We start from the raw sequence: 115,343 nt of genomic DNA, 5'->3' as shown, positions 1-115,343 counted from the left end.
ATACGCTCTCATTGGTGAAGGTGTAGGTACTTGAGCCGTTAATAAGGTATAAAGCGTTGCAGCTAAAGAATAAACATCAGTATAAGCACCCCGTTTGGAGCGCCAGTCATACTGCTCAATCGGGGCAAAGCCGCTAGAGCAAAATTCTGTCTGGGTTTGGGTGATATCTGGGGTAAACTCGCGGGCAATGCCAAAGTCAACGAGAACCGCTTCCAAGACGCCCTCCATCTCAGAAGTGACAACATCGGCATTTTTACAACGCAGCATGATGTTGAGTGGCTTGACATCCCGATGCAGCAAACCATTGTTGTGAACCAGTGTCAGGGCATCACCTATCTGCTGAATGTAGCGCAATGCTTCCGCCTCGCACATTGCCCCTTTCTGCCAAACTCGATGGGCTAGACTTTCTCCCGCAATATATTCCATCACAATGCACCACAGCCCATCCTCTTGAATGACTTCATCAATTTTGACGATATGAGGATGATTAAATTTGGCTAACCGCACCGCTTCATTCAGAAAATCCTGCTGAAATTTGCCGAAGTCGTGTTGGCGTTGCAGAAAGTGGTTGAGGGTTTTGATGACAAGCAAATTGCCTTTTTTGTTTTTAACCAAATAGGCGATCCCAAAACCACCTTGTCCAAGCACTTTTTCAATGGTGTACTTGCCGTTTTGTAACTTCTGCCCAGGATTCCAAGCCATTATTTCTGACTCCCTTGCGCTTGCATCGATTTTGGCGCGGTCTGAAGAAGTATTCAATTTAACTTAGTACAAGTGTACTATAGTCAAGGTACAAATACAAGCGATCGCGCTTTAGCCTAAGCAAAAAGCAATCTTCATGGCTGTGATACTCTACCGTGAAGCTCGGTAGTTGAGAACTGCTATAAATGACAGTTTAATTTGCAAAATACGCAGTCGCATCGTCTAACTCCTCGGTAGACATCTGACTGTTCAATGGCAACAGCACAGTAAAAGTAGTGCCTACCCCAACTTCACTCTTGACGGAAATCTGACCGCGGTGCAAGTCCACGAATTTTTTAACAATTGATAATCCCAGCCCAGTACCGGGAATCTTGCCAACATTTTTGGCTCGATGAAACACTTCAAATAGCCGTTCTTGGTCGGTTGGAGGAATGCCAATTCCTTCATCTTTAATTTGAATCGTTGCCTGTCCATCATGACAAGAAAGTTCAAGCTGGACAGTGCCGCCTCGCGGTGAATACTTAATTGCATTCGAGACCAAATTTGTCAGAATATGCCATAGAAGTTTTTGATCCATATATACCTGGGCACATTTACATTTACTGGCAAAGATGAGCGTGTGTTCTTTCCCAGTTGTAAACTGAATTTCCTCCATCAAATCGTGGCAAAATTGTTTTAAATCAAAAGGCTCTACATTAATCTCTAATTCTCCAATTTCTGCTCGGCTAATTGTCAAAACATCTTCTAACAACTGTGTCATATGTTTGGCAGCCGAGCGAATGCGATTGAAATATAAAGCTTTTTGCTCTTCAGTAGCTTTATAGTTGTAATGTTCAAGGAGTTCGGCAGACATGAGGATCGTGTTGAGGGGATTGCGAAACTCATGGGCCATCATTGAAACAAAGTAAAATTTCCCTTCATTCAGTTCTTTTTCTTTTTCCAAAGCAATCCGAACTTCTTCTGTCCGCTTCCGTTCGGTAATGTCCCGGCAGTTGACAACAACTCTAGGAATTCCTGACTGGGGAATAAAATTTTTGCAAATTGCTTCTAATATTTGCCAAGAGCTATTTTGATGTAGAAATTTAAATTCTGTAAATAGAGTAATATCGGTTTTTTTAACTGCTTGATTGAGAGTATCAATCACCTCAGTTACGTCTTCAGGATGAATAAAATTATAGAGTTTTTTGCTAACTAGCTCTTCCGGTTTGTAACCTAAAACTTTCTCAACGGATGGACTTGTGTAATAAATAGTGCCATCAGTATCTAGAACAGCGATGATGTCTAAGGCATTTTCGATCAGTAAGCGGAAGCGTTCATCATTTTCCCGTAAAGCTTGTTCTGCTTCGCGCCGTTTGCGCCGCTCAACGGCTTCGCGCAACTCGCGTTCAACTGCGGGAATTAATCGCGCCAGGTTGCCTTTCATCAAGTAGTCAGAGGCTCCAGCTTTCATCGCAGCGACTGCGACATCCTCTCCAATGTTGCCGGAAACAATAATGAATGGTGAATCTAGCCCTTTGTCTTTCAACAAAGTTAAAGCAGCAGGAGCGCTAAAAGTGGGCATTGAGTAGTCTGATATGACAATATCCCAATGTTGTTTATCTAATGCTGTATTCATGGCAGCAGCTGTATCTACCCGCTCGTAAATCGGCTCGTAACCACCGCGCTCTAGTTCGTTGAGCAGTAATTCAGCATCATCTTCTAAATCTTCAACGATGAGAACTCGCAGCGGTTGATTCATCATATTCCTAGTAACGGCGGGGCTTCATTGAAAAGCAGCCAATACATTCCCAACTGCTTTACTGCTGTCATAAATTGTACATAATCTACAGGTTTGCGAATGTAACTGTTACAACCGAAGCTATAGCCGTTGAGTCGGTCTTGCTCCTCTGTTGATGTCGTGAGAATGACGACTGGCAAGAGTTTTGTCAGATCGTTGGCACGCAGTCGTTGCAACACTTCTAAACCATCAATTCTGGGCATTTTTATATCTAGTAGAACGACTGCGGGTAGTCTGTTAATGTCCCTGTCAGTGTACCTACCTGTACCAAACAGATAATCGAGTGCCTCTACTCCATCGCGGGCTACTACAACATTGTATGGAATACCGCTTTGATCCAAAGCAAGTAAGGTAAGCTCTTCATCGTCAGGATTATCTTCCACCAATAGGATGTGTCGGTTATTCAATTTATTTTCCGTTTAGAAGCTAAGTTTAAATTCTGCCCGCCTTAGAGCGTGAAATAAAAAGTTGCACCTTGTTCTACTGCGCTTTCGGCCCATACTCGACCACCGTGGCGGTGAACGATTCGCTGGACAGTTGCCAGTCCAATGCCAGTTCCGGGGAACTCAGTCATTGAGTGTAGGCGCTGAAAGGCTCCAAACAATTTGTTGGCATAAGCCATGTCAAAGCCAGCGCCATTGTCACGTACAAAATAAGCAGGTTGAGAATCTATCTTTAGTGTGATGCCAAATTCAATACAAGCATATGAGCGATTTGACGTAAATTTCCAGGCGTTATGAAGTAGATTTTCCAGAATTATTCGTAGCAGCCGCGCATCCCCTTGTGCAACAATGCCTGGAGCGATCGCAACTTCAACGGGTCGTTCCGGTTGCGACTGTCTTAGTTCAATGACAATCTCAGAAGCGATCGCGCTTAAATCAACTTCCGTGGTACGCATCTCGGTGCGTGTCACCCGCGAAAGCTCCAGCAGGTCATCAATGAGTTCTCCCATGCGCTGGCTGCCTGCACGAATCCGATGCAGGTAGTGTTTGCCTTTCTCATCCAGCGTGTCAGCGTAGCGCTCCAAAAGCGCCTGACTAAACCCATCAACACTCCGCAGTGGCGCACGTAAATCATGGGACACCGAATAAGAAAAAGCTTCCAGTTCCCGATTGGCGGCTTCGAGTTGTGCAGTCCGTTCGACCACCCGGCGTTCCAAGTCTTGATTGAGTTGTGTAATTTCCTGCTGGAATCGTTTGCGATCGCTAATGTCTTCAACAATGGCAATAAAGTACCTGAGTTCGCCTGCACAATTACGCACAACCGATCCAGTCAGATTAATCCAGACTGGGGAGGTGTCTTTGCGGATGTAGCGCTTTTCCATTGAGTATGTTGAAATCTCACCAGCTAACATTCGACCAACATTTTCGAGGTCAGTATTGAGGTCATCGGGGTGAGTAATATCTTGGAAAGTTCGTTCTAAAAGTTCCTCACGAGTGTAACCAGTAATATCGCAAAGCTTTTGGTTCACTAGTCGCCATTGTCCATTCCTTTCTACCTCTGCAATCCCGACAGCAGCTTGATTGAAAGTGGCACGGAATCGTTGCTCGCTGTTCCGCAACGCTTCTTCCACCTGCTTCAGTCCAGTAATGTCCCGGGAGATACCCAGTACAGAATTGATTAAACCGTCTTCGGTAAATTCTGCAACCAGGCGAGATTGATAATATTTCAGACCATTCGGTGTCGGAAACTGAAATTCAACAACATTCTCTTGACCCGTTTCAAAAACTTGGCGGAAAATGCTTTCCCATTGGGAGACGAGATCCTCAGACATTCCTAATTCGCGATTCGTTTTGCCGATAAATACCTCAGACGGTACTCCTGTTGCCAGTTCTATTGCTGAGTTGACATAGATATGACGTAAATCTCGATCGAACCGGGCAATGATATCTGGAGTATTTTCGATTAGTGCTTTGAGTTCTTGTTCTCGTTGGTGTAGTGCTGCTTGCGCCTGTTTACGCTCAGCAATTTCAGCTTCTAACGATGCGTTTATGGTTATTAATTCTGCCGTTCGTTCCCGAACCCGAATTTCTAGTTGCTCGTAAGCTCGCTGTAATGCTTCTTCTGCCCGTTTGCGCTCGGTAATTTCCCGACCTTCTGGAATTAATAGCACCACTTGTCCTGTCTCGTCTTTCACAGGTTTGAGCGAGGCATCAACAAACATTGTGCCTTGAGGAGTGGGCAGATTCCCTTCAAAACGAACAAAGTTACCGTTTGCTGCTTCGGTAATCGCTGCTTTCCACTGATTCAGGAATTCGGTGGGTAGGTTCCAAACTTCATCCCAAAATGGACGACCGACTATATCCGCCGCCTTAATTCCAACGAACTCTAGCGCTGTTTGATTAATCTCTAAGACAGTGCCATCCGGTTTTAGTAATCCAATGAATTGAAATGTTTGGTTAAAAATGGCGCGGAACCGTCTTTCACTTTCGCGTAGCGCTTCCTCCACTTGCTGACGCTCTAGTATTTCGTTTCTCAGTGCCTGGTTTACCGCTTCTAATTCTGCTGGACTAGGGAGAACCAGCGCTTTAGGGATCAATTCTGACAGCAGCACCGCCGTACCGAGGGAGACAATTGCAGTAAACGCTTTGATCCATCCGGCTAGCCAGTAAGTAGGATGCCACAGCGTCCAGATTTCCATTAGATGAGTGGTGCCGCAGGCGATGATAAAGCTGCCAAACAGCAGAAAAATCCAGTTAAAAGGCACATCTCGTCTTTTGTAGACGAAATAGACCAGCATGAATGAAATCGAATAATATGCCAGCGCAATCAAAGCATCTGACGAAACATGAAGCCAAACTAAATCTGGCTTCCATAGATAGCAGTGTCCGTGGGGAATAAACCCTGCTGAAGCCAAAAGGGTTCTCAGGAAATCTGGCATGAAGTCTCCCTCATGTTGTGCTTGGTGATAAGATTTTCCTCGCCAATTCTCGTCTTCAGTTAGGCTAAGGGCGATCGCATTTCTTGGCAGTGATTCGTTTCACACGGCTACCGCAATCATTGCGTCAAATAGTGTCTGTGATGCCTGTGCCTCACGCGCTCTGGCACCGGAAAGGCAAAACAAAAATGAAGGATGGGGATGCATAAAACTAGCGCCATGTTTCGGGCGATTAGGCTAGAATTGTTAAGGCTTCTTTACAGGATTTATGTTAAATCCCAAATTCTGTTAATAAGCCAAGAGACATCTATTTCAATCTCAACACCCTCTCTGGCACGCTTCTATGACGCTCCCTATTCGTAACGTCGCAATCATTGCCCACGTCGATCACGGCAAAACAACCCTCGTTGATGCCCTCCTCCGGCAATCTGGCATCTTCCGCGAAGGCGAAGACGTTCCTGATTGCGTCATGGATTCCAATGCCCTAGAGCGGGAGCGAGGCATCACAATTCTGGCGAAAAATACCGCCGTCAGATATAAAGAAACCCTGATCAATATTATTGATACCCCCGGACACGCCGATTTTGGTGGTGAAGTCGAGCGGGTGTTAGGCATGGTTGATGGCTGCATCTTGATTGTAGATGCCAATGAAGGCCCCATGCCCCAAACGCGATTTGTGCTGAAAAAAGCCCTGGAAAAGGGACTGCGCCCCATCGTTGTCGTTAATAAAATCGACCGTCCTCAAGCCGATCCCCACGGCTCAATTGATAAAGTCTTGGATCTGTTTTTGGAATTGGGTGCAGATGACGATCAGTGCGATTTCCCTTATCTGTTTGCCTCCGGTATCAATGGTTATGCCAAAAATGACCTGGAATCCGACAACATGGATATGCAGCCCATGTTTGAGGCAATTCTGCACCATGTCGCGCCACCTGTAGGCGATCCAAATAAGCCTCTACAACTGCAAGTGACAACCCTGGATTATTCTGAATATCTGGGTCGGATTGTGATTGGAAAAATCCATAACGGCACAATCCGGATGGGGCAACAAGTGGCTTTGGTGACGGAAACCAGCGCCATTGTGAAAGGTAAAATCTCCAAGTTGATGGGTTTTGAAGGCTTAAAGCGAATTGATTTGGAAGAAGCCTCCGCGGGAAATATTGTGGCGGTGGCTGGTTTTGCCGATGCAAATATTGGCGAGACAATTACTTGTCCGAACGAACCGCAAGCTTTGCCGCTGATTAAGGTAGATGAGCCTACCTTGCAAATGACCTTCTCGGTGAACGATTCGCCCTTTGCCGGACAGGAAGGGACGATGGTGACATCACGGCAAGTACGCGATCGCCTGTTCCGCGAACTTGAAACGAACGTCGCCCTGCGGATTGAAGATACCGACTCTCCCGATAAATTACTCGTTTCCGGTCGAGGCGAACTTCACCTCGGCATCTTGATTGAAACCATGCGTCGGGAAGGCTATGAATTTCAAGTTTCCCAGCCGCAAGTGATTTTCCGCGAAGTCAGCGGTCAACCCTGCGAACCTTACGAATGTTTGGTGCTGGATGTCCCGCAAGAAGCGAGTGGTGGCTGTATCGAACGTTTGGGGCAGCGCAAGGGCGAAATGCAAGATATGCAGATGAGTGCCACGGGTCGCACTCAACTAGAATTTGTAATTCCCGCCCGTGGTTTAATCGGCTTCCGGGGTGAATTCATGCGCCTCACCCGTGGCGAAGGGATTATGAACCACAGTTTCCTAGACTATCGCCCCATCACCAGCGATATGGAAACTCGCCGCAACGGTGTCTTAATTTCATTTGAAGAAGGCGTTGCTACCTTCTACGCGATGAAGAATGCTGAGGATCGGGGTGCATTCTTTATCACTCCGGGCACCAAAGTTTACAAAGGCATGATTGTCGGGGAACACAACCGCTCTCAAGATTTGGAACTTAATGTCTGCAAGGCCAAGCAGCTGACGAACCACCGTGCTTCTGGCGGTGATGAATTAGTGCAGTTGCAAGCGCCAATCGATATGAGCTTAGAGCGTGCCTTGGAATACATCGGTTCAGATGAATTGGTGGAAGTTACTCCCAAGTCAATTCGTCTGCGGAAGGTGACGAAGAAGTTGGCGAAGCGGTAAATGATTCGACAACAATAGCCCCAGGTTGAAGCCTGGGAGCTACACGAAAAAAGCCCGCCATCGCGGGCTTTTTTTAAGAGCGATCGCGCATTCCTTATCGCCTTTATCGTTCCGATGCCATACACTGCCATACATCAGTAGGGGAGTAGGAACAGGGCAATGCCCTGCCCCTAACAAACGTTAGAAATGCAATAGATTCCACTTAACTGCAAACCGCTCTAGATGGCATCCGAGGTGCGATCGCTCTAACTTTCCTGTAAAACCCAGCTTACATCCAGGTACGAGTCGAACTAGAAGCGTCAATTCCACCTGTGCGGATACGGCGATCCAGATCGTTGGGATCTGGGGAAGCACTCAATGCCGCCTCTAGCGTAATCCGACCCTCTAGCATTTGGTCGTAAAGCGCCTGATTCATCACCTGCATTCCATCGAACGTGTCATCTAGCATCAATCGATAAGCTTCCTCATCGTCACCCTTGAGCAAGTAATCTTGCATCGCCGGGGTATTGATCAAGATGTCATGGACTGCCGTGCGACGACTATCCGTGGTTGGCAGCAGCAGTTGTGCAATCACTGCCACCAAAGAATCGGTGATCTGAATTCGCATGGCTGGCTGTTCATCGGCGTTGTACAAGTTCAACAAGCGGTTAACCGCGTTGATGGCGTTGCGCGTGTGCAGAGTGCCTAAAACTAAGTGACCTGTTTGGGCAGCTTGCAGGGCGGTATTAACGGTAATGCGATCGCGCATTTCCCCAATCAGAATCACATCTGGATCTTCCCGCAGAACTGACCGCAGTGCCGCGTGAAACTCATTGGTATGCAAACCCACTTCCCGTTGACTAACCAAGCACTTTTGGGAAGGGTGGACAAATTCAATCGGGTCTTCAATCGTGACAATGTGCTTATTCGTCGTCTCATTCAGATGACGAATCATCGCCGCTAAGGTAGTTGATTTTCCCGATCCCGTGGGACCTGTCACCAAAATCAATCCTTGCGGTTTGCTTACAATATCCTTGAGGACTGGCGGTAAGCCTAAACTATCAAGTGAAGGAATCTCTAGGCTGATCAAACGCAGAACCATTGCTCCGCCCATCAGGGATTCAAAACAATTCACCCGACAGCGCACGAAACCTGGGTAGAAAATTGCCGTATCCAGTTCCTTGTTTTCTGCAAACTGCTTTCGCTGAGCAGGCGTCAGGATCTCGGCAAGGTTTTGCTCAAAAATTTCTGGTGTTACCTTGAGCTGACCCTCAGCCTCTACCATCTGACCTCGAATCCGATATCTGGGAACTTGCCCCACTCGAATATGGATGTCCGAGGCTTTTTGAGCATACGCATCTTTCACCATCTGTTTGATGGAAGTCGCGCTGTTCACTTCTGGGGGTCGCCCTGGCTGCATCTGCGGAGGAACGGGTGGTGGCGGTAGTGGTGGTGGCATGCGTGAAGGAGCTTGTGCGCGAGTCGCTTCAGCATCATTGGCTTTGGTCATTTTTTTCCCCCTGGGTACTTACTGGGTCCGGCAGCATCGGTAAAACCACAGTTTAATGGATCTTGCCTTTAAAAATTTTCTTTAAGTCAACCGTGAATGTCCTTAATTCTAAAAAATTACCAGACAGGTGTAAAATCTCTTATTTATTTGTAATCAGAATTTTGTTAAGGTGCTGGGATAGCTAGACTCTAGACTGGGCAGCGCTGTTTATGAATATCGGTAATCGGATAGCAGACTGGCTGGAAACTCGGTGGGTAACGCCAGCCTACGCTGGGTGGATATTGGGAATCATCGCCGTCTGTTTTTTTGGAGCTGCCACGAACACAATGGCGGGGTGGCTGTATGTTATTAGTGGCCTCAGCTTTGCGCTACTCGGAATTGCAAGCTTCCTATCCGTGCGATCGCTTCGTCATCTTCAAGTCACCCGACGCCCTATCCAGCCCGTCAGCGTTGGCGACGATTTAACCATTGAATTAGAAATTGAAAATCCGGTTAACCATCCCAAAACCTTACTTTTAGTCCGGGACGTTCTTCCCTTTGTACTGGGACAACCCGTACAAACGGCAATTGAAACGATTTCTCCTCATAGCATTCACCACTGGGTTTACTACCTACCCACGCAAAAACGCGGAGTTTATCGCTGGAACACCGTACAACTGAGAACTGCTGCCCCTGTGGGATTATTTTGGTGTCGCCGCCAGCGTGAAGTTGCTGCTACAGCATTTGTTTATCCCACCGTTTTACCCCTGACCAACTGCCCGATGGTGGATGAAATTGGGCAAGAAAAAAGTCCCCTGTTTCTGAGTTTAGATCGCCGTTCTCAAGCTGCAACAGAAGGAGTCACGCGATCGCTTCGTCCCTATCGAGTCGGAGATCCCACTCGTTTAATCCACTGGCGAACCAGCGCCCGTTACGGTGAATTCCAGGTACGCGAACTAGAAGTCTTTACAGGTGGACAAGAAGTAATTATCTGCCTCGATAGCGCCACCAGTTGGAATCCAGAGCATTTTGAGCAAGCAGTCATTGCGGCAGCATCCCTGTACTTCTATGCCAGTGGGCGTCAGTTAAGCGTAAAACTTTGGACAGCCTTCACAGGTTTAGTGCAAGGTCATCGCGTGGTTTTAGAAACTCTAGCCGCAACCTACGCCGGAGAAGATGCCCGTGCTGGAGATCCACCGACGCTTCCCTTAATCTGGCTGACTCCCAATCATGTTACTCTAAGCTCTTTACCCCCCGGTAGCCGTTGGATGATCTGGATGCCGGAGTCTTTAACTGAGCCTGCAATGCCTGTGAATCGCAATTCCCCTGGAATTGTCATCAATAGCGATCAGCCGCTACAACTTCAGCTACAATCCCCTCTGAAGTAGGCTTGCCCGATTGCATCGATCCCAGCCAATCCCCTTCAGGAAAAGGCTTAAGATACAATGCATAAACACCTGTCGATCTCGCGTCATCTCATATTATGAACCCATCAGAAACTGAAACAAAATCCAGCGAAAAAAGTCTAGAGGCGATGCGCCATTTCTCCGAAACTTACGCCAAGCGTACTGGCACCTACTTCTGCGTCGATCCTTCCGTAACAGCCGTAGTGATTGAAGGACTCGCCAAGCATAAAGATGATCTGGGTGCCCCTTTGTGTCCCTGTCGTCACTACGAAGATAAAGAAGCAGAGGTACATGCAACTTTCTGGAATTGTCCTTGCGTACCGATGCGAGAGCGAAAAGAGTGCCACTGTATGTTATTTCTGACAGAAGATAACGAGTTTCGCGGTGAGATGCAGGAAATCTCTCTTGAAGAAATTAAAGCTGTACGCGATAGTATGTAACGATTTGCTCTAGCTAATCGCTAATTGAAAAGTTGCTAGTTATAAATGTTTTTTAGCCTAACTACCAATTATCGATTAGCGATTAGCTGAAGCATCAAACTTATCATGTCGGTAACAGCCACACGTCCCAGAAAGTCCTCAAAATAAAGCCTCCCGCGTGCTAAAAGAATTTTTTAAATTCCGCTTGGTTGGATAAATCAGGAAAAAACTACCCCCTAAAATCCACGTTTTATTGGTTTGCCTGGGCTGATAAACCTTATACCAATTAAGTAAGATTGGAATTTTAAAAACAAGTAGCGATCGCAAGCTAAGCAATTAAAAAAAGTTACTCAAAAGGTGATATTAGTCAATAGAATAAAAAAAACAAATGAATTTCTATTTTAACTTTATTTAAACTTAAATAAAGCATTTCACAGCAGTTTTTTCTATCCGTTAAAAACTTAAAGCGATCGCTTGTTTTGGAGGCTTTCCATCACCCACGCGCGAAGCAGCTAAACATAGGCATCTTCGTCTGGAGCGATAAGTGTGGTGATGCCTGAACACAACCATAACCACAAGGGAAGGTGCTTGACGGTAGGGAACCGAAAACGGCAGAGTAATGAAATTATTAATATAGTTCCCGACTAATGACTGAAGAAATCCCATCTGAATTTTGGCAAGGGATCGAAGAGTTTAATCAGCATGAATTTTACGCCTGCCACGACACCTTAGAGGCTCTGTGGATGGAAGCCAGCGAGCCGGAAAAAAGGTTTTATCAGGGAGTGCTGCAAATTGCCGTTGGATGTTATCACCTAGGCAACCTTAACTGGCGCGGTGCAGTTATTTTACTGGGAGAGGGAATGCGCCGCTTGGAGGCATACGAACCTGCTTACAGTGGAATTGATGTCACCGAACTGCGGGAACAGAGTGCCGAACTGTTGACAGCACTGCAAGAAGCTGGAGCAGAAAACGTGGTTGATTTTATAGAGCAGATGCAACAAAACGAGAATGCTTCACAGTTACCGAAAATAGTGCGAGTAGAGGCTTAGAAACTTCTCAAGACTCAGAAACGTCGGGATTGTTGTGCCTAGTTATCGCTGGATTTGTTCTGGATCGATGCTTTAGAAAGAGTAAACTAGGCACAAGAGCCGATCACCGTCTTTGATGTCTCCGCAAGACCCATGATGTCCTCATTTCAATTTAATCAAAGTCTAATGCGTCGCCTGGGATTAGTGCTGATGCTGCCAGCTGTTTTAGCCGGAGCGATCGCTATCCCCACCCAAATCCAAACCGCCCAAGCTCAAACCGCCGATGACGGACGTGCCCTCACCGTCCGTTCTGATGTGCAAGAAGCCAACTCGAAAACAGGCGTGGTAACAGCTCGTGGCAACGTGCAAATGTATTACCCCTCACGGCAGATTCAGGCAACTGCTGCCCAAGCTCAGTATTTCAGCAAAGAACGCCGCATCGTTCTGAGTGGGAACGTCTACGTCCTGCAACAAGGCAATAGTCTCCGAGGCGAGACAATCACCTATCTGATCGATGAAGGACGCTTTGTTGCCCTGCCTCAGTCCAATCGGCAGGTAGAATCAGTTTATCTGGTCGCCGATCCAAATTCTCCAACTACACCCGTAGCGCCACCAGCTCCCGCCGTCAATCCTAAACCAGCCTTCAAAACGCCGAATAGTCGCTAGCCATTTGTCACATGGCTAATCGCGAATCGCGAATGGCTAATCGCTAATGGCTTTTAATAATTAGCAGTTAGCCATTAGCAAGGAACAATTAGCTATTTCGATGATGAAAATCGTACTGGAGAATATTCACAAGTCTTACGGCAAACGTGCGATCGTCAATCGCGTTAACCTTTCAGTGGCGCAAGGGGAAGTCGTGGGACTACTCGGCCCTAACGGTGCTGGGAAAACGACGACCTTTTACATTGCAACTGGCTTGGAAAAACCCGATCAAGGTACGGTTTGGCTGAATGACCAGGACATCACCACCTTACCCATCCACAAACGAGCGCATTTAGGCATTGGCTATCTTGCTCAGGAAGCCAGTATTTTCCGCAACCTCACTGTCCAAGACAATATCCTCTTGGTGCTGGAACAAACAGGCGTGCCTCGTCGCGAGTGGCAAAACCGTCTAAAGGGTTTGCTGCAAGAGTTTCGGCTAGAAAAAGTTGCAAATACGCTGGGGATTCGGGTATCTGGAGGAGAACGTCGGCGCACCGAGTTGGCGAGATCCTTAGCGTCGGGGCGAGAAGGGCCAAAATTTTTGCTATTGGATGAGCCGTTTGCCGGTGTCGATCCGATTGCCGTATCGGAGATTCAAAAAATTATTGCCGGACTGCGCGATCGCTACATGGGCATCTTGATCACCGATCACAACGTCCGCGAAACCCTCGCCATCACCGATCGAGCCTACATTATGCGCGACGGACAAATCCTCGCCTCTGGCAATTCAGAAGAACTCTACAATAACCCCTTAGTGCGACAGTACTACTTAGGAGATGACTTCCAAAGATAGCCTTGGGTAATCGGTAATCGGGAATTGGTAATCACAAGAGTCATCAGTAAGAAGCATTGAATTTTGAAACCACAAGAGAGTTTTGAATTCAAAATTTCAGACGCGATAACCGTAAGTCTACTCCTTAAAACTTTCCTCCAATTACCCATTACCCATTACCCATTACCCGTTACCTACCCATCGATCCTTGACCAATGACCAAATCTTTCAATCCGCTCTCCCCCCTGATTTCGACAGTCTCGGTGATGGATCGCTATATTGGCACCGAGCTGGTCGCGCCTTTCCTATTTGGCATGGGATTCTTTTCTTCCATCGGGGTAACGATTGGCAGTTTATTTGACCTGATGAGAAGGACTGTGGATGTAGGTCTACCCGCATCGCTCGTATTGAAAGTCCTGCTGTTAAGTCTGCCACAGTTTATGGCGTATGCCTTTCCCGCCTCAGTGCTACTGGCTGCCTTATTAACCTATAGTCGTCTCTCCGCTGACAGTGAGTTGGTTGCCCTGCGTAGCTGCGGGGTGAGTATTTATCGATTGGTGCTACCAGCGATCGTCCTGAGTTTTGTTGTGACCGGCATCGCCTTTACGTTTAATGAGTATGTAGTACCCGCTGCGAACTATCAAGCCAAAGTTAGTCTAGATAAAGCTCTAAATAAAGAAAAGCCATCTTTCCAAGAACGCAATATTTTTTATCCAGAATATACGAAAGTTAAGCTACCCAATGGCGACAGAGAACAAGTGTTAAAACGCCTGTTCTATGCAGAAAAATTTGACGGTCAGAAGATGGAGGGATTGACAATTTTAGATTGGTCTCAGGAGGGTCTCAATCAAATTGTTACTTCGCAATCTGCTGCTTGGAATCCAGGACAAAATACCTGGGATTTTTTCAAAGGCACGATTTATTTAATCTCTCCCGATGCTTCCTACCGCAATATTTTGAAGTTTGAACACCAACAGTTGCAGCTGCCTCGTACCGCCTTGGATTTGGCAAATTCTGGGCGCGACTACGGCGAAATGAATCTTGCACAAGCCAGAGAACGTCTGAAATTAGAACGCCTCAGTGGCAATCAACAAAAAATTCGCAAGCTTCTGATCCGCATTCACCAAAAAATAGCTTTACCGTTTGCTTGTGTAGTTTTTGGTATCGTGGGTGCCGCTTTAGCGAATAGACCGACTCGCACCAGTAAAGCGACAGGTTTTGGGATTAGCGTGATCGTAATTTTTGCTTACTATTTGTTAATGTCCGTCGGTGATGCTCTGGGACTAAGTAACTTCCTCTCTCCCGTAATTGCTGCTTGGTTACCGAATCTGTTTGGATTGGGAGCAGGGGCGTGGTTCCTGCTTCGAGCTGCCCGCTAAACTTTAAGGTAGTGTCATCGTCAGTCGTGTAGGGACGGTTCTCGCTCAAGATATTGAGCGATAGCGAAGCATAACGCACTGTGCAAATTACTGTTTTTCTCTCCCTAATTGATTGGGGAGAGAAAAAGTTGCACATGGCCTAAGCATATCTATAAACCCACCCGTTCTTGGTAGAGGCATATCTGTTCCCTGCCCCTCAGTGCGTGTTTTTCGGTTTCTAGTAACTAATGCTCGTTGAGCGATCGCAACCTTTCTATCTTCCTAAATTTAAACTTTAGTAAACTAAAAGCTTGGCTAAAATTTTACAAAAATGAAAGAAATCTTTTAACAAACTGTATATTAAGACAGTTCCTGTTCAAGGCAATAGCGTATAAAATCGACTTACAATCCCTTGTGCAAGTCGAGCTGCACTACAGCTTATGTCATCCTCCAAACAAGTCCCTGCCTCCATCCGCTATCTCAAAGCACGGTTACGGACATTCGCGCGCCCTGCGTTTTGGGGATCGGCGATCGCACTGGTGATGATGGTGATAGGGGTATGGGAGTACTGGGTACACCCAGAATGGCTTAACAGCCTTTTAGATGGAGAAACGGAGAGTGGGCAAGTCGATTCCGCAGACAATCCCTCGGATGACCCAAACCTTTCTCAAGAAAGCAGTGTGATTGGCGCTGATATCGATAACTTGCCCGCGCTCATGCAGGAATTTAATCGCGGCACTAATCAAGGCGCTGGCAAGAAGGGAAAGGAAAAAGCTCAAGATCCCACCCAGCAAGAAGGTTTATTTGAGCAACTGACTCGCAACCCGGCGACTGCTTCTAATACAGAATCGACCGCGCAGCCTCAAGCGATCGCAGGAATCCCCAAAGCTCCGCAAAACTCGAACAATCCATTTCTGACATCAGCACAAGATTTATTAAATACTGGATTAAATGTTGGCCCCCAGCCCAATACAGGGGCATTTTTGGGATTGACACCCACGAACCAACAGGCGGTAAATCCTACTACAACAGCAACCTCTACTCCGAATCTAGGCTTTGGCGTGCCCAATTTAACTAACCAGAACCAAAACGTCCTGCCAGTCAACTCCCTGCAACAAGCGTTGAATCAAAATTCCGCAAACCAAGCAGTAAACGCATCGCCATCGGGAAATACGTCTCAACAAACGCTTCCCAATTCCACATCCACTGGGCAAATGGCACCACCGCCAGCAAGTGCCCTAGCGAACACTACAGGCTATAGCACTCCCTTACCCACGACTAGCAACGCTACTCAGGGTTCTTCCACCCCGAATTCTTACACCTATTTAACCCAACCCCAGGCGGTTCCTCCCGTTGTAGCACCTGCTGTCCCCGTAACACCACAGATAGCACCGCCAGTGGCACCGATAACGACCAGTAATTATGGGCAGTACCCATCTGGAGCGAACACTCAAAGAAGCGGCTTCAACAGCAACTCTGGTTTTGGCTCCAATCTTGGTAATTCCGGAGCGCAACCAGGTCAGTTGAACCAGCCTAACTTTACAGCTCCTCGTCGCGTTCCAGGACGCTACATTGGTGGGGGTCAGATTAATACTTTCTCAAATCCATAGCTGTTAGCAATTAGCTGTGGGTTGGCGAGCTAATTGCTAATCGCTATTTACTCATTACTTTGGAAGTATTTGATGATGGCGGAGGCAAATTCCGAGCATTTCAGAGGCTCCACCGGCGGTTCCATGAGTCGAGCCAAATCATAGGTGACTTCGCCGTTAGAGATCGCCTGACCGAGGCCATGCTTAATCAAGTCAGCTGCCTCCTGCCAGCCCATAAATTCCAACATCATCACGCCTGACAAAATGACCGAACCAGGGTTTACCCGATCGAGCCCAGCGTGCTTCGGTGCGGTGCCGTGAGTCGCTTCAAAGATGGCGCATCGATCGCCAATATTGGCTCCTGGACCCATCCCCAGCCCACCAACAATCGCTGCCGCTGCATCTGACAAATAATCACCATTCAGGTTCATCGTAGCGAGGATGGAATATTCATCCGGGCGAGTCTGAATCTGTTGGAAAATGCTGTCAGCAATTCGATCGTTCACCATCACCTTGTCTTTCCACTGACTGTTGCCGTGGGTTTCCCAGATGGCATTGAGAACATCTTCCACTTCACAGGTGATTTGGGCTTTTTTCTCTGCCGTCAAGGCGTCGTACCCAGGCTCAATCTGACGGGCATTTTCTTCCAAGGTAATCTCTGGATTACGGGCTTTGTTGTCCAGAATCCATGATTCTCGTTCTGTAACGCACTCAGCGCGAAACTCAGCGATCGCTACTTCGTAACCCCAATCGCGGAAAGCGCCTTCGGTGTACTTCATGATGTTGCCCTTATGCACCAGCGTCACCATCTGTTTATGCTTGGGTAGGCGCAGGGCATTCTTGATCGCACGGCGCACTAGGCGCTGGGAACCCGTCTTACTAATTGGCTTGATGCCGATTCCAGAGTCTAGGGGAATTTGCTTTTTGCCGTGTTCTGGCGTAGCTGGAATTAGCTCATTATTGAGGATGTCAATCAATTTGTTGCCAATTTCGCTGCCTTGACGCCACTCAATTCCCAGGTAGATGTCTTCTGTATTTTCTCGATAGATGATGACATCGAGTTTCTCCGGGCTTTTGTGGGGAGAGGGGGTGCCTGGGTAATACTTGCAGGGGCGGACACAGGAGTAAAGGTCAAAAATCTGACGCAGTGCCACATTCAGCGACCGGATGCCGCCCCCAATCGGGGTTGTTAGCGGCCCTTTGATGGCAATACCGTATTCTTTAATTGCGTCTAGGGTATCTTGGGGCAAATATTGGTAGGTGCCGTACTTCTCACAGGCTTCATCCCCGGCGTAGATTTTGAACCAGCTGATTTGTCGCTTGCCACCATAAGCAGCTTGGACAGCGGCATCAAAGACCTTCTGGGCGGCGGGCCAGAGGTCGATGCCCGTGCCGTCTCCGCGAATGAAAGGAACGATCGGGTTGTCTGGAACAACGGGTTCGCCATCTTTGAAGATGATACGTTCGCCCATGTCAGGAGGAGTGATTTTTTCGTACATATTGCACTTTTGTTGGATCTAGTCTAGCCAGACAATATTTTGACAGGAAGACTACCAAATCGGCTGATTCGCAAAAGTTTCGGTTAAGCTTTTTTGCAGTTTAGGCGGTTTGATTGCCATGATGTTCGCAAATCATCCAAGCTGAGGCAGGGCTGCTAGGAGGCTGTTATCTCATTTTGGATTTTGCATGGTAGAGCTGCGATTAATCGCAGCTCTACGAAGGGATCGTTGCAGAAGTTTAAACCAGACACCGAGGAGCGCAAAAAAGGATTACAGACCTAATGGTAGTCTCTAGAAGTGCTACTGGGATGAAGGAATTCGCGCTTCAAATCAAAACTTTGGCATCTATTTAGCCAAGAGGCCCTACGAGAATGGGTCGAACGGCTAATTTTTTTGAATAATCTTAAGCGCATTCTGTCATCAGCCTTTATGCTGATCCTTTAGGCTGATAATAAAGTAGACTGAGGGCGATCGCTGGTTTTGAGTCCTTCAATCTCACCAATACTGGCTGAGAAACTCTTGACGCTGCCAGATAACGTCAAGCTGATATAAAAAAGAGATATGCTGCACAAGCCGCCTCTGCGCTTTTCACAAAAACCTCAACTTACATCAAAGCGGGATGAATTCAGTTTGCAGACCTAGGCTGATATGGCCCCTGAAAGGCGCTCTTCTAGAGTAACGATGAAAAAAATTTTGCTCGTTGATGATGATAGAACCCTGCGAACTGTCTTGACACGCTACCTGCAAAACCAGGGGTATCTGGTTCAGGATGTAAGTTCTGGTATGGAGGCACTAAGCGCTTTTGAACAAGCTCCACCGGATTTGGTGGTCAGCGATGTGATGATGCCGGAGATGGACGGTTTGGAATTCTGCCGACGCCTGCGAACAACTCCTATCGGGCAATTGGTACCGTTTATCTTTTTGTCAGGCAAAGGAGAGCTAGAAGACCGAATTCAAGGTCATACGATTGGGGCAGATGATTATCTGACTAAACCCTTCGATCCCAGGGAATTAGTCGCAAAAATTGAAGCTCAGCTAGAGCGATCGCGCCGCATCCATGCGGAAATGGTACGGTTGATGCAGCAGATGGCAACCAGTTCCACCGCAGCGACAGCAATCGGAGCGCTGGGTTCTGCCACCTGCGAGCCACTTCCGTTAACACCCGCAGAGCAAAGAGTTTTTTGGGAGGTGATTCAGGGATTTACCAATAAACAAATTAGCGATCGCTTGTTTATCAGTCCGCGCACCGTTCAGACCCATCTTAGTAACATCCTCAGTAAGCTGGAACTAGAGAATCGCTCTCAACTAGTTCGATTTGCTTTTGAACACGGATACCGACCTCCCACCCATGAAGAGCCGTGAGAGATGAGGCAGTCATTGGTAGCAGTCATTGGTAATTGGTATCAATTTTTAAGTCGTAGAGACAAGGGTTGATCGCCTCTGAATTTTAAATTAAAAAATTTTCTGATAACTCAAAACTCAAAACTTATCGCTCAAAACTCTCATTACCTATGATTTCAGGCGTTTATACACTAAATGAATTAAGTCAAGCGATCGCGGCAGATCCTAGCCGATGGCGACCGCTAGTATTTACTAACGGGTGCTTTGATTTACTCCATACAGGTCATGTTCGATATTTACAAGTAGCAAAGTCCTTGGGGCGATCGCTCGTCGTGGGGTTAAATAGTGATCAGTCCGTCCGTGCAATCAAGCCCCATCAGCAGGGATTGCCTCCCCGACCTATCGTGCCTGAGCAGCAGCGGGCTGAAGTTCTCGCCGCCCTTAAGCCCGTGGATGGAGTGGTAATCTTCGACTCATTGACAGCCACTGGCTTAATTGAAACACTCAAGCCCGATATCTATGTCAAAGGAGGCGACTACAGCTTGGAAACCCTGCCTGAAACACCTGCCGTTCAGGCATACGGAGGTCAGATTGAATTGGTCAAAGTGGAAATTTCCACCTCGACCACAGCGATGATTGACCGCATCCTGCACTCAAATGATTAGCGCATTTGTCAAAAGTCATTAGTCATTGGTCATTAGTCATTGGCTACGGACTAAAGACTAGAGACTAATGACTAATGACTAATAACTAACAGCAACCTGAAATGACTTGCTTCATGACAGACCAAACGACTGCCGACCTACCATACACCAGCCAAGACCTTACCGACCTACGCTGCAAGTTTGAGTCGGGTTCTGAAAAAACGCAACTACAACTCCTCCCAGAACTTCTAAAAGCGGGTAATGCCGGTTTGGAGGTACTGATGGAATTTTTACGTAACAATCAGTCAACTCCTACCAATTTAGTTACAGCTAAAGCCTACCAGACCCTCTACAACGCCAATTTGCCAGCTGCAACTGAATTTCTTCAAACCCATTTCCCTTCCGGCATTATCCCCTTACATTCAGAACGCGGCATCGACTACAGTTCCCTGCAACACCTGCTCTTGCAACAAGACTTTCTTGCCGCTGACCGCCTAACCTTGCAAAAGCTGTGTGAATTGGCAGGTGCTCAGGCTGTACAGAGAAAATGGTTGTACTTTACAGAGGTAGAAAACTTCCCCATTCCTGATTTACAAACCATCAATAGCCTGTGGTTCCTACACTCGGAGGGCAAATTCGGTTTTTCCGTGCAACGGGAAATCTGGCTGAGTCTCGGCAAAGACTTCTTAAAGTTCTGGCCCAAAATTGGCTGGAAGAGCGGCAACAACTGGACTCGATATCCCAACGAGTTTACCTGGGATCTCAGTGCCCCTAGGGGTCATCTGCCTCTGTCAAATCAGCTGCGGGGTGTACGGGTGATTGCCGCCTTGTTATCTCATCCCGCCTGGTCAAGTTGAAAACTTCAAGGCTCAGGACTCAGGACTCAGCAAACAAGAGTGATGAGTGAATGAAGCAAGAAAGCCTCTTGCCAGCAGAAATGACTCTACTTTTCACTCTTGTTTTTCATCCTGGCTCCTCAATCGAATCACCGTCACTGAAGACTTGTCGGCTGGGTTGAGCCGAGTGCTAAACTCAACGCCTCCCTTGATTTTTGTTGCTTTCTCCTCCCTTGAAGGCTAAAGCCTTACGGCATGAACGCGCCTGCGCGACCTCAAACACCACGTCGCCAGGGCGGGAGAACCCCCGCTATTCTTGTCGTTCAACCTACGATAGAAGTCAATTTTGTTTAAACTCAGTGTCATTTACCCTTAGTCCTTTTTAACCGAAAAGCAAAACTCTCTGCTCAACGTGTTTGTTAGAGGCCTTCTTCGGGAACGCTAAGTGTAGCGGGATATTAAATTAAGTCATACAAGCAAAGCGTATGGGAGTAGGGATGGTAATGGCAGCCCCAGAAAGCAGACTTTTTTGTCGTTTGGATGGTTTGACACCGGCAGTACGAGAACAACAAAGGTTCGCTGCTTTGGGAGAATTGGGTCTACTTGAAGCAGAGATGGTTCCAGTGTTCGAGGAAGCTACTCAAACAGCAGCCCGATTTTTGGAAGCGCCGATTTGCATTTTAAGTTTAATGGCTCAAGACAAGCAGCGGATCAAAGCAGCTGTGGGTTTATCACGATTAGGGTTGATGAACGATCTCGCCACGTCCCGGCAGCTCCCACGCCATCAATCTTTGTGTACTTATGTGGTCGATAGTCATCAAGTTTTGATTGCTGGCGATACGCTAACAAATCGAGCGTTTGCTGAAACTGCTCTTGTGCAGCACTACGGCATCCGTGCCTATCTAGGGACACCGCTGCTATCATCTAGTGGAATCTGCCTGGGCACCCTGGCAGTGATGGACTTAGTGCCTCGTAACTTTACTAGCAAAGATATTGACTTTTTGGAACTTATGGCTCGCTGGAGTCTGAGTGAATTTGAGAGAAACCGTCTGTTTTTAGAAACGCGACAATTGGGGTCTTTAGAGCGTACCAACTCCAGCTATTGGTTTGCTAAGCCGTCGTCTAACGGGCAACCAGAAACGGGTAAAGACCTGGGATACAATGCCGCCTCGAACAACAGCAGTATGGGCAGCAATGCGGGTGAAGTGTTGTCCCTGACCCGTTCAACCCCTAGCCCCTCTGCAACTAGCTCCGTTAAAGTCAAACTGCTATCCCAGCTGTCACAGGAACTGCGGACTCCGTTGACTTCAATTATGGGGATGGCAAGTGTTTTGGGACGCGAAGTTTATGGGCCATTAACGACCAAGCAGAAGGAATACCTGGAGATTATCCACAACAGCGGTCAGCACTTAGTGTCGCTAGTTGATGAAATTTTGTCTCTGGGAGGGTTGGATGAGGTTAGCCAAAAACTCGATTTCACCTCTGTGGACATCGAAATGCTGTGTCAACAGGCGATTAATAACCTGCAACAGATTGCGTCTGGGCGGCAGCAACAGATTCGTCTATCTGTAGAGCCTGGAAAGCGCATCTGGTTGCTTGACAAGGATAAAGTGCGGCAAATTCTTTACTACCTGATTTTTAATCTAATTAACTCAGGGAGTGCAGGGGGCGTGGTTCGCATTCATGTCTCTCGCAAAATTGAAAAGCTGAACATTGCGGTGTGGGTTTCTCATCCCTGGCTAGGAGATGGTCTACCGCAGATTGAGTTTTATGCCCAGTCCGATATGTCGCCAAATCATCACTTAGAACCAGCTCTCTCAGAAGCCAGTGTTGCTTACATTCAAGAGCCATACTCCGTGCCGTCCCTCACATCAATGAATCAATTGTTGCTGAATGACTCTCGTGCCGCTGATTCTGCCGTCTCAGAAGGGCTGTCCCATTTATCAGTCGGCAATGGTTCTCGTGAAAGTTTGGGGTTGTTGCTGAGCTGTTTATTGGCAGAAATTCATGGTGGGCACATTTCTGTTCAAGGCTCTCCAGAAGCGGGATATCGCTATGTAGTCAGCTTGCCACAGGTGGATGCGGTGGAAACAATTGGTGATGATTGACGGACTAGAGACTATAAACTATGTACTTGGGTAATCGGTAATCGGTCATGGGAAATGGCTAATCGTTCATTGACCAATGACTAATGTGACCAATACCAATCACCCATAATCACTTCCCCCCTGACCTATCACATGAGTGTTTGGCAACAATTTACCTTGTCCAGTTTGCCGCTGTATCAATGGCAAAGTGCAAGCTATTTACATCGGTTGGTTGGTAGCTTGCGAAGCTGGCGGCAGAGTAGCGTCTGCGTGCAGTGGGCGGAGCCGTTGGGAGCCTTGTTTGTGGCTTTAGTGTTCGCTTTGGCTCCTTTTGTGTCAACGGCTCTGGTTGGCGTGTTGTTAGCTGCCGGTGCTGGCTTTTGGATACTGCTGACTCTGTCAGATGAGGCGGATTATGTACCGGGCGAAGCGCCTAAAGTTACTCCAATTCACTGGCTGGTGTTGCTGTACTGGGGCATTGCCACTGTAGCAACGGCTCTGTCGCCAGTGAAGATAGCTGCTTTGAAGGGCTGGGGCAAGCTAACGCTGTATTTGCTATTTTTTGCGCTCATGGCGCGAGTGCTGCGATCGCCTCGACTGCGTTCTATCCTGATCGCGGTCTATCTCCACATTGCGCTGATTGTTAGTGTCTACGGGCTGCGACAATGGTTTTTTGGGGCGGCGGCACTGGCAACTTGGACAGATCCAACGTCTCCCCTGTCTAAAACGACGCGAGTTTATAGTTATCTGGGGAACCCCAATTTACTTGCGGCTTATCTTTTGCCTGCGATCGCTTTCTCTCTGGCTGCTATTTTTGCTTGGCGCGGGTGGAGTCGTAAAGCGCTAGCGCTGACGATGTTTTCCGTTAATACTGCGTGTTTGATTCTCACGTTCAGTCGCGGCGGCTGGATTGGCTTTATATTTTTGCTTTTAGTATTTTCGCTGATGCTGCTTTACTGGATCGGCGAACATCTGCCACCTTTCTGGCGGACTTGGTCGCTGCCGATTCTGTTAGGAAGTTTGGCGCTAGTGCTAGCGGTGGCGATCCTATTTGTGGAACCAGTGCGCGATCGCGTTTTTAGTATTTTTGCAAGTCGCAAGGATAGCAGTAACAATTTCCGGGTCAACGTTTGGGAAGCGGTGATTGAGATGATCCGCGATCGCCCGATTTTAGGGATTGGCCCTGGCAACGAGGCTTTTAACAAAGTTTATCCTCTTTATCAGCGCCCCCGCTATACTGCCTTAAGTGCTTATTCCGTTTTCCTAGAATTGGCTGTAGAAACTGGCTTGATTGGTTTTTGCTGCTTTATGTGGTTGCTGATTGTCACCTTTAACCAAGGGTGGTTACAGCTAAATCGTTTGCGGCAACTGGGCAGGCGTGAGGGTTTTTGGCTGATAGCGGCGATTGCCACGATATTTGGTCTATTAGGACATGGTTTGGTAGATACAGTTTGGTATAGACCGGAAGTAAATACGCTTTGGTGGATGATGGTGGCGTTGATTGCTAGTTATTACACCTTCTCACCGAGTAGCGATCGCACTCCCCACACGCTAACGGAACACAGTTAATTCGATTTCCCTGTTTGATTATTCATTAGTTTTTAGACTTTTTTCGGCACCCACTCCGTCCAAAGGCGAGCGAAAAAACAAGGACTCGCAAACTCTTGTCCAAACAGGACTCCTAGAGTGGATGGAGTTGCACCCATGACTAAAGACTAAAGACTCTGACTTTTGATTTATCTGGAATCCAAACAAGTTTAGAAAATTTCAAAAGCAAAAAGGCAAAGAAAAGATGTCCTCTTCTTTCTTTTGCCTTTTTTAGTACCGTTAATTTTCGTATAAGCCACCCGTTTTTTACTCTCTGTAGCCGGTACGACTTACTGGATCGGGGTCGCGGTAACGGGTTGGCTCTTCATGCTTGCGACCCGCTAAGCCTGCTAAACCAAGCAGTCCCAGCAAGCCCAACCAGCCCCAATCAAAATTGCGATCGCTTTCAACGGTTCTAACGTCTTGCCGAGGAGCGGTGTTTGTAGTTGTATTTGTATCAGTGTTGGTTTGAGCAGAAGCAGGCACAGTCAAAGGCAGAACCGCCATACTTAAGGAGAGAACGCCAGCTCCAATAAATTTTGATAAATCAGATCGTTTCATAAATAAAGCTCCTTGTCCGCTCTTCACTCACAAACTTATAGATTTCCCTCCAAATCAGAATCAATCTACAGCTATAGATTAAAAACTTCTAGACTCTAACTATAGAGATAGAAAATGTCTCTTCTTTCCACCATTGCCTCCCTCTTTATAATTAGGTAATTTTCAGCGTATAAACCAAATTTAACTTTTTAAGACTGGGGATCAATAATAAGCTTGCGAATTCATGTGAGTTTGGCTTAAGCAGCAGGTAGTAAATGGTAGTCAATGGTGATAGAGGGCTGCTTGGTTTGGTGGCTCTTGCAATCAATCCGCACACCAGGTTGACCAGAAAGTTGCCCGACTGCGGTGAGGGAGCAGCCCATTTCTGGAAAAAGGCGCATGGAATTCTCTTCTAAAGAGACTAAACCTGCAAGGCAAGGGTTCTAAAGTCTCCGTACCGTCTGAACTCTGTTTGATAAAAGCTCTCACAACTTCTGCCCTCTTCATCTGAAGGAGATAGAAGTTGCCAGGCTTTGCTTGTCTCGATAGATAATGGCACCCATCAAGGTGCCTCCCTGAGGTGATGAGAATGCTCGCTCCGAGAAATGTTCTTCAACTGGTCAACTTCAACTGGTCAATCAGTGTCTCAATCATCGACCGCTTTCGCAACACCGTAAACGTTCTCGTTTACGGTGTTGCAGCCTATCAGCGAAGCAATTGTGGCTGCGGACAGGGTTTTCAAACCTTTAGAACCCGTTATCGACACCGTAGAACTTTTCTTCTTATCTGAGCATGGGACAAGCAGATGGATGGAGAATTCAGCAGTTTCGGCCTATCTGTTATGGCTGTTCTTTATCCCGAACTCACGGTTACGTAATCTGCGTAGGCTGTCAGCATTGTGCGTATTACCAGTTCCCGCTCGTGTTTTAACCTGACTCTGGAAATTTCCCCATTCTTGAGAATACTGAATTTTTATGGATAGCGCTGTCAAATAAAAAGCGCTATCCGCAAAATCCCTGAAAAGCTTTCAGAATATTTACCGAGGTGCTTCAAAAAAAAAGTTTTGAGGTTGAGGAAAATACTGCTTTAAATTCAAAACTAATTAGTAGTTTTGTAAGTGTATTTAAGGGTTTTACGTAAATATTCAATACTATGAAGAAGCCAAAAAGAATTAGAAAAGCTGTAGACAAGGAATTATGATTTCAGTTATTAATAAACAAGGAAAAGAAAACACACGTCTGCACCGGGCTTCTAAAGTAAAAATAAACTCAATTATTTTGGATGTATTTGCCGGTTAGATGGGGTGAAGTCGTTCATCGCCTTGGTAGAGGTACTCAAATGAAAATCAAACTAATTACTAGTCTGCTCGCCGCTGCTGCTGCCCTGACCGGCGTCATCTCTGCAACTGCACCGGCATCGGCTGAGATTAACTGGGGTTCTGTAAATACTGCACCCACAAAGAATGCATTGAGCCAATCTGATGATTTTTCAAACATCAGCACGCTTATCGATACCTTAAACACGCAGATCAATAAGTCTCAAGAAAAATACGCATTTCCAGACTTGAGCCTTTTAGGCGGTAAATCATTTGATTTAAGCAAATTAACGTTGCAAAACGATACTGATGTTCGTGCTTACTTCGTCAATGAAGGGGCGGATTATAACAATCAGCTAGGTTATCAAGCACTTGACAGTAACGGCGACATTGTCAAAGATGGAATGGCTTTCTGGGAACTCAACAGCACAGAAAGTATTAGGGAAAACCAAACTAGCTTTACTAATCTAAAGCAAGGAGATTGGGTCAACTTAGGCAACTTCAGTAAAGGTACAACCCTGAATTTCCAGTTGAACGCCAATAGCTTATACGGCACCAGCAACTCCTACGGCATTTACAATTCTGCTTTTAATGCTCCTAACCCTGATGGGCTACAGCACGCCAGAGGATATCTCTTTAACTCCCGTTACCTGGTGATCGGTTTTGAAGATTTGTACGGAGATGGAAGCGAGACTGGCGTGACTCCAGCCTCTGACCGGGATTTCAACGACACAGTTTTCATCGTCGATATCGGCAACCAAAGTCTGCAAAGCGTACCTGAACCATCTGCAACGTTGGCACTGGTAGCTGCAAGTACGTTAGGGATGTTTGGCCTGCGTCGCCGCCGCAACAGCCAAATCAATGGCTAATCCCCTGGCCTATCGCTGATAATCTTTGCAAGTTCAATTAGTCAATAACCCCTGTTTCTAGCCTGCACCCTGCGGGCTTTTTTATTGGAAGCTTATGTAGCAGCTGCTTCGCTGTAAGCTTAGCCAGTGAAGCAGCGCATAGATTAGGATATTTCCCCTAGGGGTAGTTAAAATCATTCAGGCTGAGCCGTGGGATGAGATATCTAACAGCTTGTTCGCCTGAAGCGAGCAATCTGAGGCATTGTAAAGAATATCTGCTCTCTGGCGCTAGCTAAAATAAGGCTATGTCTCAATCTACCTCTGCCTCCAACCCCTCTCACTCCGCTGCTAGCTCATCTGATATGCGGCCTGTCTTCATCCTGGTGGATGGTCACTCGTTAGCCTTCCGCGCCTACTTTGCCTTTGCTAAAGGGCGGGATGGAGGCTTAAAAACAAAGACTGGGATTCCTACCAGTGTTTGTTTTGGCTTCCTCAAGTCGTTACTGGAAGTAATAGCATCCCAGCAACCTCAGGCGATGGCGATCGCTTTCGACCTCGGTTTACCCACTTTCCGCCACGAAGCTGACGACACCTATAAAGCTGACCGCGCTGAGACGCCAGAAGACTTTATTGTTGACCTGAAAAATCTCCACGACCTTTTGGATGCCTTCAATCTACCAATTGTGACGGCACCAGGGTACGAGGCAGATGATGTCTTGGGAACGCTGTCACAAAAGGCGAGTGCTGCCGGGTATCGGGTGAAGATTGTTACGGGTGACAGAGATTTATTTCAACTGGTTAACACTGCACAGGGAATTAGCGTTCTTTATCTTGGTCAAACCTTCTGGCAACGTGGCAGCAATACAGGGCCAGTAGAATTTGGGCCAGAGGAAGTTAAAGAGAAACTAAAGGGCATTACACCAGAGCAGGTTGTCGATTACAAAGCTTTGTGTGGCGATGCCTCCGACAATATCCCCGGTGTCAAGGGAATTGGCGACAAAACAGCCGTGAAGTTGCTTACAGAATACGGCTCCCTGGATGGGATTTATGCCTCGTTGGATGAGATTAAAGGAGCGGTCAAACAGAAGCTGGAAGCCGGGAAAGAAGAGGCATACCGTTCCCAGCACTTGGCAAGGATCGTTCTTGATGTCCCTCTCGACGTTAGTTTAGAAGACTGCCCGCTGAAGGGATTTGATAACGCCGAGCTAGAACCGCTGCTAGAAAAGTTAGAGTTTAGGACTTATTTAAGTCGAATCAAGCAGTTGCAGCAAGCATTTGGCGGTGTGGCAGAGGAAGCTAAACCCGTTGAATCTAAAGAAGAACTTGAAGAAATCGGTTTTGATGATGGCGACTGGTTTTTCAGTGCCGCTGACACCGAAGCTGCTAGCAAGGCAGCCACAAATGCTACGAGTAAGATTAGTGCCCAAATTATTGATACTCCAGAAAAACTGACAGAACTGATAAAGCAGCTGCAAAGTTGCACTGACCCTGACAAACCAGTAGCTTGGGATACGGAAACGGATGCCCTAGAACCACGCGACGCCCAACTGGTGGGGATTGGCTGCTGCTGGGGCATCGAGCCATCTGAAGTTGCTTATATTCCCACGGGTCACAAAACTGGCGAAAATCTGGATAAAACGGCTGTCTTAGAAGCGTTGCGTCCGATTCTCGAAAGTGTTGACTATCCCAAATCGTTGCAGAACGCCAAGTTTGACCGGCTGGTGTTGCGCTGTCAGGGAATTAACTTGGCTGGGGTGGTGTTTGATACGATGCTTGCTAGTTACGTGCTAAATCCAGAAAACAGCCACAACCTCAGCGACTTAGTCTTGCGGCATCTGGAGTTAAGTATCAGTAATTATACGGATGTGGTGCCTAAAGGCAAAACGATTGCCGATATGGATATTCAGACGGTAGCCTACTACTGCGGGATGCAAGTCTATGCCACATTCCAGTTGGTACTAAAGCTACGAGAAAAATTAGAGGAAGTCCCCGCTCTTGAACGGTTGTTACGGGAAGTAGAACAACCTTTAGAGCCAGTTTTAGCCCAGATGGAATATGTGGGCATCCGGATCGATCCAGCCTATCTCCAGACCCTCTCTCAAGAACTGGAAAAGGATTTAGCAGGAATTGAGCAAAAAGCTTATCAGGAAGCTGGGGAAAAATTTAGCTTGGGTTCACCGAAACAACTAAGCCAAATTTTATTTGACAAGCTCAAGTTGGACACCAAAAAGTCTCGGAAGATTCAGTCGGGTTATTCTACAGATGCCGCAACGCTGGAAAAACTGCAAGGCGATCATCCACTTGTTGATGCCATTTTAGAGTACCGTACCCTCTCTAAGCTGAAGTCTACTTACGTGGACGCTTTACCGTTGCTGATACGTCCAGATACCCAGCGGGTGCATACGAATTTTAATCAGACAGGTACGACAACAGGGCGATTGTCTTCTTCTAATCCCAATTTACAAAATATTCCCATCCGCACAGCGTTTAGTCGCCGGATTCGCAAAGGATTTGTGCCAGAAACTGGCTGGCTACTCGTTGCTGCTGACTATTCGCAAATTGAGTTGCGGATTTTGGCTCACCTAAGCCAAGAGCCGGTGCTGATTGAGGCATACCAGCAAAATGAGGATATTCACAGCGTCACCGCTCGGCTGTTGTTAGAGAAGGACACGGTCACATCCGAGGAGCGCCGATTGGGGAAGATTATCAATTTTGGCGTGATTTATGGGATGGGAGCGCAGCGATTTGCGCGGGAAGCTGGGGTGAAGGCGACAGAAGGCAGATTATTTATCGATCGGTTTAACGAGCGCTATCGTAAGGTTTTTGAATATTTGGAGCGAGTGAAGCGGGAAGCGATCGCTCACGGTTATGTCCAAACTATTTTAGGACGCCGCCGTTACTTTAACTTTGAGGGCGGCAGTCTCCGCAAGCTGCAAGGGAGCAATCCCGATGAAATTAACCTTGACAAACTCCGTAATTTAGGACAAGCTGACGCCGGTTCGCTACGCGCCGCAGCTAATGCTCCAATTCAAGGTTCTAGCGCCGATATCATCAAAATTGCAATGGATAAACTGCACAAAGTTTTGCAGAATTACCAGGCGCGTTTATTATTGCAAGTTCACGATGAATTAGTGCTTGAAGTTCCTCCCTCGGAATGGGAAGAATTACAGCCTCAGATTCGCTCAACGATGGAAAACGCCGTTTCCTTGAGCGTTCCTCTTAAGGTTGATGTGCGTGCAGGGCAGAATTGGATGGAGACGAAGTAAAAAACTGTAGTTTCGACAGCCTTTCCTGTATGACTGTTCGATTGGTGGTTAAGCTCAGCGTGGGATAGAAGCGCGATCGCATCTTTCTTCACCACTCCAACTGCTAAAAGCCAGTAACAGGTGTCCGAAACTATTGGACAATGGAAACGTCTGTCCAGATGGACTTTTCTTTTGTAGTAAATATTTATAATGACCGGCACTCGCAAACTCATCCAAAATTCTCTCATCTGGACTGGTGCAGTTGTTCTCATCCTTGGATTAGTGGGATGTGAAGCTATTTTTGGTTCTCCTACTTACCCGGTTAAGCGAGTCAGCGATGGGGATACTCTCGCCGTGACGGATCGCAGTGGGAAAAACATCAACGTGCGCTTTGCTTGTGTGGATGCTCCAGAAGTTCCCCATTCCAGTAAGGAAAAAGCAAGCAAAAAAGCAGCAGATCAAAACCAATTCAAGTGGGGCATAAAAACCCAGCAACGATTGCAAGAATTGGTACAGCAAGGAGGCGATCGCGTTCGCTTAACTGTGACTGATACTGATAGGTACGGGCGTAAAGTTAGCGAGGTGCGCCTGCCTGACGGCACTTTTGTTCAGGAAGTGTTGGCAAAAGAGGGACTGGTACTGGTGTATCGTCAGTATCTAAAAGATTGCCCTAGCGCTGCTATCGTTGAGCAAGCAGAAGCTGAGGCGAAAAAGAGTCGGCGCGGCATTTGGCGTGACTCCAAGTTTCTGCCGCCGTGGGAGTATCGCAGTGAGAGTAAGTAGCAAAGGCTGATAGTTAATTGCAATGGACAATAACCATCAAAAGTCTTCGTCAGCATACTCACTGGCATCTTCTGATTGAGACTGGTTACTGGAAGGCGCTCCCCAAAAAACAGGCATGAGGGCGCTGCCAACCGCTCCCGCGCCAGCACTCAACGCCAGTACGACGCCTACTGGCATCCGGATCGACTGGAAAGTTAGAAATTTCACCGATACCGGCGTGATGTTTTGAATTGACAACAGAGCGATCGCTGCGATGGAACTGGCTAAAATCAGCGAGGTAAGCAGGTTGGTAAGGGCTTTCATGGTGATAATGGCAACTGAGTAAGTTCCTGCTACCAAGTAGGAGCAAGAGCGATGTCCTTGCTCCTACCGATCGTTTAGACTGTGACGGGTTCCAGTTGGTTAATGGTTTGTTCCATTTGCTGGGCAATTTGGGTCATTTTTTCTGGAGTATTCGTTTCTAGATAAACCCGCATTAGCGGTTCTGTTCCGGAAGGACGCAGGAGTATCCAACTGCCTTCTTCTAAGTAGAGTTTAATCCCGTCTTTGCGCCCTACTTCTTTCACTTTAATTCCTGCCACTTCTGCTGGGGGATTTTTAGTGAAATCATCGATGACAGCGGCTTTGTGGGCGTCATTTAAGTGTAAATCGAGACGTTTGTTGTACAGAGGGCCATCGGCTTCTGCGATTACTTCTTCTACTAGCTGACTTAAAGGCTTGCCTTCGTAAGCGATCGCTTCTGCCACCAGCATATCGGCTAAAATACCGTCTTTTTCGGGAATATGTCCGATAATGCTCAATCCGCCCGATTCTTCGCCGCCGATCAATACCTGCGTCTCGCGCATTTTCTCGCCGATGTATTTAAAGCCTACTGCTGTTTCGTAGATTTCCAAGCCGTACTTAGCAGCGAGGTTATCCAGCAGGTGGGTGGTGGCAACGGTGCGGACAATTGCACCAGTTTTGCCTTTGTTTTTGACTAAGTGACGCGCCAGCAGCAGCAGCACCGTGTTCGGTGTCAGCACGTTTCCTTGTTCGTCAACAATGCCGAAGCGATCGCTATCTCCATCCGTCGCCAAACCTAAATCTGCCCCGTCTTTTTTCACCGCTTCGACGAGTCCAATCAATTCCTCTCCCTTCGGTTCTGGCATTCCACCGCCAAAGAGAACATCGCGATAGGTGTGGAATGCCTCTGTATCGCAACCACAGCGCTCCAAAACAGTATCCAGGTAGCCACGAGAAGTGGAGTAGAGGGCGTCGTACTTCACCTTTAGCCCTGCGCTCTTAATTCGCTCTACATCCAGCAGGGTGTAAATAAACTGGAGATAATCTGGCTTGGGATCAAAGGTAGAAATCTTGTTGGCATTGTTGCCACTCGGCGGCTCATCCGTAGCGTCTTCAATATTTGCTACAATTGTATCCGTAATTTCCGGTGTAGCCGGACCAGCGTAATCGGGGATGTATTTGATGCCGCAATAGGGAGCTGGGTTATGACTGGCGGTGAACATCAGTGCCCCAGCAGAGTTGAGAAGCTTAGCGTTGTAAGCAATAACTGGCGTCGGGCAATCTCGATCGACAATTTTCACCGTCCACCCAGCGTCTGCCAAAACTTCGGCGGCAGTCCGGGCGAATTGGTCGGCTAAAAAACGGGTATCGTAAGCTACTAAGACGGGACGGTCTTTGGAATAGGCGTTTTCGAGATAACTCGCGATCGCCCGCGTTACTTTACACACATTGGCGAAGGTAAAGTCATCGGCGATAATCCCCCGCCATCCATCGGTACCAAATTTGATCTTGTTTGAACTGCTGGCTGCGCTCATCTTAACCACTTCCTCTTGATTCCACCTAAATACTACAAGACGCCTATCGCTTCAATCTCGCTACCGGATGACAAATGGTTTGTATAAACTGAACAATTTGTTCGCACCGGCAGAAAATCTAGCTGAATCTGAGGATACGATAGACCCAACCCTTAATTGCAAACAAGGGTAGCAATCAGGTGTTAATTGCCGTTGCAAATGGTAAATTAGCTGCAAAAGCAATATGAGCCATCCGCTATCGCCTCGCGCCTGCCATTAGGAAAATCATCTCAAAGGAGCCGTAAGCCATTGTGAGCCAGACAGACACGCCAAACCTACAAACGCTTCAATCTGACGCAACTCGCCTGCGCGAAGAGTTGCAGATGCGAGATCAACTGGTTCAGCAGTTGTCTCAAGAACTATTCCGGCTGGTTAAGGGCAATGCTAATTTTATGCCCAGACCGGAAGTTTCTGAGCGGCACATGGCTCAGATGAGAGCGCTGCGAGAACAACTGCAAGAGGTCGAACAGCAGGTAACGTTCTACCAGGAACAAATTACAACCCGCGACACCGAGATTTATCAATTGCGGCAGTCCGTACAGGAATTGACCGACCGCAGCCGGATGCTCGAACAAGTGGTACAGGAGTTGCCACAGATTTATCGCCAGAAATTTGCCGAACGCATGGCACCCGTGCGGGAGAAAGTGGCGATGCTGCAACGGGAAAACCGTCAACTCCATGCCGAGTTGCAAAGTGTCAGCTACCGTCTAGCTGTCAGAACCCGTCGCACGACGACCGGACTCGATCTGCCCAGTTTCCCGCGTACGGGTGTTCGTAATAGCCCGATTCCAACCTTTGGTCATGCGTAAAGTTCTGATTGTGGTTGATGCTGCTGATGAACTTCCGGTATCGCCCACAATAGCCGAAATTGTTTCTGCCCTCAAGCAAAGCGCGCTCAATTCCCCAGTACCGACAACGATACAAATTGTAGAGACGCAATTTATTGCCTCAGTCTGGGCGGACTTGCAAAACCAAGCAGAAATTCTTTGGTGTCCTTTAACGCTGAATTTGCCAGAAAGCTTGGAATTTCCAGCCCAATCCCTTTATCAGGCTTGCCGCGATGTGACTGGTTTACGCCAGTTGGTGGAGCAATTAGGATCGACGACGGGTGTCGGTGATTTCTGGTTGCCAATCGTTCTTACGGCAAAGGGGCCGCTCTACGGCGAGGTAATTGGTAGGGTTGAGGATGATGAAAGTAGGCGCTTAGAACCGACTTTGAAAGGTTATCGTCAGCCAGTGCATCTATCGGATATCTGGCGTCAGCCACTGTACCAACTGGGGCATCGATTGCTGCAATTTTTATCAGCGCCACCAGCTGTTTATTTATTACAGTTCGGCTTTCAAGAGCAAGGGATTTTTTTTGACCGACTTTTGCCGTTTCCAGGGGAACCAGCGATCGCTAGCATTAACGTCCAAAAGCCAGATTTATTTACCTGTCACTGGCACTGCTTGACGGGTCAAGCAATTTACGATCTCCAAATCAACGCTTTTCACGACTAAGAAGTCGCGGCTAGGCACTTGTAGGGACTCCGATTTATTGGGTTTCCCTATCTGGGCTATCGATCCCTTGAACTGGGCATGAATTCCGTGAAGCTCGATCCAACAAAATACGGCTTAGCACTACATACCAGCAGTCCTGAACTAGGTCTAGCACTCAATAACTTTTCTGGAGATTCGCGCTGCCAAACTTGGGATTTAGGGCGCGATTTATCCACTCATTTACATCATCATCTGGCTGAGTTTATTCAGCCCCAGATGTGGGCTGATTTGAAATTTATCTGTGTGGCAATCGGCCCAGGCAGCTTTACAGGGACTCGCATCGGTGTTGTTACAGCGCGGACACTGGCGCAACAGTTGGATATTCCTCTGTTTTCCGTCTCTACACTGGCATCTGTGGCTTGGTCAGAAGCCGGTAAAAGTAAACAGCAAGGCAACGGAAACGGTGAAGAATCTTCACTCAGCAATGCGATCGCTGTCCAATTGCCAGCTCAACGGGGTCAATTATTTACCGCCATTTATCAGGTATTGCCATCCAGTTCCGGACTCGCTCAGATGTTATCAGATAGCGTGATGACACCGGCAGTATGGCAACAAACGCTGGACAGTTGGCATCCCTATCAGCTGATTGATATCGCTGCCGGGGCTGGGCTAGGGGCAACCGTTTCGAGTCTACTAGAACTAGCCTATCTAGATTGGCAACAGGGGAAGCGTCCCCACTGGTCAGAAGCACTACCCTTTTATGGTCAACACCCCGTTGAGGAGAAAACATCTGGGTAGAATAAGCGGATGCGATCGCTTAAAGATATCAAACAGCCGACCTCTACAATAATTTCGACACTATCTCAAAAATTGAGATGTATCACCCCTTGGCGCTACTGTCGCATAGAAGATACATCAAAAATTCTGCTTGACATGGGAATCCGTTGATTAGTGGCTTTACTGTCCGCTTCAGGGGAGCTAGAATCAGTAGCTTTATTTCCAGCTTCAGAAACAACAACTTGCTCAGCATTGGTAGAATTGACGACAGTATTACCAACGTCAGATTTAACACTTGTATTCCACTCTGCGGTCTGTTCAGAGGAGCTTGAGTCGATAGTATCAACAATAATGTTAGTTTCTAAAGGAATAACCGTTTGGGCTTGAGAATTAGCCGCAATTAAAATAGAGCTTTGAGTTAAAATAAAAACTAGCAAAGAAAAAATATATTTAGCCACTTTGACTCAGCCTCCTTCAAATAAATAATTAACTTTTGCAAAAGCAAAAATAATCTGTATCTATCTGCAATTACAGATAAAAATTTTGAAATCAACCCATAAGTTTTTCTGCCGTAAATGTTTTCAACAGTAGACAAATACAGCAAGATTTACGATTTCTATTGAGGTTGATTAAAAAGCGAGAAATAACAATTAGAGATTCTTGTAGTTGCCAATATAATTGCTTAACCGAACCTTATGTCAATTTATAGCTTCTACTCTTCTATCTACAAGCGAGATAACACTGAAAATAAAAAAATATTAAATTAAAAAAAAGTAGACTTAGTAAAATTACGGTAAATTTGGATAAAGTTTTTGTAGCTAAATAAAGGTTTGATGAGGTGTAAACTGGCATTTTGCATCAGAATATCATCCTGAGCGACATCCAAGAACTCCTGCGATGTTGCACTTTGCTGAATGTGACAAGTGTAGATAGGGAAATTTTCCTAGAAGGAGAAGCTAGTCCGTAATATACCTACAGCGATTGGGTCGCTAGCGGGTGTATGTCCCGGTTCAAAAATAAAGACTACCCCTGGCGTGATGCTAATGTTGTCCGTTGCCTGCCAACGATAGAACGCTTCTACATGAGTGGTCGTTCCAGGTTGTCCTCCTTCTCTGCCCAAACCCGTATTGAAAAAGTCAGGGATATTATTTCCTACGGGCAAATCGCTGCTAACAATTTTTGGTGGTTGTCCAATATAAATTCCTCCCAAATTTCCTTGTCCAAATAAATCGGGAAAATTGAGATACACCATATAGTTAGTTGTTTCTACATTTCCCGATCTTCCGGGAATGTGGGAATTGGTATAACCAGCCCATCCACCTAACGAAATGCGCGGCGTAATTCGCCAGTTAATCGTGGCACCAACGGCATTAGTTTGCAGGGATGCTGAATTACCAGTCAGTGGATTAATAGCACTCAACTGGTCGTCTCCAATCCCAGTCAGCAAAGAACCATTGGGAGAGTAGTCATTAACATAATACAAAGTGATATCAAGCGGATCGGTTGGGGTAAGCGCTAGTTGGACACCTGCGGTATTGTGCCCGTCAGGTTGTCCATCGCTATGAAAAAATCCTGGAATAGTAGTTGAGTAAACCGCCTGCAAACTGGCACGTTTAGCAAATTGCCAATCAAAACCGATACCGCCACGACCAAAGCCAATATTCAGAATTGGGTTTCTTTGGGCAAAAGCAGAAATTGGACCTGTAGCAGCGCTTTCCACACGATTTGGGCCTCGGAAAGCGTAAGCCATATTTACTCCTTCTGTCCCCACGAGAACAGCAAATTTGTCGGTGAGGAGGAAACGGTAGTTTAGATCGCTCAAAATCGCATCGTTATCATTAAACAATTCATAGCTCAGTAGGACATCGTTAGTTAGTCGAGGTGCAGTGGTTCCTTGACTCGCTTGGAGACCTGCTAACAGGTAACTACGTTCGTCAAATTGGGTAGTTAGATACAGCTGATTAAAATTAATTACGTTAATATTTGTACCCCGATCATCAGTCTCTTTTTTCCCATCTCTAGGAAATAAATCGGCGCGATTGTTGCTACGCCCTTGAACGCCAACAATTGTCAGTCCGCTCAATTTAGTGGTTGTAGAAAATTGGGTTGCTTCTATTTCCGCAGTGCGAGCTTCCAAGCTACCCACGGAACCCCCAAGACTGGCCAATTCGATTGCAAATTCTGATTGCAATCGCTGTAAGGTAGCCAATTCCTCTTGTCTGATTCCATCAGCAGTTGCTATCGGAACCAGGTTAGTAATTTGCTCCAAACAAGCATTTAACCCGGCAGCAAATTCATACCGCGTTAGGGCACGATTACCACGATAAGTACTGTCCGGATAGCCCGCGATACAGCCATAGCGTTCGATAAGCGATCGCAGTGCTTCATATGCCCAATCTGTGGGTTCCACGTCTGTCATCTGAGAAACATTGGTCACTTGCTCCATCGAAGCTTCAGCAGCGTCTGACTCTTCTGCATTTTCCTCCTCTAGTTCCTCCACCTGTTGCAAAGTCGTGTTGTTATCAGGCTGATTATCCAAATTTGGTAAATCTGAATCTGTCTTTAGAAACGTACTAATTTCTTTGCTACCTTGAGGAGTTTTATCTACATCCGCAGAATAAGCAGTTTGAGAGACAAAGCCACTGACTAAAATCCACCTAAATAACCCGTATTTCAAACTTGAACAAATAATTTTTTTGAATATAATTTTCAATATCATTTGCTTCCAACTCCTATCAGATCACACGTTTCCGAGCTATATGAATAGCTCGGAAACAAACTCAACAAAAAATTTAGCAGAGTCGTTCACAAATATGACCGACTCTGCTAAATATGTCACACAAATTCGCAAAAAACTTTTAAAATTACCGCCGCAAACTCCGGGGATCGAGGGCATCCCGCAGCCCATCTCCTAGCAAGTTAAATGCTAATACGGTGAGGATAATCAATAGCGCTGGAGGCCAGATCAACCAAGGTTGTAACACCAAAATTGATGCATTTGTAGCTAGCGATAGCATATTCCCCCAAGATGGATCTGGCTGCTGAATTCCTAGCCCAATCAAACTCAGCACTGATTCCGCGACGATAAAACCAGGGATTGCCAAAGTTGCCGAGATAATCACGTAGGTAGCAGTTTGCGGCAACACATGACGAATGATAATGTACAGCGGTTTTGCACCCATTGCGCGTGCTGCTTGCACAAATTCCCGCTCTTTAATGGACAGCACCTGTCCCCGAATCACCCGTGCTAACCCAGCCCAGCCGACGAATGAGGTAATCAGGACAATTAATAAGAATCGCTGGGCACTCGTTAGTCCTGACGGTAGCACTGCGGCAAGGGCAACCAACAGATAAAGGCTGGGAATTGTCATCAGCACTTCCACAAAGCGCATTAAGATGCTGTCAGTTGTGCCTCCGAAAAAGCCAGAAATCCCTCCAACCAACAAACCTAGGGGGAAAGATATGGCAATTCCCACTAGACCAATGCTGAGGCTGATTCTGCCCCCGTGCAGTAGACGGCTGAACTGGTCGCGCCCCTGTTCATCGGTGCCTAACAAATTCAGTTTGCCTTCCCCAAGGGTGCCGAAGAGATGCCAATTAAAGGGAATACCGCTAAGAATTTCCACCTCATCAAATTTGGGTGGCAGCGGTAGGCGAAGCTGAAATAGTTGGTATTTCGGTCCCCGGACAAACAGGCGAACAGGTGAAGGTTTTTGGAAGTCTACAATCACTTTGCGATCGCCCGTCTCTAAATCTGTCGGCCCCTGAGTCGTCGGATAAACGTGCGGTCCAATAAATTGTCCCTCACGGTTGCGCCAGTAAATCTGAGTTGGTGGCAAAAGTGACGTATTTGGCTGTACATCACACAGTCCTTGAGACAGGTCATAAGAGTCACATGGACGATAAGGGGCAACAAAATCAGCTGCAATAACGCTAAGGTAAAAAATTAACAGGATTAAAGCGCCAAAACGAGCTAAGGGATTGTTTTTAAGCTTTTGCCACCAGTTCATAAAGTTAGTGCTTAGGAGTTATGAGTTAGGAGTTTTAAATTAAATCATAAGCTAGAATTTAGTATTTCCAAGCTTATTTGGATTGTTCGCTCCTAACTCCCCACTGGTTCCCTTTCTAAGCTCCAACTACTAACTGTTCTTCCAGTTGCCGTCGCTCATCTTCGGCACTTTCGTGCTCAACAACAAACACATTCGAGTAGAGGTTTGCAATGATTTGCTTACCCTGCTGAGTTAGCGACAGGTAGCGAAGCGCATCTTGAATATACGGAAATACCCCATGCCAGTAAAATTTGGGATAGTTCCGCCGCAAGTCTCCAGGATGCCGATAACCTAAGGCTTGATTGACGCCAGTTTCTTCAAACTCATAGTACAAGGCACCAATTTTCTTCAGGTAGCGGGGATCGCTCAGCTGACCAATCAAGTCAGATGCCCGAACCAAGCCTGGATAATTAACCGTATCTTGATGATCCTCTGCTTTTGGGACTGGAAAACGAGTGAGTTCAATATTGCGCTTGATCAATTCCGCATCAATCAGCTTATGACCGCCAAAGCGCTCTTCAATAAAGAGTTTGGCTCGATCGACGTGATACGGTGTCAAGCTGGCATCTGAAGATCCACGAGGCACGGAAACCATTTCTGCATCCTGCCCCGTCGCATACAGTCTTTCGTAGTCTCTATCTAGGCGACACACGCCCTTCACGTAGCCAATGTCATGGCAAACCAAGGAGAGAATGAAGTGCAACCAGTCTTCACAGGACACCCCGCCCTCGCGGATATGTCTACCGCGCAAGATTTCTTGCCCGACCAGAGCGACTAAAATCGAGTGTTCAACATTGTGATAAAGGGCGTCGCTGTTGGCAATGTTTTCCAGAGCCATACCCCCCGCCCAGGCAATAATATCTTCGTAGTCGGGCTTGTAGCCGCCGTAAGTGCGTCGGTAGCCTTCACGAATTCTTTGAACAAAAGAGTCAATTAGAATTTCTGTAGCGTTAAACATCCTTAGTTCTCGCTGATACTGAGTGCAGTGAGGGGGCGTTGCTGATTTGGGAAATAATTGAGCATGAGGCGATCGCTCTCACGGTACCCAATCATTTTGCTGGTGGCGCTACGCCATAAATCGAGTTAATCCGAGGATATAACCTTGTCCTCTGTCGAACGAAATAGATACAACCCCTACCCTTCCAGGATGCAACAAAATTCGGCGACTGGGGTTGTTAATTGTCATGGTTGCTCTGTGTTTCGCATCACAATTCGTTCTTTGACCGCCAGGTGGGGGTTTGATACTGCCTTGTGACCTGAGTTTGTTGAAAAATTGGAAAATGAGTCTCAACGCGATCGCCTAAAATTCTGTAGTCGAAGAAACTGGGACTATAGGGCTTTTGGGCTATCCCGGTCAATCAGCTTAGTTTCTTCTAACTTTTGCTAAATTAACATTTCCAAAACCAATAGCGCCAATTAATTTGGCGCTATCAAGCGTGTTGTTAAAGATTGTTGACATGAGCGAAGTCGCCAGTTTTAAATCTCACCACACTGGCAGCAGTTTCTTCGATAGATTTTTACCAATAGATTTAGAAGTTTTTTTTGCCACCAGTTAATATTGGGGAGCGGAAAAAGTTTAAGAGTTCTCGATTGACGGTTTGGGGAACTTCTTGCTGCATCCAGTGACCGCAGTGACTAATAAATTTTAGGTTGAAAGGAGCAGCGATTAAGCGTTCCATGCCTTCGGTGAGTTTTCGAGTCAAAAAGGCGTCTTCTTCGCTCCACAAAATCAAGGTAGGCACAGTGACGGGATCGGGCGATCGTCCCCAGTGATGCAGCCAATTTTGAGGCGACAAAGACGATCGATAGTAGTTAATTGCCGCCGCCAAAACCCCAGGCTTTGCCAGTGCTGCCTGATACACTTGGGCATCCTCGGCAGAAAACGCGCCTTTGCGAACCGCCTGTCCCCGAAACACGTTATTTACAAAATCTTTTAAATTTTGCTGAATCAGCCACTCTGGCAAACCAGGAATCTGAAACGCCAGAACGTACCAGCTGCGGCGCAGGTGATCCAAGTTTCCCGTCAATTCCTGCCAAAACCTGTACGGATGCGGTGCATTCAAAATAGCCAGACGATTCAGAACGTCTGGAAATTTCTGCGCTAGATGCCATGCGATCAATCCGCCCCAATCGTGACCAACAATATGTGCCCGGACATACCCTAAATTCTCAATCAGACCCCGAATATCGGCGCTAAGAGTATCCAGGTCATAACCACTGAGAGGCTTATCCGAATCGTTGTAGCCCCGCAAATCGGGAACCACCACCTTAAAATGGCGAGCCAGTGCTGGGATTTGATGCCGCCAGGAATACCAAAACTCTGGAAACCCGTGCAACAGGATAACTAGCTCTCCTTCTCCTTGGGTGACACAATGTAAGCGAATGTTGTTGGTCTCAATAAAATGGTGTTGCCATGCACAATCAAGGGCGGTCATAGACATCTCTTCCGGCATCCATCGCCAGGGGTTAGCACGTAGGTTTCTCACTTTTCAGATTAGCAGTCCTAGGAGCTAATCTGTCTAAAGAGAGTGGCGAAACCTTGCTACGCTAACTCCTTTAGCCTCGCTGGGGCACGGCAGGACGATACTCAGAAGGTTTGATTTGGTATTTAACTAGATTGGCTAGGTCTTGTAGCTGACAAATCGCTTCAGCGCCCTCTAGCTTCATTAATTCACGGTCATCCCGCATTTCTGTCCAGGTAATCCCATAATCCGATACTAAAAAGCGAATTAGATGGTTGTCACCAAGACTAACCATAAATGATGCGCTATTCATTTGGCCTCCGCAGGTATAGCAAGAAGCCAGATAGCCCCGCTGCTCTAGCACAATCGCCAGAGCTTGGAGGTTCATCACTAGATCCTGTACAAATTGACGGTGTTGCTCTGCAAGTCGTAGAAACACGGTTGTCCTCCAACCACCACACCTTAGTTTAAACCTTTTATACTTTCTTAAGATTTTGCTCCCCAGGCATGACGGTAAATTAATTGAGGAGCATAGGAAAATTTAGAACTTGACGGCTCCCTGATTTGCACCAGGTTAACTTGACTATTCAGAAAAGCCAAGTATCAACAATAACAGTTTGAATGATACTCCTGCATCCTAAACAGCAGTGCTAAAGGTTACTTCTAACTAAAGACGGACTTAGCGGTAAAGTGTTGCCAGGGGCAGAATCATCGCTGCATTTAAGGGGATCGCTCGCTAAGGATAAGAATAATCAATTAAACCTAGTCCTATAGGCGAAGCTTACTTATAAAGTTAGAGACAAAGAATCTGATAGCTTTGGTTTACCTGTCGGCAAGACAAATCTATCAAATACTTTGTCTCTAAGCACTTCACCCAACCAGATTTTTAGGAAGGTCTAGTTGACAACCTGCCACCAACCAAAGGAAGGTCCGATGAAGCGGATAGTTATCCAAAAAAGGATCAGGAAACCGATACCGTACCAAGCCCCCTGACCGGAGATTTTCACAAACTGTTGTGCCTGAGTTTTGGTAATCGGCACCCAAGGAAGGATGTAGGTATCTTGACCATACTTCTCTTTGAGTGCTTCTTTCCGACGCTTGGATTCACCCATGATTTTTGGTGATGCCTTTAGACATTTGCTTATCATAACGCTGGCGTGGAAGTTGCCGCTGAATTATTCATTAAATTACAAGATTGAGGCAAAGCGACGATCGCTGAGGGGTGTGGGAGAAGCTAGCGATCGCTAGTAAACCAGTTGCTATCCAAATAGTTGATCCGAGCCAAAGGACTCAGTGCTTCCAGCACTTGAGAGCCGTAGCTGCGGTTATTTACGCGACCATCGAGGAGAGCAACGACGCCCCGACATTCTCGCACGGGGGCGATCGCTCGCTGCAATTCACTCAAAGCCACCGGCAACAGATACAAGCGAAACCAATCTTTCCGCTGTTCCTTGTAATGAGCAACCCGGCCTGCTACCAGGGGATTTTCTAAAGAAGGGATCGGCAATGTCGCCATCACTAGCAACTGGGGCGCAGGCAACGCCTCCTGATAATGCCGCCAAAATTCCCATCCCGTAACCAGAATGCCATTGTTTGACAAACTGGTTTTTTCTACTTGCACGCGGGAGCCAAACTCAGCCGCCATCACAGACGCCACCTGGGCTTTTAAAGGCGTGTCCTCGACCAAGATCACCGCTAGTCTTTGAATGTCGGGATTTTCTCCCAGCGACCGATCCATTGTCTCAACTAGCATCTGGACTTCTTGAATCAGAACTCCCTGAAATTGAGGCGTATTTGGCATGGGCAGCCGATCGGGGAGATATAGCTGAATCAGTTCGTTCTGCCTATCTGGAGAAAACTTCAGACACGTTAGGTTGCCCAATCCTACCCGCTGACGATAGGCGATCGCTTCTGTCTCTAAATCCAGTGCCGCACCAATCAATACCACCGGCTCGTGGTGCCAAATTTTTTCTAAAGCAGTTGCCACCTCAACGGGACCGCAATACAAAGAAAATTGACCCTGACTCCGAGCAATTTCTGCCCACATGAGTTGGTCTTCTGCTTGCAACCGATGCCAAAAATTTCTCCAAGCCGGGGGTAAATTTGGCGAGGCGGGAAATTCTCCCCCTCTCCCACTCCCCTGCTCTCCAGACGGGATCGTTCTTGTTTCGACAAGATTCTGTCTGCCTTCAACTCCTATCGCATTCTCTAAGACCGCATAGAGACGCCTCAAGATGTCTTGCTCAGCAGGTGAAATCAGATAGCACTCGTAAGGATTGGCTGGATGCTGGAAGACAGCTTTTGTTAGCTGTACCCGCGCATCCCGGATTGCCTTTACCTTACGGGGAAAGGCCAGCATCAACTCTTCCCAATCGCTGGGTCGCAAGCTAGCAGTCAGTTGGTCGCGTGCCCACTCTTCCAAGTCATCGGCACCATCAAAAATAGTCGGAATGCCAAAGGGTATCCGATTTAGCCCTTTGAGGCGGTCAGCTAACCAAACCTCTGGAGAGATTAACAGCAGTCCCTGAAAGTCAGCGTCAGGCCATGCATCGCCTGTTAGGATGGCTTTTTCCCTCCCCATCCACTGTCGCATCTGAGGAATTTCCACCTCTAGCAAGCGTTGCTGAACTGATTCTGGAGCCACCAGGATGACAGATTTCGTCCATAGCAGTGCCGGTGCTAGGTAACTCAGGCGATACTTCCCCGTACCGTGCGAAGAAACTCCAGTCTGAATCAGGGCAGAACGCCCTAATCTTAAAGCCCGTGCCACTAGCCTCGCCATTGTCAGATGATGAGGCCAAGAACGATTCTCCTGCTCGCGAAGGAATGCACGTAGTGAGGAATGAACTTCTACCTCTATCACTTTAGATTTGAGACTTTAGAGTTAGGAAAGCAAAAAGTAAAAAAGATCGCTTTACATATTTTCTCTTTTTTTTCGCCTTTTGCCTGCTGACCCTTTGTTCAACTTTGCTGTAATTTTTCTAAATAATCAAATTCCTTGACAAATTCAACCAACGTACCCACAGGAGGGAGAATTGAGCCTTGCGCTTCAACTAAGTTGTTTTTTGGCAAAGCCCTGGAATTAGATTGACTTTGATTCATAAACCGTTTCCCAAACACTGGGTGATGATAAACATTCAAGGTTTGATCCGTAGAATTATTTAGCACCGTCTGGGTTGGAGCCTGGAAGAAGTTTAATTTTCTTTTCAGTTCGGGCACCATTTTGCAAATATCGAGACTACCGACTTGATCGATTGTTTTATTAAGGGAGGCAGTTAATTGCTTGACCCGCTGAGCATCTTTATGCCCTAGTGATGATTGATTTTGAGATTGAAGTAGGTTCACTAGAGCGCTGATATTTTTCTGAGTTGCTACTGCATCGTTGAAGGGAAAAATAGCCACGTAAGCCAAGGGAAATAATTGATCGTTGCTATCAATTCTGAAAGTGAGAATTGTTTTTCGAGCGCTGACTTCCAAACTGGGAGGATGAGCGATCCCCGGATAATGCTTAGAGAGGTGATGATAAGTAGTGGCTAGTGCTAAATTTGCTTCTAAATCTAACGGTGCATCTACGATAATTCGGACGGTTGGCAGCGTTTCATTGAAGAACTTTTTTGATTCTTCAGTGGTAAGACGAAAAATTTCCGTGCGATCGCCATCCGGACTCAAGTCAACCCACTCGCAGGTCACTCCTTCGGTTTTCAGGCCGAAACGGGAGACTGCATACAGTTTTGCCCCGGTTAAAATCGCCCCGGTCAAGTCAGCTCCAATCCAATCGGCTTTAATCAATCGAGCTTGGGTAAGATCGGCGTGAACTAAGCTGGCATTGAGTAAATTAGCATTGCTAAGGTCTGCGCCGATTAAGTTAGCTCCGCTTAATTTTGCGCCGCTTAAGTCTGCCCAACGCAGATTTGCACCGCTTAAGTCTGCCCAACGCAGATTTGCGCCGCTTAAGTCCGCTCCGCTGAGATTTGCGCGACTGAGATTGGCTTGTCTTAGTTCTGTCTCTCGGAAATTGGCACCGCTCAAGTCGGTGCGGCTCAAGTCGGTGCCATTTAAGTTTGCCTGCTCCAAGTTGGCTCCCGTCAAAAAGGCACCCCGGAGGTTGGCTTCATTCAAACTGGCGCGACTGAGATTGGCTTCTCTAAGAGTGGCTTCACGCAAATCAGCACCGCTGAGGTTCGCTGATTTGAGATTGCATCCACTCAGATCGGCGCGAATTAGCTCGGCTCGAATCAAGACGGCTTGGATGAGCTGCGCCCCCCCCATATCCGCTCGAATCAGGTTAGCAACGTTGAAGTTTGCTTGGTTTAAGATGGCATTGCTAAGATTGGCTCCACTGAGCCTCGCGACATTAAGTTTGGCTTGAGTCAAGTTAGCGGCTTCGAGATTGGCACCGCTGAGATTCGCCACGCTTAAATTAGCGCCTGTCAAATTAGCGCCGCTGAGGTTGATGCCACTCAAGTTTGCCTCACTCAGGTCAATTGCCGCGAAGTTTCGCGCACCGGCTGCGTATCTTACTATCAGTTCATCGACATTCATTTCGAGCCACCTTGCCAGCATTCTCATTTTATGGTTAGGAGGAGGGCGCTACCAGCAAGCCTTGAGGTTCATTTGTCGTTTTGAGTGGCTGGGTGAGTTTGCAGCAGATGAACCCTGGCTTTGCTTGCGTTGAGTCGGGATTTTTCCCCGGCATCTATCTAAAGTTGTACAAAGTTGTACAAGCACTAATCTAGCGTGCCCCTCTGTAAATCTTAGAAGTAAGTTCAGTGAGGGCATCCTCAGAGTGATGAAGGATGAATGAAGAAATCTATTATGCTCCCTACCTCATCTGTTTGGAAGGGCTTTACTTTAAGAAAATAGTCGTCCAGCCATTTTGACAGAAGCCTAACAAGCGGCTGATTGGATCGTGGGGTAAGTTGGCACTGTATGCTAGAACATCATGCTAGAACATCGGTACAGTAGTCCCAGAGAGAACCCCTCTCCAGCCCTCCTTGTTTCGGGGAGACAGCTAAATTGCTCTTGTTTTCCTCATTTTGAGGAAATTTAGGAGCTTATACCATTTTAGATTTTGGATTTGAGATTTTGAACTGTAGAAGACTTGCGGTGATAGCGAAGCGCTGACTTGTCTGTTCGCGTCTGAGCCAGTAGCCATTTCCAGCAAGTTATTTGTGCCGATTTTACGGTGAAATAGTATTAGACAGAACCATGAATATTGGGATTGTAGGGTTGGGGCTAATTGGCGGCTCGCTGGGTTTGGACTTACGAGCGGCTGGCTATCAGGTTTTGGGGATCGCGCGTCGAGAGCAAACCTGTGTTGATGCGATCGCGCGTGGAGTTGTGGATGATGCGAGTGTGGATCTGGCACTCTTGGCAGCTGCCGATGTAGTTTTTGTGTGTACGCCCATTAGCGCGATCGCCCCAACCGTACAGCAGCTGATTCCTCATTTGTCTGCCAACGCCATCATCACAGACGTGGGTTCGGTCAAAAAGCCGGTAGTAGAAGCGCTAGAACCGATTTGGACGAACTTCGTGGGGGGGCACCCAATGGCTGGGACGGCAGAAAGTGGTCTGGAAGCCGCTCAGACTCAGCTATTTGCTGGGAAAGCTTATGTGCTAACGCCGGTGAAGACAACGCCCCCAGCAGCCGTGAATATTGTCGAGGAAATCGCGCGATCACTCAAAGCTAAAATCTATCAGTGCCGTCCAGAAGATCACGATCGCGCGGTGGCTTGGATTTCTCACTTGCCAGTGATGGTGAGTGCTAGTTTAATTCATGCCTGCATCAACGAAACCGATCCAACGGTTCTAGAATTAGCGCAACAATTGGCGAGTTCTGGCTTCCGGGATACCAGCCGCGTCGGCGGAGGCAATCCAGAGTTAGGCGTGATGATGGCGCGGTACAATCGCGGGGAATTACTGCGAAGCCTTCAACAATATCGAACCGGACTCGATCAAATTATTTCTCAAATTGAACAAGAAGACTGGAACGCCTTGCAGGGGAAACTTTCTATCAACCAGCAGACACGACCGAAATTTTTAAACCTCGAATAAGGTTCTTGCAAAAAGCGCGATCGCTCTACCGGACTATCGCCCATTAGGCAACGACAGCACAATCTGCCGCAAATGCGATCGCTTTCCTTCGCTACTAGCTACCTGTTAGTTTTTCCAACTTTGCTCCGCAAATTTTGCAAAACCGAGCATCTGTATCATGGGATGATAAACCGCAAGTAGGACAAAGGGTTTCTACCTGATTAGCTGTTTTAACCAATCGCTTGATCAAGTCGCCCAATTGCCAAGGAATCAGAGCAATTCCGGTCAAAATCATTAAGACTGTCATCAAGCGACCTCCTTGTGAAATTGGTGTTACATCGCCAAATCCAACTGTTGTCATTGTGACAATAGAGAAATATACAGCATCCAAAAAAGTAGCGAATACTTGAGGATTTACTGGATGCTCAACTTGATAAATCAAGCCGGAATAAACAAATATGATTGCTAATAAAGTAAATAATATTCGAGCTGAAATCTCTCCATCTTCATTGATGGTGCGACCAAATAATCTTTTACCTTCTATAAATCGAAGAAATCGCAAAATCCTAAACCATCGAAATATCCGGATAAAGCTGATATCTACCACTCCTAATAAAAATGGCAATATTGCTACTAAATCTATAATTGAATAAACACTTAATATATGTTGAACTTTATTGTCTGCACACCATAAACGAAGCAAATATTCCCATGCAAAAAGTAGGAAAATTGCATAGTCTATAGTATTAAGATTAATTCGGACGTAATTTGGGAGTGGATAGGTTTCGATAACAAAAATTGCTGAAGACAGCAAAATCATTCCTGTAATTAGGAAGTTGAACGCTTTTCCTGTTGGTGTTTCAATGTCTTCTAAATAAAAAGCAATTTTTTGCCGCATCTAGATAAAATCACAAAACGAAAATTGGCAGCTTGATATCAAACAGGAGAAAGTCGGGTAATCGATAATCGGTAAAAATCTTTAAAGATAGAGCGATAAATCACGTTTGAATTTTGAATTAATTATTTTGAATAACTCAAAGTTTTTGTTTCTTTTTTAACAAAGCAAACCTCAGTGATAGTTGCTCAATTCCCAAAAAACAGCAGCGAAAACCCACTTAAGTATAGGAGCAGAATTAAAAAACTCTCGAAGCTAATATTTCCAATTCCATGTGTTTCCCGCCGTAACAAGCCCAAAACTAGAATGACGGTCATCAGGATCGTCAACGCGATCGCAAAAATCTGAGGCTGTGCCAAAGCATGATAAATCGAACCCTGCTGATAAGCAAAGTCAGAGAACGCCACCAGCATCACATCGAAGCTATTTCCCCCGATAACGCCACTCACCGCAAGCGTCAGCGCCCCTCGTTGCACCGCCGCGATGGTTGTTACCAGTTCCGGTAGGGCAGTTGACAAAGCGGTAAAAAGCCCTCCTACCATCGTTTCGGAAAGACCGCTGTGCATAGAGATCGAGATTCCAGCTTCCGCCACAAAATAACCGGCACCGGCAAGCAGCCCCGCCAGCAAAGCGAACCTTAACCACAACACAGTCAATTTAGTACCCTCGGAATTATCTGCCTCCGGTTCGTCAACTTGCGTTTCCGCAGTCCGCCGAGGCCACCACATGGGCGTAGTTTGAGCCTCTGCCGCCAAACGCAAGCCAAAGATATAAGCGGCTGGGATAAGGAACGAGGCGGGATGAATTCCAAAAAAACTGACATCTGGCCCAGACATTGCCATCAGAGGAATTGCTAATAAAGCAACCAGAAGTGTTGCCTGCATCAGATTTGGCACGGAGGCAGCTGCGTGTGTCAGGTTGGCTTTCCCATAGGCAAGATCGGCAATGCTAAGAAATGCTGTTTGGGCAGCAATCCCTCCTAAAGCACTACTGATGGCAAGTTCGGCGTGACCTCCGGCAGCGGCGGTGACAGAGGTAACAATGCCTGCTAATGAGGTGCTACCGCCGAGGAACAAGGCACCCATCAGTGCTTCTCCAAGACCCGTTTCATCGGCTAGACGATCCGCTGTGCTTGCCATCATCGTTCCTACAACGGCAATCACCGCAGCAGCGATAAAAAAAACACTAATACTCAGGGTTAAGGAATCAAACACATCCACCTACTATGGTTCGGTTAATTTTTTCAATGCAAAATATTTGATTGCCCCAAGCAGAGTTTCTAAGGGGAAAATTTCTCCACCCTTTTGCAAAGGAGGGAAATTGGCTCATAGCAATGTTTTCCAGAGGGTTGCAGGATCTCCCAATCCGGAAAAGCAGACCGTATTGTGTTTAGGGATATCTCCTCTAGAGTTTTGGGTTTTTGGGTATCTAACCCAAACTGTATTGGTATATCCACCGCTTTTGTCTGCTATTTGTTGTCAAAGTAAGCACCCTGAGAATGGCTACCTAAGCTTCATTATTCCTTGCACAGCTTGTCAGGTGCCTGTACTAGAAGTCAGATTCAGCAAAAATTTCTCTTGGAGCGATCGCTCTTTTTGTATGCTCCTATACACGGCTTCGCGCGTTTCTTAGCGCTAGCTACAACAATCAGCAAAGCGACAGCGCGGCACATCTAAAATAGCGAGTGTGATTTTACAACAGAAGAAGCCAGCATGAAACGCGATCGCATTGCACCCGGACCCGGTCAAGAGTCAGTCTGGGATTACCCTCGTCCCCCGCGTCTTGAGGAATCATCCAAGCACATCCAGATCGTCTTCAACGGCGTCACAATTGTTGATACTCAGCGGGCAAAGCGCGTACTAGAAACCAGTCACCCGCCTGTCTACTACATTCCTCCCCTAGATATCAAAATGGAATATCTAGTGCGAACTCTTCAGGAATCGTTTTGTGAATGGAAGGGAGGCGCTTTCTACTACACAGTCGTTGTCAGTGACAAACAGGCACCGAATGCCGCTTGGGGTTATCCCAATCCCGCACCAAACTTCGCCAGCATCAAGAACTATCTCGCTTTCTATCCCCAGATGATGGATGTTTGTTCGGTCGATGGAGAACAAGTGCAGCCGCAACCTGGAGGTTTCTACGGCGGCTGGATCACCAGCGATATTGTTGGCCCGTTCAAGGGTGAGCCAGGAACCTGGGGCTGGTAATATTTGCCAGGGGTGTACAGCAGATGTACAAGATGTACACCCCTACTCTGCCTAGAACTCATTTAAGAAAATCCGGTCAATCCTTGGCATTGCCGTCTCTTCCACCATCGTTCTGGCGTGCGTTCCGGGTCTTCATCCTCAAAATAGGTCGGGACGCTACTCTCCGTAAGCGGGAGGTTTTGATTATTAAGAGTGGAATCCTCTGCTGACCCGTTTTTGTCGAGGTTACAGAAGAGTGGCGAATCGACAGAGGCGGCGTCAGTCTCATCCGATCGGTTCTCTATTTTTGCAGAGGTGGCATCAGGTTTATTGCCAAAACTTCTCAGATCGTAAGTAGCCGAATTGTTAGGGAATGGCATTGTTTTATAACCGCTGAATAAACTAAATTTGAAACTTTTAAACAGAAAGATGTTCTACTTTGGAGTATAGCTTATTGAAAATAAGTTTCAATAAGTTTTGTGACTTAAAGCTAGAGAAAGCCACTGGTATATCCTCAGCCGTTCTAGCGAGCAGTGTTTGCGACAGAAAGAGAAATTACAAAGAATATCTTCTGTGAGCGATCGCGCAATTCAGTTATCGTGGGAAGCCCTTCTTGGTCTAGAATGCGCTTGTCGAGAAGGGTATTCTTAAATCATGGCAAATCAACAGTATCCGATTCCCGTTGTCGTCAACGGTGCGGCTGGAAAAATGGGTCGCGAAGTCGTCAAAGCCGTTGCTCAAGCAGACGATATGACTTTGCTGGGAGCAATCGATCGCTCTTTGGAATACCAGGGTCAAGACGTTGGAGAAGTGGCGGGTTGCGAACCCTTGGAAGTTCCCATTGTCAGTGACTTACAAGGGATGCTGGTGCTAGCGACCCAGGAAAAACAACAGGGCGTTATGGTTGATTTTACTCATCCTGACTCAGTTTATGAAAATGTGCGGACTGCGATCGCTTACGGCATCCGACCTGTCGTTGGCACAACTGGACTTAGCCCGCAGCAAATCCAAGAGCTTGCTGAATTTGCCGACAAAGCCAGCACGGGTGCCCTGATTATCCCCAACTTTTCCATTGGCATGGTGTTACTACAGCAGGCAGCTGTCCAGGCGTCCCAATACTTTGACCACGTTGAAATTATCGAGTTACACCACAACCAAAAAGCCGACGCTCCTAGCGGTACCGCCCTTCAAACTGCCCAGATGTTAGGCGAACTGGGTAAAACCTACAATCCACCGACGGTAAAAGAAACTGAAAAACTACCCGGTGCTAGAGGTAGCCAAGCCGATGAGGGGATTCGCATCCACAGCGTTCGCTTACCCGGTCTCATCGCTCACCAAGAAGTGATGTTTGGGGCACCGGGTCAAATTTATACCCTACGCCACGATACTTCAGATAGGTCTTGCTATATGCCTGGTGTTCTTCTCGCCATCCGCAAAGTTATCCAGCTCAAATCCCTAGTCTATGGGTTAGAAAAGATACTATAAGTGGCTAATCCCTAATCGAAGGAGCGAAGGATTGCTCTTAAACAATTAGCCATCCTTCAATTAGCAATTCGCTTTTGAACAATATGTTAGTCCCATTAACGCGCAAGAAATTTGAAGACTTGATTCCCCAGATTGCCACTGGCCCGCAGTATGCGTACTGCTGGGGCAAGTTCCCAGACTTTTTAAAGCGATTGCTAATTTCTGTAGTAGCTGTGGTGGTGGTTTTACTCGTCGGCAAGTTTTTGCTGGGCGAGGATCTGAGCGCGATCACCTTTTTTCTGGGAATCATTGCGGGTCTTTACTGGTTGTGGGCACCCGTCTATTGGGCGAGTCTCCGGAATGCTTCTTATCGCCGCTACGCCTACAGTGGATTCTGGCGGGGTGAAGTCGTGGATATCTTTGTTTCTGAAGAGTTGATTGGCGAAGAGCAAACCGTCAACAATCGCGGGCAACTGGTGATTGTTGAAAACCGAGAGCGTCGGTTGAACATCGAAGTTGGGGATGAAACCGGATTTACGACCCAGATGCAAGTACCGCTTCGCCGCATCCATAAAGCAGTTAAACCCGGTCAAGTTGCTGAGATGGTCGTGCTGTCCAATCAAAAAGACTTGGGTCGGATTGCCAAGGTGACAGACATTTATATTCCCAGTCAGAATCTCTGGGTGAGTGACTATCCTTATCTGCGGCGAGACTTTTTTGAGGATGTCAGCCGTCAGTTAGGAGACAATGACGATGTTTCCTATCCTGAAGACCGTACTCCTAAGCGTAGGCGATCGCGTCGCCCTTGAATCGAGAACCGGCTAATGGCTAATGCCCGCCTCCCTGCCCTTAGCCGACACCATTCGTATCCTGCCCATAAGCTTGCCATGCTAAGTCCACTAAACCATTGACAATCGCCGCTGCTACCACCGCACTACCTTTACGTCCATCAATTCGGATGTGAGAAACTAGCGAATCATTCAGCCGTTCCTTGGCAACATCCACATCCACAAATCCCGAAGGCGTGCCAATCACCAATGCTGGTCGAATTTCTTCTGCCTCAATTAGCTCGACCAGGGAAATGAGAGCCGTCTGAGCCTGACCTACCACAAAAATTCCTTCTGGATAGCGTCTAGCGAGGGTTTCGATTCCCCAGGCAGCGCGGCTTTTGTCTTTTTGGGGCCGCGTTAGGGCTTCCATACTGCAATACACCGGATTAGCAAAAGTACTTTGGATCGTGGGGCTAATGCCGACTTGCACCATTGGCACATCTACCACGATGGTACTACGGGCTGCCAAAGCAGCTGCGCCAGCTTGGAGTGCCCGCTCAGAAAAGCGAATTAAAGACCGATATTCAAAGTCAGCGGTTGCGTAAATGACTCGACGCACAATCTCAAATTCCGCTGGTGAGAAGATGTGGTCGCCAATTTCTCGGTCAATGATTGCCAAACTTTGGGCATCCGTTACGTGCCATTCCATAGCGATTCGCTTTCAGCTTTTAGCTATCAGCTTACCAGCTAGCAGTCCGAAATGATTTTTGAAAACCAAAAGAGTGTTATTAAACGACAAAGAAATAAAGGAAGAGAAAGAAGATAGAAAGATGTTATGAAATCTTCTTGCTGTATGCAGGTATGTTTAGCAATTCGTTAAAAAAATCTGACAAATCAAATAGGATTGCGATATCAGCTTTTTCCGGGCAAGAGGTGTGAGGGGATGCCTCTTGCCTCTTGCCCTCATTCTCTGGCAAAGCCTGGAAATATTCTAGCCACTGACGGATTTTTTCAAGTTTCCGGAGCCGAAGACTGAACGATCATTGGTGATAGGTAAGCGACTAAAGCACCGATGAAAAAACCGGCGAAGTTGCGAAACAGGGGCAACCACTCCGAGGTCCGAGTGACAACGGGGCCGAGACCAAAAGCAATGAATAGAATTCCCCACAAGGGAGAGAATATTAAAGCCCACTGCCATGCAAAAATTTGTCCCTCTTTGCGGGGTACAGCGGCAAAGCCGCAGATAATTCCGCCCACAATGGAGGTAATTAGAGTGAGAATCCACTGTTCTCTGGGCAGTCCGGGTACAACCCGGCAACCTCCCTGACGCAGACAGGTTTGAATGGTTTCTAATGATTGAATGATGGCTTGGTCTTCGCCATTTTCGCGCACGAAGTAGAGATTGCCGAAGCGCGTTTGCAACTCAATCCAGAAGGTTCGGGGCATGAGTTTATAAGCGTCATCGCCTACATTAAAGTTGAGAATATTACCGCCGCGTTGGTCGGCAACCAGCAACACGCTTTTATTATCCAAGCTCCAATAATCTTTTAAGGCAAGACCAGGGGTGCGGTCGTATTGAGTTAATACCCGCAGCTTCCAACCTGTTTCTGCTTCAAAACTCTCTATGTTTTTGACCAATCCCTCTTCCTGAATATTTGTCAAGGCTTTGGCTAAGTCAATGATCGGGGTAGGAGTCTCCGGCAGTAAGTCGGGATTGTTATAGGCGTGAGCAACGGGAGCGATCGCCCAAATGGACAAAGCCAGGAAAAATGCGACTAAAGATGCCACAATTCGTTGTTTAGGAAGAGGCTTCATTGGCAGTTCGGTTTCTTTAAAAGCGAATGGGTTAGGTAAACTAATATTTCTTTACACTTGTTTACCATATTTTAATACAAGGAGTCTCTAGGGGTATCTATTCAGGAGGGGAGAGGGAAAAGGACTAAGGATAAGGACTGAGGGCTGAGGGAAAAGGGGAGAGGGAAGAGAAAAAAGGGGTGATTCCATGCCAGCTTTGATGTTGCATGGAATCACCCCTGACTCTTGTGCTGCTCTGGTGCGATGTCTACTGCGATGTCTACTGCACTAACTAAGTTTTCCCAAACCGGGTGGGGTCAAGCCGCATCAAACCCATAATCAGCGCTACTCCTACAACAGCGCCTCCTAAGTGAGCAAAATGGTCTACCCCGTCTTGAATCCCAGTTTGTTGAAATTCAAAGAACACTCGCTCAATCACAAACTGACCCAGAATCAGAACTTCCAAGACTTTGCGCCAATTCCAGCTCAACTTAATCAACACGCTGACCGCGAATAAGCCAAAGACGGCTCCCGAAGCCCCTAAAGAATAGATTGGCCCATGCTGGAAAAGCCAACTCATCAGACTAGCGCCCAGTCCGCAGATGATGTAGGAAGCGACCACCCCGAAGATCCCTTCCTCTTCCTCAACTAGGCGACCAAAGATATAAAGAAAAAATAGATTTCCCGACAAGTGCGCCCAGCTGGCATGACAAAACATCGCCGTGAAGAACTGATAAAAGGCTGGGCGGGCATGATTGAGATATAAACCTTGAAGATTGAGGCTGAGAATATGGTCAGCAATAAAGATAACTAGGTTGATCAAAATCAGGGCAAAAACACCGTTGTATTGGGTGTTTCGTCTGCGGTTTGATGAACGATCCTCTAGTAGCAAGTCAGTGGCAGAATCGGTCGGTTCTGAGTTTCCCTGATTCTTTCTCATAGCTGGTATTCTCAACGGCATCTGTATTAATAATCTTCTGAGTCTGACGACTCCCACTCCTGATAATTTTTATGAGAAGTGGAGGCATTTTCAGTGTCTTGATAAGAATCACCGTATCCACGAGGCTCAAAACCATTTCTTTGCCCTGGTGCCAAACGATCGATTGACCTACGCCCTCCCGTAGGACGCTTGAAAGTTTTCCAAGCAGCTTTGACACCGGCAAAGACGCTGCGGGTGCCAACTTGCACGTTTTGAGCCTGCTTCTTAGCACCGCTAATGCTTTGATCGACTTGTTTAACAACTTGACTGGCGCTCTTGACGCCTTCATTGACATCATCTGTCAAGTCACTAATTTCCAAACCCGTCAGGCGAATTGATTCTAGTGTGGGGGGCATTTCTCGGTTTAGCGTATCTGCTAACTTTTCTACGCTGCGAGCTGCCCGCGCTAATTCTTGTACCGCTGGCAGCAGCGATACTAAGACGGCAGCTAAGCTAACCGCCACCAGTAAAACCGACAATCCTAACCAAAATAAGGGTTCAGTCACTCTTGCAATCGCCTATCGTCTGTGGTTACAAGGGGGCGTGCATCAGCCTGGACTTCTTCATCCGTGATTTGTTTGAGTGCTTCTTGTTCGCGTGCAGATGCTTCAATTCCAGCAGCGATCGCCTGTTTTAATCTCAAAAGCGTTTCATCCCAGTTTCGCAGTGCTGATTCTGAGAGGCGGTCAGCTTGCAGTTGCACGCTGGTCGATAGGTCTTCGGCTAATTCTGGTAGGGCATCGGCAGATTTTTTTAACAGCCGCCGCGTGTCTCGACCTGTACGAGGGGCAACCAATAATCCGGTAATGGTTCCAAGAGCGCTGCCTAGCAGCAGACCACCAATAAATGATCCAGCACGGTTGTTTGACATTTTCTAGTCTCTATGTCTTAATTCCAATTTTAGGCAGTTTTCCTTAATCCGTCGTTGGTACAGACAACAATACGAGTACCTTCGGAAAAAGAAAATCGCCCTTATCTTAACAGCAGTGGTTTGGGTAGTTTCAACTTCTGCGCCAGAAGCGCTGCGTTATTCCTATGGACTTTGGCTTATTCCGCAGCCAGAGTTTTTGTCCCAAACCGAACAATGCCAAAATTTTTTGCACCCGTTGTAGTTGAGGATCGAGTTGCTGATATCGCTCTGTGAGCCGATTAACCCCAAGCTGACCTTTAGAAAGAGTTTTGGGGGCACCCCGTAACACTTTATAAGTATTCCGTTCGGCTGCGAGTACAATCTTTGTAATTTTTGCCAGACGCGATCGCAGTTTTCGGATTTTCCAGGCAACATACAACAGCATCAGCGAGAGCAGCACATTGAAACCCACAACAATTGTCACCATCTCTCATCCTGAAAGCACCTAGCCTCTTTAGTTTGACTCATCTACCGCTTTTTGAGCGTTCATTTCCTGCTTCATCAACCCCTCAGCTACCTTGCTAGTAGGTAGTGCTTAGGGTTGGATAATTTTCTGAGTTGAGGAGACTTGAAAGATCGTGAATTTATTAACCTCCCATTCCCGATCTAGGGGCGTATTTGCGCCATGCCCTTATGGAATCTGATAATACATACAAAAAGGATGGGCAAAATACCCATCCTCAGAAACCTTGTCTTACTGACTGATTGAGAAAGCTATTAACACACTACTCGCTCTGGGTCGGGAGAGCCGCAGTGGTTACAGGTAGGTTAATCGTTTGCCCATTCCGAAGCACCTCCATCTGTAAACTACTGCCCACTTGGCTCCTTTCTACTTGCTGTTGTACTGTGTCTGTGTCTGTGACCAATTGACCGTTGATTTTTTGGATAACATCTCCCGTGCGTAACCCTGCATTGGCAGCGGGGGAGTTTCGCATGACTCTGACGACAAGAATGCCGCGATCCGCATTGATATTCACGCGACTGTTGGAATCTTCATTGATTTGCTGTTTGACTTCAGGCGTGAGTTTCACCATCTGGATGCCCAGATAAGGATGTTGCACGTTGCCAGTCGTCGCCAGCTGATTGCCAATGCGTTGAGCGGTATTGATAGGAATCGCAAAGCCTAATCCTTGGGCACCCCGGATAATCGCTGTATTCATCCCAACCACTTCACCTTTGGCGTTCAGCAGTGGCCCGCCTGAGTTACCCGGATTAATCGCGGCATCTGTTTGGATAAAGTTTACCCGCTTATCGGGAACGCCGACTTGAGAGCTAGAGCGTCCGGTGGCACTAATAATCCCTGTTGTGACGGTATTATCTAAACCCAAGGGGTTGCCGATAGCGATCGCCCATTCCCCAGGTCTCAGCCGATCTGAATCACCCAAACGCACCGTCGGCAGATTATCCGCCTGAATTTTAACGATGGCGACATCTGTTACCGGATCTGTACCCATCACCTTACCTGTAAAGGTGCGCCCATCCTTGAGAATGACGTTTACAGTGTCGGCACCAGCGACTACATGGGCATTGGTGAGAATTTGACCATCCGTATTGATAATAAAGCCCGATCCCGTACCCCGTTCGACTCGCTCTTGTGGGCCAGTCGGCAACTCAGCGCCAAAGAACCTGCGGAAGAGGGGGTCATTGAAAGCGTCAGGGAGTTGTTGTGTCACCGTGCGGGAAGAATTAATCCGCACCACTGCTGGTCCCACCTTGTCCACAACTTCTGTAACAAAGTTAGTGTCTGTGCTAAGTGGTAGTTGTGCCTGAGCAACCGCAACTCCTGGGGTTAGAGACACTTTAGAAGTAGACTCCTTGGAGGACAGCAGGGTATTTGACCCCAGATAGCCGCCTGAGAAGGTGACACCAGCTCCCAGCAGCACCAGCGATACATAGGTGGCTGCCTTTTGCCAGGGTTTAGGTGCCGAAGCGTCAAATCCTTTCTGGTTGGGTTGCCTGGAATTATAATCGCTATCTTGCTGTTTGCTTTTCATTGTTGACACCTGCGACAAGGAAGTTAAAATTCTGTACGCTTGGCTCTGGTGAATACAGCTCTGTTATCCGCTGGTTTACCAAGTGCGTCCGCGTGAAAACGCTATGTAAATTTGCCTGTATAGATGCTTTGTTTAACATCTCTACATCTCTTAATCTAGACATCTCATGTGACGTGCTTGTGACGTTGATGTTGCACTCTAATGAAAATTCTTGGGGCTAGAGAGGAGATATCTACTTTTTGGAATACCTCTCAAAGGAGCAGCTTTGCCCCACTCGCCCGCATACGATCAAACGTAAGCGAGTGCCTAATTGTTCGGGTGTTCCAGAAGCGGCTGACTCATTCACCAAAATCACGGGTAATTCATGTGAAAAATATTACTAAGCGCCCAGCGGGTTTAGTGGCAATCGTTATTTACAAAATCTTCAGTGCTTTACTGCTTGCGGTGATTGCGATCGCTTTAGGATTAACAGTCAAAGAACATCAGCTTTTGGTTGATTTTTCAGAATCTTGTGCTTTAGAAGGTAAATTAGACATTATTAAATGGACTCTGGACAAAATTTTGAATTTTAACCCTAAAACTTTGCAGTTTACCAGCATAGCTGTTGGACTCTACGCGATTTTAACTGCGATTGAGGGAATTGGTCTGTGGTATCAAAAAGGTTGGGCAAAAATATTAGTTTTGGTACTGGTAGGGATTAGTATTCCACCTGAAATTTTTGAGCTATTCCGCAGAATATCGCTACTAAAGCTAGCAGTTTTTTCGGTAAATTTAGCTGTGTTTTGGTATTTGTTGCGTCATTCACTCTCTACTCCCAATGATGGGCGAGCGCAGTAAAAAATGAAACCTGGCTTGAGCAGACAGCGATCGTTAACTTTAAAATCCCAGATTGGATATTTTTGATTAAAAGTTACTTGACTTAATTTAGCTGACCCCTGTTCTGACAGCTTTAGGAAGCGTTTACATGGTAGCCAGCCTTTTTAGACCCTACTCAGAAATTAGACTGTTATGATGGACTGACAATCCAGCAGTTTATATTGGCTATTTTCTGACTCTATGAACCGTTTAAAAGCTGAAGTTGTCCCTAAATCAAAAATCCAAACGTACCTAATCCGATTGATGTATGACTTATATACTCAGTATTACGATGGCAGCAGTTGGGAAATTTTTCAACAGGATTTGAGTAACAAAGATTATGTAATCCTGCTGTGGAATGAAGAGGAAAAACTTCAGGGTTTTTCCACACTGGCGATTCTTTCGTTTGAATTTGAAGGAAAGCCGAAACGTGCTATTTTCTCCGGCGATACGATTATCCATCATCAATATTGGGGAGAACAAACCCTGCCATTGGCGTGGTGTCGTCTGGCTGGGAAGATTAAAGGCGAAGCAATGGAGCAACCTTTATATTGGTTTCTAATTGTTAAGGGATACCGGACGTATCGCTACTTGTCGGTATTTGCCCAACGTTTTTATCCGACTTGGCGATATCCAACCCCAGTAAATTATCAGGCGTTGATGGATTACCTAGCTCAGACAAAATTTGGAGATGACTACGATCCTGCGAGTGGGTTAATTCGCTTTTCCTCGTCGCTAGGGCATTTGCGAGGAAGCTGGGCAGAGATTAAAGAAGGATTTCAGCATAAACCAGATGTGCGCTACTTTTTAGAACGGAATCCAGAATATTACAAAGGACATGAATTGGTGTGCTTGATGGAATTGAGCGAGGAGAATATGCGATCGCACGCTCAACGCGGCTTCCTAGAAGGCTTGAGGGATGCGCGGAGTGAGGGATGAAGGGATAGAGCGCGATCGCTAGTTGAACCGACGCGCCAAGACGATATCTGCATCAGTTATGAGTTGGTGCAAAATCACAACGAATTGACTGATTTTACCTTTGAGAAAAAGTGGGAAATCGGCCAAAAATTGAAGCTCAATGTGACATAAGTATACATTAAAAAAACTAAGTCAAGATTAAACGAATTAATAGAATAAAAACTGGATTTTTTTAATTAGCTATACAAACTGAATTGCATTGTGGGCGGTTGCAAATATAATTAATGTAAGCCTCAGCTATCTACCAAAGGAGCAGTGCTTTTGATTATTCTTTTTTCTTTCACCCTTTTTGTTAGTGCTTTCCTCCTTTTCTGGGTACAATTGATGGTTGCCAAGATGATTCTGCCTTTATTAGGCGGATCTCCATCAGTATGGAACACTTGCCTATTCTTTTTCCAAGCGATTTTATTACTAGGTTATGGCTATTCCCACATCACAACAAGTTGGTTTAGGATTCGCAAACAAGCTATCCTTCACACTATTTTTCTGCTATTACCAATAGCATTTTTACCCATTACTCCTGCTAAGAATTGGATTCCTCCTCATGATGCCAATCCTATCCCTTGGCTGTTAGTTTTGCTGCTTTTTTGTGTCGGATTTCCCTTTTTTGTGGTTGCTACCATTGCGCCTTTAGTGCAAAAGTGGTTTGCTGAGACAGGACACCCAGCGAGTTCCGATCCTTATTTCCTGTATACTGCGAGTAACCTGGGCAGTATGTTAGGGGTTCTCAGCTACCCCATCTTAATTGAACCAAATTTTTCGCTGACACACCAAAGTTGGCTATGGACAATCGGTTACGGATTATTGGTTTTGCTCACTCTAGGATGTGCAGTATGCCTATGGCGATCGCCTGAAAAATTCAACAGTTTACAAGCAGGTAACGCCGGGTTTATTCAAAATGCTTCTGGGGACGCCAATTTAGGCAACAAATCCGCGCTTACAGAAGAAACTCCCACGATTCGACAGAAAGCACAATGGGTATTACTATCATTTTTACCCTCTAGTTTACTTCTAGGAGTTACCACTTATCTAACGACAGACATTGCAGCAATTCCGCTTTTGTGGGCAATTCCTTTAGCAATTTATCTATTAACATTTATTTTAACTTTTGCCCGTAAACCACTTTTGCCTCATAAAGCTTTAGTGGCAATTTTACCTTTATGGTTGACTATACTAATAATTTTATTTTTGATTCAGGCGATGCAGCCAATATGGGTATTATTCCCCTTACATTTGGCGGGATTTTTTGTGGCGGCTTGTGTTTTTCATGGAGAATTGACTCGAAGTCGTCCCAGTACGCAGTATCTCACTAATTTTTATCTGTGGATTTCTGTTGGGGGTGTCCTCGGTGGATTATTTAATGCGATCGCGGCTCCGCTTTTATTTCAATCTGTCCTGGAGTATCCTCTGATTATGGTGCTTTGTCTCCTCCTTATGCAAACTTCTAAGGAGGCAGACGATCCCCTATCTAACCTACAGCGACGTTTAACTTTTCCCATCAGTTTAGGTCTTTTAATCGGCACTTTGCTGGTTGGTTTTACTGGCAAGAATTTTACGAATAACCTGATAGGCGACCTTATCGGTTTTAGCATCCTAGCTGGCATTTTTTACGCCTTTAAGCTACATCCAATTCGGTTTGGTTTAGGCTTAGTTTTGGTTGTTTTAATTAGCCAGTTTTCGATAGGAACTCTCGGTGGTATTCTCGATACCGAACGCAGCTTTTTTGGCGTCTATCGGGTTTTAGATGATAGGCGCGGCAGCTATCATAGCCTTCTGCATGGCACCATCCTGCATGGGAAACAAAGTCTCGACCCAAAACGGCACAATGAACCTTTAACTTATTTTTATCCTACTGGTCCCATTGGGCAATTATTTAGCTCTTTGAATCAAACAAAACCTCCAAAAAATGTTGCGGTGCTAGGGTTGGGAATTGGAACGCTAGCTGCGTACTCAGAATTGGGGCAACAATGGACTTTTTATGAAATCGATCCGACTATTGAAAGATTAGCTCGTGACACTCGTTACTTCACCTTTTTACAGAATTCAAAAGCGCCATTATCTGTAGTTTTAGGGGATGCTCGGTTGCGATTTACTGAAGTTCCAGATAATCGCTATGACCTGATTTTCATGGATGCTTTTAGCTCGGATTCAGTCCCCATCCACCTAATAACGAGGGAAGCCATTCAGCTTTACTTGAGTAAGTTAGCTAAAGAAGGGTTAATTGTCATTAACATTTCTAATCGATTCCTGAATCTTGAGCCGGTTTTGGGCGCTTTAGCTCAGGATTTAGGATTGTCTACACTGAGGCAGAGAGAAGCAGATATTTCTGAATCTGAGCGGGAAATCGGGAAATCTCCTTCTCACTGGGTGCTATTTGCTCGTAATCAAAAAGATTTGGGCAATCTCGTCAGTGACTCGCGCTGGCAACCCATCCCGGAAACAAAATCAGCGCCTCTGTGGACAGATGATTTTTCTAATATCTTCCGAGTATTACGTGCCTTTGCAGCTAGAAAAGCCGGGTGAATGACAGATGCGATGCGATCGCACGCCGTATACAATCTACCGTAGCTGCCGTAATACTTTGATTTGTGAGGTGTTGAGTGTGGATGAGTTGGCAAAAGCATCGAGATAAGGAGGCTGATTCAAATAAATTGATTGAGGCGCTGTCTCGGTAGCCATTCTCTTGGCTTTTTCTTTAATTGATTTGAGTACCAGACGAACGACCCATGAAGAGAGTTGTGGATTTTCATCTATTTCGGTCATCAGAGCATCTAAATCGTTAACAATCGCCATCATTGGGTAGTTCAGGTCTTTTTGCATGACTTTCGCTCTTTATTTTCAATATTTGCTCGATTTACGCCTAAATCGCTCAGATTGAGCGATCAGCGTGTTCTTGTTGCGGTACTTACTTAAAATAAGAAACTTTTGCATAGCCCACAATCGTTGTTGTGTCACTCTCTTAGCCGACTTTCTACCCTGATGCTATTTCTGTGTTCTTTTTTAGCCGATGTAGTTGGCTACTCCTTGCTGTATCAACACTTGCGGCTTGGGGAAAAACGAGCGATCGCGCTTTGAAGTCCAAACAACTACTGCCTCTAGCAGTAGACAATTCTTCAACCGGCACACACAATCAAATTGAAATTTTTTTTCCTGAAGTAGAAGATGGGAATCAATCGAAGTGACAATGCCATGTTAAATCCGCCTGATTCCCCGCCATTAAGCGCAACCCTACCCTGATAGAGCCTGCGGCTCCAGCTTTCCTTGCCAAGAGCAGGTAGGGATTAGGGTGAGGTTCTGGCATTGCCCACCCCTACTTAACTCAGATGTGAATAAAAAAGGGGGGACTTTTCAGCCCACCCTACAAGAGACTATTTCCTAGCTATTAGCCCAACAGAGCCTTCGCCTTCGCGACTACGTTATCAACATTGAAGCCGAACTTCTCTAGAGCAACTGGCCCTGGAGCAGAAACGCCAAAGCGGTCAATGCTAATCATCGCGCCTTCATTTCCGAGGTAACGGCACCAGCCGAAACTAGAAGCGGCTTCTACAGCTAGGCGCTTAGTGACAGCCTTGGGTAATACAGATTCCCGGTAAGCTTCATCCTGCTCGTCGAACAACTCCCAGCTGGGCAGGGAAACGACACGGACTTTCTTCCCTTCACCGCGCAACTGGTCTGCTGCCTTGGCACAAAGTTGCAGTTCGCTTCCGTTGCCAATCAAGATAATCTCAGGTGTGCCATCGCTATCGGAAAGGATGTAACCACCCTTAGTGGTGCCTTCAATCGAAGTGCCAGCCAAGTTGGGCTGTGCTAAACGAGACAGCGCCAGAAGGGTCGGACGATGCTGGTTAGCTGCCTCAATCGCCACTTTATAACAACCAGAGGTTTCGTTTCCATCAGCAGGACGCATTACCGTTAGCTGGGGAATAGCCCGCAGGGAGGCAATCGTTTCCACAGGTTGGTGAGTAGGGCCATCTTCACCTAACTGGATTGAGTCGTGGGTCATTACCCAGATCACGCCCGCATGGGAGAGAGCTGAGAGACGAATTGCTGCCCGCATATAGTCAGCAAAGACTAAGAAGGTTGCTCCATAGGGAATCAAACCTGTGCCGTGCAGGGCAATGCCATTACAAATCGCTCCCATACCGTGTTCGCGGACGCCAAAGCGCAGGTTGCGATTTTCGTAGTGACCTTTGAGGAAGTCGCCAGAACTCTTGATTAAGGTCATGCAGGAACCAGCCAAGTCAGCTGAACCACCCAAGAGTTCGGGTAAAATTCCAGCTAGAGAATTCAAGCATTTGCCAGAGTGATTGCGGGTAGCATCTGCTTTGTCTTCTGGGGTGTAGGTGGGGAGAACTTTGTCCCAACCTTCTGGCAGTTTGTTGCTAATCAGCCGTTCTAATTCAGCAGCTTCCTCTTCATATTTGGCTTTGTAATTTTCCCAGTTTTTATTCCACTCTTCCTCATACTTAGCACCGCGCTCGATTGCCTTGCGCCAATGGTTGAGGGCATCTTCTGGAACTTCAAAAGGCTCGTATTCCCAACCCAGATGCTCGCGAGTTGCTTTCACTTCATCCCCACCCAAGGCAGAACCATGTACGCCGTGGGTGTTGGCTTTATTGGGAGAACCGTAACCAATGGTAGTGGCAACTTTAATTAATGAAGGCTTATCAGTAACAGCTTTAGCGGCTTCAATTGCTTTGTGAATTGCCTCTAGGTCGGTGTTGCCGTCTTCTACGGTTAGGACGTGCCAGCCGTAGGCTTCATAGCGCTTGCCGACATCTTCGGTGAACGATAAATCGGTGTGACCGTCGATGGTGATTTTGTTGTCATCGTACAGGGCAATCAGTTTGCCCAGCCCCAGGTGTCCGGCTAGGGAACAAGCTTCGGCAGAGACGCCTTCTTGGTTGCAACCATCACCCAAAATTACATAAGTGTAGTGGTCTACGATCGTATGATCGGGCTTGTTAAATTTAGCTGCTAGATGAGCTTCAGCCATTGCTAAGCCTACAGCGTTAGAAATTCCTTGACCGAGGGGACCTGTAGTGACTTCTACGCCTCGAGTCATGAAGTTTTCCGGGTGACCGGGAGTTTTCGATTCCCACTGCCGGAACTGCTTGAGGTCTTCAATCGTTAAATCTTCGTAACCAGTTAAATACAGTAAGGCGTACTGTAACATGGAGCCGTGACCGGCAGAGAGGACGAAGCGATCGCGATTGAACCATTTGGGATTTTTTGGGTTATACCGCATAAAGCGGTCCCAAAGCACAAATGCCATTGGAGCCGCGCCCATCGGTAGCCCTGGATGCCCTGATTTTGCCTTCTCTACGGCGTCAATCGCCAGAAAGCGGACGGAGTTAATACAAAGTTCTTCGAGTGATTGGGTTGCAACGGCCATAATCTCTTCTACTTAACGACGGTTTAGCACGCTAATTGGCTGAGCGGGAAGTTGAATGCTCTGGATCGCCCTAAGCACCCATTAACCGATCATCCCATTAGCCGGATGGATGGGCAAGTCGTGGGCAGTATTAAGGGATCGCCATTCCATCGAAATAGTGGTCTTGCTTACCCCATGTCGATTCGGAATGGGAGATCCCATACTTTGTGAGAAACAGGATAAATTATAAAGGGTGAAGGATTAAATTTTTTTCCCCTCACCCGACCCGCTGATATTTTTATCGCCCCTATCTGTACTTTTTAAATGCGAGTGTCACGTTGTGACCGCCAAACCCGAAAGAGTTCGACAGCGCCACCTCGACGGTTTGAGAGCGACTTTTGTTGGGGACATAATCCAGGTCACAACCCGGATCGGGGTTTTCCAGGTTGATGGTGGGAGGAATCTGGTCTTGGGCGATCGCCATCACCGTAGCAACTGCTTCAATCCCGCCAGAACCCCCTAGCAGGTGCCCCGTCATCGATTTGGTGGAGCTAACCGCCACTTTGTAGGCAACACTCTCACCTAAAGCTTTTTTGATTGCTGCTGTCTCAGTCACATCGTTGGCTGGTGTGCTGGTTCCATGAGCATTGACGTAGCTAACTCGATCGGGAGCCAATCCTGCATCTTTCAAAGCTAGCTGCATGGCTCTACTAGCTCCTTCACCACCTGGAACGGGTGCAGTCATATGGTAGGCATCGCAAGTCATGCCGTAGCCGACAATTTCTGCATAAATCCGAGCGCCACGGCTTAAGGCGTGTTCCAGTTCTTCCAAAACTAAAATGCCAGCGCCTTCACCCATGACAAAGCCATCGCGATCGCGATCAAAAGGACGACAAGCATGAGCCGGGTCGTCATTGCGCGTCGAAAGTGCCCGTGCTGAAGAAAATCCAGCCAACGATAAAGGTGTCACGGCGGCTTCGCTGCCACCACAAATCATCGCTTGGGCATATCCCCCTTGAATTAGGCGAAAGGCATCTCCCACCGCGTTAGAGCCAGAGGCACAGGCTGTCACCGGGCAAGAGTTTGGCCCTTTGGCACCCGTGTGGATTGCCGTTAAACCCGCTGCCATGTTGGCAATCATCATGGGAATCATAAACGGGCTACAGCGGTCGGGACCACGACTCAAGTAGATTTCTTGCTGGTCTTCCAACACTTTAAGACCGCCCACCCCGCTGCCAATGATGACGCCGACTTGTTCTGCGTTCAGCTCATTAATGACAAATTGAGAGTCTGCGATCGCCTGCTTGCTCGCAGCTACCGCAAATTGAGCAAAGCGATCCATCCGCTTTGCTTCCTTACGCTCCAGGTATGTGTGGGGGTCAAATCCCTTGACTTCACCAGCGATGCGACAATCATGCCGGGAAGGATCGAACAATGTAATCGGACCAATGCCATTTGTGCCGCTCAACAACCCTGACCAATAATCTGTCAAAGTGTTGCCTATCGGTGTAATCGCGCCGAGACCTGTTACAACAACGCGCTTCCGTTCAAAATTTGTCATTATGCCAGTAATAGATGGGTTTTGCACCCAAAACGCAAAACAGTAATAGGACCGAGGAAAGAAGACTCAGAACTAAGTATCTATTGTTATTTTCAACTTAGGACTTCCCTGTGGGCGAGTTTTGCACCGAGTTTTAATTAGTTTTAATTAACGCGCCCGAAGAAAATTCTTCTTTACCCGCCCCTACAGCATTCAGCACGATTATTTATGCCGAAGCCGCCACTTTGCCACTGATGTAGTCCACAACGGCTTGAACGGTGGCAATTTGCTCAGCTGCCTCGTCTGGAATTTCGATATCAAACTCTTCTTCCAATGCCATTACGAGTTCAACCGTATCGAGGGAATCCGCTCCCAGATCGTTAGCAAAGTTAGCTTGTGGCGTGACTTCGTCGGGTGCAACCTCCAGTTGTTCCGCCACAATCTTCTTGACTCTTGCAAAAATTTCCTCTTGGCTCATATTGATCCTCTACCCATTCCCTCAAGCTATGTTCTTAGGGTTATACGGTTCTAAGCATCTCTTCATCTTATCTGAAAGAGGGGACAACAAAAGCGATAGATAGTCGCTTCTCCAAGTGGCACTGTTCTATTGAAACTTAAACGAATGTCACCAGTTGCCCCCAGTATGGGATGGACAAGCGATGATAGGGGTAAAGGGAGTGCTGAGAACTGTTAGCGTAGAGGCGTGAAAGTGCGGACTGAGTGAAAAAAAGAAAAAAGTAATTTTTTGCTCCTCCTGATTCCTGACATTCCTCTGCTCAGTCCGAGCTAACGCCCCGCTACGCTAACAGTCCTGAAATTCTCAGTCCTTCTGAATTGCCTTTGGTCTTTCGTCAAAATATGGCATCCCCGACTCTTAAATATGCTTACTTTCCCGGCTGCGTTGCTCAAGGCGCTTGCCGGGAGCTTTACCAGTCTACAGCAGCCCTCACCCAAGCCCTGGGCATCGAACTGATTGAGCTAAAAAAAGCTGCTTGTTGTGGTTCTGGTACCTACAAAGAAGATTCTCAACTGCTAGAAGATACGGTAAACGCTCGCAATATTGCTCTAGCAGAAGAACTGAATCTGCCGTTGTTAACCCATTGCAGTACCTGCCAGGGCGTCATTGGTCATGTAGATGAGCGTTTGAAGGACTCCCAACAATCAAACCCGGCTTATATAGAACAGGTGAATGGCTTACTGAAGAAAGAAGGCTGTTCTCCTTATCAAGGCAGTACAGAAGTCAAACATCTGCTTTGGGCATTAGTCGCCGATTATGGACTAGAGGAGTTGCAAAATCGAGTTAGCCGCAAACTAGCTGGCTTGAAGTGTGCGGCATTTTATGGCTGCTATTTGCTCCGCGCCCAAACTCATATCCCCTATGACGACCCTCTCCAACCCGAATCGATGGAAAATGTGTTTCGGGCAGTAGGGGCGACGCCAGTTTACTACCGAGGACGCACCCAGTGTTGCGGATGGCCTCTTTCCAGCTATGCCACCACGCAATCTTTCAAGATGGCTGGGTCGCATATTCAAGAAGCCCTCGATGCAGGTGCTGATTGTATGGTGACGCCTTGTCCCCTGTGCCATCTAAATCTCGACTCTCGTCAACCGGAGGTTGAAAAAACGATCGGGCATAAGTTAGGTTTGCCAGTGCTGCATTTACCCCAGTTAATTTCTCTGGCGCTGGGGATTAGCCCGAAGCAGCTCGGTTTGGATAGACACATTGTCTCGACTCATCCAGTGTTGGAAAAATTGGGCTTTTAGGGGATAGGGTGGGCTACTTTATTCCTTGCATCGGTGTCGTCTAAGTTTAGAAAATTCACCACTTTGATTGTTTCCTAGAAACTGTCTCGGCGGCTTGGCAGCGCGAGGCAGTTTCTACAAAATCTGACAAATTTGATGTGACATGACAAAGGGTTTCAGGTTAAAAGAATGTTAGGCGTCGGCATAAGTTTATAATTCCGATTAGGGATTGAAATAAGCGATGGATTTTGAACCAGAAGTTACTGCAACCTCAATTCCCGAAGCAACTGAATTTGCTGAACCACCAGAGCGAAGCGCCTTTGGAGCTGCCACGCTAACACCTTTGGAGTTTCTGCGAGACACCGAAGGGTTGCTGCGACGCAAAACCTTAGCAACTCTGTCGCCGGTGTTGCCGCCGCCAGTGGCAATCAGTTTGCAAGATGCTTCCGAGGTGGCTGATGAATCTCTCAACCAACTGGCAGAGATTGACTTGGATGAAATCAGCGATGAGGAATTGAAACCAGCTCGTATTCTAATTGGTTTGACTTTTTCGGGATTTGGGGCGCTTTTTCTGGTTTTGTTGCTGCTTTATCTGTATCTCTTGCATCCAGAACTTAGCCCTGTTGAGCAGGTGAGGGAATATTGGTATCACTATATTTGGTTTGTCTGCTTGGGCGTTGCGGGAATGATGATGCTAGGTCGAGAGGCAATGCGTCCAAAAGATTAAAAATTAAATTCCTTAATTCTTAATTATCAGGGTTCTGAAAGTAACCATTGTGGCTAAACCAAATATTCAAAAAGTAACCGCTATAGCTAAAGCAAATATTAAACTTATCCAAGTAGCTTAGCTCAATATTACAAGCTTCTCAACTCCCGGAAGCCTTGTCTTTGATTGCCCAACGCTGGGGCTATGTTAACGTTCGGTAGCGCGTTTTCACCATTTGCACTACAGCGGCTTGAACTCTAGCGAGGTACAAAATGATAGGCTAAGATGCCTGCTGAGTCTGAGTTTGGTGTATTCGCACGAGAAAGAAGTGCGATCGCTTGGAGCCTATCAAAGCCCCGAATTACCATTAGAACTATCGAAGTATTGAGAATCTCAGAAGGAACTGGTTTAACATTACTTAGCTTAGGATTGAGTAAGTTAAGGTTTCATAGTTTATCATCACTGAATCCAATCCTTGCAGAATTATTTGCTGGTTCTGCACCAGATGGATGAATTTAAAATGACATAGAAAGAATTTTTTTATTATCTTTATATGTTTCTTGAGCAATATGGATATTTTGATTGTTGAGGATGAACCGGAAATTGCTAAACTCATCCAAATAACTTTAGAAAAAGAGGGGTTTTCCTGTCATCTGAGTCGCGATGGTCTGAGAGCGCTACAAGTTTTTCAGGAGCAACAACCAGATTTAATCATTCTCGACTTGATGTTACCTGGTTTGGATGGGCTGGAAGTGTGTGCCAGAATACGGCAGAAACCAGGAGCGAAAGATCCCTATATTTTGATGCTAACGGCTAGAGGGGAAGAAATTGACCGGGTAATTGGTCTGTCTACGGGTGCTGATGATTACCTTGTCAAGCCGTTCAGCCCTAGAGAACTGGTTGCCAGAGTTCGGGCGTTACTGCGGCGTAGCCTGCGTCAGGGCGGACAACATCAGGTTTATCGCACTCAGCATTTCACGGTTGATGTAGAGCAGCACTCTGCCTCTCGTCAACTGAGTCCCCATCCTTGGGAAGCACTTGATTTGACTACCTTAGAATTTAATCTTTTAACAACGTTTATCAGTCATCCCAGTCGCGTCTGGAACCGAACGCAACTCATTGAGAAGCTTTGGGGGAACGATTTTTTTGGCGATGAACGGGTGGTGGATACTCATGTGGCTCGGTTGCGGAAAAAAATTGAACCAGACCCAGCGAATCCTACCTTTATTAAGACAGTAGTTGGTGTGGGCTATAAGTTTGAAGATTCACCTCTATAAAATGCCCTGGAATAAAATGGGACTGCGATCGCGCTTGTTTCTTTCCCATCTTCTAGTAATGATGGTAGGAGTGGGTAGTCTACTCGTTATCAGCAAACTGTCTTCTCCCCGCTTCTTTATCGTCCAGCTCGAACAAATCGAAGTCAGTGGCATACAGGTACGCTATGCTCGCAGGCAGCTGGTGAGAGGATTTGAAACAGCTTGGAGTCGCAGCACTTTCTTGTCATTTATTGCGGGTGCTACGGCGGCTGGTGGCTTGAGTTACTGGGTATCTCGCCGAATTACCCAGCCTTTGACCCAGATGGAACAAATTACCCGCAAGTTTGCTGCTGGGCATCTAGATGAGCGACTACCAAAAAGTGAAATTCCCGAACTCAACCGCCTGGGTTCTAGTTTTAACCGCATGGCGTCTAGTCTTGAAGGTGTGGAACAGCGGCGGCGAGAACTGATTAGCGACCTGACCCATGAACTCCGAACGCCCCTAACTGTGATTCGCGGGTACTTGGAAGAGATGGCTGACAGCAGGATTGAGCCATCGCCAGAAGTTTACCAGCAGTTGGTGAGGGAAACAACTCGGCTAGAGCGGTTAGTCAATGATTTGCAGGAACTCTCTAAAGCAGAGGCAGGGTATTTACCAATTAATCTCCACCCAGTTAATCTACGACCTTTATTAGAGTCCCTGTTGGAAAAATTTTCTGACCAGGTGCTGGAAGATGGCCCGGTGCTGCGCTTAGATTGTCCGCCCCAGATGCCCCCGGTCTTAGCTGATATTGACCGTGTGGAGCAGGTTCTGGTCAATTTGTTGGGAAATGCGCTGCTATATACCAGTGCTGGTTCGATTACGGTCAAAGCTTGGACTGAACCAAAACGCCTCTGGGTTGCTGTAGTTGATACGGGTCAAGGAATTGCACCAGAAGATATGCCGCATATCTTTGAGCGATTTTGGCGGGCTGAACAGTCTCGAAGCCAAAATTCTAGAGGAACCGGCATCGGTTTAGCGATTTCCTCCCGGTTGCTCGAATTGCAAGGCGGTCAGATTGAAGTAGAAAGTGAACTGGGAAAGGGTAGTACGTTTCGTTTTTTCTTGCCTTTAGCTTGACGGTCATACTTGAGCTAATGGCTGTATGGGGCTTTTGTAGAAGCGCCTCAATTTTTATAGATTTCCGGACTAACGCACTGTTGCTTGTTGCGCTTTCTACTGCCTACGGTTGGAGGGAACGTGTGTAATCTCGGAATTGCTTGCGTAAATGGCAAAGCAAGCGTTGATAAGTAATAGAGCGACCTAGCAAAGCAAAAATTAACTTTAGCAACAACCTTGATGGTTCGTTACTAGGTCCTTGAATTATTAATTTTCGACATAACTTGCTCCTGTTGTTGGCATAACAGGCTTTGCCTCTGAGAAGGGGAGAAAATGCCTCAGTGCTAAGTTTTGTTAAGCAATAAAAATTCTCGATCTCTGGTATGGGAATGCTCAATAGAGAGAGATAAAGGACTCCGGATAAACTTATGATCTGTATAGAAGTGATTTACCTGTTGATAGCTGCTACTTTGTTTACCCTCTGGCTAGAATTGTTTAAGCGCGATCGCAGTTGGAATACGGAAGAAAGATTTTCCTCTTTTATCACTTTGACGGTCGCAACAGTTTTCTGGCCTGTGGTTCTTCCCATCGCTTACATAGAAGTCTTAAAAACTAAACAGAAATTATAATATTGCGCTGTCGTAACAAGTGCGAGTGAAATTTGCCTAAATCCACTTGCGCGGGTTTCAAAAGTTCGCGTAAATTAATCGGGCTTGCCAAAACCAAGTGGTTTTGGCAAGCCCGATTGCGTGGATATTAGAGTTAAGCCAACTCTAACCAAGAGGCGCTGCTTTCACGCGCTCTTGGAGAGCCACTAATCCCGGATTTCCAGATTGTACTACTGGCAGAGGGATTTTATTTTGTCTGTTAAGCGCGATCGCACGCTCTCCGGCAATATCACTACGCAATCCGGTACGTACTGCATAGACCTCTCGAATAAACCAGAAAGAGCAGGACAAAGCCAATCCAGCAGAAAAGCGGGTTGCCGTGAATCTAAATTCCTTAATTTATCGCTATATAGCTATTTATTATTAATCAGGATTTATGTAGACTCTACAGAATCCCGATAAGAATGTAGCAGTGACAATCAGCTAAAATTTGTGCTGAATCTATGTTTTAGAAAATGCCAGGACGGAGATTTGAACTCCGGACACGAGGATTTTCAGTCCTCTGCTCTACCAACTGAGCTATCCCGGCGCACTTTTTTTGGTGCTTTATTAAATTAACAAAGTTAGACAGTGTTGACAAGCCCCTAGTGGCAGATTCGGTAATATTTTTGTTTTTTGTCAGAGATCGCAGTTCCAGCAAGGGCGATCGCTATCTCTGTATCGCTATCTCTATGACGATTCCTGAAAAGGACGGATATCTGAATATCTGTTCAGATGTTATAGTAAGTGAAGAGTTGACTAGGACAAAGTGATGACTACCGTAACTTCGATGAAATGTGCCTGTGAATCTTGCCTGTGCGTTGTTTCCATCAGCGAAGCGGTGGAAAAAGGTGGTAAATACTACTGCGGCGAAGCTTGTGCCAATGGTCACGAATCTGGACAAGGCTGCTCCCATCACGGCTGTAACTGCGGCTAACTGAAGGTTGAAAGCTTACAAGAGTTGAAGGTTGAAGGTTTACAGCAGTGGAAAGTTCTCATAAACTGGCTAACCTTCAACCGGCTAATCCACAACCCGCTAACCTTACTTGTCTCAGCTAGTTTGCAGATTCAGCTTTGCCCAGCCAAGAACGGCTAGAAACAGCAAAAACTGGACGAGAACAATACTAGGGCCAGAAGCAAAGTTAAAAAGACCGGATACAATCATTCCAGCAACGCTACTCATCGCTCCCAAGAAAACGGAGAGCCAGAGAAAGTAGATAAATTGGTGACTCAACAACTTGGCAGTAGAAGCGGGAATCACTAGAAAGGCATTTACGAGTAAGATGCCTACGGCTTTGATAGAAACGGCAACTGCCAGGGACAGCAGTACAACAAATAAGTAGCGATAGAGCTGAACTGGAACACCCTGAACCTTTGCTACATCGGGGTTAAGCGTCAATAAGATTTGCTCTCGCAGCGTTGACAGTAAGAAGATACCGCTGCCCACAAGCAATAGAAAAACCAGCACCAAGTCGGTGTTATTAATTGCGAGAATATCCCCAAATAGAGCGCCTAAGAGGTTGCCTCGGTATCCCTGGATAAAACTGCTGAGGATGACGCCAATTGCCAAGGCACCGGATAGCACAATGCTGAGGATGTTGTCGCTGGCGAGATTGGTTTGATCAATCAAGTAGAGAACCGCTAGACCAAAAATTACCGTAAAGGGTAGTAGCATCCAGGTGGGATTTAGCTGCAATAAGACTCCCATCACCAGCCCGACTAAAGCCGCGTGACCAACGGCGTGGCTGAAAAAAGACAATTGGCGCAAAGTGACAAAACTGCCAAGAAATCCGCCGAGAAGTCCCATCAGGACGCCACCTGCGATCGCTCGTTGCATGAAGGGAAACTGCAACAAGGTGATTAAGTTAGCGCTATCCGCGATCGCTAGCCAGTGAAAATGAAATGAGATCGACCAATCTAGGAGAGTCATGAGCTTTCCATCCACGTCAGCGAATCAGTTACGATAAGAGTATCTACCTATAGCTTGAGAAATGTCAGTGCAACTTTCATCTGATGAAGCTGTAAATAGCGACCTTCAGAAGACAGAAACTTTAAATTGTAATCCGCCACATCCGGTTGACATAGATAACGTTCACCAATTGCAAAGTCAGATTCTCAGCACCGAGAAGTCCCAGCGAATGGCGGAGTTCTTTAGTCTCTTAGGAGACGCCAATCGCCTGCGGATTCTATCAGTTTTGGCACTCAAAGAACTGTGTGTGTGTGACTTGGCAGGAGCGCTGGCAATGAGCGAATCAGCGGTTTCCCATCAGTTGAGAGCCTTACGTGCCCTGCGACTGGTTAGCTACCGCAAGCGTGGGCGCAAGGTCTTCTATAGCCTTCAAGATAATCACGTTTTAGACCTCTATCGCTCTGTTGCAGAACATTTGGATGAAGCCAATTAAATATTAAAAACTCCTAGCATTTTGATTCTTTTTAGTGGTGATGATGATAGCGACTGAAACTTGGGCCATAAGTGGCTAGCAGGTTTTGAGGGGAAAGGGCAATTTCCGGGGTGCCAGTGCAGACTACCGTTTGATTGAGGCAGAGAACGCGATCGCAGTGGTGACTTACCATGTCAATATCGTGGGAAACTTGCAACACCGTCCAATTTTGCTCGCGTTTGAGTTCATTGAGCAAAGCATAAAAATCTGCTGCACCTTGCACATCCACACCGGCAAACGCTTCATCCAGGACTAGAAGTTGACGAGGCATGACTAGACAATAAGCCAACAAAACACGCTTGAGTTGCCCACCACTCAGAGTACCGATAGATTGACGGCGCAGGTGATAAGCGTCTACCCGTTTCAAGGCAAATGCGATCGCTTCTGATTTCTTTTCATCTTTCCGCCAGAATGACAAAAAGTTTTGAGCCGTGAGTTTTCCTGACTCCTGATTTTTCTTCGCCCATCCCAACCCCACCATTTCGGCGACAGAAATTGGAAAACTCCGGTCAAAGATAAAATTTTGCGGCATATAGCCTAACCAGTGACACCAATGCCCCAAACGTTCAACTGGACGGTCAAAAATTTCTACTTTTCCGGCACTTCGCGGAATTAATCCCAGAATTGCTTGCACCAGCGTACTTTTACCCGCACCATTCGGGCCAACTACTGCTGTATCAGTTCCGGGTAGCAATTCAAAAGAGACATCCCGAAGCGCCAGATAGCTGCCTAGATATACAGTTAAGCCGTCAACTTTCAGAATTGGCGATGGGATAGGGGTGTCAGAGTTTCTCACGTCTACTTGCAGGCAGCTTCCAGGGTTTGCAGATTTTGCTTCATCGCGGTGAAATAATGCTCCGGAGTCAGGGGGCCATTTTCCAGAGGATCGATGGTTCTCAGGGTTAATTTCAAGTCGGTAGAGAGACTTTCAAGCAATTTATTGTCAGTTCCTGGTTCGCCAAGTAGGGCTTTAACATTGTACTTTTTCACTGCCCCAACCGCCTTTTGGATGTCAGCAGGCGAAAGGTTATCTTCGGGAATCTGAACTACTGCAACTTGCTGAAGCTGGTAGCGTTGAGCAATGTAAGGATAGGCGTCATGGAAGGTGACATAAGTACAACCGCGATAAGGTTGCAGACGCTGCTGAAATTCTTTGTCTAGCGCCTCCAGTTGCTGAATGTAGGCGGTGGCGTTTGCTTGATAAGTCGCTTTGTTCTCAGGATTGGCTGCAATTAAACCATCCCGAATATTCTCTACTTGCTGTTTTGCTCGGACTGGATCGAGCCAAACGTGAGGATTACCTTCTGCATGGTCGTGTTCTTCTGCCTTTGCACCGGCTTCTCCCTCGTGGTTGTGGTCTTCGTGGCTAGCTGCTTGACCATTCACCACGGGTGAGGCGTCTTCTAAGGCGTTAATGCTTTTACTACTATCAATTTCTTTAATCTGAGCGTTTCCAGAATTTTTGATAGTTTCTTGAAGAAATTCTTCCAAGCCGAAGCCATTTTTTACCAGCACATCTGCTTGGGCGATCGCTTGCACGTTTGCGGGTGTCGCTTGATACTCATGCACTTCCGATCCTGGTGGCACTAAAATTTCTACCTGCGCTTTGTTACCCGCAACTGCCTTGGTAAACCAATAAATCGGCAAAAACGTTGCCACTACCCGTGGAGACTTCGGATTCTGCGCTGCTACTGGCGACTGCGGTGAAGCACTCTGCTGTGGGGATGGGACAGAAGTATTTGATGAGGTACACCCAGCAGCGAACACTGGCAGCAGTAATAAAGGTAGGGCAAGCTTGCTCGAATAATGTCGGATTCTAAGGCACGTCACGGTTTATCTCCTGATTGACGGTGGAAGTGTCAATCTACTTTTTTTGAGAATGAGTCTTGTTTTAATATTATGAGAATAATTCTCATTTTAGTATGATATTGCTGCCGATAGTTGAGTTTTGACTGGTAAATGCCATCAGGGGGGATTGTAAAAGTTGGAGAAATCTTGTCTCTTAAGTGTTTAAAAGCAAAATTTCTCAGCAGCAACGGATGCTTTTCATTGGAAAAAGGCAATTTATAAGCAAAATTCAGCAAAATTGTCAATAAATTGTCTTTAGCAAACTGTAGAGCAGTCAGTCGCTGCGGAGAATCTTGAAAGGGTGTCAGGAGTGAGAAATGAAATTTAAAAACCTGTGGAATGCGCTGCTGGTAAGCCCAGCAGTGTTCGGTGCAATGTTGTTAACGGATGCGGGGGCATTCGCAACGGAAACCCCGGCGGTGATGGAAGTTAAGGAGAACGCAATCGAGGATGCGATCGCTCCGACTCTCCCAATCAAGGAGGATCAAGAGGAATCTCAAGCGTTACATCAAAAAAATGAAGAATTGGTATCAAACTCGGTAGCCGTGGCAGCTGCCCCAATTACCACTTCTGAGATGAAGCTGGACGAGACATCTGCTGTCAAGGTAGAAACACCCGCATCAGCGGCGATCGCGCCGAATCAGTCAACAGTGGCGGATTTAGCCCAAATCCCAGCTACCACCCCGACATCAGTAACGGCTGATGCCGACGTTTTAGAACAAATCGATGTTTATACCAATCCAGAGGACACGGATAGTTCTCTGGATAGTTCTCTAGAACAAGTCACTAATGTTTCCCAACTGCAAGACGTAGAACCGACAGATTGGGCGTATGAAGCACTGCGATCGCTTGTCGAACGTTACGGTTGTATTGCAGGATATCCCGATGGCACCTTTCGCGGCAACCGGGCACTCAGCCGGTATGAATTTGCCGCCGGTTTGAATGCTTGTCTGCAACAAATCGAGAAATTGATTGCCGCCAGTTCGGCAGATTTCGTCACCAAAGCGGATTTAACTACATTACAGCGACTGATTGATGAATTTGGCGCGGAATTGGCGACATTGCGGACGCGCGTTGATAATTTAGAAGGTCGCACCGCTTTTCTGGAAAGCCATCAATTTTCCACCACCACCAAACTACAGGGAGAAGCGATCTTTGCGCTGGCAGGGATTTTCAAGGGAGAAGATGCGACTGGCGATGAGATCGACGATGTAGCGATTTTTGGTCATCGTACCCGTCTGAATTTTGAAACCAGCTTCACCGGGAAAGATGTGCTGAGAACACGACTGCAAGCGGAAGGACTCGGTTCTCTTACCGAACGCACTTTGACACCAGAAGGCAACCTGTTTTTCTCAGGTGATACCGACAGTAATGTTTTTGTGGATGCGTTTCTTTACGCTTTCCCCATCGGTGAGAGAACAGAAGTGGTGGTTGCGGCAAATGCAGGTGCGGCAGATGACTTTACCGATACCGTCAACTTCCTCGACGGTGACGGTACAACTGGGGCACTCTCTACTTTTGGAACGCGCCCGCCGATTTATTACCTAGCAGAAGGTGCTGGAGTTGGGCTAAGGCAGCAGTTGGGCGATCGCTTTGAACTCAGCTTAGGCTATTTAGCAGGGGACGCCGCTAACCCGGAAGAAGATGGTGGTTTGTTCAATGGCCCTTATGGTGCCTTGGCACAGCTACTGATCAAGCCAAGCGATCGCTTGAAGTTAGGCTTGACCTACATTCATTCTTACAACAACAATGACACTGGAACTGGCAGCAATCTCGCGAATTTCCAGGGCGGACTTGCCCGCTTCTTCGATACCGATATTGACGGTAGTTCGGTCGGCGGGGGTTTAACTAACTTAGGGTTCAGCACCAATCTCCCCGTGATCAGCAATTCTTATGGGGTAGAGTTATCTTGGCAACTGAGCGATCGCTTTGTTTTGGGTGGCTGGGTTGGCTACACCAACACGCGCAACCTCTCCACTTTAGGCGGACTCATTGAGCGTGGCAAAGTTGACATCTGGAACTGGGCTGTCACCTTAGCCTTCCCGGACCTGGGTAAACAAGGCAACTTGGCTGGCATTATCGTTGGGATGGAGCCGAAAGTCACTAACTCAACCATCGATATCAATCCCGGCGCAGTCGCCGCATTAACCGCAGCAGGCATCCCCACCCCGCCCGTGGGAGACAATGACGATACTTCACTGCACATTGAAGCGTTCTATCAGTATCAATTGACAGACAATATCGCCATCACACCTGGGGTTATCTGGCTTACTGCTCCCGACCACAATAATCGTAACGATGATATTGTGATCGGCACTATCCGCACCACGTTTACATTCTAGTGAAGCGCCATTAGTCATTAGTCATTCGTGATTGGCAGAACGCCACGCTTTGCTTGCGGGGTAGCGTTCCTCTTAACTGGGGATATTCAATCAGATTCAGTCCTAAAGGATTCTTAAAGGCGAGATCCCCGACTTCTCTAAGTCAGGGATCTGAAGGGAAGGCCTTGCGATATGACTAATGACTAGTCACCGCTGAAAAAAAACCAGCTGATGTGACAGCTGGTTGAACAAAATCTTTATTTTTGTTGTCGTTAATCCGAGGAAATCCAGAGCTGCGCGTTCCCATCCGCCAGCCGTAAGATTTCTTTAATATTTACTGTAACAGGAAATACACATTTTTTGAAAGAAATATTTACATTTTTTTGTAAACTTCTTACCTTAGATAGTTGATTCCTGTTTGAGGACTCCCCCAGATAATGCGCTCCTGCTTATAAATAGCGATTCCCGGTTTAGCACCCTTGGGTTTGTAGACGTGCTTGGGTTCCGTGTAAACAACTGGCACGCGATCGCTTTGTCTGGCGCGGCTGTAGTAGGAAATTAAATCGGCGGCAAATTGTAAATCGGCTTCTTCCGGGACAGAACCCGGAGCGACGCGCAGCAATCCATGACTTCCGGGAATCTCCTGGGTGTGAAACCAGAGGTCGTAGTCTCCAGCCATCCGAAAGGTTAGCTGGTCGTTCTGGCGGTTATTGCGCCCAATTAATAACTCAAAGCCGCTGGGTGTTTGGTAACGATAAGGGTGGCTTCCCTCCTCGTCCCTACGGATGCGGTTGTCCGGATCTTGTAGATACTGCTGCTGTATCAGCTCATCGCGGATTTCTAAAAGCGTTTGTAAATCTTCTGGGTCATCGTAAGAATCCAGCTGAGTTAGGCTAGCTTCCACTTGCTCCAAGTAGTCTATTTCCGTTTGCACCTCTTTGAGTAAAGGTTCAACGGCTGAACGAGCGCGTTTCAGCTTTTGATTTCGCTTGTAGAGGGATTGGGCATTTTGGACGGCATTTTTTTCAGGGTCGAGGGGAATGGTGACGGGTTTGTCGGTGTCAAAATCATTGAGGTCAATTGACTTCATCCCTGGTTCCCAGTTCTGAAGGTACGCCATCAGCAAATCTGCCTGTTGCCGATATTGGTCGGCTTGGTCAGATTGCTGCAAGCGTTCCGTAAAAGTAGACGCCTTCAGGCGTAATTTTTCCAAAACGTTGTTGAGTTTCTGGCTCAACTGATGATGAATCTGGTTAAATTCTTGTTGATTGAGTCGATCGGTGTAGTAGCGGTTGAGTAATTGTTGGACTGATTCAGCAGGCTTAACGATGCCCCAGCCCAAGACGTTGTATCCTTCGGGTGTCCAGCCTGGATGAAAAATCTTCCCTGTTTCTCCTTGAGTTAGGAGTGTCGTAGGCGAGGGGGTAGAAGACTGAGAGGATTGGCTTTGCCGAATTGCTTGCAGCCACTCTTGCCATCGGAGAAATAATGCGTCCCAGTCAGATTGTTTGAGGGTATCGGCAGATTGCTCTGGATCTAGACCAGCGGCTTGTACCATTGAGACAACCAGCGCTGGACTCAAACCCCGGTAATTTTTCAGCATCTGACGCCGCAGTGCTGCGGGAATTAAACTCAGCCGTTCTTGCCAGCGTTCTTGGGATTCGCTTAAAGTCGGGATGGTTGCAGTGAGGGCGGGTGGAGATTCGTAGGGCTGTCCGGTCAGAATGGGACGAACGCTAGATTGTTGGGCGTTGACTTGATGGGCGGCGGTGACAATCAGGTTGTCTGCACCTGTAAGGATGACGTTACTGTATTTGCCCATAATTTCAACGTACAAGTGCCAGATAGCCGGATCTCCTGGGCGTTTGGCAAATTGTAAATCGATCACTCGTTCCCAAGGCGCGATCGCTGAAGGTGTATTCGCGTCAGCGCTACTCGCTTCTATCGCCACCAAGGCAAAGCCCCCCAACTGATGTCGTAACTGGTCGCTGAAGGTAAATGTATCTGGCGTCCGGGGGGGTGGATCGCCAATGCAAACACGCGCTGCTTGCGGATGCCAAGAAACTGTCAGCCAACTCCGCCGCTTCAGGGTTCGGAGGGCTATGGAAATTGTAAAGCGATCGCGCTGATAAACTTGTTCCAGCCGCGCCGGTATCCACTCAGCACGCAGCTCAGAACAAGCGGCAGTTAAGGTAGTAAAGTCAACGAGTTGCACGCGCGATCGGTATTTTTTGTAAAGATTTCGAGGAGCGGTCTCTTTCTATACTCTCAGTTTCAGGCTACTTCCGACAAAAAACGCACAAAGCTATTTTAAAACAGCCTTGTGCGTTAATGAGTATCACCCGTTTCTGTTGAGACACATTGGCTTAGACAGATTGGCGACGGCGACGAGTTTTTAAACCGAGTGCGATCGCGCCCAAGGTCAATCCTAGCGTCGCGCTGGGTTCTGGAACGCTCTGTTGGTTTTTCCAGTCATCGGTCGTCCCAACTTTGATTTGATAGGCGAGATTGGATTGGGTAGGGATTTTTCCCGTCCAACTCATAATTGAATTCCCTGTAAGGCTGAAACTCCCCGATACATCGCCGATCCGAAGATATTGTACTCCCCCCTTCACATCCTCAAAAATATTGCCATTGGCATCCTTGGACCAGGTTGTGCAATTAGGACTCAGGGTACATGAAACGCTAGAAGTTTCGGCGATGGACTTCGTACCCGACGCATCTTTCAGCAATAAGTCTTTGACCATCATGCTGCTATTCGTGTTATTTGCTCTAGTGCGGACAAAGATATCTGTGACGCCTTGAGTAAATTTCGATGTGTAATCGTAAGCTAAAGTTTGGTTTCCGACTTTGTAGGTAACGATCTTTGTGAGTGCGTCGTAAGCCAAAGTGAAAGCATCCACTCTTCCACTTTGCCAGTAATTTGAATCTGTTAATTCCTGTTGTTTCTGCACTGTAAAATTAGTGCTGCCAGTATCATCGTGCAAATCGAGTTCGTAAGTGCTGTTATTGCTACTGCCAATCCGACCCTCCGCAACAAACAATAAATCTACATTTAAATTCTTAAAGACTTGGTCGGTTTCTAAATAACTTAAAGAAATTGCTTTTGCATCAGATGGAGCCGATAATATCCCTAAAGTGGCAATCAATAATCCAATAAGTGTTTTACGAATAGCCATTTTTTTATTCCCTGGTTTTGGTAAGTGAAGCACGGTATATCAGGATTGATCTTTACGCCCCCGCTTGCCGTGCTTTGGTTGGCGCTACTTTTTTAGCATAAATGACTCATGCCAATAACCGCTACTAAAAGTAGCCTATTTTACGGAAACTTTATCGCTATGGTTTGTATTTTAAAGTTATGGAAAAACCTAAGTAAAAGCATTTTATTTTTGATATTTCGAGATACAAAAATTATTTTTTTCAATAAAAATACGGTGATTAATTTCTTAAAAATGCTGAAAAAGCGGATTAATTGTAATTCTACGGATAAGTGCTCTATGTAAAATCTCGTAAATAGTTGCAACCATCCATCCTCTGGTAGGATTTGATTTTTATAGGGATACAAAGAAATACTTCCCAGTCTGTGAACGAAAAGCGATTCCATCGACAATCATGAAGCGATCGCGTCCCTCAAGCTGTTCCAGTCATGCCGGATATCTATTTTCATAACTAGCACCAAGAGGAATGAATTAATTTGAATTTGTGCGGTTGAAGGTTAACGCGGTTGCCAAACTTACCTCTGCCTTTCGGAATAGATAATAGGGGTAAAAGGGAAAAAAAAGCAGCGATCCCTTAAAAACGCGAGTTTTTGTGGATTTTAGGCTTGTAAGTCAAAAATTTTGTAGATAACATGGGAACTAGACTTAAATAAGCTTTTTAGGCGGTTATGCCGCTAGTTTTTTATGGACATTCAGTTAATCAATATCGGTTTTGGTAACATCGTGTCTGCAAACCGAGTGGTTGCCATTGTCAGTCCAGAATCTGCCCCCATTAAACGGATTATCACCGACGCCAGAGATAGAGGGCAGTTGATTGATGCAACCTATGGGCGTCGCACTCGTGCGGTGATTATTACCGATTCCAGCCACATCATTCTCTCCGCCATTCAGCCTGAAACCGTTGCCCATCGCTTTGTGATTGGCAAAGATGTGAATGCCAGCAACAATTAAGGCAATAGGCATTTTCACGGGTGACAGGAGCATGAAAACTGGCAGGCTGATTGTTTTGACTGGGCCGAGTGGCGTAGGCAAAGGTACTTTGCTGCGATCGCTCTTGCAGCGTCATCCGGAACTGTATTATTCTGTATCCGCGACGACTCGCGCCCCTCGTCCCGGCGAAATTGAGGGAAAACACTATTATTTTGTTAGCCGCAACCAGTTTGAGCAAATGCTGGAAGCTGGTGAATTACTGGAGTGGGCTGAGTTTGCTGGTAACTGTTATGGCACCCTACGACGACAAGTGGAGGAGCAAATCCAGCAGGGTCAGTGGGTGATATTAGAAATTGAACTAGAAGGGGCGCGGCAGATCAGACAAAATTTCCCAAGCGCCCTACAGATTTTTATCCTACCGCCTTCCGTCAGCGAACTAGAAAATCGAATCCGAGGACGCGGGCAAGATTCAGAGGTGGCGATCGCGCGACGGCTTAACCGTGCCGAAGCCGAAATTGCTGCGGCGAGTGAATTCGATATTCAAATCATGAACGACGATCTGGAAAAAGCCCTGAATCGTATCGAAGCCGCTATCTTCACACCGGCAAGCTGTTGAATTTTTTCCCGCTTTAAATCACAAAGGCGATCGCTTTCAGTTGTAAAAGCGATCGCCTTTTTCTAGAGCTGGAAAATTGGAATAAAGATAAAAATTAGGCTCAAAAAGTTCCCTATTGACTCTTAAATATATCTTGAGATAGATATGGAATTTTTGATTGTAGGCAAGTCCGAAAAATCAGTTTGCATCATTGTGTTTAATAACATGCGGAAGGAAAACAACCTTCACAGACTGATTTAAAGGAAAAGAACTACTATGCGCCTTGGATCTCTTAAAGTAATTGGTGGATGTGCCACAACGGTTACGCTACTAGCCCTTGCAGTAGGTTTGTCCGTCCCCAAAAATTTAGCTGAACCTTCTCAAGATGGTAACAAATTTGCTCCCAGAACTGTCGCACCAGAACAAGCGGGAGGTGTTACGGAAGCTCAGACAGCCCGCGAAGCGATAAAAGCTAGGGTTGGTACGGCAAATGCTCTCGGTGCAGATATCGCTGGCACAGCGACGGATGATGGTCGGGTTTATAACGTCCTGAGTACCGTGAACATTCGCTCTTGTCCCAGTACCAGCTGCCGTATCCTCCGGGTCGCTAGACCCGGAGCTGATGTTCTCAACGATCCTAGCGGAGGTACGCAGCAAGGCAATGGTTATACTTGGATTCGCGTAACTTACGGATTTAATTCTACAAATGCTTGTGATAGCAATCGTGCTCAAGGATGGATGATTATTAATCCTCTCGCTCCTGGAAAGGTTCGCGTAACAAAAGGGCCGTTAAATGTTCGGTCATCGCCATGTTCGGGTCGCATTATTAAAACTTTACCCACTGGCACAACTCTAGACTTCCATCCAGACCAAAATCAATGGAGCAACAAGTGGTATAAAGTTGTTGTTCCTGGGGCGACGCCAGGGCCTTTGGGCTATGTTGATGGTTGGGACTTCGCGGATGTCTACTAATATCGGTTCCAAATAATCATTGCTATTTAATCTAAAAGAAAGAGGGTAAGCAGTTGCTTACCCTCTCTCTTTTAAATAGCAAAGCGAATCGCTAATCGCTTATTCCCAAGCATCTAAATCAAGTGCGCGAGAGCCACCGCGTTCTAGCTGACCTAAAAGGCTTTTGAGTTGCGACCAAACTAACATGCCAATAAATAGAGTGAGTGGCATCGAAGTCCCAAAAGACAGCCATCCAGGAAAGCCAAAAATCTCTAATCCAGCTACTAGAAACAGACAGATTCCGCCACAAATTCCCAAGAATGGCAACTGTAATTGTATCCCTTGCATCTGAGCCAAAGTCCGGGTAGAGCGGTTCTTCGACCATTCCCGCACTTGCTGTTTGAGGGTGGCTTCAAAAGCAAGACCACAGGTTATTCCAGCAAACAAACCGAAAACAAGTAAAAAATACGGCGGATCTGGGAAATAGTACACTAAAAACTCCTAATAGGTAACGGGTAAATGGGCAACGGGGAATCGGTAATGGAATTACCAATTACCGCTATGTGCAACTTTTTCTCAGCCTCTAATTTATCAGGGGTTGGGGCGATCGAAATGTCAAGCAAATTTTGTCAGCTCCCCCAATCCCCCTATGAGATGGAGGGAGAAATACAGAAAGTTGCACACCGCGCCAATTATCAATTACTCATTACCGATTCCCTAAGACCCAACACTTTATTCTCTCTCCTGCAAGGCAGCAAGTGTGGCAAAAGAAGGTAATAGTGCGGCGACTCCTTCAGTGGAGAGTTCCGTTAAGGCTCCGAGGGCTACATTAAACAACCGTGACGGCTTCAGGTCATCTTTCACTAGATTCCATAGACGTCGCACTTCTTCGGTATGAAGTCGGTCATCTTCTGTCAAAGCGATTAGCACTTGGCGTCGCAGAAATTGTCCTTCTTCAGAGAGGAGAAACTGTAATCCTAGTTGAGCCGTAGGCAATAGATCGAAGTTATCATCTGAGCGAGCGATCGCAATCATGTTCTCTAACCGCTGCCATTGGAATTTGCCGTCTTTGAACAAGACTTCAATTAAACGTCGCCGCATTTCTGGAGATTCGCCAGTCAGCAAACGCCGCGCTACGTAGGGATAGGCAACTTCGACAATTTTGAAATTGGGATTTAAGCTAAGAGCCAATCCCTCTTGTGTCACCAAGGAACGAATAATTAAGGCAAATTTCGCCGGAATTCGGAACGGATAGTCGTACATCAGTTCCGAGAACTTGTCTGTAATTGTCTTAAAGTTAAAGTCTTGTACACTTTCGCCGATGACATCTCCCAGTACGCTTTCTAGGGCTGGAATGATCGGAACAATATCCGTTTCTGGCGTCAAAAAGCCCAACTTAACAAAGTCTTTGGCTAACTCAATATAGTCTTTGTTAATTAGGTGAACGACGGCACTAACGAGGGTTTCTTTGGTATCCTCCTCCATCTGATCCATCATGCCAAAGTCTATATAAGCCATACGACCATCTGGCAGGGCAAACAGGTTACCTGGATGGGGATCAGCATGGAAAAAGCCGTATTCCAATAGCTGTCGTAGACCGGCGGTGACGCCAATCTCGATCAAGGTATCGGTTTCCAAATCGGCTGCTTTAATGCGCTCGGTATCGTTCAGTTTGAAGCCGTCAATCCACTCTAGAGTCAGGACGCGAGTGTTGGTGTAGCGCCAGTAGATGGCTGGGACTTTAACGCTGGGGTCATCGCGGAAATTAGTGGCAAACTTTTCGGCGTTTCGTCCTTCGTTGAGGTAGTCAATTTCTTCAAATAACTTGTAACCGAATTCATCGACGATCAGAGTCAGGTTATGCCCTAAATTTAGGGGAAGCCAAGGACTCAACCAAGCCGCCATCCATCGCATCAAGTAAAGATCGAGGGTGATGGTTGGTAGCAAGTTGGGGCGTTGCACCTTGACGGCGACTTCTTCGCCGGTGTGAAGACGCGCTCGATAAACTTGACCCAGACTGGCGGCAGCAAGTGGTTCTGGGGATATTTCTCTATATATCTCTTCTACTGAGCGTTCTAGCTCGGTTTCAATGATATTGAATGCGATCGCATTATCAAATGGCGGCAGTTGGTCTTGTAATTTGATGAGTTCTTCTAAAAAGTCTTTCCGCACTAAGTCGGGTCTTGTGGAGAGAGCTTGACCGACTTTAATAAAGGTTGGACCCAGGCGAGTGAGGATTTCCCGCAGTTGAGTGGCGCGTTTCTCTCGATTCTTCCAGTCCTGGTTCAGCCAATCGTCCCACTTTAAGCCAAGAACAAACCCTGCAAATAACCAGATAATTTTGATGGCTCGCCAGAGAACTCGCCAGGGACGATAGCGGAAGTACTGGGCGATCGCTTCGGGATCGTAGCGCCGAGACTGGATGAGGGAGTACCGATTCACGCTTGTGCTTGCCTCTTTTAACCTAACTTAATTCGCCATTAGCGGCTTCTGGGAGTATTCAAGCCACTATTTAACCTAATCAATCGAATAACATTAATTTCCAGGGATTTCGACCGCATTCTTTCGTAACTTTACTCATTGATTTTTACCAGGTTTTTAACGTTTTATTAACTATAGTATACAAAACTACAGACACTTGCGGGGATCGCCCATCTGCTTTAAGAGAGCAAACAGTTCCCTCACTTGCTATTTTTTCTCTGTCAAGGTTCCATGACAAAACTGCTAAAGTCTCCTACCAGCAAAACCAGCAGCGACTAATTATTCTTAAGGAAGAAATTAAAATAATCTTAAGTATATTTTAAATTACGAATAAATAGTGTATTAGAGCCGTGAATCTCCCTCTGAAGAGGTAAGCACCGTAGGGGAGAGACATCGAAAATCTTTAGTGTCTACCCAGCAGCTCGAAAATGCTGTTTCGAGTCTAGACGCTGGGCAAGGTAGTCAAAGCGCAGCGCCAGTCCGATAGAGAGTTTTATCAGTATCAATTTGGTTTAGATCAGCATGACGAGTGCTATGGCTTTGCTTTGCCATGAGCGTTTACTTCGCCCGTAGCTGGGATTAAGAACCTATATTGCCGTTATTTTGCGGGGTCATTCATGTTGTTTTCAAAAAATTCAAAGAAAAAAATACTCAAGTTGTTGGGTTTGAGCCTTGTAGTTACAGCTTTGATTGTTAGTCCTTCCCTATCAGGAAATAATTTCCACTTATTTAACGCACCGGCGTTAGAAGTCAGTGTCAACGCTCAGCCTCCGGCTGGAACTGATGCGGCACAGCAGAATCCTGCTTCCCCTGAAGGCGAAGAAAAGGGAAAAAGTGACAAGGCTGAGAGTGCCTCGTCTGAAGGAGAAACGAAAGGAAAGATCGATATTTTCAAAATTGTCATGGGTGTGCTGGCGGGTCTGGTGCTGTTTTTATATGGTGTGACCCGGCTTGCTGAGGGACTCGAAGCGATCGCAGGCGATCGCGCAAAAAATCTCATCGACAAGTTCACCAGCAATCGCTTTGCCGCAGTGGCAACTGGCACGGTGGCAACAACCATATTAGATTCATCGTCGGTCACGATCATCATGACGATCGCGATGGTGAGTGCTGGGTTGTTGACGTTCGTCCAGTCTCTCGGCGTGGTTCTGGGTTCCAACATCGGGACGACCATCGGCGCTGAACTGATCGCTTTTAAGATTAACGAATATGCACCGATAGCCCTGTTCCTTGGCCTCTTGTTGCATTTTTTGGGCAAGACAGACCGCTGGAAGAACATCGGTTTAATTTTGTTGGGGGTAGGCTTGCTGTTCTTCGGTCTAGACACGATTGACGAGGCGATGAAACCGTTCCGGGACTACCAACCCTTTATTGATTGGATGAAAACCTTAGGGGAAAATCCGCTGCTGGGTGCCTTAGTTGGGGCGCTGTTTACCGTCTTGATTCAATCCTCTTCCGCCACAGTAGCCATTGTCATTACGCTGGCAGCTTCTGGCTTGATCTCATTGCCCGCAGGCATCGCCTTGATGCTGGGTGCGGAAGTAGGCACCTGTGCTGACACGCTGGTAGCAACGATTGGGCGATCGCGCGAAGCTGTGCGGACGGGTGTCTTTCATGTGATTTTCAATGTGATAACCGCAGTCGTGGGGATCTTATTTGCGGCTCAATTAGCAAGCCTTGCCCAGTGGATTTCTGGGGGGGCTGATGTTGCCCGCCAAATTGCCAATGCTCAGGTGATATTCAACGTATTGGGCGTAGTGTTGGTTATCGGGTTTCTACCGTTAATCGCCCGTGGATTGGAAATGCTAATTCCCGGCGGTAAATCGAACCGGCAACTCGCAGGGGAGCCTCAAAGGGAACAAACTAAAGTGTAGAGAGGCAATACTTATCGGTTCTCTCCCCCAACTCCACTGTGACAGGGAAAGGAGATCCTTGTTTTCCGGTTAGGGGAGATTGGGGGAGAGGTCGGGTTGATGCGATCGCAATTGCTTAGGTACCTGAGGTGCTGGACTTCGCTTCTAGGTTTTCCAAGCGGCTTTTGAGTTCCTGGTTTTGCTTCTTGATCAGGTCGAGTTCGTCTCGCAGTTGCTTGATCGCTTGATCCGATCCAACATTTTTTTGCACCCGCTCAACCGCTTCCTCAGCGATGCGACGGACTCGTCCATCGGGGGTTTGGTCGGCAAGACTTCGCAAAATCCCAATCGCTTTGGGAGTCTCCATTTGCCCTAGTGCGATCGCGACTGATACTTGGGTTAAGAAAAATGTCTCTTTGGAGAGTGCGGCAAGTTGTTCGAGAATTCGTTCCAAGTTGACATTATTCTGACCCGTTGAAATGGTTCCCAAAGCGCGAATCGCTGCTAGACGCAACGCTTGCGGGACGCCTTGGGCAGTGTATTCCAGAATCAGATCCAGCGCTTGGGGTGAAGTTTTCAGTTGAGACAAACCAGCGATCGCGCCAGTTCTCACAACCTCATTCCAACCCGCCTTTTCTTTGAGTACTGTTTGCAGCAGCTTCAGCACTTTCTCTTCTTTGGGCTTTTCGTCCAGATTTGCCGCCCCAATTCCGCCAATCGCATTCACGGCTGCGGACTCCACATAGTAGCTAGCGTCGCCGTCTTCTACTAATGGTTTCAGTGCTTTGTAGCTGTCGTGGGTTTTGATCGTTCCCAATGCTTGCACCACTGCACGACGCACTAAGGCTTCTTTATCTTTTAGACCCGCAACTAGACCGTCAAACGCTTGATCGAGTTTAACTTCTGCCAACTGTTTAGCAACTTCCGCCCGAACGCCCCAGAAAGAATCGTTTTTCAGGGCAAAAGAAAGTGCTTTTACGACCTCCAATCCGCCTTTCTTCGCTAACGCCTCAGCCGCGTAGATGCGGGAGACGGGATCGGGATCGGATTGCAGTTGGGCTTTGAGTTCCTGAACTGGGTACTCTAAAGACACCGTTTTTAAGAAATTATTCCCGATGTCAAAACTAATAAAATTCGGTTTTTCTTCGAGGGGGAAGTAAAAGCTTTGTTCCCGTTCGTGAACCCTGACTGCGAAAGTTTTGAAATTGACAGTAGAGGATTGTTCAGGCGAGGAATCTCGCGTCTCTACACGATCCTCGTTAGAGGAATTTCCTGAGACATAGCCAAAAGCAATGGGAATTTTTAGGTCAAATAAATCGCTACGACTGCCGTTAGTATCGCTGGTGGCTTGAGTTTGAGCAACGGTAACTTTAGCCAACTTGCTATCAGTATCCCAGGAATAAGCAACTTTGAAATCTGGATGACCGCCGCGATAAACGTACTGATCAAATAAAAATAGTAAGTTGCGACCCGTCGCTTTTTCAATTGCCCGTAGCAGGTCAACAGTTTCAACTGTTTTATGGGCGTTGTCCTGAACAAAGGTGTGGATGGCTTTAAAAAATAGCTCGTCTCCCAACTCCGCCCGAATCATGTGATAGACACAAGCACCTTTTTCATAGAGGTGGCGGTCATACAGTTCAATCGCCTCGCGATAGACATGAGTGACAATCGGGCGACGGTAACGGCTGCTGTCTTCTACAAGGTAGCTACGAGCTTCATTGAGCAGGTAATACGCTGCATCTTGCAAACCATACTCTTGGTGTGTCCACAGCACTTCTGAGTAAGAAGCCATCCCTTCTTTAATCCAAGCATGAGACCAGTGCTTGATGACTACTAAATCTCCGAACCACTGGTGGGCGAGTTCGTGAGCCACTAAGCTTTCAGTGGTGCGATTATCTAAAGATGCCCGTTTATCCAGCAAGCAGCGGTCGGTTAGCAGCGTGGTGGAGGTGTTCTCCATCCCGCCAAAGATGAAGTCATCGACGCACACTTGGGCGTATTTGGGATAAGGGTAGGGATAACCAAATTTTTCGCTGAAAAATTCAATCATTTCGGGCGTTTTGCCCATACTGCGGCGGGCGTCTTCTTCTCTGCCCTTCTCCACATAGTAGGTGACGGGTTTGTCATTCCATTCATCTTGAATTTCGGCAAAGTCACCCACCGCGAGCGTCATCAAGTAGGTGGGATGAACTTGCTCTTGCAACCAGTGATAAGTTTTGTAGTGGTTATCTTCCTCAGTTTTAATTAGCAATCCGTTGGAGATGGCGACTAGGAGTTTGGGAACTTTGACCCGAATTTCTGAAGTGGCTAACTGTCCGGGATAGTCGAAGCAGGGGAACCAGAAGCGGGAATCCTCATCTTCTCCCTGCGTCCAAACTTGAACGGGTTTATCGGGATAGTGTTTATTGGGGGAAATAAAGTAGATACCGCGCTGGGGTTTTTCCACCGAGTAGGCGATCGCTATCTCGATTGTTTTTCCCACCTGAGTAGGTGTCTGCATCTGGATGTGCAGTTGTTCGCCATCATAGTCAAAGCTTTGCGGTATTTCGTCAACCTGCACTGACTGAATATTTAGGTTGACGGCATCTAAGGTTAAACGGTCAATCCCACTCCGCACCGGCAGTAAGGTAATGGCGCAAGTACCTCCGACGGTTTGATTAGGAATATCCAGGGCTAAATCCAGGAAAATATGCTCGACTTGTCCGGGTCGATCTGGGTTGTAGTGGGGACGGGCACCGGGCAGTTCAAAGGATTTGTGACCGTTATTTTCTGAATCGAAATAAGTCTGCAACTTCATGGTGAGATTGACCTGTAAGACTCCGAAGTATAGCCGAGAATCAGGGCTAAGGAGGTTATTTCTTTAGGTTAACGCCTTCAGACTGCGTGGACTTCTCTTCTAAGCAGGGCGACGCGCGGGGTATCCAAATTTGTAGCGAACACCCAGATGCTTTGTCACTTCAGACGCGATGATTTTCAAGCTTCACTTAGCGTTGTGTCTACTTGCGCTCTCAAAAAAGTGCTGACTTGTAGGGGCGTGTTTATGCCCATTGGCGTCAACTTGAGAAAAAGCAGAGCGAGAAAGGGTGGGATCGCAGATTCTATCCAAGCGCAAATGCTATATTTCTGCTCTTTTAATCAATCTTTAAATGGTATTTATACTTAGCTTTACCCAGCCTAATGCTCAAGCTTAATCTCGGCACCGTACATTTACTTAAGTACATTTACTGATGAATTTCATATCAACCAAGCTTGAGCCGATTGGTGAGGAAAGCAATATGTGGCGCGTTTTTAAGCTAGCTTTATTAACAACAGCAGCTTTGGCAGTTTTTCCAGTGGGTGAAGCAGCAGCAGCAACTTTGACGGGTGCCCCTCCAATTGTGATTGGACACCGGGGCGCTAGCGGCTATCGTCCAGAACATACGTTAGCAGCCTATGAGCTGGCAATTGAGATGGGCGCTGATTTTATCGAACCTGACTTAGTTTCGACAAAAGACGGCGTTCTTATTGCTCGCCATGAAAATGAAATTTCTGGAACGACAGACGTTGCAAATCGCCCAGAATTTGCTAACCGCAAGACAACCAAAACAATTGATGGAAAACCAGTCACCGGCTGGTTTACCGAAGATTTTACCTTGGCTGAAATCAAGACCCTCCGGGCGAAAGAGCGTATCCCTGAATTGCGCCCCGGATCGGTTAAATATGATGGTTTGTATGAAATTCCGACTTTGCAGGAAGTTATCGACCTAGCCAAGAAAAAGAGTGCCGAAAAAGGTCGCACGATTGGTATTTATCCGGAAACGAAGCATCCGACCTACTTTGATTCCATCGGATTATCGTTAGAGGAACCTTTGGTAAAAATCCTCAGCGAGAACGGTTACACCGATGCGGATGATGCGGTTTTCATTCAATCCTTTGAAGTTGCAAACTTGAAATTTCTCAAAACACTGACGAATTTGCCGCTGGTTCAGTTGTTTGATGCAAGTACCGCCAAGCCGTATGATTTTGTTGTCAGTGGTGATTCTCGCACCTATGGCGATCTCATAACTTCTTCAGGATTGAATGCGATCGCGCAATATGCAAGCGGAATTGGCCCTTGGAAACGCCTGATTATTCCGGCTGAGACGGTCGATCAAAATGGCGATGGTCAACCTGACGATCTCAATGGAGATGGGGTCATTAGCGATGCTGACAAGCCATTGTTACAACCCACATCCCTAATTAGTGACGCCCATGCGGCGGGTTTGCTGGTTCATGCCTACACTTTCCGCAGTGAAGACTTCTTCCTCGCTCCAGACTACAACGGCAACCCAGAGCTGGAGTACGAACAATTCTTTAAATTAGGGATTGATGGCGTCTTTACCGACTTCCCAGATACCGCTGTTGCAGTTCGCAACCGGATTGCTGGCAATCCCAGCAAAGACGTTCCCGAACCCACAACCTTACTGGCGTTTGGTATTCTTCCAATCGCAGAAATTTTGCGCCGTCGCCAAAATAAATTCAAAAAGGCTTGATTGAGTAGCCGTCTTACACTCGCGCTACTCAGATCACTTTCCTCTATTAGCTTTCCTCTGTAGATGCTGAGCTAAACATCGCCGAACGCATCTATCCGAACACATCTATCCGAACGCACCGATAAAGTCCGCTTCAGCGGGCTTTTTTTATGGCTATTGAGTAATTAAACGGTAAACCCTAGTCACAAGGATCGCGAGATACTTTTGAGTTTCACCAGCAGCATTTAGCGATCGCGCAATTACTCAAGACGCAAGCCATTATCGGACAAGTTCCTGGATAATCTTAACGGGAATGTGTACCGAGAGCGATCGTGTTGTCTTTCCCCTGCACCACTGGACACTCCCTATCAGTCTGGGCTAAGACTGTAAACTGCACTCAATCAACATCTTCCTTCAGCTATGCGCCCTCAACTCGGAATCTTTGCGCTTATCGCTTTCCTAGCTACCATTTCAGCGCCTTTGAACGCGCCTTCCATAACACAGGTGTTGGCACAAACTTCAGAATCCCGCAAAGTAGAAGCTGAACGCCTTTTAGAGCAAGGTATTCAGCAGATTGATAACCGTCAACTTGACAAAGCCTTACAGTCGATACAACAGGCATTGACGATTTATCGAGAACTCAAAGATCGTCAGGGAGAGGGAACCGCTCTAGCAAACCTGGCAAGTATTTACTATTGGGTGCAACAGTACTCTCAATCAATTGATTTCCAACAGCAAAGTTTAGCGATCGCGCGAGAGATTGCAGATCGTCCCTTAGAAGCGAAGAATCTAAGACAATTGGGAAGTACGTACTCGGCGCTGGGACAACATCCCCAAGCAATCGAGTATCTGCAACAAAGTTTAACTCTTGCACGGGGAATTAAAAATCCTAAAAGTGAAGCAGCCGCTCTTGGTATGCTGGCTCTTGCTTATCAACAAATAGGAGACTATCAGAAAGCGATCGATTCTTGGCAACAAGCACTCCCTATTTTTCAGCAACTCAAAGAACGTAGGGCGGAAGGAGCTGCTCTTACATCTATCGGAAGTTACTATCAGTTGCTGGACAACTACCCTGAAGCTCGAAAGTTTTTCCAACAAGGTTTAGTCGTTGCCCAAGAACTGAAAGATCGCTCTAGCCAACAGGTAATTCTTGCACTTCTGGGTCATGTTCATGAATCCCTCGCTGAATACTCCCAATCTATTGATAAATATCAACAAAGTTTAGTTATGGCGCGGGAAATGGGGGAATCGGCAATTGAAGTAGAAATTTTGAATAATTTGGGCGGGATTTATGCCAATCTATCAAGATATCAGGAAGCAATTGAATATTATCAGCAAAGCTTAACCATTGCCAAAAAAATTAACGCTCGTCAATCAGAAGCGGGTATTTTGTCTAATTTAGGCACTGTATATAAAAATTTGAACGATTCTCCCCAAGCAATTCGCTATTATCAGCAGAGTTTAGCAATTACCGATGAACCCAATAATCAACAAAGTGCCTTAGAAGTTCGAGAAAAACGGAAATTATATGCCCAAACAATCCTAAACTTAGGAAACATTTATCAAGAAAGTGGCACAACAGATAAAGCAAAAGAATTTTATCAGCAAAGCTTGAAAATCGCCCAAGAAATCAACGATCGGGATTTGCAAGCAGATATCTTAAATTTTTGGGGAATTCTCTCCTATCAAAATCTGGGGGACTACCGGCAAGCCAGTGAATATTATCAACAAAGCTTAGCCTTAGCTAAACAAAATAATAATAAACGCGGGGAAGCAAAAGCGATAGGCAATTTGGGACTCGTTTATAATTCTATGGGCGAGTACGATAAAGCGATGAATTACTTTCAGCAAGATCTTGCAATTTCTCGCGAAATTAAAAATAAACGAGGGGAAGCCATCGCCTTAAACAATTTAGGGCTGACTTTTATGCGTGCTGGTAAGCTATCGGAAGCCGAAACATATTTAAAAAATGGAATCGAAGTATTAGAATCTGTCCGATCCGGATTAGGTAGAAATGATGCTAGTAAAGTATCACTTTTTGAAGATCAAGTCAGCACTTATCGCAATTTGCAACAAGTTTTACTTGCCCAAAATAAAATAGAAGCCGCATTGGAAATTGCTGAACGGGGGAGAGCAAGAGCCTTTGTTGAGCTATTAGCTTCGCGGTTATCTGAAGCATCCGTTCAAGCTACGCTTACCTCACCGAATATCAACAAAATCAAAGAGATTGCCAAGCTTCAGAACGCTACCTTGGTTGAATATTCTATTGTCTACGAAGACATAGATGCCATAGGAAAAAGCTCGCAATCCCAAACATCTGAAATTTATATTTGGGTAGTTAAACCAACCGGCGAAATTGCCTTTCGTAAAGTCAACCTTAAGTCTTTGCGACAGCAAAAAAAGAGTTCTTTGGAAGAGCTTGTTGTCAGCAGCCGCGAATCGATTGGTGTTAGAGGTCGTGGTTTAGGTGTAGAGGCTAAAGTTCCTGGAAGTCCAGCAAAACAAGGCTTTAAGGAACTTCACGAACTACTCATTAAACCTATTGCCGACCTACTCCCAAAAGACCCAAATGCTCGTGTTATCTTTATTCCACAAAGCGAACTGTTTCTAGTTCCTTTCCCAGCATTGCAAGATGCTTCTGGCAAATACTTAATTGAACAACATACTATCCTCACCGCACCTTCGATTCAGGTACTGGATTTAACGAATCAGCAACAACAGCTTGTAGGAACGCGAAGTTCTACTTCTGTACGAAATCAAGATGTGCTGATAGTTGGGAATCCCACAATGCCGAGTGTTCCTGAAAAAATCGGCGATCCGCCGACTCAGTTACCGAGCTTACCGGGTGCAGAACGAGAAGCTTTAGCGATCGCGCCTCTGTTTAAAACGAAAGCTTTCACCGGCTCTCAGGCAACGAAAACAGCGATTCTGCAACAAATACCTACAGCACGAATCATTCATCTCGCAACGCATGGCTTACTAGATGATATTCGAGGGTTGGGAAGTGCGATCGCGTTGGCTCCATCTGGCAACGATAACGGCTTACTCACCGCTGAAGAAATTCTAGACTTGAGATTCAATGCCGAATTAGTAGTCCTGAGTGCTTGCGACACAGGTAGAGGCAGAATCACTGGCGATGGCGTGATCGGTTTATCTCGCAGCTTAATGAGTGCGGGTGTACCCAGTGTAATTGTGTCCCTCTGGCAAGTGCCAGACGCTCCTACAGCCTCATTGATGACAGAATTTTATCAAAATCTTCAAAAAACGCCCGATAAAGCCGCCGCCCTGCGAAGCGCTATGCTAAGCACCATGAAGCAACATCCAAATCCTAAAGACTGGGGGGCATTCACTTTAATTGGAGAAGCAGAATAATTAAAAATTGAAGAATTTCCAGACGTTGCACATTGGACGGATGATAGTGTCGCGCAAAGACGCTAAGAAAAACTTTGCATCTTTGCGCGAAACGAAAAAGAAAATCTTTGTTAATGTTGAATTTTTAATTCTGCTTCACCTTGGCAATTACCGTGCGGTGACGATGAGTATTGCGGCTGATTGTCGGCGTAGTGAAACCGGAATCTACTAGCGCTTGTTCAATATTTAACGCAAAATACTCATCTAAATAAGGCTCGGTACTCTTGAGCAATGTCAAGATGTAGGGCGGCATTTTGGTATAAATCTCAGATTGAGGATTCATATCCATAATTGCCAAACAGCCACCGGGACGCAGTACGCGCCGCACTTCTCGGAAAATCTGCATAGTTGCTGACTGAGGCAACTCGTGGCACATCAAAAAGATAGAAACCAAATCGAACGAGGCATCTGGCAAACCTGTAGATTCAGCAGCAGTATGAACCCAGGAAATCGGTTTTTGGCGCTGTTGGGATTGGTACTGGGCAACTGCTAGAAAATAAGGCGACAAATCCAATCCAGTTAACTTGGCTTGAGGATAAGTATCTTGGAGGGCAAACGTACTCATTCCCACACTGCATCCCAAATCTAAAATATCTTGTGGTTGAGTAGCGATTTCGCTTTTGAGAATATCAAGATAACTCTGGCGCAGTCGGGCATCTCCTTGCGCCCCCGCATCAGGCCAAATTCCGGCGTGAACGGCATAAGCCGCAACTTCTACTTCCCAAGCGGCTTCCCAGCTTAAGTTACCGTTGTCGTAGGCATGGAACGATCGCAGGTAATATTCTGGGTAAGTCAGTTGGGGATTTTTTACTTGAGCCAGATGACTTTCCCAGTCATATTGTGAAAACGTCTGTACTTGCTTTCTCCAAGGCACTCCAATCTTCTCGGCGCGTTTGATCATCATAGAACGCGCTTGCTGCTTGGCTAGATTGGCTAATGGTTTAATCGCGAGCAATCCGTTTACCAAGCGTGAAGATAATCCAAGTTCAGTATTTACTGTGGTAGTCATAAGGTAATAGGTAATGAGTAATGGGTAATGGGTAATCGTAAGTAACAAATGACCTTGTGACCCATTTCCAATTCTGAATAAAGATGTCTCAGTAGGATGAGCTTTCATCCCACCAAAGCTTGAAGGGTGGGCATTGCCCACCCTTCAAGAATATTACCAATTACTTATTCCCAGCGACTTCCTATTTGCCCGTTTTAGGCTTGAGTGCAAGTAACACCTCAACTTGACCCGTTGATGCGTCTGGTTGAGTAACCGTCAAACCAATACCATGCATGGAATTCAGAATTGCAGTGGTTTCAGGCGTGATGGAACTCTTTTGTGCTGGTGGTAGCTGGCGATTCACCAAAGACATGGTTTTGTCCATGTCGAGGTAAAAATAGCCTGCGTTTGGCTTCTGCAAAGACCCCGTGACCGTTTTAAAAGATGTGCTATTGTCCAAAGGCTGGCTGGGCTTGTTTGCCATGACATCGGCGATGGGACCACCAATCGCCACATACATCGTGTTTTCATCTATCCAACCATGCCCTAAGAAAGCGCCTTGTTGCGGCATTTGCCATTCGGTAACGGTTTTACCCTGAATTTTTCTAGGCGCTACGGTGATTGAGTTTCCTTTAGCGATCGCATCCAGTTTGTTAAAGGTGGCTTCAGCCGTTTTGCGATCGCTGGTTTGAAATACCAAAGCTCCACCAAATCCAACGGGTGCTAAGATTCCCTTGGTCGATGGAATCGCCGCGAGAGCAAATTCTCCATCCATCCATCCGAAGATATCTTTATCTAGGTCAAGATTGACGAGTCTGAGTTGCTGTCTTGCCATGTCAAACCCCTGCTGGGCTTGGGGATCGGCTTTGGATTGTTCGACAACCGTTGCCCAAGTTTGGCTGATTCCATTTCCAGCGATGAGGGCAATTGTCTCAGCCGGAAGTTGAGACGCGACTTTGCCAGGAGAAGCCTTGTACTGAACTTTCATTACCGAGGGATCTACCTTTGCGATCGCCTTCATCCTCACACCAGCATTATCAATCCCAACACCCATCACCACCGACTGCACAGCCTTTAACTGCTTTAGGGTTTCTGGAGGAAGCGGGGGCGTATTCGGATTATTTGCCAGTGCTTGCTGCACCGTCCCCGCATAATCGGGGATATAGAATTGAGCGATGGAGTTTTGTACGTCTACACCCTTAGTCAGAAGGCTGGCTGCACCTGCTTTGCTAGCAAATGAAGGTTGTCCTTTAAAGGTATCAATGGCGAGTTGCACTGCTTCTTTTTCATCGGACATCACTAAATGACTGTCTAATAAAGCTGTGTAGGTTTTGCCACTTTTATCTGTGGTTTCCTCTATTTTGATGCCTTTGTAATCTATTTGTTTGGTTCCAGCTTTCTTGGCTTTCAGCTTATTTGCAAAACTTAAAGCACCTACTTTGTCTTTGACGCCGACCACCATTAACATCCGGACTTCCGGTGACGATTTTGGAGGTGTCGCTTGTGCCGGTTTTACAGTCGGTGATGGCAGAACGGCAAACATCACGCTACCCAGCCAAGGCTTAACATCTTTTTCATAATTGATGTTGGATTCAGCCAACATCTCTTTGTTGAAATCCTTCAGCCCTTTATCAACCAATTTTTGGGCTTCCGGAGTCCCAAACTGTTGCAATTGCGCCCAGTTTTTCGGATCGGTGGAGACAAAACCCGCCATTAATGCTTCATCTGGCACTACTTTGGCACTTGCAAGAGGGCTGGTTGCATCGCTAAAAGCACCCTTCAAATAAAGATAAGTACCGATGCCTCCCGCTACCACAACGGCAGTACCAACAATAATAGGAACTATACGATTTGGTCTTCTTTCAGACATTTAAATTTTTCCTCAGATTATTACTTCTTGTGATTGTTATTGACATATCCACAAATAGCATTGTGGATTTTGCGGATTTAGCGAGAATCGCTGTAAGAAAAATTCGTAATTTTGCTTAGTCACGATTCCGACTAACAGGATTGTTATTGGAATACTTCAACCTGATTTGGATAAACTCCGCAAACTAGAAATATGAAGTTTAAATACAAAAATCGCCTGCTGATACGAAGTGAGAGGTTTCGCGTCAGATAAGGCTAAGCGATCGCGCTCTAAAATTCTTTCAACAATAAATTCCCTCTCCTCTTTCACTTAGTAGGGGCGTGTTTATGCCCCTACTAAATGTCGCAATGCCTCGATATTTTCTGTGACTGTATGAAACCACCTTGGCTCTCGAAAAGCGGAGAGGGAGCTGGGGGCAAGGTTCCGGTTGTGTTGAAATCCATTGAGAGCCGTTCTATATCTGGTGATGGCAGTTAGACTAAAAGCGGAAACAGATAGAGTTTTAAGTAGGGATGGATGCTGTGGAAGTGACAGAGGCAGTCAAGCAGCGGGTACAGGAACTGCGACAGTTGTTGGACAAAGCCAGTTATGCCTACTATGTCCAGGATGCTCCCATCATGGAGGATGCCATCTATGACCGGCTGTATCGGGAACTGCAAGACTTAGAAGCCCAGTATCCAGAACTGGTAACACCGGACAGCATCACTCAGCGCGTGGGTGAGAAACCGGCAACTCAGTTTTCCTCGGTGCGGCACAATATCCCTCTCTATAGTTTGGAAAATGCCTTTAATATTCAGGAATTTGCCAAATGGCAGGAACGATGGCGGCGACAAGTTCCCGAACTCAATACTTTTGAATATGTCGCGGAGTTGAAAATTGACGGTTCTGCGATCGCACTCACCTATGAAAATGGCATCTTGGTGAGAGGAACCACGCGGGGGGATGGCATCGCGGGGGAAGATATTACTCAGAATGTGCGGACAATTCGCGCTATTCCCTTGCGATTGAATTTAGAAAACCCTCCCACTCACGTAGAAGTGCGCGGCGAGGCGTTTTTAGGCTTAGATGTGTTTAAGCAAATTAATCAGGAACGGCAGCAAGCTGGCGATCAGTTATTTGCCAATCCTCGTAATGCAGCGGCGGGAACCTTGCGGCAATTAGATTCTCGGATTGTGGCAAAGCGGCGGCTGGATTTCTTTGCCTATACGTTGCAAATTCCTGGGAAGAATGATGCTGAGGTTGCCCGAACTCAGTGGGAATCGTTGGAATTGCTGCAACAAATGGGATTTAAGGTGAATCCCAATCGCAAGCTTTGCCAGTCTTTAGAAGATGTTCGGGATTATTATGACGAGTGGAATACAGGGCGATTAAATCTACCCTATATGACCGATGGGGTCGTCGTGAAGCTCAATTCGATTCCGCTTCAGGAAAAGCTAGGATTTACGCAAAAGTTTCCCCGCTGGGCAGTGGCGCTGAAATACGCAGCGGAAGAGGCACCAACGCGAGTGGAAAATATTTCTATCAATGTGGGGCGAACGGGGGCGCTGACGCCGTTGGCAGAGTTGCAGCCAGTGCAATTAGCTGGGACAACCGTACAAAGAGCCACATTGCACAATATTGATTATGTGCGATCGCTTGATATTCGGATTGGCGATACGGTGATTATCCACAAAGCCGGAGAAATCATTCCCGAAGTGGTGCGCGTACTGCCAGAACTCCGCCCAGAGGGAACTCAACCCTTCCAAATGCCCACCTGTTGCCCGGTGTGCAATCAGCCAGTGGTAAAACCTGTTGATGAGGCGGTAACGCGCTGCGTGAATGCTTCTTGTCCCGCCATTCTCAAAGGGGCGCTGGTTCACTGGGCAAGCCGTAATGCACTGGATATTAACGGCATGGGCGAAAAATTAATGCACCAGTTGGTGGATAAAGGAGTGGTGAATTCGGTTGCAGATTTATACGATTTAACCGCTGATAGGTTGGGAACTTTGGAACGGATGGGTAAGAAGTTAGCCCAGAAATTGGTGGATGCGATCGCGCACTCAAAAACTCAGCCTTGGTCGCGGGTATTATACGGTTTGGGGATTCGTCACGTCGGCAGTGTCAATGCCCAAACTTTAACTCAAAAATTCACCACCGTTGAGCAACTCGCTACGGCATCCGCAGCGAATATTGAAGCAGTGTACGGCATTGGCCCAGAAATTGCCCACGCTGTTTATGATTGGTTTCAAGTCCCGGCGAATCAAACGTTAATTGACAGACTGAAAGCAGCGGGTTTGCAACTCGCCGCCGAGGTAGAAACCCCATCCGCAGAAAGTAGAAGCGTTCCCTCGCCCCTACAAGGCAAAACCTTTGTAATTACTGGTACGCTGCCGACTTTGAAGCGCGACGAGGCGAAAGCGTTGATTGAAAAAGCCGGTGGTAAAGTTACGGGTTCCGTTAGCGCCAAAACCGACTACTTACTGGTGGGGGAAGATGCCGGTTCCAAGTTAGAAAAGGCTGAAGCTTTGGGAATCACCCAACTGAGTGAAGCCGAACTGCTGGAAATGGTCGAAGATTAGATGTCAACAGCAAACACACTAAGGAAAGATTGTAGGAGCGTGCGGCACAAAACGTATCGCTCCTTTTCCCTTTTCATCAGAATATACCAATGCCACTTCACTCTAGTTCCGGTAGATGGCGATTAGGGCTAGCCTTATCGCTTGTGACTGTATTTTTGTGGGGAATTCTGCCCATTGCCCTGACGGTAACGCTACAGGTACTCGATGTTTACACCGTCACTTGGTTTCGCTTTTTGGTATCCTTTGGGCTGCTAGCCATTTATTTAGCCGCACGCAAGCAACTACCACCTGTCGAAAAATTGCGCTCAATGCCGCTGGGGTTGTTAGCGATCGCAATTATATTCTTGGCAATTAACTATATCCTTTTCCTACAAGGTTTACACCAAACTTCACCCGCTAACGCCCAAGTCCTAATTCAACTCGCTCCAGTTTTAATGGGTTTAGGAGGATTGGTTGTTTTCAAAGAACGTTATACTCTACGTCAATGGGCGGGTTTAAGCGTACTCACCCTAGGATTTGCGCTGTTCTTTCACGAACAATTAGCCAACTTAATTACAGCACAAGGTAAATATTTAATCGGCTGCGGATTAATCTTTTTTGCCGCAGTAACCTGGGCGATTTATGCTTTAGCGCAAAAGCAGCTTTTGCAAAAATTACCATCTTCAAATATTATGCTGCTGATTTATGGAGGCTGTGCGATTTTGTTTAGCCCTTTTGCCGCACCTCAACCCATTCTCACGCTGAATCCTTTACATTTAGGAATGCTGCTTTTCTGTGCTTTGAATACCATCATCGCTTACGGTGCTTTTGCTGAATCTTTGGAACACTGGGAAGCATCGCGGGTGAGTGCAGTATTAGCAACAACTCCCATTGTCACCTTAATCTCTGTATCAGCGGTGTCAATGTTTCTGCCCACCCTCATTGCACCGGAACGCCTGACTGTTTTAGGCGTGGTAGGGGCGATTTTTGTAATATCTGGCTCTATTGCGATCGCTTTAGGAAAAGCTCGATAACTTTTTCTTGCACATAACTGGAGATTAAAAGTATATTAATCCCCAGTTTTATTAGTGTGGTCAAATCCTACAGCAGTTTTTAAACAAAAACAAAGTCTTCAGAAATGACGACATCAGAGGTGTTTTTCACAAGACCAATCTGTTCGCCTTGATATAAGATATCAAGCCCATTCAAGTCGCTATTAAACTGAAGGCTATAGTCACTTGCACTGCCGAAAACTTGAATTTTATCGCCTTGACTCCAGTCAAAATCCGTGATTGCTGCGTAGCCTATCGCATCTTGGTAGAAGGCACCTGAGGTATTACCGAGTACGAAGAGGTCTGCACCAGCGCCGCCTTCGAGCGAGTCACACTCAGTATCAATATCGCTGTAAAAGCCATTGAGGATATCGTTGCCCGCACCACCGTAGAGGAAGTCATCATTAGCTTCACCATAGAGAGAGTCATTCCCATCGCCGCCATACAGAGCATCGTAGCCAGCACCGCCATACATGATGTCGTCGCCAGGCTCCGGGACGACACTATTACCAAGGATGTCGTCACCGTTACCGCCATACAAGATGTCGTTGTCATAAGAACCATCGAGCCAGTCGTTACCATCCCCGCCATAGAGATAGTCGTTACCCTTCCAAGCAACTAGAGAGTCATTACCTGCCTCGCCATATAGCGTGTCATTACCCTCCCAGCCATCTACGTAGTCATCGCCTGCTCCCGCATAAACAGTGTCGTTTCCAGTTTCTGCATATATAGAGTTGTTCTTGCTGTTACCTGTAATCGTGTTATTGAGTCCGTTGCCTGTGCCGTTAATAGCATTGCTACCTGTCAAGGTTAGATTCTCAAGGTTAGCGCCCAGAGTGAAGCTGACAGAAGATTTAACAGTATCGGTTCCTTCACCAAAATTTTCAGTGATGGTATCGCTAGTGCTGTCAACAATGTAAGTATCGTTGCCTGTACCACCTTTAAGAATGTCGTTACCTATACCACCATCAAGGGTGTCATTGCCTCCTTCACCGTAGAGGCTGTCACTACCCGTCCCACCATACAATTTGTCGTTACCAGCCTTGCCATTCAGTATGTCATTGCCAGACGTACTATTGGCATTACCACCTTGCGCCCAGCCATAGATAGTATCATCTGCCGAAGTTCCATTTTTTGTATCATTTCCAGTGGTGCCGTAGATAGTAGCCATTTTCGTTTCTCCTGATTTTCCAAAGTGATGGTTATGGTTGGTGTTTAACTGAGGGTTAAGCTTCAAAAGCCCTCTTTCTGTCTGTAACTCAAATCAAAAAGCCAGCGTTTTATGCAAAATCGCAAATATTAATTTATGTAAAAAATGCAAAATTGCTGGCTGTTAAGACTGAGTAACAATCGGAGGCTTCTGATTAAAAGCGTGACGCCCCTTGGTTCATCAGACACAACCCGATCGTCAAATTGGTGCTTCACCTGGTTAAAAGGAGAAACTTTCAACAATGGTGAACGTTCTATTAACGAGTTGCAATTCTAGTGGTACTTTCAAGACTATGGATGAGCGACTTGAGAAGCTAGTAACAGAAGCGCAACGGCACGCCCCTCAGTCTGAGGAGCGACAGTTGGCTTTAACTCAGTTGGTTGATGAAATACTGTGATCGCGCAAAAGTTGTCGTCCGCCTATTGGTCATGGTCAGCCTGTATCTAGTGTTTACAGAAGACAGGACTTACGCAAATGTCATAGCGCTTGCTGGGCGTAAGTAGCTAGCTTGCAAATTAAACAAAACTCATGCTGGGGCGGAGTCCCAGTGGGACTCTACAGTGGTGTTGTAGTTGACTGGCGAGGGTACTCCCAAAGCGGAAAATTAGAGGGCGGCTCCCACCCAACAATAACAAATGATAAATCTGCTAAAAAGATTGAACTAACGAGGTAACAATTAGGTCAGATTTAGTGCGAAAGAAGGACTCTCCCGTACTTCGGATAATCATCCGAAGTACGGGAGAGCCACCTAAATTGTTATAGAGCAGTGCCTAAAACCCATCAACCTAAATCAGAATATAAGGTGATTGGAGTGCAAAGTTGCTAGTATCCTGTACAACGGCAATCAAGTTGCCACTGTAGTAAATACCAGTATCAAGTTGTGAGCTGCCACCCCAGTTCTGGGTTTGATCAAGCGAATAGTTGCTAATACTACCACCAAGCCGAATCTTGTCGCCCTCCTGTGAGTTAAAGTCAGTGATGGTAGCAAAACCTTGGTCTAAATAACCAATCTGAGAATAAGAACCGTTGTAACCAAGCCCAAATATATCCGCTCCAGTCCCGCCAGTGAGAGTGTCACTCTCATTAGAAGATTGTCCAAGATAACCATTTAGAAAGTCATTACCCGCCTCGCCATATAGCTGGTCGTTGCCTGTACCACCATACAGCCAGTCATTGCCATTCCAGCCTCGCAGCGTGTCGTTCCCCTCATCCCCATTCAGAAAATCATTGCCATCATTTCCCCAGATGAAGTCATTTCCGCCTTTACCATAGGCAATAAGGGAATCAGGCCCCATGTAATTTTCGTAATCGTCTCCAGAACTGCCATTAAAGTATTCCGTCATTGTCTTTGTTCCTAGTTTTATAGTGGCACTTATTCAAAGCGTCCTTCTGTCTTCTGTCTATAACTCAGCTCAAAAAGCCAAAGTTTTATGCAAAATCATAAAAGTTAATTTGTGTAACAAAATGCATAAAATTCTGACTGTTTAGACTGAGTAACCATTAAAGGTTTCTAATTCTCAGTACGATAACCATGCACTTAGCGAGACGCCTTTTGGTTCATCAGACACACCCCGATCGTCAAATTGGTGCTTCACCTGGGTAGAAGGAGAAACTTTCAACAATGGTGAACGTTGTATTAACGAGTTGCGATTCTAGTGGTACTTTCAAGACTATGGATGAGCGACTTGAGAAGCTAGTAACAGAAGCGCAACGGCACGCCCCTCAGACTGAGGCGCGACAGTTGGCTTTAACTCAGTTGGTTGATGAAATACTGCGATCGCGCAAAATTTGCCGTTCGCTTGCAAGTAAACCTCTATTGGGCATTTATCAGGAAATTTACCAGCAAGTCCGACAGCAGCTATTGCACCATGTTGGCGAACAACTCAACCAATACAATCCAAAACAGATGACCGTGAGGGAATGGGCAAATCCCTTGCGGGATCTAGCTTTTAGAACAATCTTGGTTGATACTCAACTCAAACAGTTAGCGCTTGTTGCCCAAGGATACCCGCCCGATACAGAGTTACGGCAGCAAGCTTTAGGGGAACTGGTTGAGGCAATTCGGCTATCGGGCAAGCTTTGCCGCCCACATCGCGCCAGCTTTTCTGCTCAGTTTTATAACCTGCTTTATGATGAAGCCGTTAATAAAACTTTGACCTATGTCTGCCGACACATTGGCAATTACGACCCAGAGCGGGGCGATAAAAAATTTATGAACTGGGTTAATTTTCGACTAGATAGGGTATTTATAGACTGTTGCCGTGAATTTAGAGAACCGAATACTAAGGAGCTACCTTCACTGAACGAATTGGAATATATAGTACAGTCAGACGAACCAGATTCTTTGTTTGAAAAAGTGCGCGAATGCCTAGAAGAAGATCGTGAAAAAATTTTCAAGCAGACGCATATTAGAAATAGACCGGATGCTAACTTTTCAGCGATAGCCTTAGCAAGATTTTCAGGTAAAAGTTGGGAAGAAATCTCAGCAGAATTAAAAATTCCGCTGCCAACTCTGAGTTGTTTCTTTCAGCGTTGTTGTGAAAAATTTCGCCCTAAGTTCAAGCAATACGCCTAGAACCAATTGTTTTTCTTGATGAGGTGCGATACTAATGAGCGTAAATCAATTGATTATGAATTCCGAAATAGATGCTTGGACTTTCACGGTTCCGCTAGCTTTGTCAGCTCATGCGCGAGCAGAACAATTTCGACGCTATCAATCCAAACCTGATAAAGCCAAACAGGTTTATCTCAATACCTTGGCAGTGTATGCCGTGAACGTTTACCTAGAGTGCCGGGGATTTGAAACGGATTTAGAACAGAGTGCCAGTTCAGATCCGGTGATGCAGATGCTAATGGATGTTGCCGATTTAGTGGTAAAAAATCGCGGTAAGTTAGAGTGCAGACCCGTGTTGTCAGATGCAGAGTTTGTCCGCATTCCGGCAGAAGTTCGGGAGGAACGGATTGGTTATGTTGCGGTGCATCTTTCCGAATCGTTGAGGGAAGCAACACTGCTGGGATTTGTGGAAGTGGCTGCTTCCGAGATACCTTTGAGCCAGTTGCGATCGCTATCCGAGTTACCCAGATACTTGAATAAAATCAAACCCTTGGTAAAACTGAGCCAATGGTTTGAAAATATCTTTGAAGCTGGTTGGCAAGCTGTGGAAACGCTTTTAAACCCGCCACCCACAGAACTAGCTTTTAGCTTTAGAAATGCTCTTGAAGTCAAGCGGTGCAAGTTGATTGAATTGGGAACGCCGGGTCAATCTGTAGTTGCGATTGTCATGCTTACAGAACAATCCGAGCAGGAAATAAATATTAGCGTAGAGGTGCAGCCCCCAAAAGGTCAAATGTATCTGCCTTCAAATTTGCAATTAATGGTAATGGATGAGGATGGAGAAACCGTCATCGACGCCCGTGCCAGAAGCGACAATAAGAGTATTCAATTAGAATTTGATGGCGAGCCGGGAGACCATTTTGGAGTTAAGGTAGCTGTGGGTGATGTTAGCGTAACAGAGAATTTTGTCATCTGAGGGTAACAAGTGAGAAGTTCAGTCTTGACCCTTGGCTAAGGACTAATGACTAATGAGCAAGTTAATTGTCCTCAAACTAGATGGCGATTTCAACTCCGGCTTTCGGGTAACGCTGGAGATTGGAACAGAAGGCGATCGCCCCGAAACAGAAATTACTGGCAAGTTACCCAGTGCCCCCGAACTTGCCGTACAGTATAGCGGCTGGCAGTCAACCTATCGCGGCTTGGGGAAAGCTACCCGCGTCCTGAAAGCCAAATCAGCCAGGATTGATGGTTCCCTCAAAAAAGAGAAGGAAGAGTGCCGCAACCAAGCTTTAGAGTTGCGCGATCGCTTGAATACTTGGCTCAAAGCCGAATCATTTTTCTCGATCCGCGAGAAGTGGCTAGAAAAAGTCAGCACCTCCGACGAGGCGCGGGTGCTAATTCGTGCCGAAAACCAGCAGATATGGCAGATTCCCTGGCATCAGTGGGATTTGTTGGAACGCTACAGCTTTGCTGAAATTGGACTCAGTACCCTACAGTACGAACGACCCCCCCAAATTCAAACGCCCAGCTATAAAGACCAATTTAGAATCCTAGCGATTTTAGGTAATAGTGAAGGCATTCAAGTTGAGGAAGACCGAAAACAGCTAGAGAATTTACCCGGCGCAGCAACAACCTTTCTGGTAGAACCGCAACGCCAAAATTTAAACGACCGGCTTTGGGAACAATCCTGGGATATTCTATTTTTCGCGGGTCACAGTCAAACTGAGGGTGAAAGAGGGCGGATTTATCTCAACCCAACGGATAGCTTAACCCTTGACGAACTCAGATATGGCTTAAAAAAAGCGGTTGCAAATGGGTTGCAATTGGCTATTTTCAATTCCTGTGATGGTTTGGGATTAGCGCGGGAGCTAGAATCGCTGCATATCCCGCAACTAATTGTCATGCGAGAACCAGTGCCAGACCTAGTGGCACAAGCATTTTTGAAGTATTTTCTGGACAGCTTTGCCAGTGGCAAACCTCTCTATCGGGCGGTGCGGGAAGCGCGACAGCGACTGCAAGGTTTTGAGAATGATTTTCCCTGTGCCAGTTGGTTGCCAGTAATCTGCCAAAATCCGGCAGCTATGCCTCTCTTTTGGCCTGAGTTGCCCGAATCTGCACAAGAAGTTAGCCGTCCAACCTTACCTCTGTGGCGAGGTTTGCGAACTGTCTTCGCAACGAGTTTGGTTGTCACTGGTTTAGTGATGGGGATGCGATCGCTCGGAGTAATGCAAAGATGGGAGTTAGAGAGCTATGACCAGCTACTACGCCAACGTCCTTCCGAACCGGCAGATTCTCGGATTCTGCTTGTAGGAGCGGATGAAGCAGATATTCGTCAATACCAGTATCCCCTACCCGACGCCATCCTAGCTCAGGTCATTGAAAAACTAGATCGTTATCAACCGATAGCGATTGGTCTTGATATCTTTCGCGACCAACCCGTACCGCCGGGTCACGAGTCACTGGTTGCCCATTTGCAGCAGAATCAACGTCTCTTTACTGTATGCACGCTCGGAACCAGCCAAGAAGACGCTGTTGCACCCCCACCCAACAGTCCAGCAGAACAAGTTGGCTTTAATGACTTAGAAAATGACCCCCAAGGCAACACCGTTCGTCGTCATCTCCAATCCCGAACGCCAAACCCGATATCTTCTTTTTCACCTTGCGACACACCCTATTCCTTTAGTCTGCAACTTGCCTACCGATATCTGGAAGCCAAGGGCATTTCAGCAACAACGACTCCAGATAAAAATTGGCAATTTGGTAGCGTTGTCTTCAAACGTTTAGAATCTCGTAGCGGCGGGTATCAAAACTTGGATGCGCGAGGAAATCAGGTGTTGATTAATTACCGCGCTACTCCCCGAATTGCCCAGCGAGTAACCGTTAAGGATGTATTAACTGGGAAGTTAGAATCACAGTGGGTGAGGAACCGGGTGGTTCTAATCGGTGTTACGGCTGCCAGCATTCAAGACTATCACGACACTCCTTATGGCAGAATGCGAGGGCTGGAAGTTCATGCCCATCTGGTGAGTCAAATTTTGAGTGCAGTTCTGGATAAACGCCCTCTAATTTGGTGGTTGCCTCAATGGGGCGATGTTCTCTGGGTCTGGGTTTGGTCGCTGACAGGTGGAATAGTTGTTTGGATAGTGCGATCGCGAAGCCATAGCAAAGCGCGATCGCCACTACTCCTAGTTCTGACGATTTGCATCTCTGTCACTGTCTTGTATGGACTGTGCTGGGTTTTCTTACTACAAGGTGGTTGGTTGTCTTTTGTCCCGGCGACATTAGCTTTGATGCTCACAGGCGGCGCTGCGAGCCTCCTACCAAGGAGCTTTTCTAACACCTGCCCTTCAATTCCAACCCAGCACCAGAAGGCACTCCTAAATACTCATCGTTCCATTGTGGAGTAAAGCGATGAAAAACCTACCAAAAATGAAACTTGCGTTTATTACTGTTTTAGCGATCGCTAGCTTTACCAGCAACCTTGCACTGTTATGGACACAATACAGTTCGCAAGCGATCGCTGGCTTGATAGAAGCACCCAATACTGGCACACCTGATAATAATCGGATAGCGACACCTGGGGGAAGCCGTGGTGGAGCCTGCAAGCAGACAGAGCAACAGCTTACTGCCTTGATACCTGAAAAAACTACTCAAAGTTTAACGACTTCCGAGCATCCAGTTTTTTGGTTTTATATTCCTGATGTTCCCGATGACGTACATTCGATCGAGTTTTCACTGCACGATCGGAATGAGACGAAAACCTTCTACCGAACTTCTGTGCAACTAACTAAAATACCAGGAGTGATTGGTATTCCCTTACCGCCAAGTCCAAAATCCTCTCTAAAACTTAATGAAAGCTACCATTGGCGCTTTATTGTTCGTTGCACTCCGAATGAGACGCCTGAAGACGACATAGAGCTGGATGGTTGGGTGACAAGAGTTCCGCAAACCCCTAATCTTGAGAACCAAGTCATTTGGCACGATGAACTGACCAATTTAGCTAACCGCTATCTGTCTGAGCCACAAAATACTGAAGTGAAAAATGCTTGGGCAAAACTTTTGAAATCTGTAGGATTGGAAGGACTTGCTCAAGTACCTCTGATTAGTTCGGTCAGTGACACGAATCGTATTCAACTACTAGGCAGATACACCATCCGGTTTTTCCCGCCCTTACCAGAGCGGATGTTTTTCTGACAAGATAAACCGACGTTTTTGCTTCTGGTTGTTGACGATTGCTAAAAAGCGATAAGACTACCTGCTTGACAAACCGCTCATAACCTTAACTTGTCATGGATGGGCAAGCTCCTTTAAAAGACAATTTTCAGATGGCAACGGGTTTTTAAAAGACATTAAACCGCCTGAAGGAACGGCTTCCAGTTCCACCCAAGACTTGCGATACAAAGCGCTACGAGGCAAAACTCGCAGCACTTCTGCCACAGTCGTTACTCCGGTTGTTACCTTCTCAATCGCCGCCACTCGGAACGAATCAAAATTGATTTGGCTGAGGTAGCGTTGCAATTGGCTCATTGTACCTTCGTAAATAATCTGCCGCACAGTGTCATCAACGTCGAGCAGCTCAATCACCGCTTCTCGCCCCAGATAGCCAGAATTGAAACACGCACTACAGCCACGACCACGCCGCCATGCTTGGGGATTAGCCTGCTCTAACGACAAAGCGAGTACCCGTAAATCCTCCTCAGTCGGCGTGTAATGTTCTGCACAGTGAGGGCAGACTTTACGGACTAAGCGCTGAGCTACAATCCCCAAAAGAGCATCACTGATTAAACCTGGATCTGGCCCAATATCTTTTAGGCGGGGAATCGCACTTGCGGCATCATTAGTATGCAGAGTAGTCAGCACCAAATGTCCGGTGAGCGCCGCCCGTATTGCTGTCTCAGCCGTTTCGCAGTCCCGGATTTCCCCCACCATAATAATGTCTGGATCTTGGCGCAAAATCGCTCGTAAGCCAGATGCAAAGGTCATGCCCGCTGCTTCATGTACCTGGGTTTGGGTAATGCGGGGTACTACGTACTCCACGGGGTCTTCCACCGTGACGACGTTGACGTGTTCTGTGGCTACCGCTTGCAGACTGGTGTAGAGATTACTGGTTTTACCCGACCCAGTGGGGCCTGTAAATATAATCATGCCTTGGGGCTGCTTTAACCATCTCTTGTAAGTTGCCAGAGTTTTTTTGGAAAATCCCAAGCTTTCGATATCAGAAAAGGGATTCTGCTGCGGAAGTAAACGAATCACGGCTTTCTCGCCACCGACGCAAGGGAGAAGACTGACACGCATATCCAGTTTGACTTCTGTATCTTGGCTAGAGGCATACTTCTCTCCAATTCGACCATCTTGAGGACGGCGGCTTTCCGAGATGTCCATGTTAGACATGACTTTGAGGGCAACGATCGCTTTGCGGCTAATTTCTGGTGGTAGGGTGGTAATATCTCGCAGAATGCCATCAATGCGATAGCGGACTCTTAACCCCTCTAGCGTAGGTTCTAGATGAATATCGCTGACTCGGTTACGCAAAGCAGCGGAAAGGAGGGTTTTAATCCGACTAATTTGGTCAGCGGCTTTAGAGAGATACAGTTCTGTGACTTCGCTGATGTCTTCTTGCTCTGCCTCTCCTGTGAGAGGGTTAATGAGTGTTGATGCGCTGATCGAGTCAGCGTTGAAATTTTGGGTAAGGAACCAAGCACGATAGCTCTTCTCGGAAATAGGAATAATTTTGATATCTGTGAGAGTGCGATCGCTCAGTTTTTTGATATCAATATCTGAAAAAGTAACTGAGCTACCCAGGAAATAACAGTTGCGCCAGAGCAATAAGGGAATTACAGGAGGCAAAGCCTTGCGAGAAGGAAATTCACGGAAAAATCGATGACTAACTTCTGAATCGAGTCTTTCAAAGTTAACAAGTCCTCGCTCATTTACCAATAGATTCAGGGCTGACTCGCAGGTGATTTCACGATTCTTCAGCTTAGCCCAAGCGGATGAAATAGTAAGGGTTTGCATTGTTTTGCTCCCAAAAATAAACAGCGATGTGGAATGACTTTAAGGTTTGCTCCGGAGTGCGAGCAACTTTCTCTGCTATTCTTTCTCGTTCCATTTAACGGATGTTGTCCTCACATTGCGGTTATTCGGCATAAAAGTCAGGACTATGGCAGTTTGACCTGGGCTAAGTGCCGGTGGCTCAGTGAAGATGGAAACCCGCTCAATCACACTGTTGTTCCCAAGAACTTCATAGTTAACCTTGGCGTTGTAGACAGTTTTGCCAGTTTTATTCATTGCACGACCAATTAACTTTGTGAGTCATGTCGCTGAAAAATCGTATTGGAGGGAACGTTGACTTCAGACGACTTCTCTATTTCCTAAGAACTTTGTCCTGTCAGCTTTAGAATCGCTGCATAAGCAGATGCGAATTCACTAGAGCGTCGGTTCGTTAATAATCAAAACCTCGATTTTCCGTTGGTGATGAGCGTCCAATTGCCCATTTTTCCATATGCTGGATCGCTGAATCGGCGCTCTAGCTCTTTGCGTCGTTAGCTGTTATCGAGACGGGCAGCAGCCTGGGTGTTGTCATAGGCAGCTTGGGAGCGAGTTTCTGGGGTTACGCACACGTGGTCACTAGGAAAAGCTTCACGCCAAACGTAACCATAGATGCAAGTATCAGATCCGTAAGCGCCACCGTTTGGATTTCTGCGGGCAGCAGCTTGGCTGTTGTCATAGGCGGTTTGCGAACGAGTTTCTGGGGTTACGCACACGCGATCGCCAGGAATAGCTTCACGCCAAACGTAGCCATAGATGCAAGCTTGGCCGTTATAGTAGGACTTAGAAAACTGCTTTACGGCCTCATAATATGTTCTAGCTAAGCCTCGGCAAGGCCAGCGCTGAGGGTTGTACCAACTATAGGTGTTGTTACAGTATTGCTGCATTTCTTGTAGAAATCTGTCATCGCATACCTTTCTAGAAATACCCGACCCGCTGCTGTAACAAATGTCATGGTTGTTGCAAGCCTGCCCGAAGCTGAACACACCCAACACCCTGTCTGGTACATAGCTGCATCCATTTGTTGATGAGTTTGAAGTTTGAGCTTTGACTTCAGGCACACTACCAATTAGTCCACTGAACACAACCACTATCACACTTGGAACAGTCACAAGGCGATGATAAAAAGATCGGCGGGGGGATAATAAATGACGCATGGATTACTCTCCTTAAGTGCTGATTGCCGGTTGTACTCTAAGAGAGCCTGGAATTAATTCTCGTATCTCTCTAGAGCCTCTTTTAGACTTGTAGTCTGAACTGAGGGTTAACCTTCCTTTCCCTCGTTCTATCTATTACTCAACTTAAAAAGCCAAAGTTTTATGCAAAATCCTAAAAATTAATTCATGTAAAAAAATACATAGTTACAGGACGTGTCATCAATTCAACCTGATGACCGCAGCAGCGAGGTGAACCGCACCGAGAAAGTTAACCGCACGCTTGTCGTAGCGCGTTGCAATCGCTCGATACTGCTTGAGTTTGGCAAAAAAGTTTTCAATTCCCTTGACGGGCTTTGTACAAATGAGTGTCGTAGACTCGCAACGTCGTGCGGTTGCGACGTTGCGGAATCACGGCAGTCTTGCCTTCAGCCTTGAGTCGGTCAATCACCCGCTCGTCGGCATCATAGCCCTCACGGGGTGACAACCCCGTCAAAAGCCTAGTGCAAGCGCTCCTGAAGCCAAGTTGCGGTAAAAAAAGATGGGGTCACTCTTGTTAAAAAGCCCCATCTGTTAAAAATGCT

At 46.7% G+C, this 115,343-nt stretch carries 97 protein-coding genes, 1 tRNA gene and 1 pseudogene (1 of these 99 running past the window's edge); 47 read left to right on the top strand and 52 right to left on the bottom strand.

What is annotated here, in order from left to right:
- The 4 genes from NC994_RS05800 to NC994_RS05785 all read right to left on the bottom strand — a co-directional run.
- A protein-coding gene (locus NC994_RS05800; protein ID WP_190438594.1) for a serine/threonine-protein kinase crosses the window boundary here: on the bottom strand, positions 1-702 show its 5' portion. The gene continues 321 nt to the left of window position 1, outside the view; 702 of the gene's 1,023 nt are visible here — the first part of the coding sequence; its start codon is at positions 700-702; the stop codon falls past the left edge of the window.
- A gap of 193 nt (positions 703-895) precedes the next feature.
- Positions 896-2,443, bottom strand: a complete 1,548-nt coding sequence (locus NC994_RS05795; RefSeq protein ID WP_190438592.1) for an ATP-binding protein — start codon at positions 2,441-2,443, stop codon at positions 896-898.
- Positions 2,440-2,886: a response regulator gene (locus NC994_RS05790; RefSeq protein WP_190413057.1), complete on the bottom strand. Its 447-nt coding sequence runs from the start codon at positions 2,884-2,886 to the stop codon at positions 2,440-2,442. The genes NC994_RS05795 and NC994_RS05790 overlap by 4 nt, the downstream gene beginning before the upstream one ends.
- Positions 2,887-2,927: 41 nt before the next feature.
- Complete coding sequence (locus NC994_RS05785; RefSeq protein WP_190438590.1) at positions 2,928-5,360, bottom strand: PAS domain S-box protein; 2,433 nt, start codon at positions 5,358-5,360, stop codon at positions 2,928-2,930.
- 340 nt (positions 5,361-5,700) lie between these two features.
- On the opposite strand from NC994_RS05785, the gene typA reads away from it, so the two are divergent.
- Positions 5,701-7,491, top strand: coding sequence for a translational GTPase TypA (gene typA, locus NC994_RS05780; protein ID WP_190413055.1), 1,791 nt, complete (start codon positions 5,701-5,703; stop codon positions 7,489-7,491).
- A 268-nt stretch (positions 7,492-7,759) separates the two neighbouring features.
- On the opposite strand, the gene NC994_RS05775 is transcribed toward typA, so the two are convergent.
- Positions 7,760-8,980 carry a type IV pilus twitching motility protein PilT gene (locus tag NC994_RS05775; protein WP_190438589.1) on the bottom strand — a complete coding sequence of 407 codons (1,221 nt, stop codon included), beginning with the start codon at positions 8,978-8,980 and terminating at the stop codon, positions 7,760-7,762.
- Between the two features lie 209 nt (positions 8,981-9,189).
- Here NC994_RS05775 and NC994_RS05770 point away from each other — a divergent pair, with 209 nt between their 5' ends.
- The 7 genes from NC994_RS05770 (at position 9,190) to NC994_RS05740 (ending at position 16,257) form a co-directional block, all read left to right on the top strand.
- Positions 9,190-10,347: a DUF58 domain-containing protein gene (locus NC994_RS05770; protein ID WP_190438587.1), complete on the top strand. Its 1,158-nt coding sequence runs from the start codon at positions 9,190-9,192 to the stop codon at positions 10,345-10,347.
- A 95-nt stretch (positions 10,348-10,442) separates the two neighbouring features.
- The gene (locus NC994_RS05765; protein WP_190413052.1) at positions 10,443-10,805 is read left to right on the top strand and encodes a ferredoxin thioredoxin reductase catalytic beta subunit; all 363 of its coding nucleotides are present in this window, start codon (positions 10,443-10,445) and stop codon (positions 10,803-10,805) included.
- 626 nt (positions 10,806-11,431) lie between these two features.
- Positions 11,432-11,833, top strand: coding sequence for a DUF309 domain-containing protein (locus NC994_RS05760; RefSeq protein WP_190438586.1), 402 nt, complete (start codon positions 11,432-11,434; stop codon positions 11,831-11,833).
- Positions 11,834-11,965: 132 nt separating this feature from the next.
- Positions 11,966-12,478: an LptA/OstA family protein gene (locus NC994_RS05755; protein ID WP_190413050.1), complete on the top strand. Its 513-nt coding sequence runs from the start codon at positions 11,966-11,968 to the stop codon at positions 12,476-12,478.
- Between the two features lie 103 nt (positions 12,479-12,581).
- On the top strand, positions 12,582-13,310 hold the full coding sequence (gene lptB, locus NC994_RS05750) for an LPS export ABC transporter ATP-binding protein (protein WP_190438717.1): 729 nt from the start codon (positions 12,582-12,584) through the stop codon (positions 13,308-13,310).
- 194 nt (positions 13,311-13,504) lie between these two features.
- Positions 13,505-14,668 carry an LptF/LptG family permease gene (locus tag NC994_RS05745; protein WP_242028858.1) on the top strand — a complete coding sequence of 388 codons (1,164 nt, stop codon included), beginning with the start codon at positions 13,505-13,507 and terminating at the stop codon, positions 14,666-14,668.
- Positions 14,669-15,087: 419 nt separating this feature from the next.
- Positions 15,088-16,257, top strand: a complete 1,170-nt coding sequence (locus tag NC994_RS05740) for a hypothetical protein (protein ID WP_190438585.1) — start codon at positions 15,088-15,090, stop codon at positions 16,255-16,257.
- Positions 16,258-16,304: 47 nt separating this feature from the next.
- Here the strand turns inward: NC994_RS05740 and NC994_RS05735 are convergent, their stop codons facing one another.
- A complete protein-coding gene (locus NC994_RS05735) occupies positions 16,305-17,735 on the bottom strand; it encodes an NADP-dependent isocitrate dehydrogenase (protein ID WP_190438584.1) in 1,431 nt (476 codons plus the stop codon).
- A 681-nt stretch (positions 17,736-18,416) separates the two neighbouring features.
- Between NC994_RS05735 and NC994_RS05730 the strand changes: the two genes are divergently transcribed.
- From NC994_RS05730 to NC994_RS05710, 5 genes are all read left to right on the top strand, one after another.
- Positions 18,417-19,097 carry a response regulator transcription factor gene (locus tag NC994_RS05730; protein ID WP_190438583.1) on the top strand — a complete coding sequence of 227 codons (681 nt, stop codon included), beginning with the start codon at positions 18,417-18,419 and terminating at the stop codon, positions 19,095-19,097.
- 149 nt (positions 19,098-19,246) lie between these two features.
- Entirely contained in the window at positions 19,247-19,741 is a 495-nt protein-coding gene (locus tag NC994_RS05725) for an adenylyltransferase/cytidyltransferase family protein (RefSeq protein WP_190413045.1), read from the top strand.
- 113 nt (positions 19,742-19,854) lie between these two features.
- The gene (locus tag NC994_RS05720) at positions 19,855-20,577 is read left to right on the top strand and encodes a GUN4 domain-containing protein (protein WP_190413044.1); all 723 of its coding nucleotides are present in this window, start codon (positions 19,855-19,857) and stop codon (positions 20,575-20,577) included.
- A 482-nt stretch (positions 20,578-21,059) separates the two neighbouring features.
- Positions 21,060-22,664 (top strand): GAF domain-containing sensor histidine kinase, encoded by a 1,605-nt coding sequence (locus tag NC994_RS05715; RefSeq protein ID WP_190413043.1) that lies wholly within the window; start codon positions 21,060-21,062, stop codon positions 22,662-22,664.
- Positions 22,665-22,796: 132 nt separating this feature from the next.
- Entirely contained in the window at positions 22,797-24,212 is a 1,416-nt protein-coding gene (locus NC994_RS05710; protein WP_190438581.1) for an IctB family putative bicarbonate transporter, read from the top strand.
- A 285-nt stretch (positions 24,213-24,497) separates the two neighbouring features.
- Here the strand turns inward: NC994_RS05710 and NC994_RS05705 are convergent, their stop codons facing one another.
- Together NC994_RS05705 and NC994_RS05700 are read right to left on the bottom strand one after the other, a co-directional pair.
- Entirely contained in the window at positions 24,498-24,791 is a 294-nt protein-coding gene (locus tag NC994_RS05705; RefSeq protein ID WP_190438579.1) for a WGxxGxxG family protein, read from the bottom strand.
- A 236-nt stretch (positions 24,792-25,027) separates the two neighbouring features.
- Positions 25,028-25,171, bottom strand: a complete 144-nt coding sequence (locus tag NC994_RS05700) for a hypothetical protein (RefSeq protein WP_190429976.1) — start codon at positions 25,169-25,171, stop codon at positions 25,028-25,030.
- A gap of 937 nt (positions 25,172-26,108) precedes the next feature.
- Here NC994_RS05700 and NC994_RS05695 point away from each other — a divergent pair.
- From NC994_RS05695 to NC994_RS05685, 3 genes are all read left to right on the top strand, one after another.
- Positions 26,109-26,954, top strand: a complete 846-nt coding sequence (locus NC994_RS05695; protein WP_190438576.1) for a DUF4114 domain-containing protein — start codon at positions 26,109-26,111, stop codon at positions 26,952-26,954.
- Between the two features lie 284 nt (positions 26,955-27,238).
- Complete coding sequence (gene polA / locus NC994_RS05690) at positions 27,239-30,199, top strand: DNA polymerase I (RefSeq protein WP_190438572.1); 2,961 nt, start codon at positions 27,239-27,241, stop codon at positions 30,197-30,199.
- Between the two features lie 189 nt (positions 30,200-30,388).
- Positions 30,389-30,961 (top strand): thermonuclease family protein, encoded by a 573-nt coding sequence (locus NC994_RS05685; RefSeq protein ID WP_190413037.1) that lies wholly within the window; start codon positions 30,389-30,391, stop codon positions 30,959-30,961.
- A 36-nt stretch (positions 30,962-30,997) separates the two neighbouring features.
- Here the strand turns inward: NC994_RS05685 and NC994_RS05680 are convergent, their stop codons facing one another.
- Positions 30,998-31,264, bottom strand: a complete 267-nt coding sequence (locus NC994_RS05680; protein ID WP_190438568.1) for a LapA family protein — start codon at positions 31,262-31,264, stop codon at positions 30,998-31,000.
- A 74-nt stretch (positions 31,265-31,338) separates the two neighbouring features.
- Complete coding sequence (locus NC994_RS05675; RefSeq protein ID WP_190438565.1) at positions 31,339-32,778, bottom strand: phosphoglucomutase/phosphomannomutase family protein; 1,440 nt, start codon at positions 32,776-32,778, stop codon at positions 31,339-31,341.
- Positions 32,779-33,068: 290 nt separating this feature from the next.
- On the opposite strand from NC994_RS05675, the gene NC994_RS05670 reads away from it, so the two are divergent.
- The 3 genes from NC994_RS05670 to tsaB all read left to right on the top strand — a co-directional run bounded on the left by NC994_RS05670 (position 33,069) and on the right by tsaB (position 35,094).
- Positions 33,069-33,626, top strand: a complete 558-nt coding sequence (locus NC994_RS05670) for an Npun_F5560 family protein (RefSeq protein ID WP_190413034.1) — start codon at positions 33,069-33,071, stop codon at positions 33,624-33,626.
- The gene (locus NC994_RS05665; protein WP_190413033.1) at positions 33,619-34,317 is read left to right on the top strand and encodes a hypothetical protein; all 699 of its coding nucleotides are present in this window, start codon (positions 33,619-33,621) and stop codon (positions 34,315-34,317) included. The genes NC994_RS05670 and NC994_RS05665 overlap by 8 nt, the downstream gene beginning before the upstream one ends.
- A gap of 78 nt (positions 34,318-34,395) precedes the next feature.
- Positions 34,396-35,094 carry a tRNA (adenosine(37)-N6)-threonylcarbamoyltransferase complex dimerization subunit type 1 TsaB gene (gene tsaB, locus NC994_RS05660; protein ID WP_190438562.1) on the top strand — a complete coding sequence of 233 codons (699 nt, stop codon included), beginning with the start codon at positions 34,396-34,398 and terminating at the stop codon, positions 35,092-35,094.
- A 95-nt stretch (positions 35,095-35,189) separates the two neighbouring features.
- On the opposite strand, the gene NC994_RS05655 is transcribed toward tsaB, so the two are convergent.
- From NC994_RS05655 to NC994_RS05615, 9 genes are all read right to left on the bottom strand, one after another.
- Positions 35,190-35,531: a hypothetical protein gene (locus NC994_RS05655; protein ID WP_190438559.1), complete on the bottom strand. Its 342-nt coding sequence runs from the start codon at positions 35,529-35,531 to the stop codon at positions 35,190-35,192.
- A gap of 485 nt (positions 35,532-36,016) precedes the next feature.
- Positions 36,017-37,573 carry an iron uptake porin gene (locus NC994_RS05650; RefSeq protein ID WP_347276952.1) on the bottom strand — a complete coding sequence of 519 codons (1,557 nt, stop codon included), beginning with the start codon at positions 37,571-37,573 and terminating at the stop codon, positions 36,017-36,019.
- A 364-nt stretch (positions 37,574-37,937) separates the two neighbouring features.
- The gene (locus tag NC994_RS05645; protein WP_190429182.1) at positions 37,938-39,083 is read right to left on the bottom strand and encodes an ABC transporter permease; all 1,146 of its coding nucleotides are present in this window, start codon (positions 39,081-39,083) and stop codon (positions 37,938-37,940) included.
- Positions 39,084-39,198: 115 nt separating this feature from the next.
- Positions 39,199-40,080 (bottom strand): Npun_R2479 family HD domain-containing metalloprotein, encoded by an 882-nt coding sequence (locus NC994_RS05640; protein ID WP_190413028.1) that lies wholly within the window; start codon positions 40,078-40,080, stop codon positions 39,199-39,201.
- 571 nt (positions 40,081-40,651) lie between these two features.
- Positions 40,652-41,557, bottom strand: coding sequence for an alpha/beta hydrolase (locus NC994_RS05635; RefSeq protein WP_206753538.1), 906 nt, complete (start codon positions 41,555-41,557; stop codon positions 40,652-40,654).
- A gap of 121 nt (positions 41,558-41,678) precedes the next feature.
- Entirely contained in the window at positions 41,679-42,023 is a 345-nt protein-coding gene (locus NC994_RS05630) for a DUF1815 family protein (protein WP_190413027.1), read from the bottom strand.
- A gap of 457 nt (positions 42,024-42,480) precedes the next feature.
- The gene (locus NC994_RS05625; RefSeq protein WP_190413707.1) at positions 42,481-42,696 is read right to left on the bottom strand and encodes a DUF2839 domain-containing protein; all 216 of its coding nucleotides are present in this window, start codon (positions 42,694-42,696) and stop codon (positions 42,481-42,483) included.
- Between the two features lie 122 nt (positions 42,697-42,818).
- Positions 42,819-44,447: an ATP-dependent DNA helicase gene (locus tag NC994_RS05620; protein WP_190438553.1), complete on the bottom strand. Its 1,629-nt coding sequence runs from the start codon at positions 44,445-44,447 to the stop codon at positions 42,819-42,821.
- A gap of 98 nt (positions 44,448-44,545) precedes the next feature.
- Positions 44,546-46,126: a pentapeptide repeat-containing protein gene (locus NC994_RS05615; protein WP_190413705.1), complete on the bottom strand. Its 1,581-nt coding sequence runs from the start codon at positions 46,124-46,126 to the stop codon at positions 44,546-44,548.
- A gap of 666 nt (positions 46,127-46,792) precedes the next feature.
- On the opposite strand from NC994_RS05615, the gene NC994_RS05610 reads away from it, so the two are divergent.
- Complete coding sequence (locus tag NC994_RS05610; RefSeq protein WP_190438550.1) at positions 46,793-47,638, top strand: prephenate/arogenate dehydrogenase; 846 nt, start codon at positions 46,793-46,795, stop codon at positions 47,636-47,638.
- Positions 47,639-47,732: 94 nt separating this feature from the next.
- Here the strand turns inward: NC994_RS05610 and NC994_RS05605 are convergent, their stop codons facing one another.
- Together NC994_RS05605 and NC994_RS05600 are read right to left on the bottom strand one after the other, a co-directional pair.
- Positions 47,733-48,515, bottom strand: a complete 783-nt coding sequence (locus tag NC994_RS05605) for an ion transporter (protein WP_190438547.1) — start codon at positions 48,513-48,515, stop codon at positions 47,733-47,735.
- A 185-nt stretch (positions 48,516-48,700) separates the two neighbouring features.
- A complete protein-coding gene (locus NC994_RS05600; protein ID WP_190438545.1) occupies positions 48,701-49,726 on the bottom strand; it encodes a sodium:calcium antiporter in 1,026 nt (341 codons plus the stop codon).
- A 498-nt stretch (positions 49,727-50,224) separates the two neighbouring features.
- On the opposite strand from NC994_RS05600, the gene NC994_RS05595 reads away from it, so the two are divergent.
- Positions 50,225-50,719: a DUF427 domain-containing protein gene (locus tag NC994_RS05595; protein WP_190438541.1), complete on the top strand. Its 495-nt coding sequence runs from the start codon at positions 50,225-50,227 to the stop codon at positions 50,717-50,719.
- Between the two features lie 62 nt (positions 50,720-50,781).
- Here NC994_RS05595 and NC994_RS05590 read toward each other — a convergent pair whose 3' ends face one another.
- Positions 50,782-51,078, bottom strand: a complete 297-nt coding sequence (locus tag NC994_RS05590; protein ID WP_190438537.1) for a hypothetical protein — start codon at positions 51,076-51,078, stop codon at positions 50,782-50,784.
- Between the two features lie 274 nt (positions 51,079-51,352).
- Between NC994_RS05590 and dapB the strand changes: the two genes are divergently transcribed.
- Both dapB and NC994_RS05580 read left to right on the top strand, forming a co-directional pair.
- Entirely contained in the window at positions 51,353-52,183 is an 831-nt protein-coding gene (dapB, locus tag NC994_RS05585; protein WP_190413020.1) for a 4-hydroxy-tetrahydrodipicolinate reductase, read from the top strand.
- A gap of 83 nt (positions 52,184-52,266) precedes the next feature.
- Complete coding sequence (locus NC994_RS05580) at positions 52,267-52,971, top strand: phosphate ABC transporter permease (RefSeq protein ID WP_190413019.1); 705 nt, start codon at positions 52,267-52,269, stop codon at positions 52,969-52,971.
- Between the two features lie 40 nt (positions 52,972-53,011).
- Here the strand turns inward: NC994_RS05580 and NC994_RS05575 are convergent, their stop codons facing one another.
- From NC994_RS05575 to NC994_RS05545, 7 genes are all read right to left on the bottom strand, one after another.
- Entirely contained in the window at positions 53,012-53,641 is a 630-nt protein-coding gene (locus tag NC994_RS05575) for a precorrin-8X methylmutase (RefSeq protein ID WP_190413018.1), read from the bottom strand.
- 302 nt (positions 53,642-53,943) lie between these two features.
- The gene (locus NC994_RS05570; RefSeq protein WP_190413017.1) at positions 53,944-54,747 is read right to left on the bottom strand and encodes a TPM domain-containing protein; all 804 of its coding nucleotides are present in this window, start codon (positions 54,745-54,747) and stop codon (positions 53,944-53,946) included.
- Between the two features lie 271 nt (positions 54,748-55,018).
- Positions 55,019-55,666 carry a rhomboid family intramembrane serine protease gene (locus tag NC994_RS05565; RefSeq protein ID WP_190438535.1) on the bottom strand — a complete coding sequence of 216 codons (648 nt, stop codon included), beginning with the start codon at positions 55,664-55,666 and terminating at the stop codon, positions 55,019-55,021.
- A gap of 26 nt (positions 55,667-55,692) precedes the next feature.
- Positions 55,693-56,211 (bottom strand): DUF948 domain-containing protein, encoded by a 519-nt coding sequence (locus tag NC994_RS05560; RefSeq protein ID WP_190438533.1) that lies wholly within the window; start codon positions 56,209-56,211, stop codon positions 55,693-55,695.
- Positions 56,208-56,576, bottom strand: coding sequence for a YtxH domain-containing protein (locus tag NC994_RS05555; protein WP_190438532.1), 369 nt, complete (start codon positions 56,574-56,576; stop codon positions 56,208-56,210). Before NC994_RS05555 ends, NC994_RS05560 begins: the two co-directional genes overlap by 4 nt.
- 130 nt (positions 56,577-56,706) lie before the next feature.
- Positions 56,707-57,042 carry a hypothetical protein gene (locus NC994_RS05550; RefSeq protein ID WP_190438529.1) on the bottom strand — a complete coding sequence of 112 codons (336 nt, stop codon included), beginning with the start codon at positions 57,040-57,042 and terminating at the stop codon, positions 56,707-56,709.
- A 298-nt stretch (positions 57,043-57,340) separates the two neighbouring features.
- Entirely contained in the window at positions 57,341-58,609 is a 1,269-nt protein-coding gene (locus tag NC994_RS05545; RefSeq protein ID WP_190413012.1) for an HhoA/HhoB/HtrA family serine endopeptidase, read from the bottom strand.
- 366 nt (positions 58,610-58,975) lie between these two features.
- Between NC994_RS05545 and NC994_RS05540 the strand changes: the two genes are divergently transcribed.
- From NC994_RS05540 to NC994_RS05530, 3 genes are all read left to right on the top strand, one after another.
- The gene (locus NC994_RS05540; RefSeq protein ID WP_347276601.1) at positions 58,976-59,446 is read left to right on the top strand and encodes a DUF2127 domain-containing protein; all 471 of its coding nucleotides are present in this window, start codon (positions 58,976-58,978) and stop codon (positions 59,444-59,446) included.
- 219 nt (positions 59,447-59,665) lie between these two features.
- On the top strand, positions 59,666-60,403 hold the full coding sequence (locus NC994_RS05535) for a hypothetical protein (protein WP_190438524.1): 738 nt from the start codon (positions 59,666-59,668) through the stop codon (positions 60,401-60,403).
- Positions 60,404-60,778: 375 nt separating this feature from the next.
- Complete coding sequence (locus tag NC994_RS05530) at positions 60,779-62,965, top strand: fused MFS/spermidine synthase (protein ID WP_348225573.1); 2,187 nt, start codon at positions 60,779-60,781, stop codon at positions 62,963-62,965.
- Positions 62,966-63,001: 36 nt separating this feature from the next.
- Here the strand turns inward: NC994_RS05530 and NC994_RS05525 are convergent, their stop codons facing one another.
- Positions 63,002-63,262 carry a hypothetical protein gene (locus tag NC994_RS05525; RefSeq protein ID WP_190413006.1) on the bottom strand — a complete coding sequence of 87 codons (261 nt, stop codon included), beginning with the start codon at positions 63,260-63,262 and terminating at the stop codon, positions 63,002-63,004.
- Positions 63,263-63,367: 105 nt separating this feature from the next.
- Between NC994_RS05525 and NC994_RS05520 the strand changes: the two genes are divergently transcribed.
- Positions 63,368-63,517, top strand: a complete 150-nt coding sequence (locus NC994_RS05520) for a hypothetical protein (RefSeq protein ID WP_190413005.1) — start codon at positions 63,368-63,370, stop codon at positions 63,515-63,517.
- Between the two features lie 94 nt (positions 63,518-63,611).
- Here NC994_RS05520 and NC994_RS05515 read toward each other — a convergent pair whose 3' ends face one another.
- From NC994_RS05515 to acpP, 4 genes are all read right to left on the bottom strand, one after another.
- The gene (locus tag NC994_RS05515) at positions 63,612-63,743 is read right to left on the bottom strand and encodes a hypothetical protein (protein WP_277877581.1); all 132 of its coding nucleotides are present in this window, start codon (positions 63,741-63,743) and stop codon (positions 63,612-63,614) included.
- An 81-nt stretch (positions 63,744-63,824) separates the two neighbouring features.
- On the bottom strand, positions 63,825-65,837 hold the full coding sequence (gene tkt, locus NC994_RS05510) for a transketolase (protein ID WP_190413004.1): 2,013 nt from the start codon (positions 65,835-65,837) through the stop codon (positions 63,825-63,827).
- Between the two features lie 286 nt (positions 65,838-66,123).
- Entirely contained in the window at positions 66,124-67,377 is a 1,254-nt protein-coding gene (fabF, locus tag NC994_RS05505; RefSeq protein ID WP_190425191.1) for a beta-ketoacyl-ACP synthase II, read from the bottom strand.
- Between the two features lie 205 nt (positions 67,378-67,582).
- Positions 67,583-67,834 (bottom strand): acyl carrier protein, encoded by a 252-nt coding sequence (gene acpP / locus NC994_RS05500; RefSeq protein ID WP_190413002.1) that lies wholly within the window; start codon positions 67,832-67,834, stop codon positions 67,583-67,585.
- A gap of 380 nt (positions 67,835-68,214) precedes the next feature.
- Here acpP and NC994_RS05495 point away from each other — a divergent pair, with 380 nt between their 5' ends.
- The 5 genes from NC994_RS05495 to NC994_RS05475 all read left to right on the top strand — a co-directional run bounded on the left by NC994_RS05495 (position 68,215) and on the right by NC994_RS05475 (position 72,789).
- Positions 68,215-69,120: a CoB--CoM heterodisulfide reductase iron-sulfur subunit B family protein gene (locus tag NC994_RS05495; protein ID WP_190438519.1), complete on the top strand. Its 906-nt coding sequence runs from the start codon at positions 68,215-68,217 to the stop codon at positions 69,118-69,120.
- A gap of 220 nt (positions 69,121-69,340) precedes the next feature.
- A complete protein-coding gene (locus NC994_RS05490; RefSeq protein ID WP_190438517.1) occupies positions 69,341-69,826 on the top strand; it encodes a hypothetical protein in 486 nt (161 codons plus the stop codon).
- 548 nt (positions 69,827-70,374) lie between these two features.
- Entirely contained in the window at positions 70,375-71,082 is a 708-nt protein-coding gene (locus NC994_RS05485; protein ID WP_190412999.1) for a response regulator transcription factor, read from the top strand.
- Between the two features lies 1 nt (position 71,083).
- The gene (locus NC994_RS05480) at positions 71,084-72,181 is read left to right on the top strand and encodes a HAMP domain-containing sensor histidine kinase (protein WP_190438515.1); all 1,098 of its coding nucleotides are present in this window, start codon (positions 71,084-71,086) and stop codon (positions 72,179-72,181) included.
- A gap of 407 nt (positions 72,182-72,588) precedes the next feature.
- Complete coding sequence (locus tag NC994_RS05475; protein ID WP_190412997.1) at positions 72,589-72,789, top strand: hypothetical protein; 201 nt, start codon at positions 72,589-72,591, stop codon at positions 72,787-72,789.
- Positions 72,790-72,933: 144 nt separating this feature from the next.
- On the opposite strand, the gene NC994_RS05470 is transcribed toward NC994_RS05475, so the two are convergent.
- Positions 72,934-73,119, bottom strand: a complete 186-nt coding sequence (locus tag NC994_RS05470) for a hypothetical protein (protein WP_190412996.1) — start codon at positions 73,117-73,119, stop codon at positions 72,934-72,936.
- Between the two features lie 165 nt (positions 73,120-73,284).
- Positions 73,285-73,357 (bottom strand) — tRNA-Phe (locus NC994_RS05465).
- Between the two features lie 222 nt (positions 73,358-73,579).
- On the opposite strand from NC994_RS05465, the gene NC994_RS05460 reads away from it, so the two are divergent.
- Positions 73,580-73,744 (top strand): metallothionein, encoded by a 165-nt coding sequence (locus NC994_RS05460; protein WP_190413885.1) that lies wholly within the window; start codon positions 73,580-73,582, stop codon positions 73,742-73,744.
- Between the two features lie 114 nt (positions 73,745-73,858).
- On the opposite strand, the gene NC994_RS05455 is transcribed toward NC994_RS05460, so the two are convergent.
- A complete protein-coding gene (locus NC994_RS05455) occupies positions 73,859-74,737 on the bottom strand; it encodes a metal ABC transporter permease (protein ID WP_190413887.1) in 879 nt (292 codons plus the stop codon).
- Between the two features lie 61 nt (positions 74,738-74,798).
- Between NC994_RS05455 and NC994_RS05450 the strand changes: the two genes are divergently transcribed.
- A complete protein-coding gene (locus tag NC994_RS05450) occupies positions 74,799-75,209 on the top strand; it encodes a metalloregulator ArsR/SmtB family transcription factor (RefSeq protein WP_190413889.1) in 411 nt (136 codons plus the stop codon).
- A gap of 31 nt (positions 75,210-75,240) precedes the next feature.
- Here NC994_RS05450 and NC994_RS05445 read toward each other — a convergent pair whose 3' ends face one another.
- Together NC994_RS05445 and NC994_RS05440 are read right to left on the bottom strand one after the other, a co-directional pair.
- Positions 75,241-76,023, bottom strand: a complete 783-nt coding sequence (locus NC994_RS05445) for an ATP-binding cassette domain-containing protein (protein ID WP_190438714.1) — start codon at positions 76,021-76,023, stop codon at positions 75,241-75,243.
- Positions 76,024-76,046: 23 nt separating this feature from the next.
- Entirely contained in the window at positions 76,047-77,078 is a 1,032-nt protein-coding gene (locus tag NC994_RS05440) for a zinc ABC transporter substrate-binding protein (protein WP_190413891.1), read from the bottom strand.
- A 335-nt stretch (positions 77,079-77,413) separates the two neighbouring features.
- Between NC994_RS05440 and NC994_RS05435 the strand changes: the two genes are divergently transcribed.
- Positions 77,414-79,438: an iron uptake porin gene (locus tag NC994_RS05435; protein WP_190438512.1), complete on the top strand. Its 2,025-nt coding sequence runs from the start codon at positions 77,414-77,416 to the stop codon at positions 79,436-79,438.
- A 373-nt stretch (positions 79,439-79,811) separates the two neighbouring features.
- Here the strand turns inward: NC994_RS05435 and NC994_RS05430 are convergent, their stop codons facing one another.
- Together NC994_RS05430 and NC994_RS05425 are read right to left on the bottom strand one after the other, a co-directional pair.
- Positions 79,812-81,632, bottom strand: coding sequence for an NFACT RNA binding domain-containing protein (locus tag NC994_RS05430; protein WP_190438509.1), 1,821 nt, complete (start codon positions 81,630-81,632; stop codon positions 79,812-79,814).
- Positions 81,633-81,783: 151 nt separating this feature from the next.
- Positions 81,784-82,596 (bottom strand): PEP-CTERM sorting domain-containing protein, encoded by an 813-nt coding sequence (locus NC994_RS05425; RefSeq protein WP_190438506.1) that lies wholly within the window; start codon positions 82,594-82,596, stop codon positions 81,784-81,786.
- A 723-nt stretch (positions 82,597-83,319) separates the two neighbouring features.
- Between NC994_RS05425 and NC994_RS05420 the strand changes: the two genes are divergently transcribed.
- From NC994_RS05420 to NC994_RS05410, 3 genes are all read left to right on the top strand, one after another.
- Positions 83,320-83,586 carry a DUF370 domain-containing protein gene (locus tag NC994_RS05420; RefSeq protein ID WP_190413898.1) on the top strand — a complete coding sequence of 89 codons (267 nt, stop codon included), beginning with the start codon at positions 83,320-83,322 and terminating at the stop codon, positions 83,584-83,586.
- A gap of 31 nt (positions 83,587-83,617) precedes the next feature.
- Positions 83,618-84,181 carry a guanylate kinase gene (gene gmk, locus NC994_RS05415; protein WP_190413938.1) on the top strand — a complete coding sequence of 188 codons (564 nt, stop codon included), beginning with the start codon at positions 83,618-83,620 and terminating at the stop codon, positions 84,179-84,181.
- Positions 84,182-84,436: 255 nt separating this feature from the next.
- Positions 84,437-85,132, top strand: coding sequence for an SH3 domain-containing protein (locus NC994_RS05410; protein ID WP_190438503.1), 696 nt, complete (start codon positions 84,437-84,439; stop codon positions 85,130-85,132).
- A 99-nt stretch (positions 85,133-85,231) separates the two neighbouring features.
- Here NC994_RS05410 and NC994_RS05405 read toward each other — a convergent pair whose 3' ends face one another.
- Both NC994_RS05405 and NC994_RS05400 read right to left on the bottom strand, forming a co-directional pair.
- Positions 85,232-85,603 (bottom strand): hypothetical protein, encoded by a 372-nt coding sequence (locus NC994_RS05405; protein ID WP_190413901.1) that lies wholly within the window; start codon positions 85,601-85,603, stop codon positions 85,232-85,234.
- A gap of 240 nt (positions 85,604-85,843) precedes the next feature.
- A complete protein-coding gene (locus NC994_RS05400; RefSeq protein ID WP_190413903.1) occupies positions 85,844-87,553 on the bottom strand; it encodes an AarF/UbiB family protein in 1,710 nt (569 codons plus the stop codon).
- A 656-nt stretch (positions 87,554-88,209) separates the two neighbouring features.
- Between NC994_RS05400 and NC994_RS05395 the strand changes: the two genes are divergently transcribed.
- Entirely contained in the window at positions 88,210-89,466 is a 1,257-nt protein-coding gene (locus tag NC994_RS05395; RefSeq protein ID WP_190438499.1) for a Na/Pi symporter, read from the top strand.
- A 115-nt stretch (positions 89,467-89,581) separates the two neighbouring features.
- On the opposite strand, the gene NC994_RS05390 is transcribed toward NC994_RS05395, so the two are convergent.
- Entirely contained in the window at positions 89,582-92,242 is a 2,661-nt protein-coding gene (locus tag NC994_RS05390) for a M1 family metallopeptidase (RefSeq protein ID WP_190438496.1), read from the bottom strand.
- Positions 92,243-92,720: 478 nt separating this feature from the next.
- On the opposite strand from NC994_RS05390, the gene NC994_RS05385 reads away from it, so the two are divergent.
- Complete coding sequence (locus NC994_RS05385; RefSeq protein WP_190438711.1) at positions 92,721-93,956, top strand: glycerophosphodiester phosphodiesterase; 1,236 nt, start codon at positions 92,721-92,723, stop codon at positions 93,954-93,956.
- 459 nt (positions 93,957-94,415) lie between these two features.
- A complete protein-coding gene (locus tag NC994_RS05380; protein WP_242032568.1) occupies positions 94,416-97,307 on the top strand; it encodes a tetratricopeptide repeat protein in 2,892 nt (963 codons plus the stop codon).
- A gap of 124 nt (positions 97,308-97,431) precedes the next feature.
- On the opposite strand, the gene NC994_RS05375 is transcribed toward NC994_RS05380, so the two are convergent.
- Together NC994_RS05375 and NC994_RS05370 are read right to left on the bottom strand one after the other, a co-directional pair.
- On the bottom strand, positions 97,432-98,355 hold the full coding sequence (locus NC994_RS05375; protein WP_190438488.1) for a class I SAM-dependent methyltransferase: 924 nt from the start codon (positions 98,353-98,355) through the stop codon (positions 97,432-97,434).
- A 181-nt stretch (positions 98,356-98,536) separates the two neighbouring features.
- Positions 98,537-100,204 (bottom strand): DUF3352 domain-containing protein, encoded by a 1,668-nt coding sequence (locus tag NC994_RS05370; protein WP_190438485.1) that lies wholly within the window; start codon positions 100,202-100,204, stop codon positions 98,537-98,539.
- Between the two features lie 512 nt (positions 100,205-100,716).
- Here NC994_RS05370 and ligA point away from each other — a divergent pair.
- Together ligA and NC994_RS05360 are read left to right on the top strand one after the other, a co-directional pair.
- Positions 100,717-102,762, top strand: a complete 2,046-nt coding sequence (gene ligA, locus NC994_RS05365; protein ID WP_190438482.1) for an NAD-dependent DNA ligase LigA — start codon at positions 100,717-100,719, stop codon at positions 102,760-102,762.
- 89 nt (positions 102,763-102,851) lie between these two features.
- Positions 102,852-103,775 (top strand): DMT family transporter, encoded by a 924-nt coding sequence (locus tag NC994_RS05360; RefSeq protein WP_190438480.1) that lies wholly within the window; start codon positions 102,852-102,854, stop codon positions 103,773-103,775.
- A gap of 79 nt (positions 103,776-103,854) precedes the next feature.
- Here NC994_RS05360 and NC994_RS05355 read toward each other — a convergent pair whose 3' ends face one another.
- Complete coding sequence (locus NC994_RS05355; RefSeq protein WP_190438476.1) at positions 103,855-104,964, bottom strand: calcium-binding protein; 1,110 nt, start codon at positions 104,962-104,964, stop codon at positions 103,855-103,857.
- 824 nt (positions 104,965-105,788) lie between these two features.
- Positions 105,789-106,346, bottom strand: coding sequence for a calcium-binding protein (locus NC994_RS05350; RefSeq protein ID WP_190438473.1), 558 nt, complete (start codon positions 106,344-106,346; stop codon positions 105,789-105,791).
- 329 nt (positions 106,347-106,675) lie between these two features.
- Between NC994_RS05350 and NC994_RS05345 the strand changes: the two genes are divergently transcribed.
- The 4 genes from NC994_RS05345 to NC994_RS05330 are packed head-to-tail and all read left to right on the top strand — an operon-like array spanning position 106,676 to position 111,751.
- Complete coding sequence (locus tag NC994_RS05345) at positions 106,676-107,578, top strand: hypothetical protein (RefSeq protein WP_190438469.1); 903 nt, start codon at positions 106,676-106,678, stop codon at positions 107,576-107,578.
- 34 nt (positions 107,579-107,612) lie between these two features.
- Positions 107,613-108,533 (top strand): DUF1822 family protein, encoded by a 921-nt coding sequence (locus NC994_RS05340; RefSeq protein WP_190438466.1) that lies wholly within the window; start codon positions 107,613-107,615, stop codon positions 108,531-108,533.
- 52 nt (positions 108,534-108,585) lie between these two features.
- Positions 108,586-110,964, top strand: a complete 2,379-nt coding sequence (locus NC994_RS05335; RefSeq protein WP_190438462.1) for a CHASE2 domain-containing protein — start codon at positions 108,586-108,588, stop codon at positions 110,962-110,964.
- A gap of 4 nt (positions 110,965-110,968) precedes the next feature.
- The gene (locus NC994_RS05330) at positions 110,969-111,751 is read left to right on the top strand and encodes a DUF928 domain-containing protein (RefSeq protein WP_190438460.1); all 783 of its coding nucleotides are present in this window, start codon (positions 110,969-110,971) and stop codon (positions 111,749-111,751) included.
- Positions 111,752-111,844: 93 nt separating this feature from the next.
- Here the strand turns inward: NC994_RS05330 and NC994_RS05325 are convergent, their stop codons facing one another.
- The 4 genes and pseudogenes from NC994_RS05325 to NC994_RS05310 all read right to left on the bottom strand — a co-directional run.
- The gene (locus NC994_RS05325) at positions 111,845-113,572 is read right to left on the bottom strand and encodes a GspE/PulE family protein (RefSeq protein ID WP_190438457.1); all 1,728 of its coding nucleotides are present in this window, start codon (positions 113,570-113,572) and stop codon (positions 111,845-111,847) included.
- Between the two features lie 75 nt (positions 113,573-113,647).
- Positions 113,648-113,845 carry a hypothetical protein gene (locus NC994_RS05320; protein ID WP_190438454.1) on the bottom strand — a complete coding sequence of 66 codons (198 nt, stop codon included), beginning with the start codon at positions 113,843-113,845 and terminating at the stop codon, positions 113,648-113,650.
- A 254-nt stretch (positions 113,846-114,099) separates the two neighbouring features.
- Positions 114,100-114,762: a phospholipase A2 gene (locus tag NC994_RS05315; protein WP_190438451.1), complete on the bottom strand. Its 663-nt coding sequence runs from the start codon at positions 114,760-114,762 to the stop codon at positions 114,100-114,102.
- 219 nt (positions 114,763-114,981) lie between these two features.
- Positions 114,982-115,135, bottom strand: a pseudogene (locus NC994_RS05310) (transposase); the annotation flags it as partial.
- Between the last annotated feature and the right edge of the window lie 208 nt (positions 115,136-115,343).

This window comes from Trichocoleus sp. AS-A1 (assembly GCF_039962015.1).
In the GTDB taxonomy this organism is placed as follows: domain Bacteria; phylum Cyanobacteriota; class Cyanobacteriia; order Cyanobacteriales; family FACHB-T130; genus FACHB-T130.
This window is presented reverse-complemented; position numbering and strand designations above follow the sequence as displayed.

Excerpts from the sequence above, each read along its gene's own strand:
- NC994_RS05795 (WP_190438592.1), bottom strand. The coding sequence starts at position 2,443 with ATGATGAATCAACCGCTGCGAGTTCTCATCGTTGAAGATTTAGAAGAT.
- NC994_RS05785 (WP_190438590.1), bottom strand. The coding sequence starts at position 5,360 with ATGCCAGATTTCCTGAGAACCCTTTTGGCTTCAGCAGGGTTTATTCCC.
- typA (WP_190413055.1), top strand. The coding sequence starts at position 5,701 with ATGACGCTCCCTATTCGTAACGTCGCAATCATTGCCCACGTCGATCAC.
- NC994_RS05775 (WP_190438589.1), bottom strand. The coding sequence starts at position 8,980 with ATGACCAAAGCCAATGATGCTGAAGCGACTCGCGCACAAGCTCCTTCA.
- NC994_RS05770 (WP_190438587.1), top strand. The coding sequence starts at position 9,190 with ATGAATATCGGTAATCGGATAGCAGACTGGCTGGAAACTCGGTGGGTA.
- NC994_RS05765 (WP_190413052.1), top strand. The coding sequence starts at position 10,443 with ATGAACCCATCAGAAACTGAAACAAAATCCAGCGAAAAAAGTCTAGAG.
- NC994_RS05760 (WP_190438586.1), top strand. The coding sequence starts at position 11,432 with ATGACTGAAGAAATCCCATCTGAATTTTGGCAAGGGATCGAAGAGTTT.
- NC994_RS05755 (WP_190413050.1), top strand. The coding sequence starts at position 11,966 with ATGATGTCCTCATTTCAATTTAATCAAAGTCTAATGCGTCGCCTGGGA.
- lptB (WP_190438717.1), top strand. The coding sequence starts at position 12,582 with ATGAAAATCGTACTGGAGAATATTCACAAGTCTTACGGCAAACGTGCG.
- NC994_RS05745 (WP_242028858.1), top strand. The coding sequence starts at position 13,505 with ATGACCAAATCTTTCAATCCGCTCTCCCCCCTGATTTCGACAGTCTCG.
- NC994_RS05740 (WP_190438585.1), top strand. The coding sequence starts at position 15,088 with ATGTCATCCTCCAAACAAGTCCCTGCCTCCATCCGCTATCTCAAAGCA.
- NC994_RS05735 (WP_190438584.1), bottom strand. The coding sequence starts at position 17,735 with ATGTACGAAAAAATCACTCCTCCTGACATGGGCGAACGTATCATCTTC.
- NC994_RS05730 (WP_190438583.1), top strand. The coding sequence starts at position 18,417 with ATGAAAAAAATTTTGCTCGTTGATGATGATAGAACCCTGCGAACTGTC.
- NC994_RS05725 (WP_190413045.1), top strand. The coding sequence starts at position 19,247 with ATGATTTCAGGCGTTTATACACTAAATGAATTAAGTCAAGCGATCGCG.
- NC994_RS05720 (WP_190413044.1), top strand. The coding sequence starts at position 19,855 with ATGACAGACCAAACGACTGCCGACCTACCATACACCAGCCAAGACCTT.
- NC994_RS05715 (WP_190413043.1), top strand. The coding sequence starts at position 21,060 with ATGGCAGCCCCAGAAAGCAGACTTTTTTGTCGTTTGGATGGTTTGACA.
- NC994_RS05710 (WP_190438581.1), top strand. The coding sequence starts at position 22,797 with ATGAGTGTTTGGCAACAATTTACCTTGTCCAGTTTGCCGCTGTATCAA.
- NC994_RS05705 (WP_190438579.1), bottom strand. The coding sequence starts at position 24,791 with ATGAAACGATCTGATTTATCAAAATTTATTGGAGCTGGCGTTCTCTCC.
- NC994_RS05700 (WP_190429976.1), bottom strand. The coding sequence starts at position 25,171 with ATGCGCCTTTTTCCAGAAATGGGCTGCTCCCTCACCGCAGTCGGGCAA.
- NC994_RS05695 (WP_190438576.1), top strand. The coding sequence starts at position 26,109 with ATGAAAATCAAACTAATTACTAGTCTGCTCGCCGCTGCTGCTGCCCTG.
- polA (WP_190438572.1), top strand. The coding sequence starts at position 27,239 with ATGTCTCAATCTACCTCTGCCTCCAACCCCTCTCACTCCGCTGCTAGC.
- NC994_RS05685 (WP_190413037.1), top strand. The coding sequence starts at position 30,389 with ATGACCGGCACTCGCAAACTCATCCAAAATTCTCTCATCTGGACTGGT.
- NC994_RS05680 (WP_190438568.1), bottom strand. The coding sequence starts at position 31,264 with ATGAAAGCCCTTACCAACCTGCTTACCTCGCTGATTTTAGCCAGTTCC.
- NC994_RS05675 (WP_190438565.1), bottom strand. The coding sequence starts at position 32,778 with ATGAGCGCAGCCAGCAGTTCAAACAAGATCAAATTTGGTACCGATGGA.
- NC994_RS05665 (WP_190413033.1), top strand. The coding sequence starts at position 33,619 with ATGCGTAAAGTTCTGATTGTGGTTGATGCTGCTGATGAACTTCCGGTA.
- tsaB (WP_190438562.1), top strand. The coding sequence starts at position 34,396 with ATGAATTCCGTGAAGCTCGATCCAACAAAATACGGCTTAGCACTACAT.
- NC994_RS05645 (WP_190429182.1), bottom strand. The coding sequence starts at position 39,083 with ATGAACTGGTGGCAAAAGCTTAAAAACAATCCCTTAGCTCGTTTTGGC.
- NC994_RS05640 (WP_190413028.1), bottom strand. The coding sequence starts at position 40,080 with ATGTTTAACGCTACAGAAATTCTAATTGACTCTTTTGTTCAAAGAATT.
- NC994_RS05635 (WP_206753538.1), bottom strand. The coding sequence starts at position 41,557 with ATGACCGCCCTTGATTGTGCATGGCAACACCATTTTATTGAGACCAAC.
- NC994_RS05625 (WP_190413707.1), bottom strand. The coding sequence starts at position 42,696 with ATGGGTGAATCCAAGCGTCGGAAAGAAGCACTCAAAGAGAAGTATGGT.
- NC994_RS05615 (WP_190413705.1), bottom strand. The coding sequence starts at position 46,126 with ATGAATGTCGATGAACTGATAGTAAGATACGCAGCCGGTGCGCGAAAC.
- NC994_RS05610 (WP_190438550.1), top strand. The coding sequence starts at position 46,793 with ATGAATATTGGGATTGTAGGGTTGGGGCTAATTGGCGGCTCGCTGGGT.
- NC994_RS05605 (WP_190438547.1), bottom strand. The coding sequence starts at position 48,515 with ATGCGGCAAAAAATTGCTTTTTATTTAGAAGACATTGAAACACCAACA.
- NC994_RS05595 (WP_190438541.1), top strand. The coding sequence starts at position 50,225 with ATGAAACGCGATCGCATTGCACCCGGACCCGGTCAAGAGTCAGTCTGG.
- NC994_RS05590 (WP_190438537.1), bottom strand. The coding sequence starts at position 51,078 with ATGCCATTCCCTAACAATTCGGCTACTTACGATCTGAGAAGTTTTGGC.
- dapB (WP_190413020.1), top strand. The coding sequence starts at position 51,353 with ATGGCAAATCAACAGTATCCGATTCCCGTTGTCGTCAACGGTGCGGCT.
- NC994_RS05580 (WP_190413019.1), top strand. The coding sequence starts at position 52,267 with ATGTTAGTCCCATTAACGCGCAAGAAATTTGAAGACTTGATTCCCCAG.
- NC994_RS05575 (WP_190413018.1), bottom strand. The coding sequence starts at position 53,641 with ATGGAATGGCACGTAACGGATGCCCAAAGTTTGGCAATCATTGACCGA.
- NC994_RS05570 (WP_190413017.1), bottom strand. The coding sequence starts at position 54,747 with ATGAAGCCTCTTCCTAAACAACGAATTGTGGCATCTTTAGTCGCATTT.
- NC994_RS05565 (WP_190438535.1), bottom strand. The coding sequence starts at position 55,666 with ATGAGAAAGAATCAGGGAAACTCAGAACCGACCGATTCTGCCACTGAC.
- NC994_RS05555 (WP_190438532.1), bottom strand. The coding sequence starts at position 56,576 with ATGTCAAACAACCGTGCTGGATCATTTATTGGTGGTCTGCTGCTAGGC.
- NC994_RS05550 (WP_190438529.1), bottom strand. The coding sequence starts at position 57,042 with ATGGTGACAATTGTTGTGGGTTTCAATGTGCTGCTCTCGCTGATGCTG.
- NC994_RS05545 (WP_190413012.1), bottom strand. The coding sequence starts at position 58,609 with ATGAAAAGCAAACAGCAAGATAGCGATTATAATTCCAGGCAACCCAAC.
- NC994_RS05535 (WP_190438524.1), top strand. The coding sequence starts at position 59,666 with ATGAACCGTTTAAAAGCTGAAGTTGTCCCTAAATCAAAAATCCAAACG.
- NC994_RS05530 (WP_348225573.1), top strand. The coding sequence starts at position 60,779 with ATGATTCTGCCTTTATTAGGCGGATCTCCATCAGTATGGAACACTTGC.
- NC994_RS05525 (WP_190413006.1), bottom strand. The coding sequence starts at position 63,262 with ATGCAAAAAGACCTGAACTACCCAATGATGGCGATTGTTAACGATTTA.
- NC994_RS05515 (WP_277877581.1), bottom strand. The coding sequence starts at position 63,743 with ATGCCAGAACCTCACCCTAATCCCTACCTGCTCTTGGCAAGGAAAGCT.
- tkt (WP_190413004.1), bottom strand. The coding sequence starts at position 65,837 with ATGGCCGTTGCAACCCAATCACTCGAAGAACTTTGTATTAACTCCGTC.
- fabF (WP_190425191.1), bottom strand. The coding sequence starts at position 67,377 with ATGACAAATTTTGAACGGAAGCGCGTTGTTGTAACAGGTCTCGGCGCG.
- acpP (WP_190413002.1), bottom strand. The coding sequence starts at position 67,834 with ATGAGCCAAGAGGAAATTTTTGCAAGAGTCAAGAAGATTGTGGCGGAA.
- NC994_RS05495 (WP_190438519.1), top strand. The coding sequence starts at position 68,215 with ATGGCATCCCCGACTCTTAAATATGCTTACTTTCCCGGCTGCGTTGCT.
- NC994_RS05490 (WP_190438517.1), top strand. The coding sequence starts at position 69,341 with ATGGATTTTGAACCAGAAGTTACTGCAACCTCAATTCCCGAAGCAACT.
- NC994_RS05485 (WP_190412999.1), top strand. The coding sequence starts at position 70,375 with ATGGATATTTTGATTGTTGAGGATGAACCGGAAATTGCTAAACTCATC.
- NC994_RS05480 (WP_190438515.1), top strand. The coding sequence starts at position 71,084 with ATGCCCTGGAATAAAATGGGACTGCGATCGCGCTTGTTTCTTTCCCAT.
- NC994_RS05475 (WP_190412997.1), top strand. The coding sequence starts at position 72,589 with ATGATCTGTATAGAAGTGATTTACCTGTTGATAGCTGCTACTTTGTTT.
- NC994_RS05460 (WP_190413885.1), top strand. The coding sequence starts at position 73,580 with ATGACTACCGTAACTTCGATGAAATGTGCCTGTGAATCTTGCCTGTGC.
- NC994_RS05455 (WP_190413887.1), bottom strand. The coding sequence starts at position 74,737 with ATGACTCTCCTAGATTGGTCGATCTCATTTCATTTTCACTGGCTAGCG.
- NC994_RS05450 (WP_190413889.1), top strand. The coding sequence starts at position 74,799 with ATGTCAGTGCAACTTTCATCTGATGAAGCTGTAAATAGCGACCTTCAG.
- NC994_RS05435 (WP_190438512.1), top strand. The coding sequence starts at position 77,414 with ATGAAATTTAAAAACCTGTGGAATGCGCTGCTGGTAAGCCCAGCAGTG.
- NC994_RS05425 (WP_190438506.1), bottom strand. The coding sequence starts at position 82,596 with ATGGCTATTCGTAAAACACTTATTGGATTATTGATTGCCACTTTAGGG.
- NC994_RS05420 (WP_190413898.1), top strand. The coding sequence starts at position 83,320 with ATGGACATTCAGTTAATCAATATCGGTTTTGGTAACATCGTGTCTGCA.
- gmk (WP_190413938.1), top strand. The coding sequence starts at position 83,618 with ATGAAAACTGGCAGGCTGATTGTTTTGACTGGGCCGAGTGGCGTAGGC.
- NC994_RS05410 (WP_190438503.1), top strand. The coding sequence starts at position 84,437 with ATGCGCCTTGGATCTCTTAAAGTAATTGGTGGATGTGCCACAACGGTT.
- NC994_RS05395 (WP_190438499.1), top strand. The coding sequence starts at position 88,210 with ATGTTGTTTTCAAAAAATTCAAAGAAAAAAATACTCAAGTTGTTGGGT.
- NC994_RS05390 (WP_190438496.1), bottom strand. The coding sequence starts at position 92,242 with ATGAAGTTGCAGACTTATTTCGATTCAGAAAATAACGGTCACAAATCC.
- NC994_RS05385 (WP_190438711.1), top strand. The coding sequence starts at position 92,721 with ATGTGGCGCGTTTTTAAGCTAGCTTTATTAACAACAGCAGCTTTGGCA.
- NC994_RS05375 (WP_190438488.1), bottom strand. The coding sequence starts at position 98,355 with ATGACTACCACAGTAAATACTGAACTTGGATTATCTTCACGCTTGGTA.
- NC994_RS05370 (WP_190438485.1), bottom strand. The coding sequence starts at position 100,204 with ATGTCTGAAAGAAGACCAAATCGTATAGTTCCTATTATTGTTGGTACT.
- ligA (WP_190438482.1), top strand. The coding sequence starts at position 100,717 with ATGGATGCTGTGGAAGTGACAGAGGCAGTCAAGCAGCGGGTACAGGAA.
- NC994_RS05360 (WP_190438480.1), top strand. The coding sequence starts at position 102,852 with ATGCCACTTCACTCTAGTTCCGGTAGATGGCGATTAGGGCTAGCCTTA.
- NC994_RS05355 (WP_190438476.1), bottom strand. The coding sequence starts at position 104,964 with ATGGCTACTATCTACGGCACCACTGGAAATGATACAAAAAATGGAACT.
- NC994_RS05350 (WP_190438473.1), bottom strand. The coding sequence starts at position 106,346 with ATGACGGAATACTTTAATGGCAGTTCTGGAGACGATTACGAAAATTAC.
- NC994_RS05345 (WP_190438469.1), top strand. The coding sequence starts at position 106,676 with ATGGATGAGCGACTTGAGAAGCTAGTAACAGAAGCGCAACGGCACGCC.
- NC994_RS05340 (WP_190438466.1), top strand. The coding sequence starts at position 107,613 with ATGAGCGTAAATCAATTGATTATGAATTCCGAAATAGATGCTTGGACT.
- NC994_RS05335 (WP_190438462.1), top strand. The coding sequence starts at position 108,586 with ATGAGCAAGTTAATTGTCCTCAAACTAGATGGCGATTTCAACTCCGGC.
- NC994_RS05330 (WP_190438460.1), top strand. The coding sequence starts at position 110,969 with ATGAAAAACCTACCAAAAATGAAACTTGCGTTTATTACTGTTTTAGCG.
- NC994_RS05325 (WP_190438457.1), bottom strand. The coding sequence starts at position 113,572 with ATGCAAACCCTTACTATTTCATCCGCTTGGGCTAAGCTGAAGAATCGT.
- NC994_RS05320 (WP_190438454.1), bottom strand. The coding sequence starts at position 113,845 with ATGAATAAAACTGGCAAAACTGTCTACAACGCCAAGGTTAACTATGAA.
- NC994_RS05315 (WP_190438451.1), bottom strand. The coding sequence starts at position 114,762 with ATGCGTCATTTATTATCCCCCCGCCGATCTTTTTATCATCGCCTTGTG.